This window comes from Luteibacter flocculans, assembly GCF_023612255.1.
Taxonomy (GTDB): domain Bacteria; phylum Pseudomonadota; class Gammaproteobacteria; order Xanthomonadales; family Rhodanobacteraceae; genus Luteibacter; species Luteibacter flocculans.
Genome location: NZ_CP063231.1, coordinates 2,229,065 through 2,343,040 on the forward strand (window position 1 = coordinate 2,229,065; position 113,976 = coordinate 2,343,040).

Consider the following 113,976-nt stretch of genomic DNA (forward strand, 5'->3'; position numbering starts at 1 on the left):
TCGGCCACCATGCTTCGAGCACCGGTTCGAGGGCACCGCTGTTCAGGTGTGCGCGCAGCCAGTCTTCGAACAGGTAGACGATGCCGGTACCGGCGACCGCGGCGTCCACCGCAAGATCCACCGCCCCGCCGATGCTCACCACCAGCGGTCCGGACGGATCGACGAGCAAGGTCTCGCCATCGCGTTCGAATTCCCACGGCGGCATGGCGCGTTCCGGGAAGCGGCCGCGCAGGCAAGCATGCGCCATGAGATCGCGCGGATGAGCCGGGCGTCCGTGACGATCCAGATAGGCCGGCGACGCAGCGGCCGCAAAACGCTGCACGCGCGGGCCTATCGGCACGGCAATCATGTCCTGCTCAAGCCGCTCGTCGTAGCGGATGCCCGCATCGCAACCGGCGGCAAGCACGTCGACGAAGTTTTCCTCCGCGAGAATCTCCAGCCGGATCTCCGGATACGCGGCCAGAAAGGGCGGCACGATGGCAGGCAGGACCAGCCGCGCGGCGGCCATGGGCACGTTGAGCTTCAACGTGCCGGCGGGGCGATCGCGAAACCCGTTCACCGCATCGATGGCCGACTCGACTTCGCTCAATGCAGGCGCCAGGCGCGAGAGCAGGCCCTCACCCGCCTCGGTCGGCGCGACGCTGCGAGTCGTGCGGTTAAGCAGCCGCACACCCACCTGCGTTTCGAGCCGACGCACGGCCTCGCTCAGCGCCGACGCGCTGCCACCCCGCGCCCGAGCCGCCTCGCGGAAGCCGCCGGCCCGGGCCACCGAGACGAAAGCCTCCAGGTCGTTCAGGTCGATCTTCATTGTTCGCTTTTCCGCACACCCCGTGCCGATCCTACCGGATTATCAGCCTTATCCGATCGGACTATTGTCCTCGCATCCCTCCCACGCGAGCGCTGACCATGAACCACAGCACGACCTATTCCCTCGGCGACCGCACCGTGAACCGGCTCGGTTACGGCGCGATGCAACTGGCCGGCCCCGGCGTGTTCGGCCCGCCCAAGGATCGCGAGGCGGCACTGGCCGTGCTGCGCGAAGCGGTCGCCCTGGGCGTCGACCATATCGACACCAGCGACTTCTATGGCCCCCACGTCACCAACCAGTTGATCCGCGAAGCGCTGTCGCCATACCCTGACAACCTCACGATCGTCACGAAGATCGGCGCGCGGCGTGACGAGAAAGGTGGCTGGCTCCCCGCCTTTTCGCCCGACGCGCTGACCTCCGCCGTACACGACAACCTGCGCAATCTCGGCCGCGACGTGCTCGACGTCGTCAACCTGCGCGTGATGTTCGACGTGCATGGACCCGCGGAAGGCTCGATCGAAGCGCTGCTCACGCCGCTCGCCGAGCTTCAGCGACAGGGTCTCGTTCGCCAGATCGGCCTCAGCAACGTCACCGCGGCGCAGGTGGCCGAGGGGCGCCGGATCTGCGAGATCGTCTGCGTGCAGAACCAGTACAACCTCGTGCACCGCGACGACGACGCGCTGATCGACGCGCTCGGCCGGGACGGCATCGCCTACGTACCGTTCTTTCCGCTGGGCGGTTTCACGCCGCTGCAGTCGTCCGCACTGTCGGACGTAGCAAAGCGTCTCGACGCCACGCCGATGCAGGTGGCGCTTGCCTGGCTGCTGCAGCGTGCGCCGAACATCCTGCTGATTCCCGGCACCTCGTCAGTGACGCATCTGCGCGAGAATCTTGCGGCTCGCGAACTGGTGCTGCCGGCGGATGCGTTGCGCGATCTGGAAGGCATCGGCCGCGCCGCGGCCTGACCTCGGGCTGACCTGCGCCCAATGGCGCAGGTCAGCCTTCCTTGCCCAGGCCGGTTTGCTGCAACAGGATCAGCAAGGCGCTGTCGATCCAGCGCCGGCCCAGGCTTTCGCGGTGCCCTTCCAAGCGCACGGTGGCCAGTTCCTCGGCCGCCAGCGGGCCGCTCAACCCGTCGCCTTCCACGCGTACGCGATACCAGACGCTTGCAGGACGCAGGTCCTTGGCCGGTGCCGTGGGATTCAACGGAATCGGGCCGCCGTGGTTCTTGGCAAGCATCAGGCTCGGCAGATGTTCCAGTGCGCCGTCGTCCACCGCTACCACGCGCCCACGGAGCGGTTGCCAGCGGCCGTGCGGATAGACGGTAGCGACCGCGCCAGGTACGAGCCGTGCACGGTCCGACTCCGAGACAAGCACTTCCGCACGCCAGCGCGTGCCGCCAACCACGGTGGCGATGCGCGAGCCAGGCGACACCCAGCTCCCTGGGCGCAAGGTCGGATCGAGATCGCGGATGACGCCATCCTCGCTCGCAGCGAGGCGCAGGCGATGCAATTCGGCGGTACTCGCGCGGCGCTGCACGTCGTACTGATCCGCCATGCGCTCGGCGACCACCTGCTTGGCGACGCCATCGCGATCGAGCGCCCCGGCACCCCGTGCCGTCGCTTCATAGGCCTCGCGCAACGCGTCGGCCTTCGCGCCGTCGTCTTCGGGGGCCGGCGCGGAAAGCTCGAAGAGCACCTGCCCGGCCGTCACCTTCGCGCCATCGACGATCGCCACGCGCTCCATGCGTGCCGCGAACGGGGTGAACACCGGTTGCTCGAACCCGGCTTCCACGACGCCATCGCCGGTAATGCTCGATGACCATGGCACCAGAAGCACCAGGGCGAGCGCGCCGAGCACGGCCAGCCAGCGATGCAGTCGCGGCCGACTGATCTCCGCGCGACGCATCCACCACACGCGTACTTCGTTGAGCATCGGCTTCCCCACGAACGTCACGATTTCCACCAGGAACAGAATGAGCCCGAGGGCCTTGAAGAAGGCGTGGTACACGACCACGGCGATACCGACGAACAGCACCAGGCGATACAGCCAGGTCGCAAAGGCGAACGCGGTGAGAAAAGCCGCGAAGCGCGGCGACACCGCATCCGGTCGCGGGTCTTCGATGCCCAGCAGAGCGCGGCGCACCCACCGCTTTGCCCAGCGACCGGCACGTTCGTGCAGGCCTGGGTAGTCGAGCGCGTCGGCAAGAATGAAATACCCATCGAAGCGCATGAACGGGCTGGCGTTCACCGCCACCGTCAGCACCCATGCCGTCGTGCCCAGGAAGAACAGCGCGTTCTTGAAATTGCCTTCCGGTGCGAACGACCACAGCAGCGTGCACCACGCGGCCAGCACCAGCTCGGCCATCACCCCCGCCGAGGCGATGGCGAGGCGACGACGCGAGCCTTCCAGCTTCCAGCTCTCGCCGGTATCGGTATACGCCATGGGCCACATCACCAGCAGCGCCACGCCCATGTGCCCTACCCGTACGCCGTAGCGCGTCGCCATGAACGCGTGGCCGAACTCGTGCCAGCACTTGGAAAACACCAGTGCGCCTGCGAACGCGATCACGCCTTCCCAGCTCATCGCGCCGTGCAGGTTTGCCTGCACCGCATCCCATTGGCGCGCCGCCAGCAGCAGACCCATCACGGCGGCGAGAAGCGTCGCGACGAGAAAGCGCATGCCGAACATCCACTGCACATACGGCAGTGCGCGGCGCAGGAAACGTTCCGGGCGCACGAGGGGGATGCGGATGAAGAGATAGTTCTGCAACAACCAGTGCAGCGCGGACGCATTCCGCTTCGGCTGCGCCATGCGGGTCAGTTGCTGTTGTTGCAGGAAGCGCGCGAAGTCGAGTACGTCGTCGGCTTCCGGGGCCAGCGTGGTACGCGCCGCGATCGCCTCGGCGATGCGCTGCGGATCGCCGAGACCCCAATGCTGAAGCATCTCGAATTCGAGCCAGCCGATGCGGAAGAACTGGTTGCGCACGGGGTCGGACAGATGCCAGGCCGGCGACCCGTCGCGATTGCGACCCGAAGGGTGGATCTTCAGGTCGTCGCGCAACCCCGGCCACGGCGGGGGCGCCGCGGCCAGCATGCCAGGGTCGGCGACGGCGGCCATCATCAGAGACCGCACCAGGCGCGAACGGTCGCCAGGGGTCGACGCAGCATCAGATACCCGAGAACGCTCCAACGTCCGGAAACACGCGCGGTGCCCTGCAGACCAATACGTGCGCCTGCCGGTGCGCCGTCGATCGTGCCGCGCAGCACGTAGCTCGCCACGCCGTTGGGCGCTTCCACCGGTTGGTAGCCGGCGTAGTCGAGCCGTGCGTCGAGCGGGCTCAGCGGCGCGACCTTGAGGAACACCGTCATCGGTGCACCCGGCGCGAGGTTGGTCGGTTCGCCCACCGGCGCCCAGGCACGCACGCCCAATACATGCGGATCGGCGAGAAGACCGATGCGCTCGCCCGTCTGCACGGGACGTCCGGCCCAGTCGTCCGGATCGGAATACACGAACACGCCGTCGGACGGTGCGCGGATGGCAAGCTTGTCCACTTCGCGCTGGAGCGAGGCGACGTCCACCTGACGTTCGCGCCACTTGCCTTCGGCCATGCCGAGATCCGCCTTGGCGCTCTGGTTCTCGATGGCCTGTTGTGCCGCCTGGTGCATTTCGACGCTCGCGGTCGCCAGTTCCGCCTGCGCCACAGCGAGGCGGTTACGCAAGGTCGTATCGTCGAGCTCTGCCAGCACCTGGCCGGCCTTGACGGGCGCATTGGGCAACACGGTCATGCGATGGATCACGCCCTCACGCGGCGAGGCGATGACCTGGCTGCGCGTGGAAATGATTTCCGCCGGTACCAGCGTGTATTCGCGCACCGGCACGAGCAGCAACACGGCCAGTGCCATCAGCCCGTAGCGCAGACGACGACCGCGCGTGATGGCATGCCACCAGCGCCGCCAACGCGAAGGTCGTGCCACCAGCGACCACCATGCATAGCCGTAGAGATTCGCGATCTGCAGCAGCGCGTATTCCGCGCCGTCCGCATGCAAGGTAGTGGGCCACGGCTCGTCGCGTGCGAGAAAAAGCAGCGCGTGCACGGCTTTGTCAGGCCCGAACAGCGGCAACACCCAGACCTGCGCCGGCAGCCATTCGGCCCATTCCGCGGCCAACGCATCGCCCAGCATGTCCGGCGAGAGCGGCAGCACACGGACCGCCGCGGGGAGATCGATGCAACGCGGCGCGATGCACTTGGCAACCGCCGACAACCACAGCGCATACGGCGTGTTCGGGTCCGCATCGGCCAACCCCGAATGCGCGGCAAGGCGCGGCGGGCGCCCCGGCGTCAGCGCGACCAGGGACGCCTGCCGGTAATCGACCAGCAGGCGCGTCTCGTTGACCGCAACGAAGCCGAGTTCCGCGGCGGTAGACGCCGCTTCGGCACGGACGGCGAGCGCGTAGAAGCGCGACGACGCGTGGGCGCCGGTGGATGCCTCTTCGGTCATGGGTTCAGCCCTGCCCGCTGGTCTTGGCTGGCGTCGCACGCCCGCTCATACCCGGCAGCACGTTGGCCGTATCGCCCTGAAACTCGGCTTCGATCTCGATCGTCTGACTGACCGCATCCACTCGACCGCTCAGACGGGTCACCGTGAGCTGATAGTGGCCGCCGGTCTCGTCGATGCTCGCGTCCAGATGCGCGCCGGGCTTGAGCCAGCCGATCCAGTTCGACGGCACGTTGAGCCGTGCCTTGGGGGTGCCCGTACCCACCAGGTCGACGACCGGTGCGCCCGCGGCCACGCCTTGGCCTTCCTTCACGTGGATGCGCGCCACGCGACCGTCGAACGGCGCAACGAAGCGGCACTGGGCCAACTGCGCGTCGAAGATGCGCAACTGGCTACGGGTGCGGTTGACGTCCGCCGCGGTCAGTTCGACTTCCAGCGCGGCCGCCGAGTCGAGCCCCTGCAGCTTTGCTTTGGCTTCGTAGCGAAGCTCCGCGGCCTTGTATTCCGCATCGGCAGCAGCACGCCGTGCGTCGAGGTCGCTGCAATCCAGCGCCACCATCGTCTTGCCCTTGGCGACGCTGTCGCCAAGCTGCACGTAGACGCGCGAAACGCGACCCGGCGTCGCCGCCGACAGCGGGCTTTCCTTGTCGGCCACCACCAGGAACCGCACCGGCGCCTGCGCGCCGGCCGCAGGGGACGACTGCCCCTGCGCCGATCCCATGCCGGCCAGACCCAACGCGAGCAAGCCACCGAACCACATCGTCTTCTTCATGATCTTTCGTTTCGTCGTCTTGCCGTTCATTGCGCGGCGGCGGAAGCCGTCTCGGGTGCTGTCGCCAGGCGGCGCACGTCACCCATGACCGAGAGCGCGGCCGCTTCGGCCAGTGCCGTGACGGAGCGCGTGGTGATCTCGTTGGGCATGAAGCTGCGGTAGCTCTGCGTCAGCAGGCGCTTACCGGCGCGATCCTGCACGGTCACGTCCCACTGCGCGCGAATGGCGGCCTTGCCCGGTGTGGCGCTGTAGCGCAGATCGACGGACAGGCTGTCTTCACCGCTACCAAGCGCGAGGCGGTTGCTGGTCATCACCTTGCCCACGGCGCTGCGCACGGCGTCGCCGTCGACGCGCGGCGGCAGGCCCGACACGCTCAACTGGATCGGGCGATCCACACTCACGGCATCGGCAAGCTGCGGGAACACCTGCTTCTCCCCATCGAGCAGGCTGGTCTGGATGGCACGGGAAAGCGCGGGCACATCAGTGCCGGCCACCTGCTCCGGCATCAGGTCGATGCCTACCGAGTTCAGCACGCGGCCATAGGCCGACTGCGCGGCGGCGTACGACGAAGCTTCCTGGAAGCGCGAGACCATGGAGCGTGCCTGCGTGCGCAGCGTTTCCAGTTCGCTGGTGAGCTGGTTGCTGGAACCGGCGCGGGCCACGCTGGCGAGACGCTGGTCCACCTGCGCGGATTCCTGGGCCAACTGGTGGTCGTAGACGGCCAGCTTGTAGCGCTCCACCGAGACGCGCACCTGGGTCAGGATCGCCATGCTGAGCGCCATGCGACGCGCGTCGTCCACTTCCATGCGCGCCTTGTTGGTGCGCTTGATCGCAGGGATGCCCGCGAGACGGAACAGGTTCATGGACATGCTCACGCCGCCCTGCGCCCAGTTCTCGTTGTACAAGTACTTGTTCGAGTCGTAGCCCACGCCACCGAACAGATTGAGGTTCGGGAACAGCGCCGCGATCTGCTTCTTCGTCTCGATGGCGTCGATGCGCGTCTTGTAGTCTTCCTCGCGCAGCTCCGGACGCTGTTCCAGCGCCATCTGTTCGAGCTGGTCGAGATTGCCCGGCACCTGCGACAGGTTCGTCTCGGTGGCGTCGGCGAGCGTGAAGTCGGTACCCGGCGGCAGGCTCATCAATGCGGCGAGTTCGCGCTTGGCGAATTCCATCTCCTGACGCTTCTCGTTCACCAGCGTCATGGCGTCGAGCAGCGCGCGCTGGTATTCGAGGCCTTCCACGGGCGGCAGCACGCCAGCGCGCTCGGCCTGGCGGGTCTTCTCCAGCGCGGCCTGGATGTTGTCGGCCAGCGCCTGGGTCTCGCCGAGCAGGCGCTGCGCGCCGAGGGCACGCCAGTAGGCGTCGCGTACATCCTGCACGATGTTCTGCAGCACCTTGCGGCGGCGCTCGTCGGTGGTGTTGACGTCGTCCGCCTGCTGCTTCGCACGGTAGTAGCTGAGGCCGAAGTCGAGCACGTCCCACGACAGCGTGGCGTCGGCGAGGTAATGCACGCGCTCCTCGGAGGTCGAGGGACGCAGGCTGACGATTCGGTCCTGAATGCCGATGCTGGTACCGCCCGAATCGTTGCTGCGCCAACGGTAACCGGCGTCGGTCATCAGCTTGGGCAGCATGTCCAGCTCGGAGACGTCGAGCAGGCCGCGCGACAGCGCGGTTTCCATCAGTTTGAGGCGATAGTCGAGGTTGTACTTGAGCGACCGTGCCATGACGTCGGACAGCGTCAGCGGTGCCGTCACCGCCTCCTGGCCCTTGTACATGGCCTGCTGGTCGTTCTTGACCCGCGTGGCGATTTCATCGTGGGTCAGCGGCTTGGGCTTGACGGCACCGCAGCCGGTAAGAAACACGGCGATGGCGAGCGAGGCGACCAGCGGTGCGCGACGCAGCGCGGGGGTCGTCGAAGTGGTCTTCATGGCGTGATGCTGGAGCATGGAGAGTCGGTCCTTGTGAGCGGTGCCGGCGATGGATCGCATCGCCGGCACGCGATTAATGGCGTGGCTGCGTAATAGCGGGCGCGGAAGTGAGCGGTACGGCGCCGGCCTTTGCCATCGCCGCGATCTGTGCAGTGAACGACGGCGCACCGGTCGGCGTGGATGCCGGAGGCGGCACCTGCGTCACGACGGCGACCTCAGCGGGCGCCGGATGCGACGCGTGTTTGGCGGGCTCCCCGCCCTGCGTCGGCGGCGTCGTTTCGTGGTCGCGTTCGTGGGCGTGGCCAGCCGGGACGTGCGCGTGTTCCGGCGCGGCCCGCCCGTAGGCTTCCCGCTCGCCGATGCGGCTCGGCGCGAACGGCGAGAAATCGTCCCACAGCGGGCTCGATGCCAGACCGAAGTCGTTGAGCGCGATGCGAGCACGCGCATGCGCCTCGACCAGAAGCTGACGCGAGAACGCCACGCCATCGCGCAGCACGAACTGCGTGTTGGAGGGATCCTGTGCGATGGCATCGGTCGCTGCCGTGGCATCGCCGCGTCCGCTCACCCACTGGTTCTGCCAGCGCAGCGTGTCGCTCTGCGACTCGCTGACTTCCGGAAGCACGAACAGTCCGGGCACATAGCCCTGGTGGATGTCCCGCGTGGTGTGCTCGTACGCGATCGGGAAGATCTGATCGCCCCAGCGAGCCTGCATCGGCGGCGTGGTGCCATGGATGGTGATGGTCAGGCGTGCCTCGCTGGCGTCGCCGTCGGCATCGGTGATCGTGTAGACGAACACCTCGGTCAGCGTGCGGCTGGCATCGAGCGAGCTGACCTTCGGGTTGCTCTTGTCGAGCTGGTAGCTATAGCTGCCGTCGGCGTTGAGCACCAGGGTGCCGTACTCGCCGCGGCTGCCGCCGCCAACGACGCCGTGCTGCCCCGTGTTCGACGAGACCACGGCGGTCAACGGGCCACCCACCGCGGGACCATCCGCGCCGATGCGATCCGCACCGTCGTGGTTGGCACCGCTGCCGGTGAACACATTGCCGCCCGTGCTCGTCTGTCCGGCGTCCTGGACGATGGTGGCGCTGTCGTCATGCGCGGTGGGCACGTCGTTGGCAATGGCAACGACCAGCTGCCCGGTGGACTCGACGCCGGTGACGTCGGTGACGCTGAGCGCAATCACGTCATGCGTGATCGGAGCGTTCTGCTGTACCGCGTGGTCGAGCGTATAGGTGTAGTCGAGGCGGCCTGCCGTCGGCACGCCGTTCACCATGGTGGTCGGCGTGAATCCGGTGAGCACGAGCGTGCCATCGGGCGTGCGGATCGTCATCGGCTGCTCGGGGCTCATCGACCCGAGCTGTTCCGCCGTGAGCGTGGTGCCGCCTACGGTGACGTTGGCGAGGCCGTCGAGCGCGCCCACATCGATATGGCCCTTCGTCGTGTCGCTGCCGCCACCGTCCACGAGACCCGGCTCCGCCACGTGATCGCCGCCGCCGACGCTGCCGCCGCCACCGGGAACGATCGTCGGCTGCCCGTCCGTGGTGCCTTGGATGGTGATGGTGAGCGTGGCGGTGGCACTGTCGCCATCGGCATCGGTGATGACGTAGGTGTAGGTCTCGGTCAGCGACTCACCGTCCTTCAACGCGTTGACGGTCGGGTTGTCGTTGTTGAGCGCGTAGCTGTAGCTGCCATCGGCGTTGAGCGTGAGTGCACCGTACTTGCCGTCCAGCGGCGAGCCGACGGTGCCGTTCGTATCGCCGAAACCGACGCTGGAGACCGGCGTGGGCGTGACATCGGCACCGACGCGGTCGTTGACCAGCACCGAGCCCGAGACCGTCGCGTCGTTTTCCTTGATGCTGTTGGCATCGTCGTGCGCGGTGGGCACGTCGTCCACGATGTCGACCGCGAGCGTACCGTTTGCACTGCCGCCGCCGGCATCGGTGATGGTGAGCGCGATCGGGTCCACACTGCCGGTGCTGCCCGGCTGGTCCACCGCGTGATCGAGCGTGTACGTATAGCTGAGCGTGCCCGCCGTCGGCACGCCGCCGACGCTGTTGCTGGGCTGGAAGCCCGTGAGCACGAGCGTGCCCTGTGGCGTCACGATGCTCACCGTCGATCCGCTGCTCAGTGCCGCGAGCTGCGCGGCCGTGACGGTGGTGCCGCCGACCGAGATGCTGGCAAGGCCATCGTCGGCGGTGAGGTCGATCGTGCCGGTGGTGACCTGCGAACCGTCGTGATCCACGAGACCCGACTCTGCCACGGTCGCATGACCGACAGCGGCGGCATTGCCATCCACCGGCAGGATGGATGGGCCGCCATCGGTGTGGCCGTGAATGGTGATGGTCAGCGTCGTGGTGCTGGTGTCGCCGTCCGCATCGGTGATCGTGTACGTATAGACATCTTTGATCGTCTGACCGTCGCGCAGCGCATTGACGGTCGGATTGTCGTTGTCCAGCACGTAACCGTAGCTGCCATCGGCGTTCAGCGTGAGCGTGCCGTACTGACCGGCAATGCGATCACCCACGTTGCCCGTGACCGGCCCCCCTGCCGTTCCGGCCGCGACGCCGGAGACAGGCGTTGCCGTACCGTCCGCACCTACGCGGTCGGCCACGAGTCCCGCCGTGCCGCCCGTGACCACGTTGCCACCGATCGCCGCACCGTCTTCGTTGACCTCGGCCTGGTCGGCGCGTGCGGTCGGCGTGTCGTTCACGATGTCCACGACCAGCGCGCCGTTGGCGGTCGAGCCGCCGGCATCGGTGACGGACAGTGCGATCGTGTCGGTGCTGTGATCCGCACCGGCCTGATCGACGGATGCCGTGAGGGTATACGTGTAGGTGAGCGTGCCACCCGTCGGCACGCCGCCGACGAACCCACTGGGCGTGAACCCGGTGAGCGACAGTGTTCCGTTCGGCGTCGTGATGACGACCGGCGACCCGCTGCTCAACGCGTTCAACTGCGCGGTCGTGAGCGTCGTGCCGCCCACGACGATGCTCACCAGCCCGTCGGGCGCAGAGATGTCGATGGAATCGGTCGATATGTGATCGTGACCGAGCGGACCGTCCGGCGTCAGGCCGGATTCCCACACGGTGGTATGACCGGTGGATTCGGTGGTATTGCCCGGACCGTTGCCGTCGTGCGGCGTGATCGCGGGCGCGCCATCGGTATGGCCGTGAATCGTGATGGTGAGCGTGGTCGTGCTGGTGTCGCCGTCGGCATCGGTGATCGTGTAGGTGTAGACGTCCGTGAGCGTCTCGCCATCCTTCAGCGCGTTCACCGTCTTGTTGCCGTTGTCGAGCAGGTAGCCGTAGCTGCCGTCGGCGTTCAGCGTCAAGGTGCCGTATTGACCCGTCACGCCCGCGCCCACATTGCCGCTGACCGGACCGCCGGCCGTGCCGGCGACGACGCCGGACACCGGCGTCGCGGTCACGTCGGCGCCGACATGGTCGGCCTGGCCGCCACCGGCGTCGCCGCTGACCACGTTGCCCGACAGCGCCGCGCCATCCTCGTTCACGTCGCCCGTATCGGCATGCGCCACCGGCACGTCGTCGGCGATGTTCACCGTGATGCTGCCGCTGTCGGTGAAGCCTTCGCTGTCGCGGGTGGCGATGGCGATGGTCTCGCTGCTGCCGGTCGCACCCGGCTGGTTGACCGGTCCGGTGAGGTTGTAGTGGTAAACCAGCGTGCCATGCGCATCGTCCGAGCCCGGCAGGTAGCCGGTAACCACGAGGGTGCCGTGGTCGGTGACGATCGTGCGCTGGGCGACCGGCACGTTCGCCAGATCGCGCAGCTGCGCGAGCGTCAGCGTGATCGCGTGACCGGGGCCGTCCGCCGGGTTGCCGATCGTCACACTGTCGAGGTTGTTGAACAGCGCGAGGCTCGCCGTGCCGTCCACGCCCTGGCTGCCGCTGGCATCGGTCAGGCCGGCTTCGTTCACCTGCGTGCGGCTGCTGATGGTGACGTCGAACACGCGTGTGGTGACGAGCGCATTCGAGGTGCCGCCGTCGCCATCGGCGTAACCGTAATGGTCGCCCACGGTGCTGGGGTCGGCACTGGCGTTGTCCGTGCCGTCGGTATCGAGCGTCGGACGATCCGGGCGACCGCCATGGTTGCCGTTGTCGTTGACGGCAACCTGCACCTGGAACGTGCCGTTCCAGAAGGCGTTGTTGTCGCCCGCTTCGGCGCCCGGAAGCTGCACGCCGATCGCATTGATGGTGGCTTCGACCTGGCCGACCGTACCGGTGATGGTGATCGTGGTACGACCCTGCCCGTCCGCACCGACGGTGTACGCGGCGCCGCCGAACGTACCGGACGTACCCGCGACGCCATTGACGTCGTGTACGCCGAAGCCGGTCGGCAAGGTCACCGTCGCGGTGATCGGCGCGGTGCCGGCATCCGGATCGGCGAGCGTGACGTGGCTCAGCGTGTACACGCCGGCCGCACCTTCGTCGGCGGCGTTCGGCGCGGTAACGCCGATCGCGGTGGGATTGTTCACCGAGGACGGGAACACCACGCGATAAGCCGAGGCGACGTCCTGCGTGAGACCGCCAGGCACGGCCGCGTACGGATCGATGGAGGCGGTCGGCACGACCTGCGTGCCACCACCCGCCTTCGCGTTCTGACCGCCGTTCGCCGCGCCCGAACCGTCGAGGTTGCCGTTGGCGTCGCGCAGGCGGTCGTCGGCGATCACTTCCACGCGATACGACTGGTCGGCGTTCGCCAGCGAGCCACCAATGGAAACCTGCAGGCCCGCGAGATACGCATTGACCTGCGCACGCGTACCGCGAACGACCAGCGCGGCATCGGTGCCGTCGTAGGTACCGTCGATGGCCGCACCGGCCGTACCGCTGTTGCTGGAACCGAGCACGATGTTGGCGTACGCGGCCTGCGACAAGGGCACGCCGTTGGCGTCGGTGACGCGGACCGTCACCTGCATGAAGTCCTGCTCGCCCGTGGTGATGCCGCCGCCATCCGTGTAGTCGACGTCGCCCACCACGAATCCGCCGACGGCCGTATTGCCGTTGAGATAAATGGTGCCCGCACCGGTGCTGACCGTCGGTGCGTCGTTGACCGCGACGATGTCGAGCGCGACCTGGATGTCGGGCGGATTGTTGGCGACGCTGCCGGCACCGGTGTCGTCACCGATTCGCGACCCCGCATCGTCGAAGTGAAGCGTGAGCGTGACGTCGCCCGCTGCCGCACCGTTGAGGTCGTGGTTGACGTTGGCGGCGCTCTGGTAGGTCAGCCCCTTGCTGGCGTCGTTGAGCAACGCCTGGATATCGCTGGCCCGACCGGTGAGGACCAGCGTGCCGGTGTTGTCGCCCGTGATGGTGACGGCGCGGCTGCCGGCAGCACTTGCGATGGCGCTCGTCTGCGCGCCGTTGCCCCCGATGCCCAGCACCCCGCTGGGCACGGTGAGCGTGACCGTCACCGGCGTGTCGAACGCCGCCGATTCAGGATCGGCAACCACGAAGCCACCGCCGATGTAAGTCGCCTGGTCTTCGTAGACCGTGCCGCTGCTGGGACCGGTCAGCGTGCCCGGTTCGTTGATGCTGGATGCCCGCACTACGACGGCCGCTGCAGCGAGGTTGCCGGTGTTGGCTGGCACGGTAGCGCTGTACCAGTCGTAGTTGGTGGTGTCGACGGGACGCGTGCTCGTTCCCGTGCCGGTGCCCGGCGTGGCCGACTGATTGACGCTGCCGCCGTTGGCGCCGCTGGTGAGATCCCCGTTGGCATCGCGCAGGCGATCGTCTGCGATGACCTGCACCTGATAGGTCGCGTCGCGGTCGCCTGCGAAGTTGACCGTGAGGCCGGCGAGCGCGGCGTTGATCTGCGCACGCGTACCGCGCAGCACGAGGAAATCGCCGTTGCCGTCCTTGTCGCCGTCCACGACCACACCACCGCCGGTGGCGACGCCGATCGAGACGCCATCGGCGGCGTAGTCGGCCGCGCTGAAGGCCGTGCCGTTCGGGTTGAGCAAACGCACCGTGACCTGCACGAAGTCGGCCTCGCCACCGCCGACACCCGCCGTCAGGTCGGGATCGGCCACGCTGAAGCCCGGTACCGGGTTGTGCTGTGCATCGGCGCCGCCGAGATTGATCGGGCCAGAGGGCGCGGTCACGACCGGTGCGTCGTTGGTCGGATCGGTGTAGATCCAGAACTCGTTGCCCGTCTGTTCCTTGTCGCCATCGGAGAGCGTGAAGCCGAAGCGGTCGTCAGGCGTGGACGGATACGACACGCCCGTCGATTCCGTGCCGTCGTTGAGGTAGTAGATCCGGCCTGCGGCGACATCGGCCTGCGTAAACGACGAGCCCTTGCCGAGGATGTGGAAAGTAGCGCCGCCGTCGGTCGAATACGCGATGTTGCCGTGCGCAGGCGCACTGGTGATCGTGTACTGCACCTGCTCAGCCGAGCTATCGGGATCGTAGGCCTGGAGCATGCCGGTGGTGATCTGCGCGTAACCACCCTCAGGCACCGTGAGCGGTTCGTTGACCGGAGTACCACCGATGTTGTTCGGCGAATCCGACGGTACGCCCGGATCGGCCTGGGTCGGATCCTTGGCGATCTGCGGCGCATCGTTGACGTTGGTGATCTGGATGGTCACCGTGCCGTCCGTCGCCGAACGCTGGCCCCAGCGATCCTGTGCCTCGACCGTGAAGCTGGCACTGCGGACCTCGGAGCCGTTGCTCACGAAACGCAGGCCCGTGGTACCTGCGCTACCGGTGACGATCGACGCGTCGAGCAGCGTGTTGACCGTCACGTCCTGCCAATGCGCGCCGCCATCGGTCGAGTACTGCAGCGTGCCGCCCGGCGGCAGGCTGGTGATGAGGAATTTGAGCGCGTTCGCGCCGGTGGCGTCGTTGTTGTAGGCGTAGTTGTTGCCGCCACCCGCAAGCGTCGGCGAGCCTTCGAGATACCCCTGGCTCGTGGCGTCGTCGGGATCGGTGATGCCGAGCTGGCCCTTGGTGATGTACGCAATCTCACCTTCGTTGATGACCGTGCTCGACGAGCCGGTGACGACCGGTGCATCGTTTTCCGGCGTCACGTAGATGTCGAACGACGGCGTCCAGCTATCGGCCACGGCCTGCCCGTTCTGCACCGTGAGCAACCCCGCGGAGACCGAGAAGTTGGCGGTGACGTGGAAGTTCTCGCTTGCGCCATCGTGCTGGAAGCGCACGTGCCCGGCATCGAGGTCGGCCTGCGTGAACGTACCGTACGTGGCGACATCGACCCAGGTCCCGTTGACCTGCTTCTGCAGCGCGCCCGCGCTGCCGGCCACGCCGTCGTTGGTGAAGCCGAGGAAGGTGTACACGACCTGGGACGGATCCACGCCCTGCGCCGTATAGCTCAAGCCGGGCATGGTCGCGAAATCGGTCGGCTGCCCGTTGGTGGTCGTGCCGTGGATGACGATGTTGCCGCCTTCCGGCAGCACGCCCAGCGCGTGACCGCTTGGATCGACGCCCGCGAACGTGGAACCGTTCTCGGCCGTCACCGGGTCGTGGATCGGGAAGCCGCCGGCATTACCGTTCGGCGTCGGGGCGAGGTTGATGGCGAAGGTGTAGTCGCGCAGCGTGTCCGTCCGTGCACCGCCGGTGTAGTCGCCACCGATGCGGGTAAACGTGGTGCCGTCCGGGTTCCAGCGCAGGGCCATGGTGTTGTCCACGACCTGGAAGTGGAACGTGTCCTGCTGGCCCGCCGTGGCGCCCGTGGTCTGCACGTACTGCACGCGACCCGCAGTGATGTCGGCCATGGTGAACGTGGCGCCGTCTTTCAGTTGCTCGCCGTTGAGCAGCAGATAGCCGTGCGTGAGGCCTGCCTGGCCGGTCACGAAGCTGATGTTCTGGTCCGGCGAATCGACGTCGGACGCGCCGATCATCCCCGGCGTGAGCACGACCGAATAGGCGCCGGCAGGGCCGTTGCCCGGTGCTGTAACGGTGGCCGTGCGCGTGCTGCCGGCATCCAGCGACGGGTCGTCGTCGACCGCGTGGATGTCGAGCGTGATCGTGCCGTCCGCGCTGCCCGGCGTGCCCGTACCGCCGCCGAGATCGTTCACGCGGACGCCGAAGCTGTCCTGCGCGATGCCATCGACGCCGTCGTTGCTGTAGGTCAGGAGATTGCGGTTGGCGTAATCGAAGGTCTGGCCGACGGTGACTGCCACGCCGTTGTAGAACAGCGTGCCGTGCGTCGGCAGCGAGGTGATGGTGACGGTGAGCGAGGTGTCCTGCGGATCGCCGCCCGTAGTAGCCACGATGTACTGGCCCACGCTGCCGGTATCCACGGCGTTGCGCGGCTGGCCTTCGTAGACCATGCCTTCGCCGCCGATGGTCGGCGCCTGGTTGACCGGCTGCACGTTCAGCGTCACGTGCACATCGGCGGACTTGTCGAGCGGCGTGGCGCCATCGTTCACCCGAGCGACGAAGCCATCGCTGGTGTCCTGATCGGCACCCGTAGCCGTATGCACGTAGCTCAGGCGTCCATCGATGACGTCCTGCTGCGTGAACACGGAACCGGCGCCGAGACGGTTGCCATCGAGCGTGAGGTAACCGTACTGCGGCAGCGCGGTGAGGCTGTAGACGATCTGCGTGGGCGTCTGCGTGCCGGCCGTGACCTCGGCATCCACGGCCGCGAGCGTATCGGTGCCGATCACGGTCACGCTGGCGTGGCCGCTGCCATCGACTTCGGCTACGGTCTTGACCGCATCGGGTACCGCGACGGGATCGTTCGACGGCGTGATTGTCACGTCCAGCGACCGCGTGGCCGACAGCGACTGCGCATCGGTGACCGTCACGTCGATGGTGGTGCGTACCGCGGTGTTGCCGAGTTCGACGTCGGCCGCCACGAACGTAAGCTGGTTGAGCCAGGCGCTTGCCTGGGCACGGGTACCGGTAAAGGTCAATCCACCAGCGATTGCGGTACCGCCACTGGCCGACACGAGACTGCCCTTGCTGGCGTCGCCGACCACGGCCTTGACCGTGATCGAATCTCCACCCACCGCGTCGTCGACGATGGACCAGCCGCTCAACGTGGTGCGATCCGCGCCCGCCGCGTTCAGCGAACTCGGTTCCGCGACGGTAATGCCCTTGCTGGTCGTATCGACCGTCGGCGCCGCGAGCAGCCCGTCGTAATTCAACGCCAGCGCGCGCGTTTCGATATGGCCGACGCTGCTTTCCAGCACCCAGTCGCCGCCAAGCGCAGCCGCGCCCGTGGCATCGGTGGACGAGGCGATGTCTGCCTGGGTCAGGCGACCAAGCTGCGTCACCAGCGCGGTGTCGTGACTCGACACATCGCACCCGTAGAGAAGAATGTCGCCGTTGGTGCCGAGCGAGGCGCCGATGTCGTGCAACTGGCTCGTGTACGCCGCAACGTTCGCTGCCGTCACCGTGTCGCTGCCGAGCGAGATCGAGTCGCTGGCACCATGGCTGAGGATGTGGATGGCGGCAACGTCGTGCTCGCCGCGGAGTGCGTCGGCGATCTGCGTCAGGCCTGACGATTTGTCATCCAACACCACGACCTGGCTGCCCTTCGGCAACTGCGACACCAGCGACTGCCAGTTGGCCACGCTCTGATCGACGATGTAGACCTCGGTCGGCGGCGGCACGCTGGGTGCAGGAGGCGGCGTCGGTGCAGGCGCGGGCGCGGCGTGCCCCGGCTGTTCGCTGGCCGGGCTGACGAACTTGCCCGCGTCCTGCGCCGCATGCGCAGGATCGACGTGATGCGCCGCTTCGACGAGCGCCGCGCCGTCGTACATCTGGCGCGGCTCCAGCGCATAGCGGTGGGCACGCGGACGGAAGGGGTTATGTGACTTGGTCCCTGGCATGGGGCGCCTTACTGATGGACGGGCATGACATGGGCCGACGGGCTCCGCCCGAAGGCCAGAGGCGCTCGGGGGAAGGATCGGCGGCGTGATGCTGTGAACCACGTCACAGCGGCGGCGCCGATGCTATGTCTCATCGGCGATACAGAGAAGACGGTTACATGGGAATTTGCGTCACGTGCGGCGTGACGATCTTCCGCTCGGGCAAAGCCGCGCGACGGTTATCTGGCGCACGCAAGAACGCGGCGCCGCACTACCGCGGCGCTTGGAAAGAACGGTGCTGTGGCGAAGACGTTTGCTGCAGCGGACGCCGGACGACGACGGTCCGTCGTCGATTCAGTCGATTCGATCACGCATGGGAGTCGCTTCTTCGTCCGCCGCGGCCGCGATGAGGCGGACGACGCAGGTCACCAGTTCTGCTGCAGTCGCCGGTTTGAGCAGCACCGCGTCGAAGGTGGCGCGCGCATCGGCAGGACGCAACGGTGACGTTGCCGTATAGAGAAGCACCGGTACATCCGGTGATTCAGCACGCAGCGCTTGCAGCAGTTGCCAGCCGTCGCCGCGCGGCAATTGCTGTTCGGTGATCACGAGGTCCGCTCGTTCATGCCGCAGGACATCCAGCGCTTTCGCGGCATCCGCCACGCCGATGCTCTGGAAGCCATAGCCATCGAGCAGATCGCAGACGACCGCACGGCGCGCCGCGTGCGGTTCCACGACCAGCACGACCCTGCCCTCGCCGTCGGGCTCGTCGATCTCTCCACCCGGTTCAAGCTCGGCCTCGAGATCGTCCTCGTCCGCCAGCGGAAGCGCCACGGCAAAGCTGAAGCGGCTTCCGCCGGACGGCAGGCGCTCGGCCTCGAGGCGCGTGCCCATGTGCTGGAGCAACTGGACCACGATGGCGAGGCCAAGCCCGCTCCCTTCGTGCTGGTTCGCATTGTCACCGCGGGCGAACGGCTGTTGCAGCGATTCCAGGGCGGCGGGATCGAAGCCGATGCCGTCGTCTTCCACCGTGAACACGAGACGCACGCGCCCTCCGCGCTCGGGTACCGCATCGGCATGAAACGCCACGGCGCCGTCGTGGGTGAACTTCGCCGCATTGCCGAGCAGGTTCAGAAGCACCTGACGCAGGCGACGGAAGTCAGCGCTGACCACCGGCGGCAAGTGCTCGTCGAAATGGCATGCGAAGCGGTTGCCGTGCCGTTCCACCAGAAGCACGGCCTGCTCCGCCACGTCGTGCAGGAACCCGTGCAGGTAACCGGGTACCGGCTCCAGACGCAGGCCGGTCAGTTCACCGCGGGAGAATTCCAGCAGGTCGTCGATCAGATCCACCTGTTGGCGCACGTGGCGCTCGATGATCTGCGGATAGTCGCGGCGGGTGTTGCCGGCGCGCCACTGGCGTACCGCATTCATGACCGCGCCCAGCGGTGCACGCAGGTCGTGGCCTACGTGGGCCAGGAGCATGCGTCTGGCCTGCAACGACTGGCGGAGTTCGGCGGTGCGTTCCTGCACGATGCCCTCCAGCCGCTGGGCGTGCGCGATCAGCCGGCGAGTGCGCCAGCGCCACGCCAGCGCGATGAGCGCGATGAGCAGGAGCACCTCGATCGCGTATGCCCACGGCGTCTGCCACCACGGCGGTGCCACGGTGAAGTCGAGCGTGACCGGTTCGGACGACGTGCGCCGGTTGACGTCGACGGCAGTCAACTCGAAGCGATACTGCCCCGGCGGCAACGACGCGTAGCGGACCTCGCGCTGCGCGGTATCGACCCAATCCTCGTCGAGGCCCGGAAGGCGATAACGAAAACGCACGGGATGACCGGCGCTGTTGCCGAGCACGCCGAAGCGCAGGACCAGCGGCGCGGTTTCCTTGAACGGCAGCGTGGGCGACGCCGCCGCGACTTCGCTTTCGCCGTAATGGGCCGAGAGCAGCAAGGGACGGATGTGACGAGGTGCGAGAAGTTGGTCGGGGTCGAGCACGTGGGTCAGGCCCACCGGCGCGCCGATCCACACCGTGCCGTCGTCGTCGGCAAGGAACGCGCCGTGATTGGTTTCGTCCCAAAGCAGACCGTCGCGCATCGACAGGCGCGTCCAGGTGTTCCCATCGGCCACGTCTACGCCGTTGCCGCCGCCCGCCCAAAGGCGACCGCGTCGGTCGGTACGCAGGAAATAGAAGCGCGTGTCGGCAAGCAGCGGATCGTTCACCGGTGCCACGGTCACCGCGTCGGCATCGGTGACGTGGCCGACGAACAGGCCGGGCTGCAATGAACTCAGCCACAGTCGCCCGTCGGGCGTGACGGCCACGTTTTCGTAGCCGCCCGACGATTCGGTCGGCATGACGCGCACCCGCGACCAGCCCTTGGCGTTATGCCGGTAAAGCCCGGAGCTGCAACCGACCCATAGTCGGCCGTCGGCATCCTCGGCCATGTCGGAACACATCGTGGAGGGGATCAATCCGGGCGCCGCGGGCGTGGCGCCCGCGCCGACCGGATCGATCTCGTAGAGACCGCCCAGGGTGTAGGCCCAGAAGTGCCCGGCGCGATCGAGATGCGCGCCGCGCAAGAGGTACGGCAGCGCGGCCACGTTGGTGGTGGTGCCTGCGGCGGTGTCGTAGCGGAGCACGCGGCCGTCGAAGAGGAAGTACCAGATCCCGCCCTTGCCGTCGGCGATCACGGCATGCGCCTGGTTCGGCGGAGGCACGGACAGCGGCCAGCGATGCGCGCGGGCTTCGGCCGGCACGATCACTTCGCCGCCGGATTCCCCGGCGAGCCACACGGTGTGTGCGTCGCCACGCGCGATGGACCAGATGAGGCTGCCGCTTAGGCCCTGGGCGGACGTCCAGTTTTCCACCGCGTCGGCACTGCTCCAATAGACGAGGCCGCGTCCGTAGGTACCCATCCAGACCATGCCGTCCTGGTCGGCCACCATCGACGAGATGCCCACGCCGGGCAAACCGTTGCCGGGGTCGAACAGCTCCCACTTCGCACCATCCCAGCGCGCCACACCCACGTCGGTGCGGGTGAGGATGCGGCCCGCGCGGTCCTCGACGATATCGATGCTGGACGCGGCAACCTCGGTATGGCCGCCGGGGATGTCATGTGTGGTGAAGGCGGATGCACCAGGGGCAAGGCGAATCACATGGCGTATGCCGCGCGCCCACAGGCTGCCGTCGCGCGAGGCCAACAGACCGACCCATTTGTCGGCCGGTACGCCGCGGTCGGTGCCGAAACGAGTAAGCACGCCATTGCTCAGGCGACACAACGCACCGGCGCAACCGAACCAGGTGGTGCCGCTGCGATGGAGCACTGCCGTGACGTCGCCGATGCCGTCCGCCGCCGTACCTTGCAGGAGCGGCGCGGATGTCCAGCGTCCTGCGTCGTCCTGGGCGAGTCGCCATGGCTGGTGACCGCTGACGACGAGCATGCCGCCGCGGTCGTCGGCAGCCAGCGACTGGCCGCGATCGGCGAACAAGGTCTTGCCGCCCGGTGCCACCCAGGTGAAGTTGCCATCGTCTCCGCGCCGCTGCAGACCGGCACGCAACGCTACCCAAAGGTGATCGCCCGCGTCCTCCGCCAGCCCGACCACTTCGGACGTCTGGAAACCGCGGTTATGCCCGATCGCATTGAAGCCGAGGCCATCGAAGCGGTAGAGACCCTTCTCGGTACCCACCCAGAGAAAGCCTTCGTGATCCTCGAACAGGCGCACCACCGACAGGCTGGTGAGGCCGTTGCCCTGGTCGTAGAAGGTGAGCGGCAATTGCACGGCGGAGGCGTACGCCTGCCCCACGGCCACGAGCACACCGAAACACAACGCCACGAGGTGGCGCCAAAGGGCACGGACGGGTCGTCGACGCTCAGCGACCACGATGGGCCGCTTCGGTCACAGCGCCTTCTTTCGCCGCCTTGCGGAACTGGCTGGGCGTCACGCCCAGGCGTTCGCGGAATGCAGTGGTGAAGTTGCAGGCGCTGCGGAACCCGATGTTCTCCGCGATTTCCTGCATGCCCAGCGTGGTCTCCGTAAGCAGCTCGCGGCTGCGGCGCAGGCGTTCCTCGCGAATCCACGCGAATACCGTCATGCCCAGCCGCTCGCGGAAGATCGCAGACAGCCGCTTGTCGTAAGTCCCCACGCCGGCGGCAATCTCTTCCAGCGTAAACGTGTCCGCGAGACGCTTGCCGATCAACCGCATGGCCGCCCGCAACACCACTTCGTCGCGGTTCGGTGTCGGGTCGGTCACGGGATCGGGAAGCGCTGCACGCCGTGACAGCCGCAGATGAATACGTATGCGGGCAAGCAGTTCGGCCGGCTCGCAGGTCTTGAGGATGTAATCCACCGCGCCGTGATTGAGGCCTTCGAGCCGTTCCTCGGGGCTGGACGCCGAGGTCAGGAACAGGACCGGCGTCTCCCTGGCGCGCGGCAGTTCCTGAAGGAGCCGGCACAGGGCGAAACCGTCCATGCCCGGCATGCGCACGTCCAGCAGAATGAGGTCCGGCACCAGCAACTGGGCTCGCTGGTAGCCCTGCTGCGCGGTGGTGGCGAGGGTGACCTGCCAGGGCTGCGTCCGTAGCGCCTGGATCAACCCACGGATGTCCTCCGGCGCATCGTCGACGACGAGAATGTGCGGACTCTGAGCAGACTGCATGTGTTCCCCCTGCGCACCCATTGCCGCCCTTCACGGGCGGTCAAGAGCGTTTTCGGCAGCAGTATAGGCCTTCGAATGAGATTTTTCCCCTCCAGCAAAGGAAATGACCGCTTGCGCAAAAACGGCAAGAATGTCCCTTCCTTAGACTAAGCTTTGGCACGTATGGGGTGCCGTTCACGGGGGGAAGCGACTTCCGGCAGCATGCCGGCGCGCAACGCAATGGACCGAATGAACAACCTTACCGACCTGTTCCTACTGGTTCAGGTCATTGAAGCCGGGGGCTTCTCCGCCGCCGCCAGCCGCTTGGGTACGACCCGCTCGTTGCTCAGCCGCCGGATCATTGCGCTGGAAGATCGTCTTGGCGCACGCCTGCTGCACCGAAACGCACGGCAGTTCGCCATCACGCCGACCGGCGAGCGCGTCTATCGACACGCCGCGGCCATGTGCGAAGCGGCCACCGCAGCGGAGCAAGCCGCCATGGCGGAGGGTGCCGCGCAAAGCCTGGTGCGGATCGAAGCGCAGGGACTGCTCTCGCCTCTGGTAGCGGAGCTGGTCCCCGGATTCGCCACCGCCCACGCGCGCATCCGCCTGTCCGTCAGCACCGGTGGCACCGGGGTGGAGGCACTGCTGCGCCAACAGACCGACGTGATCCTTAGCCTGCGCGAGACTCTGCCGGACAGCGGCGACATCGTGGCGCGTTCACTGGGCGACGTGCGTCTGGTGACGATCGCCAGCCCCGAATTGGTGCGCCGTCTTGGTGAACCGGAGCACCCGGCACGCCTCGACGAAGGCCACTGCCTCAGCTACGCCAGCGAGACGTCCGGCTATTGGATGTTCCGCGGTCTGGCACCGCGTCGACGCAATGCCCGCATGGCGTCGGCCGATCTGGGCGCCTTGCTTGCTGCGGCACGCGCGGGCGTGGGCTTTGCCCAGTTGCCGTTGTTCATGGTGGCCAACGACATCGCCGCCGGTCGCCTGCGCACCGTGCTGGACGCCTTCGAGCCGGCCCCACTGCCTTTGCATGCGCTGACGATGTCCACCCGCGTCGTCAGCGACGCCACGCTCAACTTCGTACGTTTCGTGCAGAAAAGCGTGCTCGAGATGTCCGAACGCTGGCAGCAACTGGTGCCTGGCCGGGCCTAAGCTCTCGGGCCCGGTCGATTCCCTGGTCAAGCGCTCGCATGACTGGTATGAACGCCATCGACGCGTTACGGGAATCGATCCATGAGCGACATCACGATCTATCACAACCCTGCCTGTGGTACCTCGCGCAACGTACTGGGCCTCATCCGCAACAGCGGTGAGGAGCCCACCGTGATCGAGTACCTGAAGACCCCGCCCGATCGCGCCACGCTGCAAGGGCTGATCGCCGCAATGGGCGTACCCGTACGCGACGTATTGCGCATCAAGGGAACGCCCTACGAGGAACTTGGCCTCGGCGACCCCAGGTGGAGCGACGACGCGCTGATCGACTTCATGCTTGCGCACCCGATCCTCATCAACCGCCCGATCGTGGTCACGCCGCTGGGCACGCGTCTGTGCCGGCCGTCGGAAGCCGTGCTCGAGATTCTGCCGAATGCACAGCAAGGCGCCTTCGCCAAGGAAGACGGCGAGCCCGTCGTGGATGCCGAGGGGCGCCGCGTCTGATGGACGATGGCGCGCCCGCCGCACAACGCGACAGCGCGTGGCGGGTGTTCCTGGCGTTCCTGCGTCTGGGCCTGACCTCGTTTGGCGGGCCGATCGCGCACCTGGGATATTTCCGCGCGGAATTCGTGGAGCGCCGACGCTGGCTGGACGATCGTGGCTACGCCGACCTCGTGGCGCTTTGTCAGTTCCTGCCCGGGCCAGCGAGCAGTCAGGTCGGCATGGCGATAGGCCTTGCGCGAGCGGGGTGGCCCGGACTGCTTGGGGCGTGGCTCGGTTTTACCTTGCCCTCCGCCATCGTCATGATCCTGTTCGCCTATGGCATCGCGTACGCACCGGACGTCGCCGAGTCGGGTTGGGTGCATGGTCTGAAAATCGTGGCCGTCGCCATCGTGGCTCAGGCGGTCTGGGGCATGGCACGTACGCTGTGTCCGGATCGGCCCCGCGCCGCACTGGCGATTCTCGCCGCCTTGACGACCTTGCTGCTGCCTTCGGCCGTGGGGCAGATCGGTGCGCTCGCCGTTGCCGCCTTGATCGGACGCTACGGCCTTTCGCTTCCTGAGGTCGCCAGCGGCCAAGCACATCGCTACCCGGTGTCGCGCGCGACGGGCGTCATAGCGCTTTCGCTGTTCGTCATACTGCTTGTCGTCCTGCCGTTGGGTGCCGTAATCAGCGGCTCGTCCGTGCTTGCTCTACTGGATGGCGTGTACCGCGCGGGTGCGTTGGTCTTCGGCGGTGGACACGTGGTGCTGCCCTTGCTGCAGGCGACTGTCGTACCCAGCGGCGCAGTAAGCAATGCCGAATTCCTGGCGGGCTATGGCGCGGCGCAGGCCGTGCCGGGACCGTTGTTCACCTTTGCCGCGTATCTCGGCGCTGTGGCGCATGGGCCGTTGGACGGCTGGGTCGGTGGTGTCGCGCTGCTTGTCACGCTCTTCCTGCCCGCCTTCCTCATCCTGGTGGGCGCCTTGCCGTTCTGGGATACGTTGCGCCAACGCCACGGCATACGCATGGCGATGGCAGGCATCAACGCAGGCGTGGTGGGTATCCTGATTTCTGCGCTCTACGATCCCGTCTGGACCAGCGCCATCCATGGGCCGCGCGACTTTGGGCTGGCGTTGCTCGCCTTTGGCCTGCTCACGATCGGGCGCGCACCGCCCGTGTTGATAGTCATGCTTACCGCTGTGCTGGGTTGGGTCTATTCCTGATCGCCAACTGGCTACTGGGCATCAATGCGTGGACTGAGTGGCAAGCCGTTCCATCATCCGCAACGCGTTAGGCACGGCCGCGCCGCGCGCGGTGTTGTCGAAGATGCACCAGACGTCCGTCTTCGCCTTGTATGCACGGTGCAGCCCCGTTGCAATGTCGTCGATGAAGGCATCGTCATACGCCGAGTAATAGATGTCGGGCGAACCATGCAAGCGGAGATACAGCAGCGACGGATCGCCCGTGCACGCGGCATGAGCGACGGGCGCCGGATCCGCCTGGACGCATGCCACGCCGACGTCGGCAAGTATCGCGTTACCGCGCGGTGTAAACCACGTGGCATGCCTCGGCTCGCAGGCCACACGCGCGGTTGCGTTTTTGCGGAGCAAGGCGAAGAACGTGGCGGCGACGTTGTGGTCCAGCGCGAGGCTCGGTGGCAGTTGCACGAGAAGGCAGCCCAGCTTCTCGCCCAGCGACGCGATCTCATCGCAGAACGCACGGACCAAGTCATCACAGTCTTGAAGCCGACGTTCGTGCGTGATCGTGCGAGGCATCTTCACACTGAAACGAAAGCCATCGGGCACGCTTTCCGCCCAGCGCCGATAGGTCTTCGGTTGATGTGGACGGTAGAACGATGAGTTGATTTCCACGCATGAAAACACGCGTGCGTACCGTTCCAGGTGACTGCCCTCCCCAGGGAAGTTGCCCGCCACCTCCGATGAGAGGGACCAGCCGGCGCAGCCCACGCGCATGGCGGTTTCGGGTGACGCGACGGGTCTTGGTTTCTGCACCGTGCTCGGCTCCATGAAGGTGGTTGCGCGCCCTCCTTATTTATCGGCAACGCCGTCAACACCGCGTCTGCCGCGTGCTAGCATCCGGCGCATGTCGGAAAAGGCAGACTTGGTCTGGTAAGCCCAAGTCCTTTCGGTAACGAAAGCTCTGGTCTTTGGCCTCGTGCAGAAGATCCCCACGACGAACATCGGACGCCTGGCGTCCCTTCGTTCGTCCGTGCGGATTCCTGTGAAGAGGAACGCTCCGGTCGAACACTGACCAAGGAGCCACCTCATGCACACCGCTCATGCTCATATCCACGACGTCGACGTCGCCATCGCCGGTGCCGGCCCGGTTGGGCTGTTTCTCGCCTGCGAACTTCGGCTGGCGGGCTGTTCCGTCATCGTGCTCGAACGCGAACCCGATCCGCATTCCCCGTTGAAGGATCTGCCATTGGGGCTGCGCGGCCTTACCGTGCCCTCTCTTGAAAGCCTCGAACGTCGTGGTCTACTCGACCCGCTGAAGGCGCATGTCGCCGAATACACCTCACCCCACACACCGCACTGGATGCAGGCAACGCCACGGCGGCCGGGCGGTCATTTCGCCGGCATCCCGTTCTTCCACGACCGCATCGATCCGACGGCGTGGCCGTACCGTCTGCCTCCGCTGCCGGATACTTTTGCGGCCGACATGGCGAGCATCGAGGCGATCTTCGCGCGCCGCTCAGGCGCGCTGGGCGTCGTTTTGCATCGCGGGTGTGGGGTCGAAGGTCTGGAATCCTTTGACGATGGCGTGGTCGTCCGTACGCGCGGCGAGTCGTTCCGCACGCGCTGGCTCGTGGGTTGCGACGGCGCACGCAGCGCCGTGCGCAAGGCGGCGGGCATCGCGTTCACGGGCACCGAACCCGAGTTCACCGGCTATTCGGCGCGGGTGACACTCGCCGATGCCGAGTCGCTCAAGCCAGGGCGGCATTACACCGTCACTGGCGTATACACGTATGCGGCGCCAGGCACGATCGCGATGGTCGACTTCGACGGCGGCGCCGCTCACCGCACGGGACCGCTCACACGCGAGCACATCGAGAGCGTGTTGCGCCGCATTGCTCGCACCGACGTGAGCGTCGCCACTCTCCACGTGGCGACCACCTGGACCGATCGAGCCTTTCAAGCGAGCCGTTACCGACAAGGTCGCGTGCTGCTTGCCGGCGATGCGGCACATATCCATTCGCCGCTCGGTGGTCAGGGCCTCAACCTCGGGCTGGGCGATGCGATGAATCTGGGCTGGAAGCTCGCTGCGACGCTGAAAGGCAACGCGCCGAGCGACCTTCTCGACAGCTACGAACACGAACGCCAGCCAGTAGCCGCTCGCGTTCTCGACGCCTCACGGGCGCAGGTGACGTTGATGCGGCCTGATGCGGGATCGCGTGCGCTCGGAGCGATCCTCCACGACCTCATGGAGACGCATGACGGCGCCACGTATTTCGCCGAGCGCGTATGGGGTGTGGGTCTGCGCTACGACCTGGGCGATGAACACCCGCTCGTGGGATGCAGCGCGCCGCCGATCGAAGCGCGCGATGGTACGCGGCTCGATGCCCTGCTCCGGCTCGGTGGTGGACTTCTGCTCGACTTCGACCGACGCACGACGCGTCGCGATCTTGCGCAGGGATGGTGCGACCGTGTCACCTATGTGGCCTGCGATGCGGAGCAACGCTGGGGCTTGAGTGCCATGCTCGTCCGACCCGACGGCATCGTGGCCTGGGCCCGTGATGACGATGCCGATGAAGGGCTTGAGTTCGCCCTGCGGCGCTGGTTCGGGAATCCTGGGCACGCCGCGTGACCGTCATCTCTACGCCCGGCGCATCGTCTGAAGCGCGCTTGGTGGGAGCCAGCCTGCTGGCGAAGCAGGCAACCTCATTGCGCAGGTACTCAATCAACCTGCCGCAAGGGTTTCAGAACACGGAAGGGTTCTCTCGCCACCAAGAGGATCCCAGCCGCTGTTGGGCTGCTGTCATCCCCATCGCCAGCAGGCTGGCCCCCACCGTAGCCACCGCGAGTGAACTGGCAGGTCAGGCACCGCTCGCGCGTTTTCCGGCGTTCGCGTTGCTCGCAAGTTTTCGCTTAGCCCCTTCGTATAGCTTGCGGTCGATAGTGGCGTTTCCTAACGTTCGGACGCTTACGCGGTTCGCATGCGTGGCGTCTGGACGTGCCATGACGAACCAAACGACTCTCGATCGCGACTGTCGAGCCGGACACCGCGTCATATACGGAGAATTGCCATGAACCGCTTGCCGCTTTTTGCTTTCGCGCTGATGCTTGGTGCTGCCCCGGCCATGCCTGCGATCGCTCGCGAATCCACTGTCGATTACGCCGTCGGTTCACAATACGACTCCACGCACGTCTATGTGGCACCGGAGGACTTCGACCGCTGCGTTCAGAGCCTCATTGCCACGTTCGGCGGTACGACCAGCAAGAAAGGTGCGTTCCAGGTCACCCCGACGCCGAGCAAGACCTGGTCGCAACTCGTGCTGACGCCGGCCGGTTCGCTCTCGGTGTTCGGCTTCACGACGCCGGTGCCCTACCCGTTCGGTGTCGAGCGCAATGGCTATCTCGTGACCGACATCGATGCGGCGGTCGACGCGGCGGTGAAGTCCGGCGCGGCACGACTCATCGCCACGTTCCCCGACCCGATCGGCCGGGATGCCGTGGTGCAGTGGCCCGGCGGCGTGAACATGCAGCTCTACTGGCACACCACCAAGCCCAGCTACCCGGCGCTTGCGACGATCCCCGAAAACCGCGTCTACCTCACGGCCGACAGCGCCGACACGTTCGTGAAGAGCTGGACGCGCTTCGCCCATGCCAAGGTGATCGCCGATGACAAGGCCGCGCCAGGCGTGGAGATCGGTCAGCCCGGCACGACCTACCGCCGCATTCGCCTCACGTCCGGCTACGGCCTCATGACCGTGAGAGTGTCCAACGGACAGTTGCCGTGGCCGTATGGCCGCGATGTCACTGGCTACGAAGTCGCCGACCTGGCGGCCACGCTCGCCAAGGCACAGGCGGCAGGCGTCGAAACGCTGGTACCGGCGCATGCGGAAGCCGATCGTCAGTCCGCCATCGTGCGCTTCCCTGGCGGATACATCGCCGAGATCCACGCGCCGCTTGCGCATTGATCGCGTGATGCCGAAAGAAGGCACCGCATGACGCCGTGCCTTCGTACGTCACACACGTAGCGGAAATCAACGCCCCTTGAACCAGAGCGTCGCATCTGCGCCCGCGGGAATCCGCATGGGCGTGCCGGGGTCGGTCACCGCGCGCCATACCGCCTCGGCCACGTCGCGCGCATGCGTGACCGGACCCGGCTCGCGCATGCCAGCCACGAAACCTTGTACCAGTTCGGCATACGCCTCGTGATCGAGGCCCTGCATATGGCCACGAGCGTTCTCGCCGAAACGGGTATCGGGCGCACGCCCGGGCAGCACCAGATGCGCACGCACGCCGAAAGGCTTCAGTTCTTCCGCCATCGATTCAGTGAATCCATGCACCGCCGCCTTGCTCGCGGTGTACGCCGCCAAGAGAGGAATCGCTCGCAAGGTGACGGCTGAAGTGACGTTCACCACCACGCCCGATCGGCGCTCCCTGAATTGCGGCAGCACCGCTTGCGTGACCGCCATGGTGCCGAAGGTATTCGTCTCGAACAGTTGGCGAATCGTCGCCATGGTCGTGATTTCGAACGGTGTCGCCGCACCGACGCCCGCATTGTTGACGACGGCATCCAGCGGTCCCGCTGCCTCGATGGCCTGTCGAATGCTTCGAGGGTCGGTAACGTCGAGCGCGATCACACGCAGGTTCGGGGACCGAGGCAGCACGTCGTCGCGCGGCGAGCGCATCGTCGCGACCACATTCCAGTCGCGCTCGGCGAAGAGCTTGGCGGTGTCGAGGCCGAAGCCCGAGGAACATCCAGTGATCAGAATGGTTTTCATGACGCGCCTTGGTTGCAGTGGATGGAAAGCACGATAGATCTCGGGGGCCGTACTTCCTATCATTCATCGTCGCTCATTCATTAGCAGGAGTCCGGACATGATCGATCCGCTGGCGGAGGTGGTCACGCTGCTCCAACTCAGTGCGGGGCACTCGAAGCGAGTGGTGGGCTCGGGGCCTTGGCAGGTCCGCCGTTCCGAGGCCGGCCAGCCGTTCTACTGCGTCATCATCGAAGGTGCCTGCCGTTTCGAGAGCGAAGCACACGAGCCCATCGAACTGCGCGCAGGTGATTTCCTGCTCGTTCCGGATGCCTACGATATGGCGATGTCCAGCCTCGTGACGGTACCGGCAGGTATCCCTGAGGCCGTGCCGGTGGCGATCGCCACGGGTGAATTCCGGGTCGGCGACCCGGACGGAGAGGCCGACCTGCGCATGCTGATCGGCCATTGCCGCTTCGGCTCACCGGACGCAGCGTTGCTCGTGTCGCTGCTTCCCAACGTGGTGCACGTGCGCGGCGAGCCCCGATTGGCGACGCTGGTGGAACTCGTCAGAGACGAGTTTCGGGAGCAGCGGCCTGCCCGCGACGTGGTGCTTGCACGCCTGCTCGAAGTGCTGTTCATCGAGGCCCTGCGCTCCGCTGCCGGCACGAAGGCATCGCCTGGCTTGGCGCGAGCTCTGGCAGACGAACGACTCGCCGTCACATTGCGGCTCATGCACGAACAACCGAACCGATCGTGGACGGTGGCGCAACTCGCCAAGGAAGCCGCCCTGTCGCGTTCGGCGTTCTTCGAACGCTTCCAGCGTGCCGTCGGTCTCGCACCCATGGCGTATCTGCTGAACTGGCGTATGGCGCTCGCCAAGAGCCTGCTTCGAAACGGCGATCAAGGCATCACGGACATCGCCGACCGCGTTGGCTACGGCTCAGCCAGCGCGTTCAGTGTGGCATTCACTCGTCACGTGGGCGTGCCGCCGGCACGGTATGCGCGTGGCGGGAACGACGTGGCGGCGGCAGCAGAAACCGCATGACGAAGCGCTAACGACAGGCGCCGTCGCTGACGTCGCTCACTTGGCAAGAACGATGTGCGTCGCGAGCTCGGTGTTCTCGTGTGACACGACCTTGAACCCCAGCCCCGGGACGTCGATGCCCTCGAACATGGCCTCGCCACGGCCGAGCAGTACCGGTGAGATGGCGAAGTGCATCTCGTCGATGAGCCCCGCCGTGAGGTATTGACGCACCGTGCTCACGCCGCCACCGATCTTCACGTCCTTGTCGCCTGCTGCGGCCTTGGCCCGTTCCAGGGCCTCCTCAATGCCGCCGGTGACGAAATGGAACGTAGTGCCTCCTTCCATGACGATCGATTCGCGAGGGTACTGCGTGAGGATGAAGGTCGGCGCGTGATACGGCGGATTGTCGCCCCACCAGCCTTTCCAACTCAGGTCGGCCCAATCGCCGCGCGAGTGGCTGAACATGTTGCGGCCAAGAATGAAGGCACCGAAACCTGAATTGCCGCGCGATGCGTAATGCTCATCGACGCCTGTGGAGCCGCCCTCCTTCCCCACCATCGAACAGAAGGTCTTCGTGGCAAAGAACCATCGGTGCAGTTCCCCGCCACGCTTGCCCAGCGGCGCCTCGAGGCTTTGCTCAGGCCCCGCCCCGAAACCGTCGATCGACAGGGAAAACGCACCCACTCTCACTCGTCCCATCGCCACACCTCCTCGTCATACGTTGTCTGCCGCGATCTTACACCGCAAGGAAGAGCGTGCCTTGACCATCAATGCAGCTTATCTGTACAGTTTAACTGTAGATATCAGGAGTCGTCATGGCCAAGCCACACAATCCAGCCGATGCGCCGCCAGTCTCAACCCTCGCAGCCGAACTGCGCATATCGGTTGGGAAGCTGCTTCGTCGCGTGCGCGAACAGGCCAGTCCCGGCGACTTCACATCCAGTCAGAAATCGGTATTGCTCCGCCTGGACCGTGACGGACCCGCCACCGTGTCCGCCCTGGCTCGCGCCGAAAGCGTTCGCCCGCAATCCATGCGTGTCACGGTCGCCGCGCTCGAGGCGATGAAAGCCATCAGCGGCAAACCCGATCCCAACGATGGTCGACAAACCCTCGTGGACCTGACGCCCGCCTTCCGGAAAACCCTCAAGGCCAGCCGCTCGGCCAAAGAAGACTGGCTGGTCCGCGCCCTGCAGGCACAACTCTCCCCGCAGGAACACGCCGAACTCGCGTCGGCTGTGAAGCTGCTGCAACGTCTTGCCGAGTTCTGAGCTCCCTCCCCCAAGGAAATCCTGATGGCTATCACTGCGCTCGATCCGCATACCGCGCTCATCGTTGTCGATCTGCAAAACGGCATCGTCGGCTATCCGCTCGCCCATCCCATCGACGGCATCATCGAACGCACGCAAGCGCTGCTGGGCGCGTTTCGTCGGCGCGGTTTGCCGGTGGTGCTGGTGAATGTGGCCGGTGTCGCCCCTGGGCGTACCGAGCGCCCTCGCCTGCTCGACACGATCCCCGAAGGATGGACCGATCTCATCCCGCAACTCGATCGGCAACCCGGCGACCTCCTTGTCACCAAACATACCTGGGGTGCGTTTGCGCGTACGGATCTCGAACAGCGTCTGCGTGCGCTGGGCGTGACTCAGGTCGTGGTGACCGGCGTGGCGACAGCCACCGGCGTCGAGTCGACCGCGCGCCAGGCCTACGAGCACGGGTTCAACGTCACCCTGGCCATCGATGCCATGACCGACGGGCGTGCCGAGGCACACGAGTACAGCATCGCGAACGTCTTCCCGAGGCTCGGTGAAACGGGCACCGCCCAGGACATCATCGACATGCTGGAAGCCCGGAACGGCTGACGTGTCCGCCACGACCGGCATGTTCCGCTCGCTAAAGAAGCCCAACTATCGACTATGGGCTGCGGGATCGCTGGTATCCAACGTGGGTACGTGGATGCAGCGCACGGCGCAGGACTGGCTCGTGCTGACGCAGCTTACGCCGCACAACGCGTCAGCCGTAGGCACGGTCATGGCACTTCAATTCGGGCCGCAGCTTCTGCTGTTGCCGTGGACGGGCTTCGCGGCTGACCACTACAACCAGCGCAAGCTGTTGATGGCGACGCAGGCGAGCATGGGCCTTCTTGCCTTGGCATTGGGACTCCTGACGCTCACAGGTATCGTCCAGCTCTGGCACGTCTATGTCTTCGCCTTCCTGTCGGGTTGCGCCTCGGCCTTCGATGCGCCCGTGCGCCAGACCTTCGTAACGGAACTGGTCGGCGATGCTGACCTGCCGAATGCGGTGGCGCTCAACTCCACGTCGTTCAATGCGGCGCGCATGATCGGGCCGGCCGTGGCTGGCCTGGTCATCGCGTCGGTAGGCACGGGCTGGGCATTCCTGATCAACGGCGCCAGTTTCGTGGCGGTGCTGGCGTCCCTTTTTCTGCTACGCGTCTCAAAACTGCATGCGCATGCACGCGCTCGCCGAGCTAAAGGCAGCATGACGGGCGGGCTGCGTTACGTGGCATCTCGGCCGGACCTCATGGCGATGCTTGCCATGCTATTCCTGATCGGCACGTTCGGCCTGAACTTCCCGATCTTCATTTCCACCATGGCGGTCGGCGTGTTCCACGCCGATGCGCGGGGCTATGGCCTGTTGTCATCGATCATGGCGATCGGCACCGTCTCGGGTGCCCTTCTCGCTGCCGGCCGCGACCGGCCAGAATTCATGTCCTTGCTCGTCGGTGCAGCCGTGTTCGGGCTCGGCTGCACGCTCGCTGCCATCGCGCCGAGTTACATCTTGTTTGCCGCTGCCCTGGTCGTGATTGGTGTAGCGGCGCTTACGTTCACCAATGCAACGACAAGCCTGATGCAGCTCTCCACGCAACCTGCCATGCGCGGACGTGTGATGGCATTGCGCTTGGGCGTCGCGCTCGGTGGCACGCCGATCGGCGCTCCGATCGTCGGATGGGTGGCCGATCACGCCGGACCGCGCTGGTCGCTAGGCGTCGGCGCGGTGTCCGGCTTTGCGGCCGCGATAGTAGCCGGCTATGCGATGCGACGTCGGGTTCATCAGCTTTCATTGACAGAACCCGACGCGCGTACGTTGCTGGATTCGCCGCAACCCTAACGTCGCAGTTCGCTCGGTAGGAGCCGCCACGGCGGCGAGAAAACCTGGCCTCATCGCAACCGGGCCTCGCCATGGCGGCACCTACAACGAAGGCTTGCCCTGATTGGGTATCGACTTCACCAGCCGTGGGGTGCCTTCGTACCAGGCGCGTCGTGTTGGGCCATCGATGCCGTCCGCTTTTCGATGGCGCGCACCACTGCGATCATGTCGTCGCTGCCGAAGCCAAGGCCTTCCGTTTCCGCGTAGAGCCTCACGCAGGCGTCCATTTGCGGCACCGCTATGCCCGCTCCCTGGGCCGCTTCAACGATGAGGCGATTGTTCTTCAGAACATCCGAGATACCTGCCTGCCGCGTGAAATCACGACGTACCAGCTTCGCTACCTTGACGCGAGACACATCGCTTGCCATCGGGCCCGCATCGAGGATCGCCGCGAAGCGATCGAGATCGAGGCCGTGGCGATCGGCGAAATGTGCTGCCTCGGCGAGCCCGGTGACCATCGTGATAAGGAAGACGTTGACTGCGAGTTTCATCCGCAGGGCATTGGGTGCCGGACCACATCGAAATACCTGACGACACAGGGGAGCGAGCAGCGGTTCGACCGCTGCAAGGTCGTCCGGCTCGCCAGCGAGCATCCCGACCAGTTCGCCAGCCTCCGCGGGTTTGCGCGAGCCCGAGACGGGCGCTTCGACATAACGCCCGCCTGCGTCGCCGATCGCATTCGCCAGGCCGAGCGAATATTCGGGGCGAAACGTGCCCATCGATACGACCATGCGGCCGGACACACGCTTTGCGAAATCGGGGAACCCGCGCCCCAACACATCATCGGTGGCGGCTTCGTCGGCAAGCATCAGGATCACGGTCTCGCACCGCGCGAAGACGTCGATCAGGTTGGGTACCGCGGTAGCCCCGAGCGCAACGAGTGAGTCACAACGTTCGGCAGAGCGGTTCCATACGATCAGGTCCGTCCCCGCCCGCGCAAGGTTGGAGGCCATCGGCAGTCCCATCGTGCCAAGTCCGACAAAGCCAACCGGTGTCGACGCCGTCATCGTGATGCTTCCCATTTTTTTGGAAGATTAATCCATTCGCATCACCGTCAAGCGCTGCGGTATCAAAAGGCCGAGTGGTGTGGCTGGCCTGTTCGACAGTCGGATAAAATCTCGCCAAGTGAATGAATAAAGACACCCCCGTGATTAAGATCAGACTTTCCCGGGCTGATGACGGTCATCGCGTCATCGACATTTGGCGTAGTGCCGTCGACGCGACGCATGATTTTCTCTCGTCGGAGGATCGCCTCGCCATCGACGACATGGTTTGCGGCTTTCTGCCTCAAGCGCCGCTCTGGCTAGCCGTAGATGGCAATGACAGCCCACTCGCTTTCATGCTCATCGACAACGGACACATGGAAGCACTCTTCGTCGATCCAGCGTTTCATGGCAAGGGTCTAGGCGCTGCGCTCGTGCGTCACGGCCTTGCGATGCACCCGAAACTGACCACCGACGTGAATGAACAGAATGGTCAGGCTATCGGCTTCTACGAAAGCATGGGCTTCCTGCGCGTTGGTCGTTCGCCGGTCGACGGACAAGGCCGGCCTTATCCTCTTATTCACCTCGAATACCGCGATCGCTCGTAACGAGCGGCGGGCAAACGCATTTCGGACATCGGCAGAAGTCGGGAATCCGCAACGGCTGCCATCCGATGACCAAGCCCCTCCAAATAACCCGCGTGGCAGGCGAACGAAAGAAAGGAAGCAACGCTGGCCTGCCGTATGAGCATGATTCTGTCCCAACATTCATCGGTCGGGCCGATGAGGAAGGAGCCGCCCTCGCCGAGAAACAGGACATCGCCGCCGCTTTCCCATAGGAAAGGCAGCGTGTGTTCGACGTACCGATCGAACGCCTGTGAACCGCTGATCGGTGCGGCGGGTGCCAAGTCGGGGTGACTCGAATAATCGGCGACGTCCCTGAACTTCAGTAGATTGAGCATGACCACCGGCCCGGAAAGGCCGCGCTGCACGAACAGCCGTCCGCTTTCCTGGGTGGGTTCGAGATAAGCCATGTGTCTGTTCCTTACAGCGTCGCGTTGGAGGGGCCACTACATGTGCTGCTCGTCGCCCGTGCCGCAGGCAAGACGCAGCGCATAGTCGCGAATGTCATCGGGCCAAGCGGCCATATGCTCTTCAAGTCGCGACTTGTCGTCGGCGAACAGTGCACGCGTCGCTTCTTCATAACCGGGCAAATCACCCGCGATCGCCTGCATGAACCGGTACGCGGCGTCCTGTGCCGCGCGCTTCTGCTGGTGAGGATTCGCTCCCTTGCGAGCATCGTCGACAAGACGCCTTAGCGTCGCCGACGCGCCGCCGGGCTGATCTGCCAGCCATTCCCATTGTTTTGGCAGTAAGGTCACCTCGCGTGCGACGACGCCGAGTTTCGGACGGCCCCGCGTTTTCTGAGTCTCGTCCGGTGTGCTTACATCGGATGCTTCAGGATCTTTAGGAGCGTATCGCCCCACGTAGTGCTTCGGCGGTTCAGAGAGCCGCTCCACGATCTCTACATCGGTCCCTCGCAGGTCGAGATCGACGAGCCGGCCCGTCACGTCGTCGAATACCAGGACGGCATCGGTTCCGCTGTATTGCCTGACGGCGAGAGCCACCTCGGTCAGTGGTCCCGTGAGCAACGCTCTTTGGTCGGCAAACGCGGTGAAAGACTTGGTAACGAAATCAGACATGTCGTACTCGGTCAGATGGACTGCACCAAATATTACCCGGGTTAAATGCAGATCGTCAATTTTATCCGGGTGAATATCTTGAGCCGCACGGGACCCTCTACGGAGTCGCGGCCCGACTTCCACAACCGCCAGACAAAAGCCCTCTAGCCGGCTTGCATGACCTGAGAGTACGAATATATGATTCATATACATTTCATATAGAGCTAAGCTGATGGGCATCGTCAACATCGAGGACGAACTGCACGACCAGGTGCGCAAGGCGAGCACCGTCTCGTGTCGATCGATCAACGCGCAGGCCGCGTTCTGGATACGCATCGGCATGCTGTGTGAAATGAATCCGACCTTGAGTTTCAACGAGATCATCGCCAGCGAACTACAGGCCGCTGGTGTCGTGGCGCAGCCGGTCAGGACAGCGGCACGGTGACCAAAACGCCGGAAGAAATCGCGACGCTGGCGGAATCGGGCCGGCTTTTGGCGGAGGTATTCGAGTACCTCGACCGACTACCGCTGATCGGCATGACGACCATGCAGATCAACGATCTGGTCGATGACTTCATCGTCCACGAACTCGCCGCACGCCCCGCGAGCAAGGGCCAGTACGGATACGCCTACGCAGTCAATGCGTCTCGCAACCAGGTGGTCTGCCACGGTGTTCCATCCACCGCAGACATCCTGCGGGAGGGTGACATAGTCAATTTCGATGTCACGCTGGAAAAGAACGGCTACATCGCCGATTCCAGTAAGACCTATCTGGTGGGCGACGTGCCGCCGCTCGCAAAGCGGCTCGTGCATACGACCTATGAAGCCATGTGGAAAGGTATCCAGACGGTTCGCCCGGGCGCGACACTCGGCGACGTGGGACACGCCATCGAGCGCCACGCGCGCCGCAACGGCTATTCGATCGTCAAGGAATACTGCGGCCACGGCATTGGCCGCGAAATGCACGAGGAACCCCAGGTACTGCACTGGGGCAAGCCGCGCACCGGACTCGTTCTGCGTGAGGGCATGGTATTCACCATCGAGCCCATGCTCAACCAAGGACGGCCCGGCGTTCGCACCGAAGAGGACGGCTGGACCGTCGTCACCCGCGACGGAAAACTCTCAGCCCAGTTCGAACACACCGTGGTGGTTACCGCGAGCGGCGTACGCGTTCTGACGTTACGGGCTGGGGAACAGAGGCCGCGTTAGGCAAGACACGGACGCTTTCAATGCCGGTCTTTAAATATCCGATGCCAAGCGTCGCCGCGGCGTTTATGGATACCGCGCTATGGGGCATTCATGGCGTGCAAGAAGCTTGACGAGAAACGCCTTCACCACAGCTCAGATCAAGTACCGAGCACGGGATTCGTCCATTGAGCAATAAAGTCGGCGATCCTCTCTTCGATACGGCTCTCCACAGTGCGCAAACGCAGAATGGGAATGCCACTTTTCGCCAGGATGCCGTTCTTCAATGCGTCCCGCGCCGCCTGATCGGGCTGATCGTGCGAACCGCCATCGACTTCGATCACTCCCAGTGGAGTCTTGCCCACCTTGAAGTACAGCACGAAATCGCAGCTGGCACGCGCCATGAATGCGCGCTCACGTTGCGAAAAGGTCGTGTTGTTTGGTGATGCAACTTGATCCAGCTTGATTTGGCTATGACACATTAGTGCCTGGCACAATGGATCGGACAGTGCCTCTCGCAGCAGTTGCGCCGTGATTTGCTCGGATCTGTACCGTGAGTCCTCGGGTCGCAAGCGAGCGTTCAAGCGCTCCAGAGCTTGATCATACTCGCGATACAGTAGGTCGAAGGCCGACACCACTGGCGCACGTACGATCTGCTCGTCCTGCGCGTAATACGCGACGTAGCGCATCAACGCCGCGATGTGACCATTGTTGCCGGTAAACACCTCGTCGCCCGTCACCAGCGTAAAGCGGTGCTTGGCCCGCGACACGGCCACGTTGATCATGCGCGGGTCATCGACGAATTCCAGGCGTTTTCGCTCCTGGTTGTAGCGCTTCTTGTCAAGCACCGTGGAGAAGACGATCTCGTCACACTCCCGACCTTGGAACTTGTGCACCGTGTCCTTGACGAAATCCACCGGCAGACGAGTATCGGAGAGTTTTACCTGTGCCCGGAACGGTGCAATGAAACCGCGCCCGTCGCCGTCGAGAGCGACCGGTTCGCCCTCGTCCTCAAGTAGCTTGAGCAGTGAATCGAGCTCCCGTAAGTTGGTGTTCTGGCGGGTGTGGTTCCCCTTGGCGGTTACCACCAGGCGTAGTGGCGCTTCCCCGTTGTCCTCGGTCATAGGCACCAGCGCGTTGTTGTAGAACTGCTGGTTGCAGAACTGAATAATCCTGGGATGACAGCGGTAATGTTCTTTCAGCAGGGTCCGGGGCAGCGCGTCCTTGAATACGCCGATGCATGAATCAAGCAAGCTATAGCGCTCGCAATCATAGGCGTCGTCGGGGGCAGGCAGGCCCAGCACTACGGGAATATGCGCCAACTGGCGATTGTCCCCGACGACGATCAGGTTCTTCGCGCAACCCAGCGCAAGGATGCCCGGCACGATATCTTGCAACGAGGCCTCATCGATGATCACGTAATCGAGGATGGCCCCTGGCGCAATGGAATTGACGATGGAATGCGTGCTGCTACCCAGGATGGGGAAACGCCGTAGGAAGGCATCGAAATGTTGCAGATGCCTGTAGGTCTGGACATCGAAGCTGTCCGATGACAATCCCCGACATTGCAGATACTGCTTCAGATGACGCATCGAAGCTGTCTTCAATGCCTGTAGCGCCGCCTCGAAATTTCCGCGTTTTAACGACTCTTGGCATGCTCGCAGCTCCGCCTCCTTGTCTTTCAACATCTTGTCGTAGAAGTGCATTTGCAGGGCATGAAAAACAGCCAGACGCGCATCACTTTGCGAAAACGGCTTGGTGCGGAAGATCCAAAAATTGAACAGCAGTTCGATGCGGTCCTTGAAGCGGATGCGCTCCTCGCCGAGATGGGCGAGATAGGCCATGAGCTCCGCGGTCTTACGCGGAGACAGTTCGTACTTGTCTAGCGAGGCGGCGTTCTGCGCGCCGCTGTCAACCTGCCACCGCTGGAGATAGCGCCGCTCGAAGGTCAGCTCGTCGATCTCGATCTGCAACAGCGCCGCCCGATTATGATCGTGCAAGTGCTGCTTCACGCGGGCCAACAGGGTTTGAATCTCATCCAAGGTCGGCGCGGGCACGGGCTCGCTCGACGGCCCAGGAGGCAGGTCAGCGAAGAAGTCTTTGCGATTGTCCTGGTTGCCAAGTTTGGCGATCAGGTGGTCCAGGCCGCATTTCTTCAGCTTCTCGTAGACGTTTTCCACCGCCGCATTGTTGTTGGACAACAGTGCCACCGTTTGCCCGCGCAGCAGAATATTGGCAAGGATGTTGAGGATGGTCTGAGTCTTGCCCGTTCCCGGTGGGCCCTCGATCACGCTGACTTGCGCGCTGAAAGCTCGCTCGACCGCTGCAAGCTGACTCTCGTTCAGACCGAATGGATAGATGAGTTCCTTGCCCGGCGTCCGTGTGGCGTTGCGCCCCGTGCAGTAGGCCTGCAAAGCGGTGTCGGCACTGGCAGGAAGTCTTTCCAGTTGACGGACCACGTTTGCAGCGATTTCGCGGTCCGTCTTCGACTCCGCTCGATCCACCCGGGCAGTCGCTACGTCCATGAAATAGCGGAACACCGGGGCATCCTTCATCGCAGTCGGCGCGACAAGGGCGATACCCTCCATATTGTAGACGTAAGGTTTCTCGGTATTCGGGAAGTGCACGACGGCATACCGCTCACCGTATATCGTCGCCTTGGCGATGGGCGTGACGACAGTGCTTCCGGGCTTGCCTAGCAACATCTCGCCCAGTTCGCGAGTGGGGTGCACATGGCATTCGCTGAGCGGGCGAGTGTAGGTTTTCTTGGAGGGGTAATAACAAGTCAGTTGCAGGGCGTCGTATTTGTCGCTCCAATAAATCGCCCAGTCGCTGATCTTCGCGGTCTTGTCCTCGCCCCCAATCTGAATCGAAAACATAAGTCCCTTATGTATACGCGCATGCGATGCGTCCGAGCACTCACGCCGAACCGAACGCTACCAAGTTCTCCGCCTGGGATTATCTTGCCACTATTGCACGAGCGACCGATAGCGGCTCCGTGTATTTGCCCGTCGGCCGACGCTTCCGCCATTGCTCGAAGACGGAACACTGTCGATCCTGGCCTGACCGCGATCAGCCCAACTTGCCAAATGCCGATCGGTGGCTCGATACGACCGCCCCGCCCAACAGATGTTGGCAACTCAATATCGCGCGCTTCGAAGCCACGGGTCATTACACAGTTGCGGGACGTACATTCATATCCTCAAAGGATCCCCTCCTGCGCAGCCTGATACACCGTCCTTACCGTCGGTTGGAAGCCAAGACTTCGCGCAAGCGATCCATCGACGTGCAGGTGCCAGGGGTTTTGCATGGCCTCCGCAGAGTGTTCCATGGGGCGGCCCACGATCGCCGCCAATTCATAGACAGTCGTCGGTGCTTCGTCGGAAAGGTTGACGATTCGGCCGTCGAAGGCTCCGTCGAGCGCCAATGTCATTGCCGTCGCAATATCACGGTGATGGATGGTGCTCATCCGATTGGCAGGATGGAAGCCGAAGGTGGCGAGGTGCTTTGGCAGCATCTCCAGGTGGCCGTCGCCGTCACCGTAAACGAACGGGAACCGCAGGATCGCCCCGTTCAAGCCACTCTCGCGAAGCAGTTTTTCGGCCGCCACCTTGCTAGCTGGGTAGGCCTGCTCAGGCGCGAGGTTGTCGGTCTCCCGACTAGGCCATTGTGCGTTCCGGTTATATACGTTCGATGTGCTCGCCATGACGAAGCGAGCGCCCGGCGCGTGAGCCTGCACGGCGGCAATCAGATGGCGAGTGCCTTCGAGGTTGCTTCGCCAGATCAGATCGGTATCGGGGCTACGAAAGACAGCGGCCAGATGTACGACGGCCGATACATCCCGAACCGCTTCGGAGAGCGTCGAAGGATCGAGGATGTCGCCCGTCACGGCCGTGGCTCCTGCGGGGCAGGTTTTCCCTTTGCGCAGCAGAACGCGACAAGTGAGCCCTGCTTCTACCAGACGCGGAACGAGCCGCTCGCCAACGAGGCCCGTGGCACCCGTTATCAGGATGGTCATCAGCTCATACCTCGCGAAAGCGTCTGCAGCCGCTCGGTCGCCAAGCGAAGGACGCGGATCGTCGTGGCCAGGTCGGCTTCGTCGATGCCGTCGAAAGCCGCTTGGTGAATAAACGAAAGGTCCGGCAACTTGCGCCATAGCGCCGTGCCTGAGCGCGTCAACGTAAGAAGACGCTGGCGTTGGTCATCGCCGTCCGAGGTCTGCTGCACCAACCCTTTGCGGACGAGCGTCGCAACGATCCCGCTCAACGTCGCACGTTCGAGTTCAAGCGCGCGCCCGAGATCGCGCTGTACGACCGGACCTGCGTTTGCGAGATGCCAGAGCACGTACCACTGCGTGGAACCCAAATCGTAGGGTCGCAGCGTGGCGTCCATGAGCGCTCGTCCCGCCAGATAGCATCGTTTCGTCCACGCTCCGATCGTTGGACTTTCGGCGTCTCGTTCGTTCTGCATGGTGCACGCGCCCTATTCGTTCGCTACCTTACCAATATCGCAAGGCAGCGAACGAAATGTCAACAACGAATGTCCCATGCGATTCGGTGGCCTGCGTCGCGCCATTGCCGAACAAGCGATTCGTCTGACGCAAGGCGCTTGTCGTGCGCGATCGTCAGGGCCGCAACTGGGCTTCGATGGCCGCTTTGTCGATCACGGAGAAGACCTCCGCGATCTTCCCTTCCGTCAACCTGTAAAAAGCGTGCTCATGGAAGACCACTCGCCTACCCTCCACGCCCAAACCGAGAAAGTCATGGCTAGGGGTGCAATCGAAGCGAAGCCGAGCGGCGATGTGCTCATCATTCGCCACGACGAGGTCGACGTTGAAATGAAGGTCGGGAATATCGCGGTAATTCTCTTCCAGCATGGCCCGGTAACCGTCCAGGCCTAACGGTCGCCCGTTGTGAACCACATTGGTAGCCACGAAGTTGCCCAGTTCGGTCCAGGTGCGCGCATTCAGACAGTCGATGTATCGTTCGTACATGCCGGCTGCCGCGCGCTCTTTCGATTGACCGTTCATTACCTATCCCACGGCTTTCTGCACTGGCTACGGCATCAGGGCTTGGACGATGTGCACTGGGTGTCCCATTGACTCATCAATTGCTCGGCGCCCTTGAGGTCCGCCAGCAAGTCGGCCGAACGCGATGTCACCACGTCGCGCTCGGCCTCTGTCATCGCAAGAGGACTGCCGGCGACCAGGGCGGGCGAGATGGCGCGTGTCTGGCTTTCCAGCAGGCGCTGACCCTGCTCGGCGATCACGTGCAGCTGCGTATAGATGCCCGCATAACACTGCACTTCCGCATATTCCATGTGTCCAAGCGCCCCGGTATCCCGAGCCGTCGCCCAGGCGCTATCGGATAAAGCCGACCATTCCAGGCGATATTGCAGGCGGCTGTCGCTTGGCACCTCGCGCGATTGGCGAAGCGCCTGCAGCACCTCCAGGTTCGTCTTCATGCGCGACTGATCGGCCTGCACGCTGGCGATGTTCTGTTTCACCAATCCCCGATTCTCGGTGATCTCACGCTCGATGTTTCGTCGGGCTTCGAGCACCAGGGACCGGTGGTGGTAAGCCTCGACCAAGGCTTCCAAACTCAGCGCAATGAGCAGGCCGATGGTGACAATGGCGAGATGGATAAGGAATTGTCGCCACGTGGTGACGGGGTGGTCGGGCGCATGCACGTGCATCGCGTCGTCCTTTAAAACAGCGGGGTCGGGAACCGGTGCCGGCGGCGAAGACGCGGGCGCGGACTCGGGAGCGGGCGGGTCAGGCAGGGTCATAACTGGCCGTAAAGGGCAACCTGCTCGATTCTAGTCCATACCCTGCGGGGGGCGGCAAGATGGTCGGGCGGGCTGAGGCGGCCACACCCTCCCCCCGCCGCTCTATCGACCGCTACGCTTCATAGGAAATGTTGTACGCCTTGCCGATCCGCTCGATACGTGCGAACCCAAGCTCACCGAGATGCATGCCAGCGATAAGAATCCTGTCCGAGCTGACGACGTCCAACAATCGTGAGCGTGTGTCGGCGGAAAGCATCGGATCTTGGTCGAAGGCTATGGATACGTAGGGGCGAGCAATCTGGATCTGGGGGAAATGAACGATATCTCCCCAAACGAGCAGACTGCGATCGTCGGACTCGATGCGATAACCGGAATGTCCCGCGGTATGCCCTGGCAGGGGCATCGCATTGACGCCAGGCAGGACTTCGTTGTCGGTAAACGAACGCATATTCTCCCGGTACGTATCGAATACCCTCCGGGCAAACAGAAAGTTTCCGCGAGCACGCTCACTCGCTCGACTGAGGTTGCCATCGTCGTTCCAAAAAGAAACCTCACGCTGATGGACGACTAACTCCGCATCGGGGAAAACCGCTTCTCCTGACGCGTCGGGTCGTCTGGTCGCGCCGTGGCCAGAAGGAAAAACCCTTTCCAAAACCTTCTGCCTCGTCCTTCCCGAGCCGATTGGATTGAGCAGCGAGCCGGTACAAGCGTTTGCTCAATGGCTGCTCGATGAAGCCAAGAACGGAGCGACGACTGACGCCTAGGCCGTATACGCTCGGCTGCCTTCATTCAAGGTAACACTCGCTCGAAGACTATCGGCGCGCGCGTCAGCCGGGCGCCGGGACAGGCTCAGTGACTCGCAGGTGGTGTCTGCGAAGTTTGTCGGAAAGTGCGGCGGAACCGGTAAACACGTGCCCGTGTAGTCCCGCCTCTCGCGCACCCGCCACGTTCGCTGCAAGATCATCGACAAAAAGCGATTCCGCCGGAGTGAAGCCCAACACATCGATGCACTTAAGGAAAACGTCGGGCGACGGCTTCGCGGCGTGAAAAAGACGCGGACGCGAACACGTTCTTGCCAAAGAGGCCCGCGATCGCTGGGCACAAGTAGCCGATGTTGTCGGACACGAGCTGACTGTTATTGGTCAGCACAGCAATCGCGTACGTCTTGGATACCTCCGCTGCCAGCGCCAGCACCTCAGGGTTGGGAGACATCGCTTCATAGCGCGCCCTTAACCATTCGTCGAGCGACACCGTGCAGCCCAGCAGCGTCTACGACTTCGTCCACTGACCGATTCGACAGCGACGCCAGGCATGAGACACGTCCCGCCCGGTCATAGCGAACCAGGACGTCGTCCATATCGAACAGAACAAGTGAGATGGGCATTCAACAAGACGCTCGGTAAATTATTCCCACTCGGTCGTCAACGAGTCGAGCACGTCGGCGTAATTAAAGAGATTGGCTTTGATCGACATGGGTCTCTAGAGTCGCGTTTACGGTCAGAAGAACACATCTTTTGCCCGCGCAGGTTTACGCGACATCGGTTCATCATCAATCAGCTTCGATCATACTGAACACGGGGGCCGAACTTCAGCCCCTCGCCTCGCACTGTGATTCAGCATACGAGCGTTGCTTTCCACCCATCACGCGATGCGATGTCGAACCCAAGTGGCAGCCTCTTCAACGGAAGACATGACCCGGCACGGGAAATCGCGCTCAATGGCCAAGTGCCGCTGCATCAGAAGCGCGTGCATAGGTCCGTCCGTCAAAAGGGCATCGCAGTAGCCTAACGCGGCGCCGGCATGATGAAAGTCGAATATGTCGTTGGCATTCAGTTTCTGCGTGCGGTTCCAGCGTAGCGCCGCATGCAACAGAGCACCAACTTGCAGCGTGCGCAGAGCCCGCCGACCCACTGGCTTCCGAACTGCTGTCCGTAGCACGCCTAGACACCGCCTCGTCATTCCCTCCCGCTCATCTGCTGAAAGTTGGATGCCAGGGCCAAGCGACTTCACGATCATGTCATGCAGCACCTCGGCGGCGATAGGAGCTGCGAGTTGTAGAACACCATTAATCTCGTCGCGATAGACCTGCGCGAAGCTCTTCATCGACGCAGCATGCGCCGCGTTGTCACGATTCAGCCGATCGGCAATGTCGACGAATGGCGAAGCGAGCGGCCAAGCGTCTCCGATGGTCCCAACCATCGCCGATAAAGAAACCTCCCACATGTGGTCGAAGAACGCCTTCTGAATGACGAGCCGCTCATCCTCTGGGAAGGCTGCGGCCACCGGATGCTGGACACCCAGAATGTACGCGACCTTGGTCCAGACTAAATGTTCCAATGGATGAACGCTGTGCCCAACATTCGCATGGAAGAAATGCGCCACCTCCGTCGCCACGCGCGTCGGTTCGGGGCTAAGCGTGACACCACAGCTCAGCTCGTCAATCAGTTCGGCCGTTGCACCCCGGGTTACTGGGTCCGACTGCTTCATTAGTTCAAGAAACAGTGCATCGCTGATGGGACACACCAACTGGCCGTTGGAGACACCAGCTACGAGAGCATTCAACAGATCCGCCGCGCCCGGTGGGCTCGACGCGAGCGTGCGTGCAGCGCGCAGGTGAATCCAGAAGCACTTGTCGAGATAGATGCGGTCCCGCGCAGCCACCCACTCGCCGAGTTCAATCACGCGGCGTCGCTCGTACTCATCGACTGTAATCGGTGGCGTAGAACGATGGAACGCAAATCGGTCGGTAGCGCGAGGAGACGTCACTGGGTTTCGTGTCCATTTATTGAGGCCCAACGGGCTTCGGGTCAGGCCGACTTTTGTTCAGGAATCTCCGCTACCTCAATCGTGCGGCCAGCGCATCTGCTTGCTCGGCAAACTTCTTCGCATCTGTCTTCCGCAACTGCGCCAGATTGTGCAGTTTCCAGCGGATGCCCGGTAATTGCTCTAGGTGCGCGATGCCAAGCAACGACCACTGCGGCGTACCGGCTGCCAGCGACAGCAAGAAGCGTCTTTCGTTTTCGTCCAAGCCCTGCTGGATTTCGCGCACCATGTTCTCTCGCGCGGCGAGTAGCACATCGAGCGGCACCGGCTCGTCCGTCATGCCTTGGAAGTTGTGCTCGTAGTCGTGGCGGATGTCTCGCAGGGACGTGAACAGCACTTCATGGATCGGCCGGTTGCTGCTCGACAGATAGACCACGAACGCGCGTCGGATACCGGGCGTGATGCCCTCATGCGCAAAGAGCTGCATCACGTCGAACAAGTCGCGCGGGTGCTGCCGATCGAACGCCGCGACCAGCTTGCCGCCATACACGTCCTCCAGCGACACCACTGGGATATCCAGATCGGCCAGCAAAGTGTCACGTGCCGTCGGCGTTAGTGAAGCGCGACGCACCGGCTGCACCGTGCCGCGCATGACGAAGTTGACTTCGACCTTGACCTGAATCGAGCCACGACGCACCAGCAGCTTCGTCTCCCCTGCCGCGGCCGCCGGCGCGTGCGTCTGGAAGCCTCGCTTCTTCAACCGCTCGGCAGCTTGCAGGACGGCCTCGTTGATGCGAGCCAGCGCCTCGTCGCCCGGCAATGTGTAATCGGGAAAGACCAAATCGAGATCGACCGACAAGCGCGGCATGTCGCGCACGAACAGGTTGATCGCAGTGCCACCCTTCAATGCGAACGTGTCGTCCACAAACACCAGTGGCGCCACCTGCGTCAGCAGGCGCGCGGTATCGAGATAGGTCTGATTCATGGCTTGAGCACCAGTAGGCCATTGGCCGATCGGGACACCCAAGGGCGATCACTGCCCGTCGGCAGCGTGGCCGGATCGAGCTTTGCCGCCCAAGGCAACGACGCCTCGCGGCCGAGTTGCAGGCACAGTCGCACGGTCTTGACGTTCGTGCAGTGCTGCAACAACTCGCGCAGCACATCGGCGCGCAGGCTGTACGCGCTTTCAACGATTTCGCGGGCTTCCTGCAAGGGCTGGCGCACCCCGACTTCGCTCAATAGCTCCAGCAAGGCGCGTTCCGGCGCCGACACCTGCGGCGCTCCGCTGCGCTTCTCGAATGGGCCGACATGCAGCAAGGCGGCCGGCTTCTCGTTGAACAGGCGCTTGCGGTGGTACTCGGCCGGGAAGCGTTCGGTGAACCACTCCGGCAGACGGGCCGCCGTCCAACCACACAAATGCAGCACGGGCTGCTGCGACACGTATTGGCGCACCCCGTACCAGTCCAGTGCCGACTTGCCGCCGACGTGCAGCCCCTCGAACCGACGCTGCAACAGCAGCAAGCTGGGATGGAGCGCCAGCATGTCGTTCGGGCGGCCGTACACCCCGCGGGCCAGGCGCGTAAGCCAGCCTGCCCGGACGTAATGGACGGCCAGATCCGCTGAGATGCCCATCGTCGCCAAGTCTTCCGAGGTCAGCGGCGTTCCCGGTGCCAGCCGGGTATAGAGAGCATTTAGTTTGCTTGGATTAGTCGTAGCCATACTACGACTTCTACAACTTTTCCAAGGGCGGGTCAATTTAACATGACGCCTTCAGTCGTAGTTTGAATACGACAATGACAACATATCCAAACGATCGCCCCTAGGAACAGCCGCCCGAAGGACGTCAATTCACTCCCATTCGATCGTCGCCGGCGGCTTCCCCGAAATATCATAAACCACACGAGAAATGCCGCGCAACTCATTGATAATACGGGTCGAGCACTTGTCGAGGAAATCGTACGGGAGGTGCGCCCAATGCGCCGTCATGAAGTCGATGGTTTCCACGGCGCGTAGCGCGATGACCCACTCGTAGGCACGACCGTCGCCGACGACGCCGACCGAGCGCACCGGCAGGAATACCGCGAACGCCTGGCTTACCCGGTCATACAGGCCGTGGTTACGCAGCTCTTCGATGAAGATGGCATCCGCGCGCTGTAGCAGATCGACGTATTCCGGCTTGACCTCGCCGAGCACGCGCACGCCGAGGCCCGGGCCCGGGAACGGATGACGGTAGACCATGTCGCGCGGCAGGCCGAGTTCGACGCCGATGCGGCGCACCTCGTCCTTGAACAGCTCGCGCAGCGGCTCGACCAGCTTGAGCTTCATGTGCTCCGGCAGGCCGCCGACGTTGTGGTGGCTCTTGATGACGTGCGCCTTGCCGGTCTTGCTGCCGGCGGACTCGATCACGTCCGGGTAGATCGTGCCCTGGGCCAGCCACTTCACGCCTTCCAGCTTGGCGGACTCCTCGTCGAACACTTCGACGAACAGGCGGCCGATGACCTTGCGCTTGGCTTCCGGGTCTTCCACGCCTGCGAGCGCATCGAAGAAGCGCTGCTTGGCGTCCACGCGGATCACGTGCACGCCCATGTGCTCGGCCATGGTGGCCATGACCTGATCGCCTTCCTGGTAGCGCAGCAGGCCGGTATCGACGAAGACGCAGGTGAGCTGGTCGCCGATGGCCTTTTCGAGCAAGGCGGCCACGACAGAAGAATCGACACCGCCGCTCAGGCCGAGCAGCACGCGGTCGGTGCCCACTTGGGCGCGCACGCGCTCGACGGCGTCTTCGATGATGTGCGCGGCGTCCCACAGCGTGGCGGAGCCGCAGAGGTCCACCACAAAGCGGCGCAGAAGCTCCATGCCGCGCTTGGTGTGGGTTACTTCCGGGTGGAACTGCAGACCGTAGAAGCGGCGCTGTTCGTCCGCCATCGCAGCGAGCGGCAGGCTGGACGTAGACGCGGTGACCTGGAAGCCCTGCGGGATCGCGGTGACGCGATCGCCGTGCGACATCCACACGCCGAGCGATTCACCATCCTGCACTACGGTGTCGAACAGCGCGCAGCTACCGAAGGTGATCGTCGCCGGACCGAATTCGCGGTGATGACCGGCTTCGACCTTGCCGCCAAGTTGTTCGGCCATCGTCTGCATGCCGTAGCAGATGCCGAGCACCGGCACGCCGAGTTCGAACACGACCTGGGGTGCACGCGGGGAGTCGTCTTCCGTCACCGACTCCGGGCCGCCGGAGAGGATGACGCCACGCGGCGCGAAGCCGCGGATCTCGTCCGGCGCGTGATCCCACGCCCACACTTCGCAATAGACGCCGATCTCGCGGATGCGGCGGGCGATCAGCTGCGTGTACTGCGAGCCAAAGTCGAGGATGAGGATCTTGTCGCTATGGATGTCGGTCATCGTGGCGGCCTGCAGTTTTGATAATCGGCGGGGCCTCGCGCATGCGCGACAGCCCTGAAAAGCAGAACGCCCACTTGCGGCGGGCGTCCTGAGTCACCTGGAACGAGCGCCCGGAGGCGTCAGTCCAGGCGGTAGTTCGGTGCTTCCTTCGTGATCTGGATATCGTGCGGATGCGCTTCGAGCACGCCCGCACCGGTGACCTTCACGAACTGCGCCTTGGCGTGGATCTCTTCGACCGTGGCCGCACCCATGTAACCCATCGAGGCACGCAGGCCGCCGATGAGTTGATGGATGATGTTGCGCAGCTGGCCGCGATACGGCACCCGGCCTTCGATACCCTCCGGCACGAGCTTGTCCGCGTCTGCTTCGTCCTGGAAGTAGCGGTCCTTCGAACCGAGCTGCATGGCGCCAATGGAGCCCATGCCGCGATAGCTCTTGTACGAACGGCCCTGGAACAGTTCGACCTCGCCCGGGGCTTCTTCGGTACCGGCAAACATGGAGCCGAGCATCACGGAGGACGCACCGGCGGCCAACGCCTTCGGGATGTCACCCGAGTAGCGAATGCCGCCGTCGGCGATGAGCGGGATTTCACCCTTCAGTGCGGTGGCGACGAGATCGATGGAGGTGATCTGCGGCACGCCGATGCCGGTGACGATGCGCGTGGTGCAGATTGAACCCGGACCCACGCCGACCTTCACGGCGTCCACGCCGGCATCGAGCAGCGCGCGCGCCGCTTCGCCGGTGACGATGTTGCCCGCGATGACCTGCACCTGCGGGAAGCGCTTCTTCACCCAGGCCGCGCGATCGATCACCGACTGCGAATGACCATGCGCCGTATCGACCACGATCACGTCGACGCCGGCCTCGACCAGCGCTTCGACACGCTGCTCGGTATCGCCAGCCACGCCGACGGCCGCCCCGACCACGAGACGCTCGTGCGAATCCTTGGCGGCGTTGGGGTTGTCGCGGGCTTTCTGGATGTCCTTGACCGTGATCAGGCCGCGCAGCTGGAAGCCGTCGTTGACCACGAGCACCTTTTCAATGCGGTTCTTGTGCAGCAGTTGCAGCACTTCGTCGTGAGTCGCGCCTTCCTTGACGGTGATCAGGCGGTCTTCCCGGGTCATGATGTTGCGGACCGGGTCGTCGTGCTTGCGCTCGAAGCGCAGATCGCGGCTGGTGACGATGCCGACGAGCTTCTCGCCGTCGACTACCGGCACGCCGGAGATGTTGTGCGCGCGGGTGAGCTGGAGCACTTCGCCGATGGACGTATCGGGGCGCACGGTAATCGGGTTGCGAATGACGCCGGCTTCGAACTTCTTGACCAGGCGCACTTCGGCGGCCTGCTGTTCGAACGTCATGTTCTTATGGATGATGCCGATGCCGCCGTTTTGCGCCATGGTGATCGCGAGGCGGGCCTCGGTCACGGTGTCCATGGCAGCGGAAACAATGGGGATATTCAGGCGGAGACCGCGCGTGAAGCGCGTCGAGGTGTCCACATCGCGCGGCATAACCGTGGAGTGGCCGGGAACCAGAAACACGTCGTCGTAAGTGAGTGCCTCGGCAAGGATGCGCATAGCATTAGTCCCGCGAGTAAATCGCGGCATTATAGCGTGCGTTGCAGCAAAACGACAGAGCGCCGAGCCTGTCCCTCCACTCGCGCGTACGTACGACCTGCCCGAACTGTGGGAGCCGCTATAGCGGCGAGAAGCCTACGAAGCGGTTTAGCCGCGCGGTCGGGCAGATTCCCTCGCCGCTATAGCGGCTCTACCTGATTAGCCTACGGTCGCGAGCGATTGTCTATGGCTTCGGCCGCTTCCAACGTGTTTTCCATCAAGGTCGCAACCGTCATCGGACCGACACCGCCGGGTACCGGCGTAATCCACGAGGCGCGTTCCGCTGCCGCCGCGAATTCCACGTCCCCCACCAGCCGGCCGTCCTCGAGGCGGTTGATGCCAACGTCCACCACCACCGCGCCCGGCTTGATCCACTCGCCCTTGACCAGGCCCGGCTTGCCGGCGGCTACGACGAGGATGTCGGCTTGCCCCACGAACCCAGCTAGATCCTGCGTGAACTTGTGGCAGCAAGTGACTGTACTACCGGCAATTAATAGCTCAAGCGCCAAGGGGCGGCCGACGTGGTTGGACACCCCCACGATCACGGCATGCCGGCCGCGGACCGGGTAATCGGTGTGGCCCAGCAGCGTCATCACGCCCTTCGGCGTGCACGGGCGCAGGCCGAACCGACGCAAAGCCAGGCGCCCGACGTTCACCGCCTGGAATCCGTCGACGTCCTTGCCCGGATCGATGCGATCGACCAGCGCGTCCTCGTCGATGTGTTCCGGCAAAGGCGATTGCACGAGGATGCCGTGCACCGCCGGGTCGGCGTTCAAACGATCGATCAGAGCGAACAACTCGTCCTGCGTCGTGGAGGCCGGCAGGTCGTAGCCGAAGGATTCGAAGCCCACCTGCTGGCAGGCGCGACGCTTGTTCTTGACGTAAACGGCGGAAGCCGGATCCTCGCCCACCAGCACCACGGCCAGACCCGGGGGGCGCTTTCCTTCGCCAACGCGCTTGGCGACGCGGCGCGCGATGTGCTCAAGCAGTTCCTGCGCGATGCGCTTGCCGTCGAGAATGCGTGCCGTCATGGGAATTTGCCCTGCGAAAAACGCGGCATTATCGCCGATATCCGGCGCCTGTGCTTCTAGAATGCACGCATGAGCACCGATATTCTGCCCTATCCCACCGGCTTGACTGATGGCGTCGTCGAGCTGCGCGTCCACCGCGACACGGACGCGGCGGCACTCACCGAGGCGGTGCGCGAATCGGTCGATACGGTGGGACGCTGGCAGGACTGGTGCGACCCCGCTTATGACATCGATGACGCGCGCCGCTGGATGGACCTCTGCCGCAAGGACTGGCTGCTGGGCGACGGCTACGAAATGCTGATCGTGGAAGCCGGCAGCGGTCGGTTACTCGGAGGCATGGGCGTGAACCAGCGCAACCGCGAGCAGCGGTTTGCCAACCTCGGTTACTGGGTGCGGGAGTCGGCGCAGCGCCGCGGTATCGCGACCCGCGCCGGGCGCCTGGCCATCGCGTTCGCCTTCGGCACGGTAAAGGTCGAGCGACTGGAAATCGTCGCGGCGCATGACAACCTGCCGAGCCGCCGCACGGCAGAACGACTTGGAGGTAGTTTCGAAGGAATACTTCGTAAGCGACTGGTAATCAAGGGAACGTCAGTCGATGCAGCCATGTATTCGGTGATCCGCGAGGATCTCTAGCTCGCAACTCAACCCGCCGACGAGCACATCCGCTCGATGTCGACGTAACCATCGAAGGTGGCGTCAGGGCCACACCCGGGACAGGCCGGGTCGCGCCGAAGCCTCAGCTCGCGGAACTGCATCGCCAGCGCGTCGTAGGTCAGCAGGCGACCGACCAGTGGCTGACCGACGCCAAGGATCAGCTTCATCGCCTCGGTCGCCTGGACGAGACCGATCAGCCCGGGCAGTACGCCGAGCACACCGGCTTCGCTGCAGTTCGGCGCATCCGCCGCAGCGGGCGGTTGCGGAAACAGGCAGCGGTAACACGGCGAATCGTCGCGACGCGGATCGAACACGCTCACCTGCCCCGTAAAGCGCTCGATGGCGGCGTACACCATCGGCAGCCTGAGTCGCCGCGTCGCGGCCGCCAGAAGGTAGCGCGTGGCGAAGTTGTCCGCGCCGTCGATCACCACGTCGTGCCCCGCGAGCAGCGCCTCAACGTTCTCGGCGCGGAGTCGTTCGACCACCGGCCGAACATGGATCCGCGGATTCAGTGCGGTCAGCGTCATGCGGGCCGATTCGGCCTTGGCCATACCCACCCGCGCATCGGCATGGATCACCTGCCGATGCAGGTTGGAGCGCTCGACCTGGTCGTCGTCGACGATGCTGACGTGGCCTACACCCGCCGCGGCGAGATACAGCAACGCGGGCGCACCGAGGCCACCGGCCCCGACCACCAGCACCTTGGCTGCCGCTAGCTTCGCCTGCCCCGCCGCGCCGATCTGGGGCAACAACATCTGGCGGGCATAACGTTCCGCGGCGTCTGCATCCAGCGCGCCGGTCGAGACCGGCAGGCCGGCCGCCTTCCACGCCGCCATGCCGCCGGCCACCGACGACACCGTGCGGTATCCCATGCGCTGCAGTGCTTCGGCGCCCAAGAGCGAGCGCTGGCCGCTGCCGCAGAGCACGAGGATGTCTCGCTCGCGGTCCGGCTCAGCCTCTTCGATACGAAGTTCGAGGAACCCGCGTGACAGCCCTAGCGCACCGAGCGGCGTGCCTGTGGCGCGCTCGGCCTCTTCGCGGACATCGACGAGCAAGGCGCCGCCCTGCTGTCGGACAAGCGCCTCAGTGGCAGAGATCTCGGGCACGCGCGAGCGCAGATCGGCAAGCCAGCGGTCGCGGTTGAGGTCGTCGGTCATGCGAGGCTCCCCGGCGAGGGCGACGCTTATTTTTCGCGGCGCTTCGCATTGCGGATCATGCGCTGACGGCGGCGCTGCTGGCCTTCCGTCAACACGTTCTTGCGTCCAGCAAACGGATTCTCACCATCGCGGAAGTCGATCCGCACCGGCGTTCCCTCAAGACGGAAGCGCTTGCGGAAGAAGCCTTCCAGATAACGGCGATACGCTGGTGCAATGTGCTTGGTACGGCTGCCATGGATGACGATCGTCGGCGGGTTGGAACCGCCTGGATGCGCGTAACGGAGCTTCGGCGCATGACCGCGAACCAGCGGTGGCTGGTATGCCTCGTAGGCTTTCTCCAGCGTACGAGTCAGCTCGCTGGAACTGAGTTCCTTCGTCGCGGCGGCATGGGCGCGGATCACCGCCTTCATCAGCTCGCGCAGACCGGAGCCGTGCAACGCGGAGATGAACACGGTCTTGGCCCATTCGGCGAACTGCAGGCGGCGCTCAAGCGCCTTCTGCGTCTGCTCGCGCTGGTAGCTGTCCATGCCGTCCCACTTGTTGACAGCGATCACCAGGGCGCGCCCTTCCTCGATGGCATGGCCGATCAAGGTCAGATCCTGGTCTGCCAGGTTCTCACGCGCGTCGATCATCACGATGGTGACTTGCGACGCAGCAATGGACTGCAACGTCTTGATGACACTAAATTTCTCGACCGCCTCTTCCACACGAGCACGGCGCCGCACACCGGCGGTGTCGATCAACGTGTAACGGCGGCCATCCCGCTCGAGCGAGACCCGGATGGGATCGCGGGTGGTGCCCGCGACGTCCGAGACGATAAGGCGATCCTCGCCGAGCAGGCGGTTGATCAAGGTGGACTTGCCCGCATTCGGGCGGCCGACAATGGCCACGCGGATGCCCTGGTCTTCAAGACCCGGATCGTCGTCGCGCTCGTCGGGAAGATACGGCAGCGACTTCGCCACCAGCGTATCGATACCGCGGTTGTGCGCTGCCGACATCGGCAGGGTTTCGGCAATGCCAAAGGACGCGAACTCGCCCAAGGCCAGCGTCTCGTCCACGCCGTCGGTCTTGTTGACCACGACGATGACGGGCTTGCCGCTGCGACGCAGCTCATTGAGGATCGCGGCATCGAGCGGAAGCACGCCGTCGCGCGCGTCCACGACGAAGACCAGCAGGTTCGCTTCGGCGATGGCCGCGCGAACCTGCAGAGCGGTAAGGCCTTCGATACCTTCGTCGCTACCCGACAGACCACCCGTGTCCACGACCACGAAGGGCCGCGGACCGAGGCGACAGACACCGTAGTGTCTGTCGCGGGTGACGCCGGGCATATCGGCGACGAGGGCGTCCCTGCTACGCGTCAGCGCATTGAAGATAGTCGACTTACCGACGTTGGGGCGGCCGACTAGGGCGACGACGGGCAACATGGGAGTGGCATTAATCCTGTGAATCAGTTCGTCGGGATGCGGTAGGCGCCGATATGGCCCTCGACATCCTCGACGTACACGGTATCGCCCACCACAACCGGCTGGGCACGAATGGCTTTCTTGGACAGGCGCTCGCGAGCCACGATCTTGCCGTCGCTATCCGACAGCCAGTGGATGTGACCATCGAGGTCGCCGACCACGATGTAATTGCCCTGCGCGGCCGGACCGGTGAGCCAACGGTGCTTGAGACCGTCCTGCTTCCAGATGTTGGCGCCGCCGGACTTGTCGAAGGCGAACACCTGGGACTGGTCGTCCACGCCATAGACGGCGTTGCCATGCACGTCGAGCGATGTGAAGGTCGAGAACGCATGGTTCCACAGCGGGCGACCGCTGGGACCGTCGATCGCGGTGAGCTGACCGTGATAGGCCGCGCCGTAGAGCGTGCTGCCGTCAAGGACGAGGGCACCGTCCGCGTCGGCCAGGCGATCGATCTCGGTACGGCCCTCGCCCGTGGCGAGCGTCTGCTCCCAGAGCTTCTCGCCGTTGTCGAGACGAATGGCGAGGAGCTTGCCAGCATCGCTGCCCATGAAGACCACACCGTTCGCCACCAGCAGGCGGCCATTGCCGCGCAGGCTGAGGAGCGGCACGATCGACTGGTCGTACACCCAGCGGCGCTCGCCGGACTTGGCGTCGATGCCGTACACGCGACCATCGTTGCAACGGACCACGACGATATCGCCGACGATCACCGGGGCGGTAATCACTTCGGAGGACACCTCGGCCGCCCAGCGGCGCTCGCCATCCTTCGCGTTGATGCCGTACACGTGACCATCGAGGGTACCGATGGCGACGAGATCGCCCGACACGCCCGGGCCACCCGAGAAGCGCGCGTCTTCGCGCTTGGCATCGCCCCAACCGAACCAGCCGTGCTGGCGGGTGCTCTTGGACCACAGCGTCTTGCCCGTGGCCGCATCGAAAGCGGCGATCTTGCCGTCGGTGCTGGCGGCGTAGACCACGCCGTCAACCACGGTCGGGCGCATGCGCACGCCCGACTCAGCAGCGCCGTCACCGATGCTGGACTTCCACAGGCGCTCGACCTTGATGGTCGGTTCGAACTTCTTGTCGAGCGGGGTCGGCGGTTCGACGTTTTCCTTCTTGAACGAATGGCAGCCGGCCAGTACGGCCAGCGACGAAGTCAACGCGATTGCCCAGAAACGTTTCATGCACCCTGCTTCCCGGCCACGGCCAGATCATCGAGTTTGGTTTGGACCACACCGCGTTGCGGTGCGCTGTCACCCATCGCGGCGATCGCCGCCTGATAGGCCTTGCGTGCGTCGTCCGGGCGTCCCAGCTTGACCAGCGCGTCACCGCGGAGTTCCTGCGAGAGCGCGACGAACGACTTGCCCTGGATCGCATCGAGCGCAGCAATGGCGTCCTGCGGTTTGCCCTGGGCGTACTTGAGTTGTGCAGCACGGATCTCGACCAGCGTCTTCAGGGTCTCGTCCTTGGTATGGGCCTTGGCCCAGTCCAGGTCACCCGATGCCTTGTCGAGCTGGCCCGCCAGCACATTGCGCTGGGCGCGCTCGCCTGCGGCGAACACGGACCACGCGGTGTCCGAGTAATCCTTCAGCAGCGTCTCGGTGCGCATGTCGATCTCGTTGGTGCGGCTTTGTGCCACCGCAGCCTGGAGCGCCGAGTATTCGGTTGCGGCAGCCTGCTCGTGGTTGGCGCGGTGCGCCTTCCACTGTTGCCAGCCGAAGATCAGCACCAGCCCAAGGCCGATGCCGACGGCGATGGAGACGCCGTTCTTGCGCAACCACTGCTGGACGCGCTCGCCCTGTTCGTAATCGTCGTATACGTCGAATGCCATGCAATCACCCGCTGCGCTCCGCGCAGCCATACCAGGGAGGGAAACGAGCCCGGACCGGCCATCGGCGATGGCGGCGCGGAATCAATAGGCAAGGATACCCGAAAAGCACGGGCCGGCGGCGCCGCGCGGCATCGCGCGACGCGACACGGAGATCAGAAGGCGACCGGCGCGGCCTTGCCGTCGCGGATGTCGACCCGGAAACGAGCCACGTTGGCCCGACGGAACGCATCGAGCTGGATCGGCTGGCCATCGACCGACACCTGGGCGCCGTTGGCATTGCCGATGCGCACATCGAGCGGGCTGTCGCTGCGATAGGACTTCTGCGTGCCGGCCGGCAGAATGCCGTACTCGAGACGCGAACCGTCGGCAGCGGTGACTTCCACCCAGCTCGCAGACGGCAGGTCCAGGGTGAGGCTGTGGCCGCCTTGCCCCGCACCGGCTTCCGGCGTTGCCGCGCTGGCCAGCGGCGTCTTGTTGGCCGTGGCGTGATCGAGCGGCGGGAACATGGCCATGGACGCGAGCAGCGGCTGCTGGTCCTCGACGCGCTGCTCGGCGTTGACCGCCGGCTTGTTCTCGGTGGTGGCGACGCTGGTCGCCGGCGCGGTCGACGACGACGCGGCCGGCGCGTCCTGCTGTGCGACCGGGCTTGCATCGAGCGGCGCGAGGCGGGCCATGTCGCGGTCGAGCGTGCCACGCACGCCCAGCCACACCATCGGCACGACGATGACCGCGGTCAGCACGACATACGTAGCGGCCGTGAGATAGCGCTCGAAGAGGTAGCGCGAGTGAGACACCCCACCCGTGACCACCAGCTCAGGCTGGCGAGGCGTCAAACGGGCCAGTTCGGCCTGGATGGCGTCTTCGTCCACACCGACGTGGTGGCCATACTTGGTGAGATAACCCGCAAGATAGACCTGGTAGTCGATACCGCCGTACTCGCCCGCCTCGAGCTGGCGCAGCAGGCGCGTCGGCAGGCGCAATGCCTGGCCGCAGGCTTCGATACTGTAGCCACGCGCTTCGCGGGCGGCGCGAAGACGCGCGCCGAAACCGGTCGAGGGGGCGGTGTGATCGATCAGCACACGGCCGTCGTCCTCGGTGGTGCCAACGAGCTGGGGATCCATGGCGTGCTCCCTGTCTGCATGCGATTCGAGCCCCGCGAACAGGTCCTGTTCGCGTCCGTCCCGACCGGAAGAATTCGAAGATACTGGGGTCATTGACGTGCGGTGGCTTCGAGTGCGCGCGCGGGTTCCGAATCCGGGAACTTTTCGCGCAGGCGTTTGGCGTAGTCCTGGGCAACCTCCCCGTTGCCCAGCCGGAGCTCGATGTCGTGACCGAGCTTCAACGAATCCGGGCTCGGCGCCCCGAGCGCTTCATAGCGCTGCAGGAAGGCACGGGCCCGAAATGCATCGTTCTTAAGGTACAACACGCGCGCCATCTGATACAGGGCGTCGGCGTTGTTCGGATTGCGATCGAGCGCCTTGCGGAAGTAGCCCTCTGCCGCGTCGTAGTCCTGCGATTGCATCTGGCAGGTACCCGCGTTGGTCAGGGCGAGATCAGGCGTTTCGTAGAAAGGATCGGCCAGGGCGCGATCGAAGAACGGCTTGGCCTCCGCCGGACGCTGCTGCTTGCACAGGAACACGGCGAGGTTGTTGTTCACTGAGCCCTTCTTGGGGTCGTACTCAGCCGCCTTGCGGTAATGAAGCTCGGCATTGACGGGGTCGTTGATGCGCTCGTAGAGCACGGCGATCACGGTGTGCGCCGGCACGTATTTCGGGTCGAACTGCAGGGCTTTCTGCAGCTTTTCCATGGCGCCCTTGAGGTCGCCGTTCTGCATGTAGCGCTGGCCGAGCTCGGTGTGGACCTCTGCCCCCTTGGCACGATCATCGGCGGCCGTCGAGGGCTTCAGCCCCGAACCGCTCCCTACGCAGCCAGCGCACGCAAAAGCGAGCGCTGCCAGCATCCCCCACCGCTCAAGCCGCATTCACCACTCCCTCTGCGAGTTTCTTGCGGAATTCCGCCTGACGGCGGGTACGGTCCACGACCTGGCCCTTCAACTGACCGCAGGCGGCGTCGATGTCGTCGCCACGCGTGCGACGGAGCATCGTCAGCACACCGGCGTTGAGCAACTGGGTCTGGAAGGCGCGGATCTCGTCCTGCCCCGAGCGCTCGAAACGCGCACCGGGGAACGGATTGAACGGAATGAGGTTGACCTTGTTGGCCCCGGGCAGCCTGCGCATGAACTTGATCAGCTGGCGAGCATGCTCGGGCTGGTCGTTCACGCCCTTCATCAGGGTGTATTCGAACGTGATCGACGTGCGCGGCGCGCGCTGGATGTAGCGCTCACAGGCGCCCATCAGCTCGGCCAGCGGATAGCGCTTGTTCAACGGCACCAGCTCCGTACGGAGCTCGTCATTGGCGGCGTGCAGGGACACGGCGAGCGAGACGTCGCTCTCGGCCGAGAGGCGATCGATCATCGGCACCAGGCCGGCGGTGGACAAGGTGACGCGCTTGCTCGCCAGGCCGAAGCCGAGGTCGTCGCGCATCAGGCTCATGGCCTTGACCACGTTGTCGAAGTTCAGCAGCGGCTCGCCCATGCCCATCATCACCACGTTGGTGATGCGGCGCTGCTGGTGCGGCACGTTGCCGAGATGTTTGGCCGCGACCCATACCTGACCGATGATCTCGGCCGTGGACAGGTTGCGGGAGAAGCCCTGGGTCGCCGTGGAGCAGAACTGGCAGTTCAGGGCGCAGCCCACCTGCGAGGACACGCACAGCGTGCCGCGGGTGGGCTCCGGGATGTACACCGTCTCGATGGCGTTGCCGCCATCCATGCCAAGCAGCCACTTGTGGGTGCCGTCGACCGCGCCTTTCTCGAACACGGTCTTCGGCGGCCCGACGTAGCAGCTGGCCGTGAGCTTCTCGCGCAACGCCTTGCCGACATCGGTCATCTTCTCGAAATCGCTTTCGAGACGGTGGTAGATCCACTTCATGACCTGCTCGGCACGGTACGTCTTCTCGCCCAACTGGGCGAAGAAATCGCGCAGTCCCTGGCGGTCGAAGTCGAGCAGGTTGACCTTTTCGGCTGGCGTATTCACGGCATGGCTCAGTGCGAGACGACTTCCGTCGTGCGGAAGAAGTAGGCGATCTCGACAGCGGCGGTTTCAGCGGCGTCGGAGCCGTGAACCGCATTGGCGTCGATCGATTCGGCGAAGTCGGCGCGGATGGTGCCCGGCGCGGCTTCCTTCGGGTTGGTGGCACCCATGAGCTCGCGGTTCTTGAGAATCGCGCCCTCGCCTTCCAGCACCTGGATCATCACCGGGCCGGAGATCATGAACTCGACGAGCGCGTTGAAGAACGGGCGCTCCTTGTGCACGGCGTAGAAACCCTCGGCTTCGGCGCGGCTCAGCTGGGCCATGCGCGCAGCGACGACCTTGAGGCCGGCGCCTTCGAAACGGGCGAGGATTTGACCGATGACGTTCTTCTTGACGGCATCCGGCTTGATGATCGAAAGGGTGCGCTCCAGCGCCATACGAGTGCTCCGGGAAATGAACGAGGAAAGAGGACCCCAGCCAGGCCCTTGGGTGCCCGGTGGTAGTTTGCGGCCAAAGCCGTCCGGAATGACTGACTTAGCACACGAAATCTTGACAGATTCTAGCTCATCCGCAAGCCGTTTGCAGGCATGTGCGGTCGCAGATTGACCCATCCGAGGTGGTGGGCGTAACCTCAAACGATCGTTTGATTCAAACCATCCGCCTGCGGAGTCCGCCGACATGACGAACGCACCCTATGCGTCCCGCGAACGAAGCACCAAAGAGCGGATCCTGGGTGCCGCCGAGGCGTTGTTCGCCACCCATGGCTTTGCTGGGGCCTCGCTCCGTCAAGTGACCGCGGCGGCCCGGGTCAACCTGGCCGCGGTGAACTACCACTTCGGATCCAAGGACAAGCTCATCGAGGAGGTGTTCCGACGCCGCCTGGACGAACTGAACAGCCGTCGCCTGGCAGCCCTGGGCAAGATTGTGGGCCAGCCGGGCACCCGCCTCGAGGACGTCCTGGACGCCTACATCCGCCCTGCCCTCGACCTGTCCCGCACGGACGGCGGCGGCGCGGCGTTTGTCCGGGTGCTGGCCCGGGCCTACGCCGAGCACAACGAGACCCTGCGCCGGTTCCTTTCCGACAATTACGGCCACGTGCTGCGCCAGTTCGCCACCGAATTCGGGCGCCTTCTGCCGGGGCTGGCGAAGGAAGAAATCTACTGGCGCCTGGACATCGTCACCGGCGCCCTTACTTACGCGATGGCCGACTTCGGCATCATCCAGCGCAAAAACGACGTCGCCGAGCGCGACCACCGCGAAGCCGCGGCCGAGCACCTCATCGGCTTTGCCGCCGCCGGCCTGCGCAACCCTTCCGTTTCGAACGCCACGGCCACTCGTTGACCGTGACGATCCTTGAGCCATCGGAGATCACCATGACCGCAACACCGTTACGCATTCGCAAGGCCGCGGTACTCGGCGCCGGTGTCATGGGCGCGCAGATTGCCGCTCACCTGACGAACGCCAACGTGGAAACCGTGCTGTTCGACCTTCCCGCCAAGGAAGGTCCGAAGAGCGGCATCGCCATCAAGGCGATCGCCAACCTCGCCAAGCTCTCGCCGGCACCGCTGGCCGAGAAGAGCCTCGGCGCCGCGATCATCCCGGCCAACTACGAGGAAGACCTTGCTCAGCTCGCCGACGTGGACCTCATCATCGAGGCCATCGCCGAGCGGATGGACTGGAAGCTGGATCTCTATACGAAGATCGCGCCTCACGTGTCGCAGACGGCCGTGCTCGCCAGTAACACCTCCGGCCTGTCGATCAACGGTCTCGCCGAGGCGCTGCCGGAAGAACTCCGCCATCGCTTCACCGGCGTGCATTTCTTCAATCCGCCGCGCTACATGCACCTGGTCGAGCTGATCCCGACCCGCCTCACCGACGCCGCCGTGCTTGAGGGCCTGGAAGCCTTCCTCACCACCACGCTCGGCAAGGGCGTGGTGTACGCCAAGGACACCCCGAACTTCATCGGTAACCGCATCGGCGTGTTCTCGATGCTCTCCACCATGCACCACACCGAAGCGTTCGGCCTCGGCTTCGACACCGTGGACGCGCTCACCGGTCCCGCCATCGGCCGCCCGAAGAGCGCCACCTTCCGCACGGCAGACGTTGTGGGCCTGGACACCCTGGCGCACGTGGTCAAGACCATGAGCGACACCCTGCCCGACGATCCCTGGCATCGCTACTTCCAGCCGCCCGCCTGGCTGAAGGGCCTGATCGACAAGGGCGCGCTTGGCCAGAAGACCGGCGCGGGTGTGTACCGCAAGGCCGGCAAGGACATCGTGGTGCTCGACCTGCAGAAGCAGGACTACCGCCCGTCCGAGCAGAAGGCGTCCGACGAGGTATCGGCCATTCTCGCCATCAAGGATCCGGCTGAGAAGTTCGCAAAGCTGCGCGCATCGGCCGATCCGCAGGCGCAGTTCCTGTGGGCCGTGTTCCGCGACCTGTTCCATTACACCGCTTATCACTTGGCCGACATCGCCGATACGGCGCGTGACGTCGACTTCGCCATTCGCTGGGGTTACGGCTGGAAGCTCGGTCCGTTCGAGATCTGGCAGTCGGCCGGCTGGCAGCAGATCGCCGGCTGGGTCGCCGAGGACATTGCCGCCGGCAAGGCCATGAGCAATGCCCCGCTGCCGGCGTGGGTGACCGACGGTCGCACGGGCGTACACGGTAAGGCCGGTTCGTTCTCGGCCGCCGCGAACGCCGACAAGCCGCGCTCCAGCCATCCGGTCTACCAGCGTCAGGCATTCCCCGATCCGATCCTGGGCGAGCGCTTCGACCAGGGCACCACGGTCTGGGAAAACGAAGGCGTGCGCCTGTGGCATGCCGGCGACGACATCGGCGTGATCTCGTTCAAGACCAAGATGCACACGGTCAACGATCAGGTGCTTGACGGCATCCAGCACGCCATCGGTCTTGCCGAGCAGCAGTTCCGCGGCGTGGTGCTCTGGCAGCCGTCGGAGCCGTTCTCGGCCGGCGCCGACCTCAAGGGTGCGCTGGGTCTTCTGCAGGCCGGCAAGCTTGCCCAGTTCGAAGCGATGGTGGCGAACTTCCAGGCCACCAGCATGCGCATCAAGTACTCACTGGTGCCGGTGGTCGCGGCGGTGCGCGGTCTCGCGCTCGGTGGCGGTTGCGAGTTCCAGATGCACTCCGCCCGCACGGTGGCGGCGCTCGAAAGCTACATCGGCCTCGTGGAAGCGGGCGTCGGTCTGCTTCCCGCAGGCGGCGGCCTGAAGGAGCTGGCCGTACGCGCTGCGCAGGCCAACCCGGAAGACCCGTTCGAATACCTCAAGAAAGTGTTCGAGACGGTGGCGATGGCAAAGGTCTCCGCCAGCGCCCTCGAGGCGAAGTCGCTCGGCCTGCTGCGCAAGGACGACGTGATCGTCTTCAACGGTTACGAGTTGCTGCATGTCGCCAAGTCCCAGGCACGCGCCCTGGCGGAATCGGGCTACCGTCCGCCGCTGCCCGCTCGCGCCATTCCCGTTGGCGGTGACGTCTCCACGGCCACGTTCAAGTCATCGCTCGCCAATCTGGCCGAGGGCTATTTCGCCTCCGCCCATGACATCGACATTGCCGGCCGCATTGCCGACACCCTGTCGGGCGGTCGGATCGAACGGGGTTCGCTGGTGGACGAGAACTGGTTGTTGGCGCTTGAGCGCCGCCACTTCGTGGAACTGGCCCAGACCGAAAAGACCCAGGCGCGTATTGCCCACACGATGACGACGGGGAAGCCGCTGCGTAACTGATGCGCCACGCGCTCTGACGCAACCGACTTTCCCCCTTAAAGGAACCACCCCATGAGCAAGCAAGTGCAAGACGCCTATATCGTCGCCGCCACCCGCACCCCCGTGGGCAAGGCGCCGCGTGGCGTATTCCGCAACACCCGCCCCGACGACATGCTCGCGCACGTCATCCGTGCCGTGCTGGAGCAGGCACCAGGGATCGACCCGGCACTGATCGCCGACGCGATCATCGGCTGTGCGATGCCGGAGGCCGAGCAAGGCATGAACGTGGCGCGCATCGGCGTGCTGCTAGCGGGCCTGCCCGAGCAGGTACCCGGCGTCACCATCAACCGCTTCTGCTCGTCGGGCGTGCAGGCCATCGCGATGGCCGCCGACCGCATCCGCCTGGGCGAGGCCGACCTCATGCTGGCCGGTGGCACCGAGTCGATGAGCATGGTGCCGATGATGGGCCACAAGGTGGCAATGAACCCCGCCATCTTCGAAAACGACGAGAACCGCGCCATTGCCTTCGGCATGGGCATCACCGCCGAGAAGGTCGCCGAGCGCTGGAAGGTCAGCCGCGAGGATCAGGACCGCTTCGCTCTGCAGTCGCATCAGCGCGCCATCGCTGCCATTGCGGCCGGCGAGTTCAAGGACGAGATCACGCCGTTCCAGCTCGACGACCGCTACCCGGATCTGAAGAACCATAGCGTCCGCGAGGATCGCCGGATCATCGATACCGACGAAGGCCCGCGCCAGGACACGTCGCTGGAAGTGCTGGGCAAGCTGCGCCCGGTGTTCCGTAACGGCCAGTTCGGTGGATCGGTCACGGCCGGTAACTCGTCGCAGATGTCCGACGGCGCCGGCGCCCTGCTGATCGCCAGCGAGAAGGCCATCAAGGATTACGGCCTGACGCCGCTGGCTCGCTTCGTGGGCTTCTCGGTGGCCGGCGTCGCGCCGGACATCATGGGCATCGGTCCCAAGGAAGCCATTCCGAAGGCGCTCAAGCAGACCGGCATCAGCCAGGATCAACTGGACTGGATCGAGCTCAACGAGGCGTTCGCCGCGCAGGCGTTGGCAGTGATCCGCGACCTCGGTCTCGACCCGGCCAAGGTGAACCCGCTCGGCGGCGCCATTGCCCTAGGCCACCCGCTGGGTGCTACCGGCGCGGTCCGCGCGGCTACGCTGATCCACGGCCTGCGTCGCCGCAAGCAGAAGTACGGCATGGTCACCATGTGCATCGGCACCGGCATGGGCGCCGCGGGCGTGTTCGAAGCCCTGTAATACCCCGGTACATGCTGGCTCTCCCGGTATTGGCCGTGGGAGTCAGCCAGCACCCCATCGCCAGCAGGCTGGCTCCCACCGCAAAACCTCACCGGCTTGGTGGGAGCCGATCTTCCGGCGAGGTGTGGTGGGAGCCAGCCTGCTGGCGATGGGGGTATCGGCAACGCAACAACCGGCTGGAGCCGCCTCGGCGGAGGAAGCCAACAAAGAGGTGTAGCGGCTTCACGGCCCCCTCGCCGCCAAGCCTGGCTACCACCGGCTCCTACGGCCGCTGGTGTTTGGGGTAACCTCGGCCGATGCACGGCATTCACTTGATCGATACCGGCTTCGGCCGCCCTTCTTTCGACGCCGCCTACCTCGTGGTGGAGCGCGGCCGCGGTGCCTTCATCGACAGCGGCACGACGCACTCGCTACCCCGCTTTCTCGACGCACTCGACACCGCGGGCATCGAACCGACCGACGTCGATTGGCTGATCCTCACCCACGTGCACCTGGATCACGCCGGTGGCGCCGGTAGCCTGATGCAACACCTTCCGAACGCGAAGCTGGCCGTGCATCCTCGCGGTGCGCGGCACATGATCGACCCGTCCGCGCTCATCGCCGGTGCGGCAGGCGTCTACGGTGAGGACATCGTTCGCCGCGATTACGGCGACATCGTTCCCGTGCCCACGGATCGTGTCGTGGAAGCCCACGATGGCTTCGCCATCGACCTCGCAGGACGCGCCCTGCTCTGCCTCGACACGCCCGGCCACGCCCGCCACCACATCGCCATCCACGACGAACGCGCCAATGCGTTCTTCACCGGCGACATCTTCGGCCTGTCCTATCGGGAGCTGGATTCACCCGGCGGCGCCTTCATCATTCCGACGACGTCGCCGGTGCAGTTCGAGCCCGAGGCGGCGCATGCATCCATTGAGCGCATGCTGGGTTACGAGCCGGAGGCGATGTACCTCACCCACTACGGAAGAGTGACCGAGGTGGCGCGGCTTGCCGCCGACCTGCACGAGCAGATCGACGCCATGGTGGCCATCGCCCAACGTCACGCCGCCGCTCCGGATCGCGAAGAGCGCATCGTGCAGGAATTCACGGACCTCTACGTTTCGCGCGCACAGAACCAAGGCGTGACGCTGCCAGCCGCCGACATTGCGAAGCTCCTCGCCATCGACATCCGCCTGAACGCGCAAGGCGTTGTCGTGTGGCTGGACCGCGGTACGCGCTGACCAGCCCAGCGTCAGGCCAGTCGCGTGCCGTTCGGTACCGGTCGCTCGGTCGTCGTGATGACCACGCCGTCGTCGGTATGAAAGCCGGTCAAGAGGAACTGCGATCGGAAGGGACCGATCTGCTTCTCGGGAAAATTGATCACGCCGACGATCTGCTTGCCGACCAACTCGTCCGCCTGATAGATCGCGGCGACCTGCGCACTCGTCTTCTTTTCACCGTGCGGACCGAAGTCGACCCAGATCTTGTAAGCCGGCCGACGCGCTTCCGGAAACGCCTCGGCGCGCACGATCGTCCCGGCGACCAGCATCACCTTCTCGAAATCGGCCCACGTAATCTCTTCGCTCATCTCATCCTTCCAGTCGCGACTTCATCCAGTCGCGCCATTCGTTGTGCCAGTAGGTGCCCTGCGCCGCCAGATAGCCGAACGGGCGGTGCACCGGTTCCAGACCGAAGCCCGAGTAATCCGCCAACGCAGGCTCATTCGAGGCGATGGCATCCGCCAGCACTTCACCGGCCGCACAGGTGGGCGCAAGGCCGTGACCGCCAAACGCCTGGGCATACCAGAGCCCGTTGCCATGGGTGCCGACCTGGGGCATCTCATGCCGAGCGTAGCTCATGAGCCCCGACCACGCCTGCTCGATCCGCACGTCCTTTAGCGACGGAAACACCGTCGCGAGGTCGCGCTTCAACAACCGCTGCACCGCACGCGGCGAACGATCGCGCACCGAGATCCGCCCACCCCACAGCAAGCGCGTATCGGACAACGGTCGATAGTAGTCGAAGGCGAAGCGGGTGTCGTAGATGGCGGCACGTGTGCGTACGCACTCACGTAGACGCTCGCCAAGCGGCTCGGTCACCATCACGTACGTAGCGATGGGCAGCACCGCATGGTCGATGCGCCTGTCCAATCCGGCAAGATAGCCACCGCAGGCCAGCACCACGTTCGGGGTCTCCACGACCGCGCCACCGACGTGCACGGCCCACCCCGCGCCACGGCGTTCCAGCCGCCGCACCCGCGATCCTTCGTGGATGGCAATTCCCACGCGTTCGGCAGCGGACGCCAGGCCGCGTGCATACGCCAGCGGGTCGATTTGCAATGCATTCCGCTCGTAGAGTCCGTCGTGATAGCGCGCACTGCGGACGAACTCGTGCATCGCATCCTCGGGAAGCCACTGCCAGTCGGCGTCGTAGTGTTCCGCCAGGAGGCGTTGCCGCTCACGCAATACGCCAGCGTCGCGGAACCAGTTCGCCCATACGACGCCCGCGTCCACCGCGTCGCAATCGATCGATAAGGCCTGAATGCGATCGCGGATGAGGTTCACCGCATCCACCGTGCGCGTATACAGACGCTTGGCGCGCTCGGCGCCCGCCTTTTCGAGCAATGCCTTCTCGCCGAGCGAATACCCCGCGAAGACGAAGCCGCCGTTACGCCCCGATGCACCAAAGCCGATCGATTTCGACTCCAGCAGCACGACATCGCGCACGCCGCGCGCTGCCAATCCCAGCACCGTATTGAGGCCAGCGAAGCCACCGCCGACCACCACTACCGCCGCCTCGCGTCGCCCTTGCAAGGGCGGCCGCGGCGCGGGCGCGGGCACTCGGTCGTGGTACCAGGACGGCATGGGCGGCGGTTCCTCGGGGAGACGTGCGTTGTACGCCAGAGCGACGCACGGCGAAAGTGGCACGAGGACGCGGATCGCTCGGGGCTGCTGGCGAGTATCATCGCGCCATGTCCGTTACGTAGGCCTTCCGATGAGTCTGCTGCCTCCCATCGACCTCAAGCGCTGGATCGACGATCACCGCGCCCTGCTCAAGCCGCCAGTCGGCAACAAATGCATCGTGGATGGCGATTTCATCATCATGATCGTCGGGGGCCCGAACGCGCGCACGGATTACCACTACGACGAAGGCCCCGAGTTCTTCTACCAGCTCGAAGGCGAGATGGTCCTCAAGGTCCAGGATGACGGACAGGCCCGCGATATTCCCATTCGCGCGGGCGAGGTGTTCTATTTGCCCCCGGGCGTGCCGCATTCACCGCAGCGGATGCCGGATTCGATCGGTCTCGTGGTCGAGCGGCGCCGCCTTGCGGGCGAGAAAGACGGACTGATGTGGTTCTGTCAGGCGTGCAATCACAAGTTGTACGAGACCTATTTTCCGCTCGGTAGCATCGAAAGCGATTTCCCGCCGGTCTTCGAGCGGTTTTACCGATCGCGCGAGGCGCGGACGTGTACGGTCTGTGGCACCGTGCATCCGGCACCTGCGGCTTACGCCGACTGATCGCGCCGCGCGAGCCGCCCCATAGCGGCCCACGTGGGTAACGACAACTAACGGGTGCTCGCCAGCCACTTCGTCGCCATGCGGCGCAGCGACTCGTCGGCTTCGCGGTCCGCGGCAATGTCCGCGATCGAGCGCCACGCCAGTTCCAGCGACTCCTCGTTGGCGACAACATCCTCGCTGCCACGTGCGACGACGACATAGCGGACGTCGTAGTGCCAATGCTCCGGCTCGTCACGGCGCGCCGGTATGCGATGGCGATCGAGATCGAAGATCTCCGGCAGCACGGCGAGATCGCGCAACCCCGTCTCCTCTTCCGCCTCGCGCAAGGCGACGGCGGCGAGATCGGGGTCGCCGTCGGCATGCCCGCCCGGTTGCAGCCAGCGCTCGAGTTTCCGATGCAGCATGAGCAAGGTGCGCTGCCCGTCCGCACTTACCAGCCAGGCCGATCCGGTGACATGCCCCGCCACGGTCTCGCGATGGAAGGGCCGCGGCTCATCGCGCAGGAGGCGCACGAACTCGCGGGTGGTGAGGTCTTCCGGCCAACGCGCCGCATAGCGGTCGAGCGCATCCAGCAAACGATCAGGTTTGTCCATCAGGGAATGCCTGCACATAAATCGCCAATTCTCGCATGGCATTTTCGGACTAGTCCGATGTCGGGCACGGGCACGGCTTGCCTAGGATGGTTGCCGGAGCACACGACGCGCTCCGTTCGCCGCCCTCCCGCCGTCACGCAAGGAATTGCGCATGCCGAAGACGCTTCCATCGGTCGCCCTCGCCCTCGCCAGCCTCGCCCCGCTTGCCGCCTCTGCGGCGCCGCGGGAAGCCAACTTCACCGGCCCGCTGGTCACGCCAGCGGTCAACAGCATGCCCGAGGGCATGGTCAACATCGAGCCGTATCTCATCCACACCAACACCCGCGGCCGTTACGACAACGTGGGCCACCGCCGGGAAGAGCATTCGATGGTGCGGCAGTGGCAACTGGCCGTACCGATGAGTTACGCACTGAGCGACACCCATGTCGTGCAGCTCACCCTCACGTCGTCGCGCACGTCCGGCGGCGGACTGCACAGCGACGGCATGCGAACCGGCGACACGACCGTACGGCTGCAGCAGCGACTGCGTGGGCCAGACGCCGACGGCGGCGGCTTGATCCTCGCCGTGGCAGCAGCCCAGCGTCTGCCGACCGGCCGCTACCACCAGTTGGATCGCAACCCGCTCAACGGCACGGGAAGCGGCGCCATGCGAACGACCTTCTCCTTTGGCGCCCAGCAGTTGCACTGGCTTGACGACGCACACGCCCTCCGTTGGCGGGCGCAGCTCGCATGGAGCCCGACGCCCGGACATATCCGGCTGCGCGACAGCAGCGTGTACGGCACGGATGCCGGGTTCCGCGGCCGCGCACGACTCGATCAGGCATGGAATGCCTCGGTGGCGGCCGAATACACGCTCAACCCGCGCTGGGTGCTGGTAGGCGAAGCGATCTGGAACCGTGCTGGCGCGGTCGACCTCGTCGGCACGTCCGCCGACGGCTCGCACATGGCACGTCGTCTCAAGCCCAACCAGGATTTCAGCCTTGCACCGGCTGTGGAATACCACTTCACGCCGAACACCGGCCTCATCGCAGGCGTGCAGTTCACCGTGGCTGGCCGCAACACCTCCGACTACGTGGCGCCCCAGGTGGCGCTCAACATGGTCTTCTGAAGCATCGCGTCGCCATATGCACAACCGCCGCAAGTCATGCTCGACACGTTTACCGGATGCTCGCAATGCCTTGGCAGGCCTCGCATTGCAGCTTGTACGGCCGAGGCCCGCTGGGCTATGGTGCCGTGCCAGCGCTTCCGGGCAGCGGCGTGTCCACCGTGGCTCACGCGGCGGTCCCAATAATAAAAGGCAACATTCCGGCAGTAGGGGAGACACATGTTGAAACACTTGTTCGCGACGCATCCCATCGAGGCCGCGCCGCACGTCGACGCTGGCGAACACATCAATACCGGCGCGCACGGAAACGAGCTGAAGCGGGTTCTCACCGCAAAGCACCTCATCCTTCTCGGTGTCGGCGCGGTCATCGGCGCGGGCATCTTCGTCATCACCGGCCAGGCTGCCGCGCTACACGCCGGCCCCGCGCTGGTCATCAGCTTCCTCATCGCCGGTTTCGCCTGCGCCCTCGCCGGCCTGTGCTACGCCGAGTTCGCAGCGATGCTGCCGGTCTCGGGCAGCGCCTACTCCTATTCCTATGCGACGCTCGGCGAATACGTCGCCTGGTTCGTCGGCTGGAACCTGGTGCTCGAGTACCTCTTCGCCGCCGCCACGGTGGCCGCGGGTTGGTCGGGGTACTTCAACGAATTGCTCGGCCTGATCGGCCAGATGATCGGCAGCAACATCGCCCTGCCCGCCTCGCTCGCCTCGGCACCCTTCCAGTTCGTCGAGGGGCACATCCAGGCAACCGGCACGATCATCAACCTGCCCGCGGTCGTCATCATCGCCGCGCTGTCCGGCCTCTGCTACGTGGGCATCACGCAGTCGGCCTTCGTCAACTCGATCATCGTGGCGATCAAGGTCACCGTGATCCTGCTATTCCTCGCCTTCGCAATCCAGGTGATCAACCCGTCCAACTGGCACCCGTTCATTCCCGAGTCCGAGGGTGAGGGCATGTTCGGCTGGAGCGGCATCTTCCGCGCAGCGACCATCGTGTTCTTCTCCTACGTGGGCTTCGACGCGGTGTCCACCGCGGCTGGCGAGGCCAAGAATCCGCAGCGCGACATGCCGATCGGCATCCTCGGCTCGCTGGCCATCTGCACGGTGCTCTACATTGCCGTGGCGCTCGTGCTCACCGGCATCGCTCCGTTCCGCATGCTCAACACGCCGGAACCGGTGGCAACCGCCCTCGGCCTGTATCCGCATCTGTCCTGGCTGAAGGCGATCGTCGTGCTCGGTGCCATCACCGGTCTGTCGTCGGTCATCCTCGTGATGCTCATGGGCCTGCCGCGCATCTTCTTCTCGATGGCGAAGGACGGCCTGCTGCCGCAGACCATGGCGAAGGTGCATCCGAACTTCCGCACGCCTTACGTCGGTACCGTCATCGTGGGTGTGGCCGCTGCCGCCATGGCCGGCCTGTTCCCGGTCAGCGTGCTCGGCGAATTGGTCTCGATGGGCACTCTGCTCGCCTTCGCCACCGTGTGCATCGGCGTGCTGATCCTGCGCTACACCCGTCCGGACCTGAAGCGCAGCTTCCGCGTGCCGTTCGTGTGGCCGATCTGCGTCACCGGCGCACTGGCCTGCGTTTACCTCTTCTGGCAGGCATTCGAGGAGCATTGGCGCCTGATGATCGGCTGGATCATCATCGGCCAGTTGATCTACTTCGGCTACGGCTACGCGCACAGCAAGCTGCGCAAGTCGCTCGGCTGATCTAACCTGCGGAAACGAGGGCCGGCGGTCGTCCGCCGGCCCTTGCGTTTGCAGCCCTTCCTTTTCGTACACGACTTCCAGGCTGTCCATGCTCCAGCAGTTACTCGCGAAGAAAGCGCCCCAAGCCGAGCCGGATGACGCGCACGGCCCCGCCCTGCGCCGCACGCTCGGTCCCTGGGGTCTCACCGCGCTGGGCATCGGCGCTGTCATCGGTGGCGGCATCTTCGTCATTACCGGCGTCGCCGCAGCAGAACACGCGGGGCCGGCGATCATCGTATCGTTCATCCTCGCGGCGATCTGCAGCACCTTCACAGCGCTGTGCTATGCCGAATTCGCTTCGATGATTCCCGTATCGGGCAGCGCCTATTCCTATGCCTATGCCACGCTCGGCGAAGGCGCCGCATGGTTCATCGGCTGGAATCTCATTCTCGAATACGGCGTCTCGGCCTCCGCGGTGGCGGTGAGTTGGACCGGCTACTTCGTCAGCCTGCTCGATCACATCGGCATCCACATCCCGCCAGCGCTGACCAATGCGCCCGTGGATTGGGTGGACGGGCATCTGGTGTTCACCGGCGCGCTGTTCAACCTGCCGGCCGTCGGCATCACCCTGGCGCTGACCTGGCTTTGCTACGTGGGCATCAAGGAATCCGCCGGCATCAACATGGCGATGGTGCTGCTCAAGACCGCACTGATCATCGTGGTGATCGTGGTGGGTGCGAGCCACATCGACACGGCGAACTGGCATCCCTTCATCCCCGAGAATCAGGGCGGCGACAAGTACGGCTGGTCGGGCATCCTACGTGGCGCGTCGATGGTCTTCTTCGCCTACATCGGCTTCGAGGCGACCTCCACGGCGGCACAGGAGTCGAAGAACCCGCAGCGCGACATGCCGATCGGCACGTTGGCCTCGCTCGCCATCTGCACGGTGCTGTACATCGCGATGGCCGCCGTGCTGACCGGTCTCGTTCCCTTCGCCGAACTCGGCACCTCGGAGCCGGTGGTCACAGCGATTCGTCAGCATCCGGAACTGGGCTGGCTGCGCGGCATCGTCGAAGTCGGCGCGCTTATCGGCCTCTCGTCCGTCGTGCTGGTGATGATCATCGCTCAGCCGCGCATCTTCATGATCATGGGCCGCGACGGCCTCATGCCGAAGGTGTTCACCACCATTCACCCGAAATACCGCACGCCGCACATCAACACGGTCATCACCGGCATCGGCATCGCCTTGCTCGCTGCGGTGTTCCCGCTCAACGTGCTGGGTGACCTCACCTCGATGGGCACGCTGGTCGCTTTCTGCGCCGTCTGCGGTGGCGTGATGATCCTGCGCAAGACCGCGCCGGATCTCCCGCGCACGTTCCGCGTGCCCTGGGCGCCGGTCACCTGCGTGCTCGGCATTCTGAGCTGCATCGGCCTGCTCTGGTCGATGGGCGTGCGCAACTGGGTGCTGATGGGCGTGTGGACCCTGCTCGGACTCGTGATGTACATGGTCTACGGCTACCGTCACAGCCGACTCAAGCGGAGCAGCGGCGCCTGACGGGCGCCCGGTTTACAAAATTCGAACAAATCTCCGATTTAAGCCGTAATATCTTGTTTTAAAAGGAAAATCGAAGAAAGTTTCGCTGTCATTTAGCTGCCATTGGCCGGTCGCCATCGGAGGGGAGTATGATCCCGAGTCCGAGGGTAAATCACTTGGCAGTGGGCCCCGGATTGCCGCCCGGCGCGTCAGGCGGGTCAGCTCCTCGGCCTGGCGCGCTTGGGCTGCATTTTCTTAAGTGACAAACGAAGGCCAGCCTTGCGGCTGGCCTTTTCGTGTCGATTCTGTACGCCCAGGCAGCGTTTAGATCATGACCGCGTGCGACACGCACCAGCCCTTGGCAGCCACCGAATGCCCTGGGAACAACTGGCACGGGCCACGGGCGGCACCCGCCTTGCCCTGGTAGAAATTGCAGTTGAAACAAGCGTCCTTGGGATCTTTCTTCCCGGCCGCCTTGCTGGCGTCCTCGGTGTACTTCAGCGCGCTGGCCGTCGGGTCGGTCGGGGACAACGGCGGCAAATCCTGAGCCCGAGCGTTCCGTGGGAGGGTGCCGAGGAGCGTGGCGGCGGCCACCCCGCCAGCCGCGACCTTGAGGAAACGGCGACGTCCTTCATTATTCTTATCGTGTTGCGACATGGGATAGACCTCCGTCGATGGTAAGCCGGGCCAGCGCCCGGTGCTGAGGGAATCGTACCGTCTCAGGGGCAGAGGAAGCGTCCGTCGCACCGATTCATCCATGGCAATCCCCATCCGTCCTGTCGTCGCCACTCCCTCCCCGCAGGGCCAAAGACCCCACGTGCTATAGTTGCAGCCTGTTTGGACGTCCAAATCCTCATGTCGAAGCCTCTCCCCACCGCCGTCTCCGCCCTCCTCGCGGATCGAGCGGACGCCATTGCCGAAGCTGCCCGCGAGCTGGCCGCCTTCGGCTGGACGCCCGCCACGAGCAGTAACTTTTCGATGCGTATCGACGATCAGCTCGCCGCCATCACCATTTCCGGACGCGACAAGGGGCGTTTGGGTCGCGACGACATCATGGTGATCGACATGAACGGCAAGGCGGTGGGATCGGAATACCGCCCATCGGCGGAAACCGGGCTGCATACGCAGGTCTATCGACGCTTTCCGGATGCCAACGTCGTGTTGCACACCCACTCGCGCACGCAGAGCGTAGCGTCTCGGCTGTTCGCGGCGGAAGGTCGCGTGCGCCTCGAAGGCTGGGAATTGCAAAAGGCCATCGCTGGCCACACAACCCATGACAGCACGCTGGATATCCCTGTCTTCCCCAACACCCAGCACATGCCCGAGCTTGAGGCTCGTGTGGATGCCTGGATCGACGCCGGCAAGCCGTTGTACGCCTATCTCATCAACGGCCACGGCATCTACACCTGGGGCCATGACATGGCCGAAGCGCGCCGCCACCTCGAAGCCCTGGAATTCCTCCTCGGCTGCGAACTCGACCTACGGAGGCTTTCCCCATGAGTCGCCTGCGCATCTACGAAGACACCCGTCACGACACGCCCCTGGCCGTGTATGAAGACCACGCTGCTATCGCCGCGGCGTTGAACGCGGTTGGCGTGCGTTTCGAGCAATGGGAGGCCAACCAGCCGATCGCGCCCGGAGCAAGCCAGGACGAGGTCATTGCCGCGTACCGCCAGGACATCGACCGCCTTATGCGCGAGAACGGCTATCAAGCCGTTGACGTCATCAGCCTCAAGCCGGATCACCCGGACCGCGCCGCATTCCGCCAGAAGTTCCTGAACGAGCATACGCACAGCGAGGACGAAGTCCGTTTCTTCGTGGCTGGCGCTGGCCAGTTCACCTTGCATCTCGATGGCAAGGTCTACGAGGTGCTGTGCGAAAAAGGCGACCTGATCGGCGTGCCGGACGGCACGCCGCATTGGTTCGATATGAGCGAATCGCCCTACTTCGTGGCGATTCGCCTGTTTACCAACGTGGAAGGCTGGGTGGCGAAGTTTACCGGCGAGGATATTGCTGAGCGCTTCCCGCGCATGACCCCGCACACGTCGGCTTCGACTGATTTATAGACTTACGTCGGTGTTCGGCATGGAGAACGTGCCGTCTACTTCGATGCGCTTCGCGCCATCGGATCGAAATGCCGTGAAAGCGAATTTGCCCTCGACCCAAGTGCGGTCAGGGCTGAACCTGAGCTCTACGTAACCGCCGTTTGGAAAATATGGGTAGACCGCATGACCATCGAATTCGCCGTAAAACAGCATCAGGTCCGTTTTGTATAAGTCGAAATAATAAGCACCATCAACGGCCTGCTCCTCCGTATCCTTGAAACGCAGTTCGAAACCCATGGTGTCCACGACGGCACCACTGATCAACGATCCGGCGTCGAAGTAGTGAGTTTTTGGAGCCCAGCCGCCAGTGATCAGCTGCTCCCTGGCGTGTGCCGTGTCGGACACGTATTGCACCCCATTGATAGTCGCCTCGAAGGTTCCGTTCGTATCGGCGCGTGCATTCCTAGACAGCACGGTCGACGGGTCCGACAACATGTCACTTGGCTCGGAATGAACCGGACTGGCCGCAAGACCGAGCGCCAACATCGGGGTAAGTAGTGCGGATCGCCGCAGCATGCGGTGAGAAAAGAACATCGTCGTCTCCTGTTGCGTGGGGGGGGAGACTCATTCTGTTTTTCCCCGTGGGTTTAACCCATACGACGATTCTGAAAAATCGGCGTGCTTTCGGAGGAGCGCCGCAGCGACGGGAAGAGATCCGACGTTGTCGAAAATTATCTGCCTGCTGCACCCTTCTCGTGTATTGGATCGAACGGGACAGCAATGCCTGCACCAACGGCAGCCACATCGACACAACGCCCGGTTCGATATGAGCTAGTCGCCACATTGCATGGCGACTAGCTTGTTGATTAAAGGGGAAGCCGCGATGCAAAGTTCACCGGCGAGGATATCGCTGAGCGCTTCCCGCGCATGCCCCCGCACACCTCGGCTTCGACTGATTTATAGACTTACGTCGGTGTTCGGCATGGAGAACGTGCCGTCTACTTCCATGCGCTTCGCGCCATCGGATCGATATGCCGTGAAAGCGAATTTGCCCTCGACCCAAGTGCGGTCAGGGCTGAACCTGAGCTCTACATAACCGCCGGTTGTAATATATGGGTAGACCGCATGACCATCGAATTCGCCGTAATACAGCATCAGGTCCGTTTTGTATAAGTCGAAATAATAAGCACCATCAACGGCCTGCTCCTCCGTATCATTGAAACGCAGTTCGAAACCCATGGTGTCCACGACGGCACCACTGATCAACGATCCGGCGTCGAAGTAGTGACTTTTTGGGTACGGTGCGCCGACGAGCAGTGTCTCCTTGGCGTGTGCCGTGTGTGACACGTATTGCACCCCATTGATAGTCGCCTCGAAGGTTCCGTTCGTATCGGCGCGTGCATTCCTAGACAGCACGGTCGACGGGTCCGACAACATGTCACTTGGCTCGGAATGAACCGGACTGGCCGCAAGACCGAGCGCCAACATCGGGGTAAGTAGTGCGGATCGCCGCAGCATGCCGTGAGAAAAGAACATCGTCGTCTCCTGTTGCGTGGGGGGAGACTCATTCTGTTTTTACCCGTGGGTTTAACCCATACGACGATTCTGAAAAATCGGCGTGTTTTTTTGGATGAGCGTCGTAACGACGGGAGGAGAGCCGACGTTGCCGAAAATTAGCCGCCTGCGGTCGGCGCCCTTCTCGTGTATTGGATCGACGAGACAGCAATGCCCGCACCAACGGCAGCCACATCGACACAACGCCCGGTTCGACATGAGCTAGTCACCACATTGCGTGGCGACTAGCTTGTTTATTAAAGGGAAGCCGCGATGCAAAGTTCACCGGCGAGGATATTGCTGAGTGCTTTCCGCGCATGACACCTCACACCTCAGCTTCGGCTGATTTATAGACTCATTCTCCGTTTCGCATGGAGAATGTGCCTTCGACGGCGATGTCATTGGCACCGTCGTTTCGAGTAGCATTGAAAGCGAATTTACCCTCGACCCAAGTGCGGTCAGGACTGAACTTGAGCTCTAAATACCCCCCGGTCGGGGAATACATTGCCACTTCACGCTTTCCATAGTGCACCAAGAGGTCTGTTTTGTTATTTTTGTGATTGTCGAAAAAGTAAATGCGATCGACAGCGTGCTCTGAATTATCCGTGAAACGCAGCTCGAAGCTCATGGGGGTCATGTCGGAGCCACCGACGTTGTACCCAACGAAGTAGTGATGATTCGGCTCACCGGGCCAACCCGGCACCGCCCCAGCGCCTGCCTGATCGGACACGTATTGCACTCCGTTGATCGTCACATTGAAGGTTGTGTTCATTGCCGTCTCCTCGTCCGTGTGGGGAGACTCAGTTTGTTCCTGCGCAAGGGCCTAATCCATACGACTTTCAATAAAACATAGACGCATTTTCGGATGACCACTAGTCGCCACATTGCGTGGCGACTAGTTTGTTTATCGAAGGGGAAGCCGCGATGCGAAGTTCAGCGGCGAGGATATCGCCGAGCGCTTTCCGTGCATCACCCCGCACACGTCGGCTTCGACTGATTTATAGACCTAAGTCTCTGTTTGACATGGAGAACGTGCCCTCGACAGCGATGTCCTTGGCGCCGTCGCTTCGAGAAGCGTTGAAAGCGAACTTTCCTTCGACCCAAGTGCGGTCAGCACTGAACTTGAGGTCTAGGTAACCCCCGGTTGGGGAATACATTACCCAGCCGCCAAAACCGTCACGTTCTCCGTAGTCCAGCACCATGTCTTTTTTGTGCATGTCGAAAAAGTAAATGCCATCGACAATCGGCTTTGACGTATCCATGAAACTCAGTTCGAAGCTCATGGAGGTCGTGTCGGGGCCACCTGCGTTCGTTCCAACGAAATAGTGAACATTCGGCTCACCGGGCTGCCAACCGAGCAGCGCCACAGCGCCTGCTACGTCGGTCACGTGTCGCACTCCATTGATAGTCACATCGAAGGTTGCGTTCGTATCGGCGCGCGCAGTCCGAGACGGCACGGTCGACGGGTCCGATAATATGTCACTTGGCGCGGAATGAACCGGGCTGGCCGCAAGACCGAGCGCCAACATCGGGGTAAGCAGTGCGCATTGCCGCAGCATGCGGTGAGAAAAAAACAACGTCGTCTCCTGTTGCATGGGGGAGACTTATTCTGTTTTTCGGCTAGGGCTTAACCTATACGACGATTCTGAAAAATCGGCGTGTTTTCGGACGAGCGCCGTAGAGACGGGAAGAGAGCCGACGTTGTCGAAAATTATCTGCCTGCTGCACCCTTCTCGTGTATTGAATCGAGCGAGACAGCAATGCCCGCGCCAACGGCAGCACATCGACACAACGCCTCGACATGAGCTAGTCGCCACATTGCGTGGCGACTAGCTTATTTATTCAAGGGGAAGCCGCGATGCAAAGTTCACCGGCGAGAATATTGCTGAATGCTTTCCGCGCATGACACCTCACACCTCAGCTTCGGCTGATTTATAGACTCATTCTCCGTTTCGCATGGAGAATGTGCCCTCGACGGCGATGTCATTGGCACCGTCATTTCGAGTAGCATTGAAAGCGAATTTACCCTCGACCCAAGTGCGGTCAGGACTGAACTTGAGCTCTAAATACCCCCCGGTCGGGGAATACATTGCCACTTCACGCTTTCCATAGTGCACCAAGAGGTCTGTTTTGTTATTTTTGTGATTGTCGAAAAAGTAAATGCGATCGACAGCGTGCTCTGAATTATCCGTGAAACGCAGCTCGAAGCTCATGGGGGTCATGTCGGGGCCACCGACGTTATGCCCAACGAAGTAGTGATGATTCGGCTCACCGGGCCAACCCGGCACCGCCCCAGCGCCTGCCTGATCGGACACGTATTGCACTCCGTTGATCGTCACATTGAAGGTTGTGTTCGTATCGGTGCGCGCATCCCAAGACAAAACGGTCAACGGGTCCAGTGACGTCTCACTTGGCGTGGAATGAACCGGGCTGGCCGCAAGACCGAGCGCCAACATCGGGGTAAGTAGTGCGGATCGCCGCAGCATGGGTTGAAAAAAGAACATTATGTCTCCTGTTGCGTTGGGGGAGGCTCATTCTGTTTTTCCGCATGGGTTTAACCCATACGACTATTCTGAAAAATCGGCGCGTTTGGATGGGAAGGGAGCCGACGTTGTCGAAAATTAGCCGCCCGCAGTCGGCGCCATTCTCATGTATTCGATCAACGAGACAGTAAGGTCTGCACAAGCGGCAGCCGCATAGACATAACGCATGGTTCGATACGAGCTAGTCGCCACATCGCGGCGTATACCCAGTCGGACACGTAGCGCACTCCGTGATCGTCTCCTCGAAGGTTCCGTTCGTATCGGCGCGCGTATCCCGAGACACTACGAACGACGGATCCCACGACATTTCGCTTGGCGCGGAATGAACCGGGCTGGCCGCAAGACCGAGCGCCAACATCGGGGTAAGTAGTGCGGATCGCCCCAGCATGCGTTGAGAAAAGAACATCGTCGTCTCCTGTTGCGCAGTGGAGACGCATTCTGTTTTCTTCGTAGGGCTTGCCCTATAGAATTATTCTGAAAAATCGGAATATTTTCAGGCGACCGCCGTGGCGATGCGAAGGAAGCGGCGAGGATATTGCGACCGCTTCCTTTCCATGCTGCGCACACATCGGCTTTCGACTGCTCTATAGACCTAGATCGGTATTTGGCATAGCGAACGTGCCGTCAACATCGATGAGCTTGCCGCCGTCGATTCGAACTGCTGTGAAGGTGAATTTGCCCTCGACCCAAGTGCGGTCGGGGCTGAACGTCAGATCCAGGTAACCTGAAGTCGGGTGGTACGACCAGATGCGTCCACTCTCAATGTCGAATTCCCCGTAGTTCAACATCAGAGGTAGGTTGAGGGCGCCGAAATAATATCGACCGTCAACGACCTGCTCTGCCGGATCCATGAAACGCCGGACGAAGCGCATGGGGCTCGTGTGAGGACCGCCTATCGGCTCTCCGGCGTTGAAGTAGTGGTATTTCGGAACCGCGCCGTCACCGAAGTGTTCCGTGGCGGATGCCCTTTCAGACACGTAAGTCACACCATTGATCGTGGCCGTAAACGTAGCGTCCGCTTGAGTGCGTCCCATCCCGGATTGCACGGTGGGGTGGCCCAATGACACCTCGCCTGGAATCGCAAGAACCGGGCTGGCCGCAAGACCGAGTGCGACCATCGGGGTAAGCAGTGCGGATCGCCGCAGCATGCGTTGAGAAAAGAACATCGTCGTCTCCTCTTGCGTGGGGGGAGACTCATTCTGTTTTTCGGCTAGGGCTTGACCTATACGACGATTCTGAAAAATCGGAGCGTTTTCGGACGGCCGCCGTAGCGATGGGCTATTCGGTCGTTTATTCTGCCAACCTCCTGATCGAGGCTTCCCCATGTCTGACATCCGCGCCATCCTCACTGACATCGAGGGCACTACCAGCTCCATCGATTTCGTCAAGGACGTGCTGTTTCCGTATGCCCGGACGCACCTTCCGGCCTACGTCGAGACCCACGCCGACACGCCCGAGGTCCAGCACTGGCTGCACGAAGCGGCAAAGGAAGCCGGCTTCGTCGAGGCCAGCCGCACGGAAATCATCGACCTGCTCGTGCGCTGGATCGACGAGGATCGCAAGTCCACGGCGCTCAAGGCCCTGCAGGGCATGATCTGGCGCGAAGGCTACGAGTCCGGCGCCTACGTGTCGCACATGTACCCTGAGGTCGCAGCGCGGCTCCGTGCATGGCACGAACAGGGGCTTGCGTTGTACGTGTATTCGTCCGGCTCGGTACCGGCGCAGAAGCTACTGTTCGGCTACAGCGAGAACGGCGACCTCACGCCGTTGTTCTCGGGATATTTCGACACGCAGACGGGCCACAAGCGCGAGGTCGATTCCTACCGCCGCATCGCCGAAGCGATTGGCCTCCCGCCCGCGCAGGTGCTGTTCCTTTCGGACATCCGCGAAGAGCTCGACGCCGCTCGCACGGCGGGCATGCGCACCACGCAGCTCGTCCGTCCGCCGCAACCGCTGAGCGAGAACGGCCATCCTGCCGTCGCCGATTTCGATGCCATCGCACCTTGATTCCCGCCGCAAGACGGCGATCTACGTCCTGGCGTCGTTTTCCCTGGGCGCCCTGCTGACCGCAAGTCTGTTGTGGCACGGGCCGCGCCCCGCGCCGAGCCAGGCGGTCGCCCTCGAGCCTGCTGCTGCACGATCGGCGCCGGCCCAGGGGGAGCCCGCCAAGCGACCCGTGCCCCTGTCGCTATGGGGCGATATGCCCGATGGCGATACGGAAGGCGATACCGATGCGGCGGCGGCCTGGCCGGACGATGCGCCCACGCCGGAGCAGGTGTTTACCGATCAGCCCGAGGCCATGCGCAAGGCTTTGTCGCGGCTGGCTCCGCGCACGCCGGGCAAACCGAATCTCTACGCCATCGCCGTGGGCGCCGATGGGAGCGAAGACGTTTTCCGCAACGAGGCGGAATACGTCGATGCCGTGGTAGGAAAACGCTTTGGCAGCCCGGGTCATACGGTGATCCTGGAGAACAACCCGACCACACTCACCACCCGCCCGCTGGCTAGCTGGACGAATCTCGAAGCGGCACTCGGCGGTCTCGCCAAGGTGATGGACCCACGCGAAGACGTGCTCCTGCTGTACATCGCCACCCATGGTTCCAGCGACCACACCCTACTCATCGACATGGATCCGATCCCACTCGATCAGATCGACCCGGATGGTCTCGCGGATATCCTTTCGAAGCAGCCGTTTCGCTGGAAGGTCGTAGTGGTCAATGCGTGTTACTCGGGCGGCTTCGTACCGAAATTGCGCGGCGCCGGCACCCTGGTGCTCACCGCCGCACGCAGCGACCGGACCTCGTTCGGCTGCGGCGCGGATTCCGACATCACCTATTTTGGTCGGGCTTGGCTTGCCCATGGGTTAAGTGCTACACCCGACTTCATCGAGGCTTTCGGCAAGGCGAAGGCGGAGATCGCAGGCTGGGAGAAGAGGGACGCCCTGGAGCCGTCCGAGCCACAGATCGATGTGGGCGTTGGCATTGACAGCAAGCTCGAGGCTTGGCGGAAAGCGGCGCGCATCGGGCCGCCCGTGCCGTTTCAACCGGCGCACTGACGCGGCTCCTCGCCGCTATAGCGGCTCCCACACGTCAGACCGAGACGTCGAGCGAGAAGCGGTCGGCGTCCATCCAGGCAGGAAAACGCTCGCGGTGTGCCTTCAGCGGCGCCGGATCGAGCACGACGGTGACCACCTGCTCTTGCGTGCCGAGTTCCACCAGCGGCTCGCCCACGGGATCGATCACGGCACTGTCGCCGGCATAGGGCAAGTCGTTGCCATCCACACCGACGCGATTCACGCCGATGACATAGGCCAGATTTTCGATGGCTCGCGCACGCAGCAGCGTGCGCCAGGGCTGCCGACGCGGTGCCGGCCAGTTCGCCACGAACAAGGCCAGGTCGTAATCCATGCCGCCTGCGGCTTCCTCGCGGCGCCCATTGCGTAGCCACACCGGAAAACGCAGGTCGTAGCAGACCTGCGGCAGGATGCGCCATCCTTTCAATTCCACGATCAGACGCTCGTTGCCGCCACCGTAACGCGTGTGTTCGCCCGCCATGCGGAACAGATGGCGCTTGTCGTAATACGCGATCGAGCCGTCGGGCGAGGCCCAGACGAGGCGGTTGTAGACGCTGTCGCCATCACGGATGACCAGGCTGCCGGTCAGCGTGGCATTCACCTCGCCGGCCAGCGCCCGCATCCACGCAACGCTCGGGCCGTCCATCGCCTCCGCATTGTTGAGCGTGTCGTTGGTGAACCCGGAGAGGAACGTCTCCGGAAGCACGATTAGGTCGCTTGGCGCGGCGCCGCGGACGAGACGACCGTAGTACTCGCGATTGCCCGCCGCGTCGTGCCACCGGGTGGCGCCCTGGACGAGAGAAACGGTCAGAGTTTGCACAGCAGCTCCGCGGCGGCTTCCATGGTGGCGTCGTTTTTGGCGAAGCAGAGCCGGACCAGGCGCGTGTCAGGTGCGGCTTCGTAGAACGGGCTGAGCGGAATCGCGGCCACGCCGCCCTCGCGCACCAGCCACTCGCTGAAGTTGATGTCGTCGACGTCACGGATGGCGGCATAGTCCACGAGCTGGAAGTACCCCCCCGGGACATCGAGCAGCTTCAGGCGCGACGGTGCAAGCAATTCGCGGAAACGGTCACGCTTCGCCTGGTAGAACGCCGGCAGCGTCAGATAGTGCTCAGGAGTGGATTCGAGAAACGCCGCAAACGCCCACTGCGCCGGGTTGAACGTGCAGAACGTAAGGTATTGGTGCACCTTGCGGAACTCGGCGGTGAGCGCCTTGGGCGCCACGGCATAGCCAACCTTCCATCCCGTGCAGTGGTAGGTCTTGCCGAACGACGACACGACGATGCTTCGCGCCGCGAGTTCCTCGTGTCGCAGCACGCTCTGGTGTTCCTGACCATCGAACACGATGTGCTCGTACACCTCGTCGGAAAGCACCACGATGGACGTCTCGCGCACAATGGTAGCCAGTTCGTCCAGATCGGCCCGCGAGAGCACGGCGCCGGACGGATTGTGCGGCGAGTTGATCAGGATCATCCGGGTCTTCGGCGTGATCGCGTCGCGCACGCGCTGCCAGTCGATGGCGAACGTGGGCAAGGTCAGCGGCAGATGCACCGCCGTGGCGCCCTGCAGTTCGATGGCCGGCTCGTAGCTGTCGTAGCAGGGGTCGAAGACGATCACCTCGTCGCCAGCCCGCACCACGGCGGCAATGGCGGAGAAAAGCGCCTCGGTAGCACCCGACGTGACCGTGACTTCGGTATCTGGACTGACGCGATGACCGTAGAGACGCTCCGTCTTGGCCGCGATCTGCTCACGCAGCTTGGGAATACCGACGCCCGGCGCGTACTGGTTCTTTCCCTCGGCCATGGCGCGCGTGATCGCATCGCGCAGCGGCTCGGGCGGTTCGAAATCGGGAAAACCCTGGCCCAGGTTCACTGCCTTGTGTTCCAGCGCCAGTTGGCTCATGACGCTGAAGATCGTGGTGCCGACCTTGGGAAGCTTGGTATCGAGCTGCATCGAACGCCCTTATTCGTTTGGACGGCCAAACGCCGTCGACCGGGTCGATCCTATCATGCGCGCGAGGTGGATCGCCCCCGCCTGCTCCGGGTTCGCCCCAACCTTCTGACAATCCTTGACGAACTCCGCCTGCGCCTTCGGCAACCGCTCGGCTAGAAAGTCCACGAAGCTGCGGACCGCGGGCAGCAGACCACGGCGGCTGGGGTAAACGAAATGCAGCGTGCCCTGCGCCGTGGTGTACTCCGGTAGCACCCACTCCAGTTCCCCCTGGGCGATGAGCGGTGCGCAGAAGTCTTCCGGCACGAGCGCCACGCCGCAACATTGCACCGCCGCTGAAATGAGCACCGAGAAGTCGCCGCTGACGAGACGCGGCTTGACCTCCACCGCGGACTTCTTGCCGCTGGCATCCACCAGTTCCCAGACCTGAGCGCCCTCGTGCTCATACATGGACAGAGCGGGCAGCAGGGCCAGCTCGTCGAGGGATCGGGGACGACCGTTGCTCTCGAGGAACTTGGGGCTTGCCACCAGCAGGCTGCGCGCATAACCGATGCTACGCAGGACGAGCGTGGCGTCGGTATCCAGTTTCTCGCGAACACGGATCGCCACGTCATAGCCCTCACCGATGACGTCGACGCGCCGATTGGTGGCGGTAAGGCGCACCTGTACCTTCGGGTGTTCCAGCATGAACGCCGGAAGCATCGGCCCGAGCACGTTCTGCGCAAGGGAAATCGGGCAGCTCACACGGACCACGCCGCGCGGCTCGGTGCGCAGTTCGTCCACGGCATCCTGCGCCGCGCGCGCCTCTTCCAGCACCGCACGACAGTGTTGATAGAAGCGCTCGCCAATCTCGGTCACCACGAAACGGCGCGTTGTGCGTTGGAGCAGGCGCACGCCGAGGCGGTCTTCCAACTGGGCAATGCGCTTGCTCAGGCGGGATTTGGGGATACCGAGCGCCCTGCCCGCTGCCGAAAACCCGCCGTGTTCAACGACGGAGGCGAAGAAGTACAGATCGTTGAGGTCCTGCAGCGCGCCGTCCATCCCAAGCTCCGGTCGTTTCGTTTGCGAAACAATGAGTCTACTCCATGCCGACTAATCGCGGGATTGTCGCTGGCGTATCGTTTCCTCATGCCGCTACGCGGCCTATTAAGAGGAATTCCACCATGAAACTCCTGCATGTCGACGCCAGCGCCCTCGGTGCCCACTCCGTTTCCCGCGGCCTCACCGCCGCGATCGTGGACGAGTTCGTTCGTCATCATCCCGGAGTGGAGGTGACCTATCGCGACCTCCACGCGGCCCCGCTCGCCCACTGGTCGCCCACGGCCGACGAGAAGGCTACCGCGGAATCGGCGCAGGTCTTGCAGGAATTCCTCGACGCCGACGTCGTGGTGCTTGGCTCGCCGATGTACAACTTCAGCATCGCCAGTTCGCTGAAGGCGTGGATCGATCGCATCACCGTGGCAGGCACGACCTTCCGCTATACCGCGAATGGCCCCGAAGGCCTGGCCGGCGGCAAGCGCGTCATCGTGGCTTCGTCGCGCGGAGGTATCTATACCGAAGGCGCAGCCAGCGCGATGGACTTCCAGGAGCCTTACCTGCGCGCCCTGTTCGGCTTCCTTGGCGTGACCGATATCGAGTTTGTACGCGCCGAAGGGCTGGCCATGGGTGACGAGCGCAAGGCTCAAGCCGTCGATGGCGCCACCGCAAAAATCGGCAGCCTGCTTCGCAAGGCCGCCTGATCGAAACGAAAGGGCCGCGCGTCGCGCGGCCCTAGGGATGCTCTGAACACGTTAAGGGGAATTCTGCTTCCCGGGCTTTTCCGTCGGCATGTTCTGATCTTCCTGCGGATGCCCCTCGCCGGGCACCTTCGGTTTGCCGTGGGAGGGCTTGGGATTGTCTTCCCGGTATCCGGGGCTTTGTTGTTTGCCGTCGTTGGTCATGCGTTCACTCCGGTCGTTCAGGGTCGCTGCTGGCAAGCGGCATGGCCGCACTCGCAGGCGCTGCCTACGTTCTGGCTCTCTGCCGCCATGCGGCAACTCTCGCTGCAGTAGTCGCTCGATACCGGTACCCGGCAATGGCAACCTGCATGGTCGCAGGGCTTGTCGTCTTTCATGCGTCGGTTCCTCCACATGGCATGCGGAAAGCGTGCGCGGCGTGGCGTCTATTTTTCGTTACCGGCAGGCATATCGGCCGACACATTGAGCACAGGCGCCTCTGCCCAGCCGTGCGCCTCGATCATCAGCCCGCTGAGCGTGCGCACGTCCTGGAGGTTGTGTTCCGCCACACGGACCAGATCGGTCGACGAACCTCCGCGCAGGTAGGTGAGCCACGCGCGCGGCGCCTCCGATCCCGGCAGGTCGTCCTCACGCACGATGCGCAACAGCTTCCGCTCCGCCGTCTGCATGCGGCAGTTCTCCCACACGTGCCGATAACGTCGACGCATGGGATGCAACAGGTCGACGTGGGTCAGCCCCTGCAAGGGATTGGAAAGCCGCGCCAGCCGATAGCGCGTGGCAAGCAGCGGCGCGTCATACGATTTCCCGTTGTAGCTCACGAGCACCGTGGCTACGTGTATCCACTCGGCGAATGCGCGCAACATGGCCGTTTCAGCTGCCATGGTCGTGATGTAGAGCTGACGGACACGCAGCGCGCCATCGTGCCAGTCCGCTGCGCCGATCATGAAGGCGCGGGTACCCGTGCCGCCGGCGAGACCCGTGGTTTCCGTATCGAAATGCAGCAGATCTTCCCGCCGGGCGCGGGTAAGACGCGCGAACGAGAGATCGAGTTCGGCGGGCGGCTCGGCCCAGGCGAAACGTTGCTCGAGATAACGCAGCCCGGGGGCAATCTCTTCGCCGGGCACGTCACGCGACAGCGGTCGTGACGACACCGCACGCGGCTGCCCCAGGCGTTCGCGAACGCCCGCCATGCGACGCAACGCCGCCAGGTCGACACCACGATGCGCGGGGACCGATGCGGTCGTTGCAGCGAGCTTGGGCGGCGCGGGCGTCTTGCCCGTGCCGGCTCCTGCCTGTTTGCGCAACGCGGCGAGCCGCGAGGCAAGCTCGCTCATGCGCCCGCCCCGAGCAGCCGCAGCACACGCGTGGCAAGGTTGCGCGGCGTTTCCTCGCGACCTTCGTCCGCCGCGAGCACCGGCCCGACACACCCCGGACAACCCGCCTTGCAGGCACAGCCTTCTACGGTCGCCAGCGCATGCGCCAACAGCTCGGACGCGCGGCGGAACAGCGGTTCACTGAGGCCCACGCCACCGGGGAAGTTGTCGTAGAGATAGACGGTGGGCAGGAAACGCTCCAGCGCATCGGGCAGCGCGGCCGTGCCATCGTCGGCGCGCAGTTGCCCGCGTCCGGCGGCATCCACCTGCGCCGACCAGCCGCCGTCGCCCGAGCCTACCGCCTTCTGCAGATCGCGCGGCTCGGCCATCACGGCCACGATCGCCGCCGTATGCAACGCGTACGCCGCGCCGAGAAAGCCGTCCAGCGCGTGCTGGCGCGAGCAGAAGGCCTCATCGAGCACCGTCTGCGGTAGCTGCCACCAGACGGCCGTGGAATGCAGTTCCTGGTCGGGCAGGTTGACTGGACCATAACCGATGTTTTCGTGCGTGTAGTAGCGAATCTTCTTGTAACCCGACACGCGCCGGACCACATGCACCTCGCCATGCCTTGCACTGCCCTCGCCGGATCGCGTGCCGTCGAAGCATTCCAGCTCCTTGAGCTTGGTGTAGTCGATGGCGTCGGTGTAGTAATCGACGCGAGTACGTGTGCAATACGCCTTGCGCCCGTCCCAGTCGAGCTTTTCCACTTGGTACGGCACCGACTGGATCATGTGGATGGCACCTTCGTACAAGGTGAGCGCCGCCGCCGAGTAGTCCACCTCCGCGATGATCGTCTGCCGGCCTTCGGTACGATCTACCACCACGAAATTACCGTCCGCCACCGAACGCAGGCTCACCGCAATGGCCGGGTAACTGTCGGCGATCCACTCCCAGCGCTCGCCTTCGCGATGCAACACTTCCGACTCGGCCAGCACCTGCAGGTACGGACCCGCATCGTCGGGGCCGAAAGCATCGCCATCGAGGAACGGCAATTCGAAAGCGGCACAGCGGATGTGATCGAGCAGAATCAGCGGCTGGTCGGGCTGTATCCGTGCATGCTCGGGGCTGGCCTCGGTAAGAAAGGCGGGATGACGCATGAGGTACTGGTCCAGCGGCGCACTGGTCGCCACCAGCACCCCAAGCGAAGGCTGCTGCCGACGCCCGGCACGACCGAAGCGCTGCCAGGTGGCCGCAATGGAACCCGGATAACCATTCAGCACCACCGCATCCAGGCTGCCGATGTCGACTCCGAGTTCGAGGGCGGACGTGGAAACGATGCCATCGACGTTGCCGGCGCGCATCTCGCGCTCGACCTCGCGGCGCTCCGTGGGCAGGTAACCACCGCGGTAGGCGCGGATGCGCGGGGGTTTGCGCGTGTCGTGATCGAACACGTCTTTCAGGTACTTCGTCAGCACCTCGACCATCAGCCGCGACTGCGCGAAGACCAGGGTCTTCATCTTCGCCTTGATCGCTACGCGCGCGATGAGGCTCGTCTGCGACCTCGCCGATGCACGCAGACCGAGGTCAGGGTTGATCACCGGCGGGTTCCACAGCAGCACGTGGCGATCGCCAGTGGGCGCGCCGCTGCGGCTGACGGTCACGACTTCGTCCTCGATGAGCGCCTGGGCATGTTCGGTGGCGTTGCCGATCGTCGCCGAGCAGAGCACGAACTGCGGGCGCACACCGTAGAACGCACAGATGCGCTTCAGGCGGCGCAACACGTTGGCAAGGTGCGAACCGAATACGCCGCGATACGTGTGGATCTCGTCGATCACCACGTAGCGAAGGTTCTCGAAGAACTGCGCCCACTTGGTGTGATGCGGGAGGATCGCCTGATGCAGCATGTCCGGGTTGCTGACCACCACGTCGCCATGCAGCCGGATCGCCTGACGAGCGTCTCCCGGGGTGTCGCCATCGAAGGTGAAAGCCTTGACGCCCAGGTCGCCCGCACGATTGATTTCGAGCAACTCGGCGACCTGATCTTGCGCCAGTGCCTTGGTCGGAAACAGGTACAAGGCCTTGGCACCTGCCTCCAGCACCGAGGAGATCACCGGCATCGTGTAGCAGAGTGTCTTGCCCGATGCCGTCGGCGTCGCCACGAGCACGTGCTTTCCGTCGCGGGCTGCGGCCCAGGCTTCCTGCTGATGGCTGTACAGGCGTTCGATGCCCCGGGCGGCAAGCGCGCGCCCCAGACCCGCCGGCATGTCCTCGGGCAGTGCCGCAAAATCTCCCTCTCGGCCGAAGACGGTAAAGGCGGAGCACACGCGGTCGCCGTACTTGTCGGTGAGGCGATGCGCCAACGTGCGGCCGTCGTGCGCCGTGGCGAGCACGCCATCAGCCTCGTCGGCGCGAAGAGCTTTGAGGTAGGCGGCCATGGAAAATACCGGGCAACAGAGGGGCGCCCGTTATCGCGACACGCCGTCTCATATCCTGCGACGACGCGTTAGAAAGCCGCGGCGACGGCTAGGCGTCCTCGTCGTCGGTGCCGGCCGGGGCCAGATGCCACGCGCCCGCTTCGTCCTCGACCTTGATCTCCACGGCATGGCCCGCCTGGTGGCGAATGGCCGCCGTCAGCGCCAGCGCGTGGCGCATCGCCTCGTCGCGGGTGGCGAACTGCCCAACGAGATCGGCGTTGCGCCGCAGGCTCCATTGCCCGCGAGACGACGCATTGAACGGTACATAGAGGATCGTGCGCTGCAAGGATGCCGCTCCGTGGGAAAGGCCCCCTTGGCCTTTGTGGGCACGAAGCTAGGTAGACGTCCGTCGCGAGCGCGTTATGGCGAAGTCGCCATAGCGGTCACGTCACGGGGTGCACACGCGCCTCGACTCGGCCAGCCAATGCGCATGCCGGGAGCCTTTTTCCATGGCCGCGTCCACGGCGGACCGCTCGTCTTCGAACTCGTCGAGCAGCGTGATCATGACGAAGTCGCGTGGCCCGGCCTGCGCGGCGGGTTCGACGATGTACGCCGCTTTCCAGCCGCCGACGGGCGTCTTGAGCGTACGCACCTCCACGGAATACTGGCCAACGATACGTCGATGCACGATACGACTCCCCAGGTTGTCGCCGTGGCGGCGGCTCGATTCTCGCGCCGCCGTCAGCGAAATGACAAGCGGTGTCAGGCCTTCGGTGCCGCCTCGGCGGTCAGGCCTTCGCCGCTGGCGGGGATCGTAAAGGTGCGCGATTCGCCCTGCCCGACCGTCGCGTCCACGTCCACGCGGTCGCCACTGCACGAACCATGCGGCTGCATGCCCAGCTTGCGCGCGCCAGCCGGCACATGCAGCGCGAGCTGCTCACCGATCTCCATGTCGGCCACGACCTTGTCGTCGACGTAGATGGCGCTGGAACAGCCGCCGCCCCAAAGGCCCTGAGCGCGTACCACGGTCAGCATGGCGTCGCCGCCGTTGGGATCCTGCAGGCCGAAAACGGTGCTGGACGGCACGTCATGCAGGCCCACGTGACGTTCGTTGCGGTTAGCGGCGCAGCCGGCGAGCAGGACCAGACCGGCAAGGGCGATGTAACGCATGGGGAAGCTCCTCGGGGAAGAACGAAAGGATTTGCCGAATATTGTCGATGAAGAGTGAAAAATCGAGTCACACAGTCGTCTGGAACCCTGCCACGAAGGCCGCGACGACGCTAGACTCTGCGCCATGACCGTGAAACCCGCCCATGCGCCTACTGCTCTCGTCTTCGACCGTGCCCACATGGTGGCGGAGACCGTGGCCATGGTCCTTACGGATGCCGGCTACCAGGCTCGGGCCACGGTAACGTACCGCGATGCCAAGCGGGCGTTCCACGAATTGCCGGAACTGTCTCTCATGGTGATCCACGCGGACACGCCGGGCGAGCGACGCGGCACCGCCCTGCTGCAGGCGGCACTCAGGGAACGTCCGTCGACGGCCATCGTCGTGGTGTCCAGCCGCCTGCCTCAGGATCTGGAGCCCTTCCCGCTATCCGCGGTGTTTCTGGAGAAGCCGTTCGATCGCGCCCAGCTGCTGGACGCCGTGGAACGGGCCCGGGAATCGCGTCCCCGGGCATAGCGTTTCCGCGAGACGTCAGCCTCGCGACCGGGCATCAAAGGCAGGAAATGGCCTCGTCGCGGAAGCGGCTGTCGTAGTCGCCCTTGCCCTTCTGGATTTCGTACATCACCACCTGGGCACCGGCGCCGTTCGCGGTCACATCCAGGCGCTCGTGCTTGCCATCGTCGTTCGCGGTGACGCGGCCCTTGTCGTCCTTCGCATCGCCCTTGGCGTCTTTCGCCAGCGCCTGCCACTTCGGCTCCACGCATTGCACATAGGCCGTCACGCTCTTGCCCGTCTTGCTGCTGAGCTTGGGCAGGGTGTCGGTCATGCCGCTGGTGGCGCAGCCGGCGAGGAGGGTGCAGGCGGCGATCGCAAGAACGTGTTTCATGCTGGATTCCAGGGTGAAGGTCCGGGAATTCTAGCGCGACGGCGCACGCGTGCGATCACGTACCGCTTTGTCCACCCGCGCGGGCTTCGGCCTTTGCCAGTTGCCCCCCCGTGCACTTCAGATACTGCGACGAACCCAGCCAGCGCTTGTCGGGGTAATAGGAAAAGACCATCTGCCCACCTTTGAGGGCGTCGATCAACTTGTGCGCCACGGCCGTGCGCACCGCCGGGCACCCCCAGCTTCGGCCGATACGCCCAGCGACACGCGCCATGGCCTCGCTGACGTACGCGGCTCCGTGGATGACGATGGCACGAGCCATCGCCTGGTCGTTGACGCCCGGCTCCAATCCGGTCATGCGCAGGGAGTAGCCGTTCTTGCCCGTGTAGGTGTCCGACGTGCGAAAGAGGCCAAGACTGGACGCCAGGCTGTCCGGCGCATTGGAGAAGCGGGTGGCCGTGGCGTCACCGCTGTTCTTGCCGTGGGCCACCAGCTCCTGGAACAGCAGCTTGCGGTTCACCGTGTCGAACACCCAGAGGCGGGGTTCCGAAGACGGCTTCGAATAATCGATCACCGCCAGTCGTTCGGCAGGCGCGCCGCCCTGTACCTGTGCGCACTCCGCGGCGCGTACCGCCAGCCCAATGACCTTGGGATCGGCAGACGGCGCCAGCCGCGCCAATGCGTCGCCGAGGGTATCGGCGGCATGAGCGGCGGAGGGAAAAAGAGCGAGGGCGCCAACAACAGAAACGCAGGCGAGAAGCGGACGAAGCGATCGAATCATGCAATCAGCCGGACAACGGACGACGGAGCATCCTAACGTGCTGATCATTTATTGACCACATTATCGTCACACCCTCGCCCTTTGGATTCGTGAAAAGATGCGTCCATTGGCTACCCAGACAAGGAATCGATAGATCATGCCTATGGAAAACCGCCTGCGGGCTCTTGTTGCCGCCGTCGGCTGGGCAGTTGCCCAAGCAACCCTGGCCCAGACGGCCATCCCTGACAGCGATGCCTCGGCCGCCTCGCCGCCGCCCATTGTGGCGAGCGAACCGGCCGTCCCTGCCAGCGCCGCCGTGCCCCCATCCACCGACGATCCGGTAGCCCAGGCCATCTACGGTCGGCTGCAACAGATGGCTCCGCTGGATGGCGGGCCGATCGCCCGCCAGGACGCCGCCCTCGGAAAGGCCATTGCCGACTTCTACGCCCAGCGCCGTTACCTGTCGGCGTGGTCGGACGAGACGAATGTGCGGCAACTGCTCGCCGGACTGGCATCGGTAGAAAACGATGGGCTGTTGCCCGAGGACTACCACCTCTCCGAACTGCGGGCAGCAGCAGATGGACTGCAGCGCCCCGACACCACGCCGGCGCAGCGCGCCGAGTTCGACGTAGCCGCCACGGCGTCCTACATCACCGCCCTGGTGCAGCTCGTGCGAGGCAAGGTCGACCCGGTGCGGCTCGACCCCACCTGGAATTTCGACCCCACGGCGATCGACCCACAACAAGGCATGGCCATGCTGCAGACGTCGATCGAGGAGCGCAGCGTCGATCAGGCGTTCGCCATGGCGCGACCGCAGAACCCGCTTTACGCCAAGCTGCGCGACGCGCTGGCGCAACTGCGCGCCACCGCCGCAGCGGGCGGCTGGCCTTCCGTTCCCGACGGTCCTACCTTGAAGGCGGGGATGAAGGACGCCCGGGTAGAGGCGCTTCGTGCGCGCCTCGTCGCAGGCGGCTATCTCGATCCGACGCTGGCGCATGGCGAGCTGTACGACAGCCCGCTGGCCGACGCGGTGAAACGCTTCCAGGTCGATCAGTATCTGGATGCCGACGGCAACGTCGGCGCCGGCACACTCGCGGCGCTCAACGTGCCTGTGCAGGCCCGCATCGGGCAGGTACGCGTCAACCTCGAACGGGCGCGTTGGCTGCTGCGTTCCCTGCAGGGCACCTTTGTCGTCGTCGACGTCGCGGGCTACAAGATCAGCTACTACCGCGATGGAAAACGCGTGTGGCAATCCCGTGTGCAGGTCGGCAAGCCTTATCGCAGCACACCGATCTTTCGCTCGCAGATCACCTACGTCACCTTCAATCCCACCTGGACGGTACCGCCGACCATCCTCAAGAACGACGTGCTGCCCAAGATCCGCAAGAATCGCGGCTATCTCGCCGACAACCGTATTCGCGTGCTGGACAGCAGCGGCAACACCTTATCGCCGGCAAGCGTCGACTGGTCCAATCCTCGTGGCATCACGCTGCGGCAGGACGCCGGCCCGGGTAACTCGCTGGGTCAGGTGGTCATTCGCTTCCCCAATCCGTTCTCGGTCTACCTGCACGACACGCCCCATAGGGATCTGTTCGAAAAAGCCAAGCGCGACACGAGTTCCGGCTGCATCCGCGTCGAACATCCCCTCGAACTCGTGGAGCTGCTGTTCAACGACGCACAGAAGTGGAATCGTCAGGCGATCGACCAGCGGATCGATGCCAAGACGACACAGAACGTGACGCTGCCCACGGCGGTACCTGTGCTCATCGCTTACTGGACGGTGGACATCGGCGACGACGGCAAGCTCGCGTACAAGCCCGACGTCTACGATCGCGACGGCGCCTTGCTGGCGGCCCTCGACAAACCTCAGCCCCTGCGCGTGCCCTGACAAGGCGAACCGCCGACCGCAACGGTCGGCGGTGACCGGCTTCGGCGCGAAGGTCGTCCGGGCATAACTCCCGTACCTTTCCAGGAGTCGCCCGATGATTCACACCTCACTTCGCCCATCTCATTCACCCGTCGGCACCGGACACCGCCGTCCGCCTTCCCTGCCGATGAGCCCGCGCTTCGGCAAGTTCATTCGGCCACCCGTGGCACAGGCAAGAGGCCAGCGAAAGCTGACCCCGGCCGAGCAGACCGAGCGAAAAACCATCACCGACGCCATGAAGCGGCTGTGCGAGCGGTTGTACGATGCCCTGATGCCTGCGCGTGACGGCAAGCGGCTCAAGCGCGCGGACGAGATCGCAAAGGCGCTGGACAACGTCCTCGTCCACAACATCGAGAGCAAAAGGCCGGGGCCGGTGACGCCCCATGCACCGTTCAAGCCGTTCAGGGCGCGCGCCTGACGCTGCGATCGGATCGCCTCCCCTCATTTCGCACATGCCGCCCCGATGTCGCGACGTTCGAGCCATCGTTTGTCGCGACACGTCTCCCCTTCGCTCGTGCTTCACGGACGGCGAACCACGCTGAGCGCGAGCGGTCCGCGGGCTGCGCGGCGAGCGGATAGGTCTGGAGGCGCCCATGGCAAACAAAGACAAGAATCAAAGCTTCTTCACCCGCATGGCGATGGCGGTCGCCAAGGCGGCCGGCAAACCGGCCACGTTTGCCGTTGCCGTCGGCATCGTGATCGTCTGGGCCGCGAGCGGGCCCGCATTCGGATTCGGCGACACCTGGCAACTGGTGATCAACACGGGCACCACGATCGTCACCTTCCTCATGGTGTTTCTGATCCAGAACACGCAGAACCGCGACACCGAGGCCATGCAAATCAAGCTCGATGAGCTGATCAACGCGCTCCAGGGCGCCAACGATGCCCTGCTGGACCTGGAAGAGCTGGACGAAAAGACCCTCGACGCCATCCGCGCGCACTACACGCGTCGCGCCGCGGCAGCTCGCAAGAAACTGGGGTGCGAAGACTCGCCCGAACGCGAGGCGGAGGGGGACTGAGCGCTCGCACCGAGACGCTTTGCCGCGCCGTTCGCGCATCCCGCGGACGTATACTTCGCCAATGAACACCCCCCTCGAAGCGACCGAAACGACCCTCCACGATCAGGTACGGGACGAGGGTTTCGCCTTCGTGCATGGTGCCGAGATGCGCCGCCTGGTGGAACGGCTCACCCCGCTGTCCGATTGGGATGCTTTCGCCGCCAGTTGGAATGCGCTGGAACCCGATACCTATCTCGCCGCCACGGGCCGGTCCCGGCGTCGACGCTACGCCACGTTTGCCGCCACCGCCTTTGGTCCCGTCGAGCAGCGGCCGCATCAGGCGCACTTCCAGACACTCGCATACAACACGCTCCAGGGCGACATCGAACGCTGGTTTGAGCCCGTGCTGCCCGAGATCGCGCAAAGCCCGACCCTACGTGCCGTACTCGACTTCTGCCGCGACTTCTTTGGCGCTCTTTCGCCGGACGTCCACCAGTGGCACATCGAGGTGCATCAGTTCCGCATCGAGGCCACGGCCGGTGCGCCCGGCGAGCCCACCCCCGAAGGCAGCCACCGCGATGGTGTCGACTACGTGCTGGTACTGCTCGTGGACCGGGAGAACATCGCCAGCGGCACCACCACGATCCACGACCCGGACGGCCGCGCCCTCGGCGAGTTCACCCTGTCCCAGCCGCTCGATGCCGCCCTCATTCACGACCCGAGGGTCTTCCACGGCGTTACCCCGGTGACGCCGTTGGACGCGGGCAAGGCGTCGCATCGCGATGTTCTCGTAGTCACTTTCCGCGGCACGGACAGCGCAGACCACTGATGGCCCGCCTGCGGCCATCGCCGTGCGAAACGAGGGCATCTGTCCCTGTTTCTCACGGCGAAGACGGGCATGGCGTGGCACAATGGCCGTTCCACTGGTCCAAGTATCGCGATGAACTCGTCCGGCAAATACGACTTCAAACAGTTCCAGGAGGAGCTTGCTGCCCTGGACCGCAAGGCCGCCAAGGACGAGCCCGCCGTGCCCCAGGCTGCTCCCACGCCAGCGCCAGTACCGGCGCCCCCACCCGCACCGCCGAAGCGCCGCGGTCGCCCGCCCAAGGTCGATCCATTGGCCGCGGCCCGTGCCGAGTTCGAGGCGCTGCGGCTGCGCCATGGGCTGACCGTGGCCGATGTGGTGGCCTGGTTCCCCAAGGAGGAAGGCATCGCCTATCTCCAGGCCCTGATTGCGGCAAGCGAACCCAAGCCGCGTCGCCGACGCAAGACAGCCGAACCAGGGGACGACGGCTCCGCCAGCTGATACCTGCCGGGCCGGATGGCACCTGGCACCGGTCTGCTATCTAATGCGCATGGCCAAGCCCACCGCTACCTCCATCGGTGCCGTACTCGCCGCGTTTGCCCTCAAGGAATGCCGCAAGGCGGATCGGTCGCTGGCCGATGCGACGCAACGGCACCGGGGCGTCCATGAGGCGCGCAAATCCCTTCGCCGGCTGAAGAGTCTCCTGCGTCTCGGCGAGGCGCCTTTCAAAGCAGAATTGCCTGCGATCGAAGCGGTGTTGACCCGGCTTGCCGAGAGCCTGTCACCGCTGCGCGACGCCTACGTCGCTACGACCATGGCGCGAAAACTCGCTGGCGCAGCGCCGTCACCGTCGTGGGCTCGCGCCATCGATCTGCTGGAACGTCGCTGCGAGGGTCGCCTTGCAGACGTGCTGAACGACGATCCCCGATTCCTCGCTCGCCGCCGGCAGCTTCGGGAGCTCGCCACCAAGGTCGAAGCACTACCGTGGAACCGGGTCGACGAGCGCGTGGTGGAACAGGCATTGGCTCGTTCGGAGCGACGCGTCGCCAAGGCGCAGAAACGGGCATCGGCCAAGCCCTCCCCGGAGAACACCCATCGCTGGCGCCGCCGTGTGCGCCGATTGCGCATGCAACTGGAACTGCGGCACAAGGCATCCAAGGCGCTCGGGACGCAGGGAGGGCGCGACGCCCACCTGCATAAAGCCACGCACCGCGCCCTATCGAAGCTTTCCGATACGCTCGGGGCGACCCAGGACCTGCGCGAACTTCGCAAGACCTTGCGAGCCCTGGGCGAAGCGGACACCGTCGCGCCCCTGATCGAAGAAATCGACAAGGAACGACGGAAGCCGCGCGACACCGTTTGAGAGACGGCGCGATGAACGTCCAGGCGTCATCGCCCGGTCGAGGAACGGCCTTGAGAGGTGGCGCATCCCTGCACGGCGCGAAGGCGCGTAATCGGCAAGCCGGATCGTATCGCCGTTGCTCCGTCGTACGGCCAAATGACCGTCGTTGTCATTGAGGACAGCCAGCGGACAATTCCCGCAAGCTCTCGGCTGATGCATCGCGTCAAACGCCAGGGATGCCCAGCAGCGCAAAACACATCCCATGTCCTGACATACCCGCCGCAGCGCATCACGGCTCGTTAAACACGCTTCACGGCGGCCGTCACACTTCGCGACAAGGCAGATAGACAACGTTGTCATTTCAGTACTAAACCGGGTCCGCTTTCGCAGTAGGTGGTACCGCACGGACGCGACCAGGGGAACGGAGGGCACGGCACGACCGCGGCTTTCGCGAGCCCCTTCCTTTCACTTCGATCCGGAGGCGCTCCATGTTCATGAAGTCACTCGCCATGCCGTCCCGCGTGTGGGCCGGCAGCTGTACCGGCACGCTAGGCGTGGCCATCGCACTCGCCCTTTCCTCCGCCGTGCCACTTCGCGCTGCGCACGCGACCACCGCCTGCGCGGCCGCCTGGAGTGCGGGCACCGTCTACACCGGCGGCAACGTCGCCAGCGAGAATGGCGTGAACTATCTCGCCAACTGGTGGACGCAGGGCGACGATCCCGCGACCCATAACGGCGGAAGCGGCTCCGGCCAGCCCTGGACCTCGCAAGGCGCGTGCAGCGGCGGCAGTACCCCGCCGGACAACCCGCCACCCGACAACCCGCCGCCGAACAATCCGCCACCGGCCGCTGGCGATCTGCTCTTCAGTCCGTACAAGGACATCACCATCAATCTCGACTGGAATACGAACATCATGTCGACGATGGTGACCGGCACGCGCTTGCCCGTCGTGGGCAGTGGCAGCCTCGTCTCCACGCAGGTACCCAACCTTGGTGCGATCACCTTGGCATTCGCGTCCGGCGAATGCGGCAGCGAGAACTGGGGTGGTGTGCCCGCGTCCGCTTTTGCGAGCGCCAACATCCAGCGCCTCAACAGCGCCGGGATCAACTACGTCGTGTCCACGGGCGGCCAGGCCGGCGTATTCACCTGCGGCAGCGCCACCGGCATGGCCAAGTTTCTTTCCACCTATATGACGCCGCACATGGTCGGCGTGGACTTCGACATCGAGAGCGGGCAGACGCCGGCACAGCTCAACGCGCTGGTCAGCAACGCGGTCTATGCCGAGAGTCTGTATCCGAACCTGCGCTTCTCCTTCACGCTCGCCACGCTCGCGGCGTCAGACGGAAGCTACGGCGGCGTCAACGCCACCGGCGATGCCGTCGTTCGCGCGGTCAAGGCATCGGGGCTGAAGAACTACACCATCAATCTCATGACCATGGACTACGGTGCGGCGGGTCCCGGCATCTGCGTGGTGAAGAACGGTAGCTGCGACATGGGCCAGTCGGCGATCCAGGCCGTAACGAACCTGCAGCACACCTACGGCATTCCGCTCAGCAAGATCGAAATCACGCCGATGATCGGCCTCAATGACGTCGCGAGCGAAACCTTCACCGTCAGCGACGTGGACACCGTGGTCAATTACGCCGCGACCAACAAGCTGGCGGGCTTGCACTTCTGGTCGCTCGACCGTGACACGCCCTGCTCCGGCGGGTTTGCGTCGCCCACGTGCAACTCCGTGCCGAGCACGAGCGTGCTGCAATACACCAAGCGTTTCCTGAGCGACCTGGGGCGGTGATGCCCCGGCGTATCGCGGGGGCCATCGCCTCCGCGATACGCGTTGGTCCGGCTTCGCTGCCGGAGTGCGGTAACGCGTGCGGTTCGTGCGAAACTAAGGCCCTTCCGCACACCTTCGATGCCGATGATTCCTCCCTTCCCGCGCTGGGTCTGGAGCTGGGCTGCCGCCCTGCCCTTCGCCGCAGGCGCCACGAATGCCATCGCACTGCTTGCCTTGCACCACGGCGGAGTCACCCACCTCACCGGCATATCTACCGAAGGTGCCATCGGCATCGGCACCGGCAACGTCGCCTTGCTGCTGCATGCCGCGGCGATCATCTGCTTCTTCACGCTCGGCTGCATGGCAAGTGCGTGGACGATCCGCTCGGCGCGCTGGGCGCGCGGGCGTGCCTGCGTTGCGATGCTGACGATGGAAGGCGTACTGCTTGTCGTGGCGGCCCACGTGCTCGACGGATGGCCCACGGTCGGCACGTGCCTCTGCGCGCTGGCGATCGGACTGCAGAATGGTGCCAGTTCACTGGTCACCGGCGCGGTATTGCGCACCTCGCACGTGACCGGCATGTTCACCGATCTGGGTATAGCCCTCGGTCAGCGCCTGCGTGGCGCCACCTATGACGGCCGACGGGCTCGCCTCTGCGTCGTCGTCATCGGCACGTTCATTGCCGGAGGCATCGCCGGTGCCGCGCTCGCCGATGCCTGGACGAGTCGCGCGCTGTGGCTTCCTGCCGCGGTGGTCTTCGCCATGGCTTTCACGACAGGCCGGCGTCTGGACCCGCTTGCGCCAGCGTCGATCTAGGCGGGTATGCCGCTCAGGTCGAAGTCCGTACGCCGCGCAATCGCCGCATCGGCCACCGGTATGGCAAACCGCGGCTCCGCGTCTTTCATGAAGGCAAACTCCAAACGCGGCGCGTTGAAGAACGCCACGCGCAGCAGGTAGCTTCCGGCCAGCCACCCGAGCATCCGCGTATCGAGCCGGCCACCGACTTCGATGCCGTTGGCCACCGGCAACAGGAATGGCACCTCGATGACCCGTACCGCCCGCGGCGGCAAAGGCGGCTCGCCACGGACTCGATAGATCCGTATGTCATGGGGGCCATCGTCTTCCAATGTACGGAACGACACGGCTCCCGGTCGCCAGGCGAACCCCTGCCCGAGCTGCCGTTCGTTCCAGACCACGTACGGCGAAGGAATCGCCGCCCAACATACGGTCACCTCGCGTCCCGTGAGGCGGACGTCCTTGAGTATCTTTTCCACCGGCCCTTCATCTCCATGGGAACCCGGGGCGATCATACGCGGGCCAATGTGGCGCTCCGACCGCACTTTCGGCGTAAACCGGATGAAACGGACGATCCCCCGCCGCCGGGCCGGACAGGTCACGAAGGAACGGACTCCGGATTGCCGGTCCGACCGTGAAGGTCGCCGCCGTCGCGAGGCAAGAGGCCGGACGGGACGAAGCGACGATCCCCGTCAGGGCGCGAAGATGAGGAATACGAAATAGGCAAAGACCAGCAGGTGCACCGCGCCCTGCAGCAGATGCGTGCGCGGGCTGGTGAACGTCATGATGGACAGCACCAGGGTCAGCAGGAAGAGCACCAGGTCGGAACCGCCGATGCCCAGCGTCACCGGATGATCGGTCACCCAACTGATGATGAGGACGGCGGGAATCGTCAGGCCGATCGTGGAGAGTACCGAACCGAGCAGCACGTTAACGGCACGCTGCAACTCGTTGCGGTTGGCCGCCCGGATGGCCCCCATGCCCTCCGGCATCGCCATCAGCACGGCCATCGCCAGTCCGCCCAGCAGCGCTGGCGCGCCCAACGTTTCCACCACGTAATCGACCGGCACCGCGAGCTTGTCGACGAGGAACACCACGGGAATCAGGTACGCCACGAGAAAACACGCTGCCACGCGGGGTCCATGGCCTGCGGTGCGCTCCGGCAAATCATCGTGTGATGCCGTCTTCCCCGAAATGAAGTAGCCGCGCAGCCCGCGAGTCTGCAGCACCAGAAAGACGGCGTAGAGAAGCAACGCTGAAACGGCAAGAAACCACTGGTGCGACACGCGCAGGGTCGCGTCGACGGCATCTTGATCGAAAGTGGGGAGCACCATGCCGAGTACGCCCAACGGAATGATGAGACCGAGGTACGCGTTCGCGCCTTGCAGGTTGTAGCTCTGCTCGCGATGCCTGAGGCCACCCAGCAGGAGCGCCACGCCAACCATGCCGTTCAACACGATCATGGCCACCGAGAACAAGGTGTCGCGTGCCAGCGTCGGGTTGTTCGCCCCGTGCAGCATCACGGCGGCGATGCTCATGATCTCGATGGACGTCACGGCGAGCGTGAGGACCAGCGTGCCGCGTGGCTCGCCCAGGTGATGCGCCAGATGCTCGGCATGACGCACCACCGAGACCGCGGACCCCAGAATCACGAGGAACAGCCATGCGAAAACGATCGCGAGCCAGAGTATGGACGGCGCCGCGGGCAGCAGGCTCTCAGGCGCCAGCATGAAGATCACGCAGGTGCCAAGACTGACGACCAGAAAGCGCTCCTCGCGCAACATCTGGCGCCAACGCCGGGAAGGTCGCTTGCGTGGCGTGTCGATCGAAACGGGTGGTGTCTCCACGTCTGTCTCCACGATCCCGGTGTGGACCGGTCGATCCTAGCATTGAGCACACGGCCGGCGGGGTACGAACCGCCCCATCGCAGCAAGACGCTGCAAGTCAGGTGGGTTACCTGCCCTGCGACAATCGTCCACGCGCCAAAACGACGCGGGCGCATGCGCGGTTGACGGCACACCCTAGACTGCGAAACCAGACGGAGATTCCCATGAACGTATCCGAGACAGCCCTCCTGCTGGCGCGTTGGCAATTTGCCTTCACCGTGTCCTTTCACATCATCTTTCCCGCCATCAGCATCGGCCTGGCGAGCTACCTCGCCGTCCTCGAAGGCCTGTGGCTGAAGACGGGAAAGATCGTCTACAAGGAACTGTTCTTCTTCTGGTCCAAGGTCTTCGCGGTCGGCTTCGCCATGGGCGTGGTTTCCGGCGTGGTCATGAGCTACCAGTTCGGCACGAACTGGTCGGGTTTCTCCACGGTGGCGGGCGCCGTGACAGGCCCGTTGCTGACCTTCGAGGTACTCACGGCGTTCTTTCTGGAAGCCGGCTTCCTCGGCATCATGCTGTTCGGTTGGACCAAGGTGGGACCGAGAGCGCATTTCTTTGCCACGTTGATGGTCGCGACCGGCACGCTTATCTCGACGTTCTGGATCTTGTCGTCGAACAGTTGGATGCACACGCCGCAGGGCTATGCGCTCGTCGACGGGCGTATCGTTCCCGAAGACTGGATGAAGATCATCTTCAATCCGTCATTTCCCTATCGCCTCGTGCACATGGCCCTGGCGGCCTTCATCGTCACAGCGACCCTGGTCGGCGCCTGCGCTGCCTGGCATCTGCTGCGGGGGCGCAAGGATGCGGGCATTCGCAAATCGTTCTCCATGGCCTTGTGGATGCTGCTGGTCGTGGTGCCGGTCCAGATCGCCGTAGGCGACGCGCACGGCATCAACACGCGTGAATACCAGCCGGCAAAGATCGCCGCGATCGAAGGCCTGTGGGAAACGGAACAAGGCGGCACGTCGCTGAACCTCGTCGGATGGCCCGACATGGCGGCGGAAACCACACGTTATGCGGTGAAAGTGCCGCATCTCGGCAGCCTGATCCTGACCCATAGCTGGAACGGCGAGGTGCGCGGACTGAAGTCCTTCGCACCCGAGGACCGCCCGAATTCCACCATCGTGTTCTGGAGCTTCCGCATCATGGTGGGCATGGGCCTGCTCATGCTGCTGCTCGCGCTTTCCGCATTGGCGCTGCGTCGCCACGATCGGCTCTATAGCGCGCGCTGGTTGCAACGTTTCGCGCTGGTCATGGGGCCGTCCGGGCTCATCGCGCTCCTTGCCGGCTGGATCACCACCGAGGCGGGGCGCCAGCCGTGGGTCGTCTATGGCGTGCTGCGCACGCGCGATGCCGTGTCCGCGCTCACGGAGCAACAGGTCGGTACCTCGCTCATGATCTTCGTGATGGTGTACTTCCTCGTCTTCGGCACCGGCATTTACTACATGCTGAAGCTCATGGCGAAGGGCCCCGACCTGCCTCGCGACGAAGCCGATGCCGAGGCGCCAGATACGGGGCGCGGCAAGGAACGGTTCGACCATCGTCCGCTTTCGCGGCCCACCGATCCCATCGACGAGTGATCCGCCATGCATATCGACCTGCCAATCATCTGGGCGGCCATCATCGGCTTCGGCGTCTTCCTCTACGTGATGCTGGACGGCTTCGACCTCGGCATCGGCCTGATCTTTCCCTTCTTCGATCGCGAGGGCGAACGTCAGGTCATGCTCAACACGGTGGCACCCGTGTGGGATGGCAACGAGACCTGGATGGTGCTCGGCGGCGCCTCGCTGTACGCCGTGTTTCCCGTGGCCTATGCAACGCTGCTGCCCGCGACATATCTGCCCATCATCGCCATGCTGTGCGGCCTGATCTTCCGCGGGGTGGCGTTCGAAGTGCGCGCGAAGGCACGACGCACACAGCACCTGTGGGATCTCGCGTTCATCGCGGGCTCCGGCGTCGCCACCTTTGCCCAGGGCGTCATCCTGGGTACCTTGCTGCAAGGCATTCCCATTCGTGACGGCAAGTTCGCCGGCGGCGCGTTCGACTGGTTCACGCCGTTCAACCTGTTCACCGGGCTTGGCCTGCTCGTGACCTATGCCACGCTCGGCTGCGGCTGGCTGCTGATGAAGACCGAGGGCGAGTTGCGGCGGCGCATGGGCGTGCTGATGCGTCCGCTCACCTGGGTGCTGGGCGCCACCGTGGGCATCGTCAGCGTGTGGACGATCGTCGGCCAGTCGGCTGTCGCGGCGCGCTGGTTCTCGCTGCCAAACCTTTTCTACTTTCTTCCCGTACCGGTGCTGGTGATCGCATGCCTGGTGGGCATCCTCGTGTGCCTGCGCCGCGGCTCGGATCGCGCGCCCTTCCTGCTGACGCTTGCGATCCTGTTCCTCGGTTACAGCGGCCTCATCATCAGCATCTTCCCGAACATCGTGCCGCCGTCGCTGGACATCTGGAGCGCGTCGGCGCCGCGCTCCAGCCAGTTGTTCACGCTGGTGGGGGCCGCCATCGTCATCCCCGTCATCCTGGTCTACACCGCCATGGCCTACTGGGTGTTCCGTGGGAAGGTGCGGCACGACGATCCGGGGTACCACTGATGGCCGCGCGCGCACGCTGGCGTCAGGCAGGCTGGTTCGTGCTTCTCTACCTGGGAGGCGTCGTTGCCGTGGGTCTCGTCGCCGCCTTTTTCCGCCTGCTGATACCGCGCTGACACGACCCATCGCCCGGCTGAATCACGAACCGGTGCGAACGCTCTAAAGACGTGCCTTGCCACCGTAACCGACAAGTTCGAGAAAGCCGCGGCCGCCGTCCACGCTGACTGCGCCTTCCCAATAAATGGGGCCACCGGTCGGCCGCGAGTCCAGCTCCTGGTCGTCAAACAACGGGCGCAGCGTCATGTGTCGCACACCGGCCGGCGTCTTGATCGAGACCTCGGTTTCCACGGGATACATCGCGCCCGTGCGTGGCGAGCGCCAACGTCGCCGTGCCTCGAACGTCACGTCTCCGGCCCCAAGGATCAGCAGCGACCCGTCGCCGCCACGCACGCTGCCGCCGGTCCAGACCACGCCGCCCTGCGCATCGCGCACGCGGAACACCGTTATCGCGCTGCCATCGTCCATATTGAGCCCCGCCCAGTCCCAGCCGACCGCCCGCGTATTGAGCAGGCTCGATGACCATTCGCGATCCAGCCATGCCTCGCCGCGCACCGTTTCTGCGTGGCCGTTGCGTGTCAGTCGGCCTGTGACGGCGAGGTGCGGAATGCTGAAATACGCACTCGCCTCTTCCGGCCCCTTGCGGCTGTAGCCCCGATCCCCCTGCAACAACGGCGCCTGCGTCGGCGACATGTGCAGGTCGAGCGTGAACGCGTCCGAGCCTGCATGCGCGGCGAACGCGCCATCCTTGTCGCGCACGAGACGCCAGTCGTCGATGGTGACGTCGGTATCGCCGATCGCCGCCTCGGCCAGGCCGAATCCTTCGCGCGCCATCCGCTGCCCGTGTTGGAGGTGACCGACCGCAGGGTCGCCCAGCGCGACGTGCGCCACGATCAACTGCCGCGGCGCGAAGCGACTTGGATTGCCGTCGTCAAACGGAAGGCGCGAGCGAAAGAAGGTGACCTGGAAGCCGACCGGTCCCGTGGTGGTCTGCAACCAGCCGGTCACGTACCACCATTCCGTCTTGTAATCCGGATGGGCGCCATGATCGCGAGGCAGCACGACCGGATCGTGCGGTGAAACGGCCGGGTACGTCACGCGGTCGTCGGCGAAGCCGGCGGCCGCCATCGTAAGCAACCAGGGCAACGCGAGTGCAGCCAGCTTGCGCATCACCAATCCTCCCTCACCGCCTGCACCGCATTGGCGGAGAACGCGCTACGCCCGACAATCAGCGCCGTGCCCGACGTGGCGACGACGAGCCCGGCCACCGCCGAACAAAGCAGTGTCCAGGGCAGCATCGTGTCCATCGTCCAGTGAAACGACTGGGGATTCACCACGTGGATCAGCACCTGGCTCATGGCCGCACCAAGCGCCACACCGGCAATGCCACCCACGAGTCCGAGCAATGCACCCTCCGTGACCAGCATGAGGGCGAGTTCGCGGCGTGTGGCCCCGACGTGCCGGAGCATGCCGAACTCGCGAATGCGCGACAGTACCTGCGCCCCAATGGTCGCCGCCACGCCGGCAAGACCCACCGCTATGGCAATGGCTTCGAGCAGATAGGTAATAAGGAAGCTGCGATCGAACGTCTTGAGCGCCTGACGACGAATGTCCTGCGGCCGGCTCACCGTAGCGCTCGCATACGCCGGTCCCGCCGCAGCTCGCAGCCGCGAGATCACGTCGGTGGCTTGCGCCCCAGGCGCGAGCACGACGGCCACGCCGGTGCGCGCGCCATCCCCTGTAAGCCGCGTATACGCGGCATCGTCGATGACGATGGCACCGTGCTGGCGCGCGTAATCGCGCCATATGCCCGCCACTGTCACCAGCGGCGCACCCGGCAACGGCAAGGTCAATCGTTGGCCTGGCCGCCAGCCGTAGATGCGCGACGCTGGCTCCGAGACCCATACGGGAATCTGCCCTTCGGGTACCGCAGCCTGTCTATCCATCAGCGCCAGATGCTTCTCCGTCCCGGCCATCACCCGCGCGCGCAGCACCACGGGCGGGTGTTGCTTGTCGAACTGCAACGGCGTTTCCTTCAGTACGTCGAACGATGCCACGCCCGGTACGCGGCGCATGCGGGCCTGCGCGTCGGCGTCGAATCCACCCGTCGGACCGTTCTCCGCCGACACGTAGATGTCGGCTCGCAGCACATCGTCCAGCCAATGGTCGACCGATCCGCGAAAACTCGTGACCATGATGGCCATCGCCACGGTCAACGCCGTGGACGCCACGATGCCCGACAATGCCACGGAGGCCTGCGATGGCGCTCCCCAGAGCCGCTCGGTCGCCAGGCGAAACGGCAGATTACGGAACGGCGCAAGACGCAGTGGCGCCACGAGCGCGCGGGCGAGCGATGGCATGAGCATCACGCCGCCGGCCAGGAGAAGCGCCATCGCCACATAGCCGAACACCGCGATGCCACCCACCGCCGGCAGGAAGGACACGAGCAGCGCGGCGCCCAACAGGGCCAGGGCGGGCCATGAACGTTGGCGTCGCCGCGGATCGCCCATGTCTCCCGCCTGCTTGATCGCGACACCCGGTGCGAGTCGCGCGGCGGCCGACGCGGGAACGATGCTACCCAGCACTGCCGCGGCGACCCCCAATGCAGCGAAGCTCGCCGCAGCCCACGGCGCGAAGACCAGCGTCGGCGCATCGCCCATGAAATAGCCGCCTCCCAGATCGCCGCCCAACAGCTTCAACGCCAGCGCGGCGAGCGCGATGCCCAGTCCGATGCCCGCCGCCGCGCCGAGGGAGCCCAGCACGAGCGCCTCGGTGAGCACCTGGGCCAGTACCTTGCGGCGTTCCATGCCCAACACGCGAAGCAGCGCGAACTGCGCATGACGACGCGCGACGGAGAGCGACTGGGCGGAATAAACGAGGAACCCGCCCGTCAACAACGCAATGAGGGCGAGCATGTCCAGGTTCACGCGATAGGCGGCCGACAGGCCCTCGTTACGACTCCGATCGCTTGCCGCATCGGCCACCATCGCATCGGCCGGCAGCAACGCTTCGATCGATCGGCGCGCCTCGGCGGCGTTCGTGCCGGGCAATAGATGGATGTCCAATCGATGCAGACGCCCGAGCGATCCGAATCGCCATTGTGCGGCGGCAATGTCGACGAGCACGGAGGCACGTCCGTCCGTCGAGGGGATCTCACCTGCGATACGTACAGACCACGTGTGTCCATTCGCGTCGAGCCGCAGGCGATCGCCCACCCTGCGTCCGGTTGCCGACAGCACTGCGGAGGAAACGCGGACGGCACGCCCTACGAGAAAATCGCCAAACGCGTCGGCGCCGGCGCCGTTATCCGCGTCCTGGACGGGTGCAGCGCCCAGCCAGCGAAAGATGTCCACGCCGTCGATCGAGACCGGTGTCTTGCCTTCGGCGACGCCGGCCAGCGCGACCACCGGCGACACGCGCATACCGGGCAAGCGCGCAATGCGTGGGTAGAGGTTTTCGTCGAATCCGAATGCATTCGCCGAGCGCACGGTGAGGTCCGCGCTGCCGTTGGCTGCGTGCATCGCCTTGTCGAACTCACCGAGTGCAGAGGCGTTCACGAGATGCACCGCAAAACCGAGTGCAACGCCGAGTGCGATTGCCAATACCGCCGTGAAGAACCGCCCGGGATACGCGCGCCACTCGCTTGCGATGAGCCAGCGGCGCACCACGGGAAGTACCTGCCACTCAGCCACGTTGAACCAGCCCGGTCGGCGTAAGCACGAGTTCGCGATCGGCCGCTGCGGCGGCGACGCGCGAGTGGGTCACAAGCACGACGGCGGCACCCGTGTCGCGCACGCGCTCGACAAACAAGGCCAGCGTACGAGCCGCCGTGTCCGGATCGAGGTTGCCCGTGGGCTCGTCGGCCAGGATCAGCCCCGGCCCATGCACGAGCGCACGTGCCACGGCCACCCGTTGCAGCTCGCCACCGGACAGTTCGCGAGGATAGGCATCGCCGCGTCCTCCCAGGCCGACCGAGGCCAGCATCGTCTCCGCTGCATGCAACGCCTCCTGCGGATCCCGCCCTTGCAGAGCGAGTGGAAGCGCGACGTTATGGGCGAGGTCCAAGTGCGGTAGGACGTGGAACGCCTGGAAGACAAAACCAATATGGTCGCGCCGCAATCGCGTGCGACCGTCGTCATCGAGGCTGGCGATGTTTGTGCCGTCTATCGACACCATGCCGGCATCTGGCGAATCGAGCCCCGCGATGAGATTCAACAGCGTGGACTTGCCAGCGCCGGACTCACCCGTCACCGCAACGAACTCGCCTGCCGCGAGCGCAAGATCGATCCCCTCGAAGAGCGTCCTTCCGCCAGGCACTGCCTTGACCAGGCCAGCGACGTTCAACATCAGGGTGACTCCATGGTAAACGGAGCGCGCAGTCTAACTCGCAGTCTGGTGGGCGCCATGCTGGCGAGGTGAAGCTCCGCTATGCAAATTACGCCCAGCTATGCGCAAGCACGTGTTCTGCACCGCATTGCGTCAACGCCCCCGCCCTCCTGTGGGAGCCGCCATGGCGGCAAGGAATTTGCCGGTGGCAGCCAGCCTGCTGGCGATGGGAGCTTACCTCGCTGCTACACCGCTTCGTTGGCCTTTCGCCAGCAGGCTGGCTCCCACCTTGCTGTGTTGGCTCGTCGCCGTCATGGCGGCTCGCACAGGCAGAGGCACAGGCTTGCCGTCGCGTTCACGCAATTAAACGCGGCCGGAATGAGCGACTTCACCTTGGTGAAGACACCGTCAATTGAACGGGATCCCGCGCCAGCTCGTGGCACCATCGCGCCTTTCGATGCGAGACGGCTGCCATGGCGGACCACATTCCCATCCACGATACCGGCCCCATGCCTATGATTTACGAAGGGCTCGATAAGGAGGCAGGCAGCATTTTCTTTGCGGCGGTATCCACCACGCGGATGCCGATGATCGTGACGGACCCCAAGCAGGCCGACAATCCGATCGTCTTTGCGAACCCCGCATTTCTGCGCATGACCGGCTACACATACGACGAGTTGCTTGGGCGGAACTGTCGTCTTCTGCAAGGTCCGGCAACCGACCAGGCAACCATTGCCGCGGTGCGCGATGCGGTGGCCGCCGAGCGCGAGATCGCCACGGAAATTCTGAACTACAGGAAGGACGGTTCCACGTTCTGGAACGCGCTGTTCGTGTCGCCTGTGTATGACAGGAACGGCAACGTCATCTATTTCTTCGCCTCGCAGTTGGACATCAGCCGTCGCCGCGACGCGGAAGAAGCCCTGCGTCAGGCGCAGAAGATGGAGGCTCTTGGGCAACTGACCGGCGGTGTGGCGCACGACTTCAACAATCTCCTGCAGATCATGATGGGCTACGTCGAGGTCATCGAAGCCGGTCTCAGCCGGCCACAGATCGACACCGCGCGGCTGCTGGGTCTCGCGGGCCGCACCCGCGGCGCCATCCAACGCGCTTCCAAGCTCACGTCGCAGCTCCTGGCCTTCTCACGCAAGCAAAGCTTGCAGGGCCGCGTGCTCAATCCGAACGACGTCATTCGCAATCTCCACGAGATGCTCGTACGCGCACTGGGGGCGGACGTTCGCCTCGATCTGCGCCTGGCGGCAGAGGTGCGCAACGCGCGTCTCGATCCGACCCAGATCGAAGTGGCGCTGCTCAACATCGCTTTGAACGCGCGCGATGCCATGGTGGGTTCGCCGGAAAAGACGCTCATCGTGCGCACGCGCAACGCGGCAACCGACGAAATTGCCAGCCAGGGCGATCTGGCGGGCCGCGGCGGCGACTTCATTGCCATCGACGTCGTCGACACCGGCAGCGGCATGCCGCCGGAAGTCCTCGCCCACGTGCTGAACCCCTTTTTCACCACCAAGGAGGAAGGCAAGGGCACCGGGCTGGGCTTGTCGATGGTCTACGGCTTCGTCCGCCAATCGGGCGGCACCGTCGCTATCCAGTCGGCGCTGCAACAAGGCACCACGGTGACGCTCTACTTCCCGGTCACCGAGGCTCCTGCCGACCAGGACGCCGGACAGAGCCAACGCGCCGGCCACACAACGGGGCGACGCGGGCATGAGCGGGTCCTGGTGGTGGACGATCGAGCGGATCTCGCGGACATCGCCAAGACCATGCTGGAAAGTCATGGCTACGACGTGGTGGCGCTCAGCGATGCCCAGGAAGCCCTGGCGGTGCTCGAACGGGACGGCAACTTCGCCCTGCTCTTCAGCGATGTGGTGATGCCAGGGAACCTGAATGGTGTCGCGTTGGCCCGCCTGGCGCAGGCCCTCCGGCCCGATCTCAAGGTCTTGCTGACCACCGGTTACGCGGAGTCGTCCATCGAACGGACCGACGCGCGCGGCACGGCCTACGACGTCATCGACAAGCCGTATGCCATGGTGGACCTGCTGCGCAAGGTTCGGATCGTGCTCGAAGGCCCGAACGGCATCAGTTGAGTCCTCGGCCGCGCAGGTGCATCCGATTCGCCCTGGCGAACGTATACACCTGCAAGACCGGCAAAGGACTCCCCATGAAGCAGACTGCGACGCCCTCTCCTGCTACCGGCCGCTCCAGCCGGTATGGTCTGGGGAGGCTGCGCCTGTGGTTCGACGGGGGCGCCGACGTTGCCGTGGGCGACGAGCGACGGATCGACTGGCTGCGCGCGGTACCGTTCATCGCCATGCATGTGGCCTGCCTGGCGGTGATCTGGGTGGGAGTGTCCACCGTCGCGGTCGTCGTGGCGTGCCTGCTCTACGCCGTACGCATGTTCGCGATCACCGGCTTTTACCATCGCTACTTCTCGCACCGCGCATTCCGCACGTCGCGTGCGGTGCAGTTCGTGTTTGCCGTGATCGGTGCCGCTTGCGTCCAGCGCGGCCCGTTATGGTGGGCAGCCCACCATCGGCACCACCATATTCACGCCGACACGCCGCTCGACCCGCATTCGCCCTCCGTGCGGGGCTTCCTTTGGAGCCACGTCGGCTGGTTCCTGACGCCGGCGGCCTTTCGGACGGATCTGGACCGCGTGCCCGACCTGCGAACGTTTCCGGAACTGCGCTGGCTCGATCGCTACGACGTCGTCGTACCCCTGATCCTGGCCGTTGTCCTGTATGCGCTGGGCGCAGGCCTGCATCGCTACGTGCCTTCGTGGCACACCGACGGTCCGCAGATGCTCGTCTGGGGCTTCTTCATTTCCACCATCGTGCTGTTCCACGCCACCGTCACCATCAACTCGCTGGCCCACCGCTTCGGTCGGCGGCGCTTCCCGACCCGCGACGACAGCCGCAACAATCTGTGGCTTGCGCTCATCACCTTCGGCGAAGGCTGGCATAACAACCACCATTTCTATCCCGGCTCGGCACGGCAAGGTTTTCGCTGGTGGGAGATCGACCTGACCTGGTACGGCCTGAAGGCCATGGAAGCGTTGGGTCTGGTCTGGGAACTCAAGCGCGTACCCGCGTGGATACACGCCAAGGCGAGGTACTGATCATGCGTGTCGCCGTCATCGGCTCCGGTATCGCGGGTCTGGCTACTGCCTGGATGCTCCGCAACGAACACGAGGTCACGCTGTTCGAGGCGAACGACTATCTCGGCGGCCATACCCATACGCACGACATCGCGCTCGATGGGCAGTCCTATCGGGTGGACACGGGCTTCATCGTGCACAATCGCGCCCACTATCCGCTGCTGCACGGGCTGTTCGACGAACTGGGCGTCGCCTCGCGGCCCACGACGATGAGCTTTTCGGTGCGCCACGCCGGCACGGGCCTCGAGTACAACGCCGCCACGCTCGATACGCTGTTCTGTCAACGTCGCAATCTGGTCTCGCCGCGCTTTCTTGGCATGGTGCGCGATCTTCTGCGGTTCTACCGCGAGGCGCCCGCGCTTCTCGACCTCACCTCGCCTGGCCCCAGCCTCGGCGATTATCTTGCCGAGCACCGTTACGGCGAAGCCTTCCGCGATGAGCACCTGGTGCCGATGGCGTCGGCGTTGTGGTCGTCACCGGCCCACGCCATCCTCCACTTTCCCGCGCGGTACCTCGTCCAGTTCATGGCCAATCACCAGATGTTGCAGGTGGAGAAGCGCCCGCAATGGCTGGTGGTGGACGGTGG

General features: G+C 64.4%; 104 protein-coding genes (2 of these 104 only partly in view). 41 read left to right on the forward strand and 63 right to left on the reverse strand.

The window, feature by feature from the left end; genetic code table 11:
- On the reverse strand, positions 1–787 hold the 5' portion of the coding sequence (locus IM816_RS09390) for a LysR family transcriptional regulator (protein WP_250340731.1). 110 nt of this gene lie to the left of the window's left edge; the window shows 787 of its 897 coding nt (coding positions 1–787); it begins with the start codon at positions 785–787; its stop codon lies off the left edge, out of view.
- Between the two features lie 119 nt (positions 788–906).
- Here IM816_RS09390 and IM816_RS09395 point away from each other — a divergent pair, with 119 nt between their 5' ends.
- Positions 907–1,773 carry an aldo/keto reductase family oxidoreductase gene (locus IM816_RS09395; protein ID WP_250337854.1) on the forward strand — a complete coding sequence of 289 codons (867 nt, stop codon included), beginning with the start codon at positions 907–909 and terminating at the stop codon, positions 1,771–1,773.
- 31 nt (positions 1,774–1,804) lie between these two features.
- Here the strand turns inward: IM816_RS09395 and IM816_RS09400 are convergent, their stop codons facing one another.
- The 7 genes from IM816_RS09400 to IM816_RS09430 form a co-directional block, all read right to left on the reverse strand.
- Positions 1,805–3,931, reverse strand: a complete 2,127-nt coding sequence (locus tag IM816_RS09400; protein WP_250337855.1) for a site-2 protease family protein — start codon at positions 3,929–3,931, stop codon at positions 1,805–1,807.
- Positions 3,931–5,310: an efflux RND transporter periplasmic adaptor subunit gene (locus IM816_RS09405; RefSeq protein WP_250337856.1), complete on the reverse strand. Its 1,380-nt coding sequence runs from the start codon at positions 5,308–5,310 to the stop codon at positions 3,931–3,933. Before IM816_RS09405 ends, IM816_RS09400 begins: the two co-directional genes overlap by 1 nt.
- A 4-nt stretch (positions 5,311–5,314) precedes the next feature.
- Positions 5,315–6,079 carry an efflux RND transporter periplasmic adaptor subunit gene (locus IM816_RS09410; RefSeq protein WP_250337857.1) on the reverse strand — a complete coding sequence of 255 codons (765 nt, stop codon included), beginning with the start codon at positions 6,077–6,079 and terminating at the stop codon, positions 5,315–5,317.
- Positions 6,080–6,105: 26 nt separating this feature from the next.
- Positions 6,106–8,007 (reverse strand): TolC family protein, encoded by a 1,902-nt coding sequence (locus IM816_RS09415; protein ID WP_250337858.1) that lies wholly within the window; start codon positions 8,005–8,007, stop codon positions 6,106–6,108.
- Positions 8,008–8,080: 73 nt separating this feature from the next.
- On the reverse strand, positions 8,081–17,821 hold the full coding sequence (locus IM816_RS09420; protein ID WP_250337859.1) for a cadherin-like domain-containing protein: 9,741 nt from the start codon (positions 17,819–17,821) through the stop codon (positions 8,081–8,083).
- Between the two features lie 333 nt (positions 17,822–18,154).
- Positions 18,155–21,628: a hybrid sensor histidine kinase/response regulator gene (locus tag IM816_RS09425; RefSeq protein ID WP_250337860.1), complete on the reverse strand. Its 3,474-nt coding sequence runs from the start codon at positions 21,626–21,628 to the stop codon at positions 18,155–18,157.
- A gap of 37 nt (positions 21,629–21,665) precedes the next feature.
- Positions 21,666–22,451 carry a response regulator transcription factor gene (locus tag IM816_RS09430; RefSeq protein ID WP_250337861.1) on the reverse strand — a complete coding sequence of 262 codons (786 nt, stop codon included), beginning with the start codon at positions 22,449–22,451 and terminating at the stop codon, positions 21,666–21,668.
- A gap of 228 nt (positions 22,452–22,679) precedes the next feature.
- Here IM816_RS09430 and IM816_RS09435 point away from each other — a divergent pair, with 228 nt between their 5' ends.
- The 3 genes from IM816_RS09435 to chrA all read left to right on the forward strand — a co-directional run bounded on the left by IM816_RS09435 (position 22,680) and on the right by chrA (position 25,300).
- On the forward strand, positions 22,680–23,594 hold the full coding sequence (locus tag IM816_RS09435) for a LysR substrate-binding domain-containing protein (RefSeq protein ID WP_250337862.1): 915 nt from the start codon (positions 22,680–22,682) through the stop codon (positions 23,592–23,594).
- An 81-nt stretch (positions 23,595–23,675) separates the two neighbouring features.
- Positions 23,676–24,098 carry an arsenate reductase (glutaredoxin) gene (gene arsC, locus IM816_RS09440; protein WP_250337863.1) on the forward strand — a complete coding sequence of 141 codons (423 nt, stop codon included), beginning with the start codon at positions 23,676–23,678 and terminating at the stop codon, positions 24,096–24,098.
- Entirely contained in the window at positions 24,098–25,300 is a 1,203-nt protein-coding gene (chrA, locus tag IM816_RS09445; protein WP_250337864.1) for a chromate efflux transporter, read from the forward strand. Before arsC ends, chrA begins: the two co-directional genes overlap by 1 nt.
- A 21-nt stretch (positions 25,301–25,321) precedes the next feature.
- Here chrA and IM816_RS09450 read toward each other — a convergent pair whose 3' ends face one another.
- The gene (locus IM816_RS09450) at positions 25,322–26,089 is read right to left on the reverse strand and encodes a DUF72 domain-containing protein (RefSeq protein ID WP_345779943.1); all 768 of its coding nucleotides are present in this window, start codon (positions 26,087–26,089) and stop codon (positions 25,322–25,324) included.
- Positions 26,090–26,363: 274 nt separating this feature from the next.
- Here IM816_RS09450 and IM816_RS09455 point away from each other — a divergent pair, with 274 nt between their 5' ends.
- Complete coding sequence (locus IM816_RS09455) at positions 26,364–27,905, forward strand: FAD-dependent monooxygenase (RefSeq protein WP_250337865.1); 1,542 nt, start codon at positions 26,364–26,366, stop codon at positions 27,903–27,905.
- A gap of 439 nt (positions 27,906–28,344) precedes the next feature.
- A complete protein-coding gene (locus tag IM816_RS09460; protein ID WP_250337866.1) occupies positions 28,345–29,238 on the forward strand; it encodes a glyoxalase in 894 nt (297 codons plus the stop codon).
- A gap of 66 nt (positions 29,239–29,304) precedes the next feature.
- On the opposite strand, the gene IM816_RS09465 is transcribed toward IM816_RS09460, so the two are convergent.
- Complete coding sequence (locus tag IM816_RS09465; protein WP_250337867.1) at positions 29,305–30,048, reverse strand: SDR family oxidoreductase; 744 nt, start codon at positions 30,046–30,048, stop codon at positions 29,305–29,307.
- 97 nt (positions 30,049–30,145) lie between these two features.
- On the opposite strand from IM816_RS09465, the gene IM816_RS09470 reads away from it, so the two are divergent.
- The gene (locus IM816_RS09470) at positions 30,146–31,072 is read left to right on the forward strand and encodes an AraC family transcriptional regulator (protein ID WP_250337868.1); all 927 of its coding nucleotides are present in this window, start codon (positions 30,146–30,148) and stop codon (positions 31,070–31,072) included.
- A gap of 36 nt (positions 31,073–31,108) precedes the next feature.
- Here the strand turns inward: IM816_RS09470 and IM816_RS09475 are convergent, their stop codons facing one another.
- Positions 31,109–31,750, reverse strand: coding sequence for a dihydrofolate reductase family protein (locus IM816_RS09475; RefSeq protein ID WP_250337869.1), 642 nt, complete (start codon positions 31,748–31,750; stop codon positions 31,109–31,111).
- 116 nt (positions 31,751–31,866) lie between these two features.
- Here IM816_RS09475 and IM816_RS09480 point away from each other — a divergent pair, with 116 nt between their 5' ends.
- Genes IM816_RS09480 through IM816_RS09490 form a run of 3 tightly spaced genes read left to right on the forward strand, consistent with a single transcriptional unit; the run spans position 31,867 to position 34,174 of the window.
- Positions 31,867–32,319, forward strand: coding sequence for a MarR family winged helix-turn-helix transcriptional regulator (locus tag IM816_RS09480; RefSeq protein WP_250337870.1), 453 nt, complete (start codon positions 31,867–31,869; stop codon positions 32,317–32,319).
- Positions 32,320–32,343: 24 nt separating this feature from the next.
- The gene (locus tag IM816_RS09485; RefSeq protein WP_250337871.1) at positions 32,344–32,907 is read left to right on the forward strand and encodes an isochorismatase family protein; all 564 of its coding nucleotides are present in this window, start codon (positions 32,344–32,346) and stop codon (positions 32,905–32,907) included.
- Between the two features lies 1 nt (position 32,908).
- Positions 32,909–34,174, forward strand: coding sequence for an MFS transporter (locus IM816_RS09490; protein ID WP_250337872.1), 1,266 nt, complete (start codon positions 32,909–32,911; stop codon positions 34,172–34,174).
- 116 nt (positions 34,175–34,290) lie between these two features.
- Here the strand turns inward: IM816_RS09490 and IM816_RS09495 are convergent, their stop codons facing one another.
- Entirely contained in the window at positions 34,291–35,235 is a 945-nt protein-coding gene (locus IM816_RS09495) for an NAD(P)-dependent oxidoreductase (protein ID WP_345779944.1), read from the reverse strand.
- A 125-nt stretch (positions 35,236–35,360) separates the two neighbouring features.
- On the opposite strand from IM816_RS09495, the gene IM816_RS09500 reads away from it, so the two are divergent.
- On the forward strand, positions 35,361–35,804 hold the full coding sequence (locus IM816_RS09500) for an acetyltransferase (protein WP_345779969.1): 444 nt from the start codon (positions 35,361–35,363) through the stop codon (positions 35,802–35,804).
- On the opposite strand, the gene IM816_RS09505 is transcribed toward IM816_RS09500, so the two are convergent.
- Together IM816_RS09505 and IM816_RS09510 are read right to left on the reverse strand one after the other, a co-directional pair.
- The gene (locus IM816_RS09505; protein WP_250337875.1) at positions 35,777–36,229 is read right to left on the reverse strand and encodes a DUF1330 domain-containing protein; all 453 of its coding nucleotides are present in this window, start codon (positions 36,227–36,229) and stop codon (positions 35,777–35,779) included. The two genes, IM816_RS09500 and IM816_RS09505, sit on opposite strands and share 28 nt — an antisense overlap.
- Before the next feature lie 36 nt (positions 36,230–36,265).
- Complete coding sequence (locus tag IM816_RS09510; protein ID WP_250337876.1) at positions 36,266–36,898, reverse strand: DUF2239 family protein; 633 nt, start codon at positions 36,896–36,898, stop codon at positions 36,266–36,268.
- Between the two features lie 211 nt (positions 36,899–37,109).
- Here IM816_RS09510 and IM816_RS09515 point away from each other — a divergent pair, with 211 nt between their 5' ends.
- Positions 37,110–37,322, forward strand: coding sequence for a ParD-like family protein (locus tag IM816_RS09515; protein WP_250337877.1), 213 nt, complete (start codon positions 37,110–37,112; stop codon positions 37,320–37,322).
- Positions 37,319–38,086: a type I methionyl aminopeptidase gene (gene map / locus IM816_RS09520; protein ID WP_250337878.1), complete on the forward strand. Its 768-nt coding sequence runs from the start codon at positions 37,319–37,321 to the stop codon at positions 38,084–38,086. The genes IM816_RS09515 and map overlap by 4 nt, the downstream gene beginning before the upstream one ends.
- 137 nt (positions 38,087–38,223) lie before the next feature.
- Here map and IM816_RS09525 read toward each other — a convergent pair whose 3' ends face one another.
- The 14 genes from IM816_RS09525 to folD form a co-directional block, all read right to left on the reverse strand.
- A complete protein-coding gene (locus IM816_RS09525; RefSeq protein WP_250337879.1) occupies positions 38,224–40,941 on the reverse strand; it encodes an AAA domain-containing protein in 2,718 nt (905 codons plus the stop codon).
- 323 nt (positions 40,942–41,264) lie between these two features.
- Positions 41,265–42,080: an NAD-dependent epimerase/dehydratase family protein gene (locus IM816_RS09530; protein WP_250337880.1), complete on the reverse strand. Its 816-nt coding sequence runs from the start codon at positions 42,078–42,080 to the stop codon at positions 41,265–41,267.
- Positions 42,080–42,454 carry a MarR family winged helix-turn-helix transcriptional regulator gene (locus tag IM816_RS09535; RefSeq protein WP_250337881.1) on the reverse strand — a complete coding sequence of 125 codons (375 nt, stop codon included), beginning with the start codon at positions 42,452–42,454 and terminating at the stop codon, positions 42,080–42,082. The genes IM816_RS09530 and IM816_RS09535 overlap by 1 nt, the downstream gene beginning before the upstream one ends.
- A gap of 232 nt (positions 42,455–42,686) precedes the next feature.
- Positions 42,687–43,091, reverse strand: a complete 405-nt coding sequence (locus IM816_RS09540; RefSeq protein ID WP_250337882.1) for an ester cyclase — start codon at positions 43,089–43,091, stop codon at positions 42,687–42,689.
- Positions 43,092–43,126: 35 nt separating this feature from the next.
- Positions 43,127–43,756 (reverse strand): hypothetical protein, encoded by a 630-nt coding sequence (locus IM816_RS09545; RefSeq protein ID WP_250337883.1) that lies wholly within the window; start codon positions 43,754–43,756, stop codon positions 43,127–43,129.
- Positions 43,757–43,961: 205 nt separating this feature from the next.
- On the reverse strand, positions 43,962–44,501 hold the full coding sequence (locus IM816_RS09550) for an MBL fold metallo-hydrolase (protein WP_250337884.1): 540 nt from the start codon (positions 44,499–44,501) through the stop codon (positions 43,962–43,964).
- A gap of 175 nt (positions 44,502–44,676) precedes the next feature.
- Positions 44,677–44,850: an HAD family hydrolase gene (locus IM816_RS18875; protein ID WP_425602572.1), complete on the reverse strand. Its 174-nt coding sequence runs from the start codon at positions 44,848–44,850 to the stop codon at positions 44,677–44,679.
- A 10-nt stretch (positions 44,851–44,860) separates the two neighbouring features.
- The gene (locus IM816_RS09555) at positions 44,861–45,100 is read right to left on the reverse strand and encodes an HAD family hydrolase (RefSeq protein ID WP_250337885.1); all 240 of its coding nucleotides are present in this window, start codon (positions 45,098–45,100) and stop codon (positions 44,861–44,863) included.
- A 390-nt stretch (positions 45,101–45,490) separates the two neighbouring features.
- Positions 45,491–46,531, reverse strand: a complete 1,041-nt coding sequence (locus tag IM816_RS09560; protein ID WP_250337886.1) for a hypothetical protein — start codon at positions 46,529–46,531, stop codon at positions 45,491–45,493.
- A 154-nt stretch (positions 46,532–46,685) separates the two neighbouring features.
- Entirely contained in the window at positions 46,686–47,597 is a 912-nt protein-coding gene (locus IM816_RS09565; protein ID WP_250337887.1) for a nucleotidyl transferase AbiEii/AbiGii toxin family protein, read from the reverse strand.
- Positions 47,594–48,331, reverse strand: a complete 738-nt coding sequence (locus IM816_RS09570; protein WP_250337888.1) for a type IV toxin-antitoxin system AbiEi family antitoxin — start codon at positions 48,329–48,331, stop codon at positions 47,594–47,596. The genes IM816_RS09565 and IM816_RS09570 overlap by 4 nt, the downstream gene beginning before the upstream one ends.
- Before the next feature lie 129 nt (positions 48,332–48,460).
- Positions 48,461–50,017 (reverse strand): glutamine-hydrolyzing GMP synthase, encoded by a 1,557-nt coding sequence (gene guaA / locus IM816_RS09575; protein ID WP_250337889.1) that lies wholly within the window; start codon positions 50,015–50,017, stop codon positions 48,461–48,463.
- Positions 50,018–50,136: 119 nt separating this feature from the next.
- Positions 50,137–51,591: an IMP dehydrogenase gene (gene guaB, locus IM816_RS09580; RefSeq protein WP_072321041.1), complete on the reverse strand. Its 1,455-nt coding sequence runs from the start codon at positions 51,589–51,591 to the stop codon at positions 50,137–50,139.
- A gap of 203 nt (positions 51,592–51,794) precedes the next feature.
- Positions 51,795–52,661 carry a bifunctional methylenetetrahydrofolate dehydrogenase/methenyltetrahydrofolate cyclohydrolase FolD gene (folD, locus tag IM816_RS09585; RefSeq protein WP_250337890.1) on the reverse strand — a complete coding sequence of 289 codons (867 nt, stop codon included), beginning with the start codon at positions 52,659–52,661 and terminating at the stop codon, positions 51,795–51,797.
- 69 nt (positions 52,662–52,730) lie between these two features.
- On the opposite strand from folD, the gene IM816_RS09590 reads away from it, so the two are divergent.
- Positions 52,731–53,294: a GNAT family N-acetyltransferase gene (locus tag IM816_RS09590; protein ID WP_250337891.1), complete on the forward strand. Its 564-nt coding sequence runs from the start codon at positions 52,731–52,733 to the stop codon at positions 53,292–53,294.
- Positions 53,295–53,302: 8 nt separating this feature from the next.
- Here the strand turns inward: IM816_RS09590 and moeB are convergent, their stop codons facing one another.
- The 8 genes from moeB to ndk form a co-directional block, all read right to left on the reverse strand.
- The gene (moeB, locus tag IM816_RS09595; RefSeq protein ID WP_250337892.1) at positions 53,303–54,472 is read right to left on the reverse strand and encodes a molybdopterin-synthase adenylyltransferase MoeB; all 1,170 of its coding nucleotides are present in this window, start codon (positions 54,470–54,472) and stop codon (positions 53,303–53,305) included.
- 26 nt (positions 54,473–54,498) lie between these two features.
- On the reverse strand, positions 54,499–55,896 hold the full coding sequence (der, locus tag IM816_RS09600) for a ribosome biogenesis GTPase Der (protein WP_250337893.1): 1,398 nt from the start codon (positions 55,894–55,896) through the stop codon (positions 54,499–54,501).
- A 23-nt stretch (positions 55,897–55,919) separates the two neighbouring features.
- Positions 55,920–57,119 (reverse strand): outer membrane protein assembly factor BamB, encoded by a 1,200-nt coding sequence (bamB, locus tag IM816_RS09605; RefSeq protein WP_250337894.1) that lies wholly within the window; start codon positions 57,117–57,119, stop codon positions 55,920–55,922.
- Positions 57,116–57,766: a YfgM family protein gene (locus tag IM816_RS09610; RefSeq protein ID WP_250337895.1), complete on the reverse strand. Its 651-nt coding sequence runs from the start codon at positions 57,764–57,766 to the stop codon at positions 57,116–57,118. Before IM816_RS09610 ends, bamB begins: the two co-directional genes overlap by 4 nt.
- 152 nt (positions 57,767–57,918) lie before the next feature.
- Positions 57,919–58,887 carry a helix-turn-helix domain-containing protein gene (locus IM816_RS09615; RefSeq protein ID WP_250337896.1) on the reverse strand — a complete coding sequence of 323 codons (969 nt, stop codon included), beginning with the start codon at positions 58,885–58,887 and terminating at the stop codon, positions 57,919–57,921.
- An 89-nt stretch (positions 58,888–58,976) separates the two neighbouring features.
- The gene (gene pilW / locus IM816_RS09620) at positions 58,977–59,747 is read right to left on the reverse strand and encodes a type IV pilus biogenesis/stability protein PilW (protein ID WP_072321048.1); all 771 of its coding nucleotides are present in this window, start codon (positions 59,745–59,747) and stop codon (positions 58,977–58,979) included.
- The gene (gene rlmN, locus IM816_RS09625) at positions 59,737–60,873 is read right to left on the reverse strand and encodes a dual-specificity RNA methyltransferase RlmN (protein ID WP_250340733.1); all 1,137 of its coding nucleotides are present in this window, start codon (positions 60,871–60,873) and stop codon (positions 59,737–59,739) included. Before rlmN ends, pilW begins: the two co-directional genes overlap by 11 nt.
- Positions 60,870–61,295: a nucleoside-diphosphate kinase gene (gene ndk, locus IM816_RS09630; protein ID WP_072321050.1), complete on the reverse strand. Its 426-nt coding sequence runs from the start codon at positions 61,293–61,295 to the stop codon at positions 60,870–60,872. Before ndk ends, rlmN begins: the two co-directional genes overlap by 4 nt.
- A 241-nt stretch (positions 61,296–61,536) precedes the next feature.
- On the opposite strand from ndk, the gene IM816_RS09635 reads away from it, so the two are divergent.
- The 4 genes from IM816_RS09635 to IM816_RS09650 all read left to right on the forward strand — a co-directional run bounded on the left by IM816_RS09635 (position 61,537) and on the right by IM816_RS09650 (position 67,081).
- Positions 61,537–62,199: a TetR/AcrR family transcriptional regulator gene (locus tag IM816_RS09635; RefSeq protein WP_250337897.1), complete on the forward strand. Its 663-nt coding sequence runs from the start codon at positions 61,537–61,539 to the stop codon at positions 62,197–62,199.
- 32 nt (positions 62,200–62,231) lie between these two features.
- Entirely contained in the window at positions 62,232–64,601 is a 2,370-nt protein-coding gene (locus IM816_RS09640; protein WP_250337898.1) for a 3-hydroxyacyl-CoA dehydrogenase/enoyl-CoA hydratase family protein, read from the forward strand.
- A gap of 51 nt (positions 64,602–64,652) precedes the next feature.
- Positions 64,653–65,861, forward strand: a complete 1,209-nt coding sequence (locus IM816_RS09645; RefSeq protein WP_250337899.1) for an acetyl-CoA C-acyltransferase — start codon at positions 64,653–64,655, stop codon at positions 65,859–65,861.
- Between the two features lie 296 nt (positions 65,862–66,157).
- Entirely contained in the window at positions 66,158–67,081 is a 924-nt protein-coding gene (locus tag IM816_RS09650) for an MBL fold metallo-hydrolase (protein WP_250337900.1), read from the forward strand.
- Between the two features lie 11 nt (positions 67,082–67,092).
- Here IM816_RS09650 and IM816_RS09655 read toward each other — a convergent pair whose 3' ends face one another.
- Complete coding sequence (locus IM816_RS09655; RefSeq protein ID WP_250337901.1) at positions 67,093–67,428, reverse strand: tRNA-binding protein; 336 nt, start codon at positions 67,426–67,428, stop codon at positions 67,093–67,095.
- A gap of 1 nt (position 67,429) precedes the next feature.
- The gene (locus tag IM816_RS09660) at positions 67,430–68,704 is read right to left on the reverse strand and encodes an NAD(P)/FAD-dependent oxidoreductase (RefSeq protein ID WP_250337902.1); all 1,275 of its coding nucleotides are present in this window, start codon (positions 68,702–68,704) and stop codon (positions 67,430–67,432) included.
- A 130-nt stretch (positions 68,705–68,834) separates the two neighbouring features.
- On the opposite strand from IM816_RS09660, the gene IM816_RS09665 reads away from it, so the two are divergent.
- A complete protein-coding gene (locus tag IM816_RS09665) occupies positions 68,835–69,359 on the forward strand; it encodes a 3-hydroxyanthranilate 3,4-dioxygenase (protein WP_250337903.1) in 525 nt (174 codons plus the stop codon).
- A 47-nt stretch (positions 69,360–69,406) separates the two neighbouring features.
- Here the strand turns inward: IM816_RS09665 and IM816_RS09670 are convergent, their stop codons facing one another.
- Positions 69,407–69,952: an NUDIX hydrolase gene (locus tag IM816_RS09670; protein ID WP_250337904.1), complete on the reverse strand. Its 546-nt coding sequence runs from the start codon at positions 69,950–69,952 to the stop codon at positions 69,407–69,409.
- A gap of 151 nt (positions 69,953–70,103) precedes the next feature.
- On the opposite strand from IM816_RS09670, the gene IM816_RS09675 reads away from it, so the two are divergent.
- From IM816_RS09675 to IM816_RS09685, 3 genes are all read left to right on the forward strand, one after another.
- A complete protein-coding gene (locus IM816_RS09675; RefSeq protein WP_250337905.1) occupies positions 70,104–71,060 on the forward strand; it encodes a transporter in 957 nt (318 codons plus the stop codon).
- Between the two features lie 216 nt (positions 71,061–71,276).
- The gene (locus tag IM816_RS09680; RefSeq protein WP_250337906.1) at positions 71,277–72,764 is read left to right on the forward strand and encodes an amino acid permease; all 1,488 of its coding nucleotides are present in this window, start codon (positions 71,277–71,279) and stop codon (positions 72,762–72,764) included.
- 88 nt (positions 72,765–72,852) lie between these two features.
- Positions 72,853–74,298 (forward strand): amino acid permease, encoded by a 1,446-nt coding sequence (locus IM816_RS09685; protein WP_072321061.1) that lies wholly within the window; start codon positions 72,853–72,855, stop codon positions 74,296–74,298.
- A 303-nt stretch (positions 74,299–74,601) separates the two neighbouring features.
- Here IM816_RS09685 and IM816_RS09690 read toward each other — a convergent pair whose 3' ends face one another.
- On the reverse strand, positions 74,602–74,934 hold the full coding sequence (locus tag IM816_RS09690) for a high-potential iron-sulfur protein (RefSeq protein ID WP_250337907.1): 333 nt from the start codon (positions 74,932–74,934) through the stop codon (positions 74,602–74,604).
- Positions 74,935–75,132: 198 nt separating this feature from the next.
- Here IM816_RS09690 and IM816_RS09695 point away from each other — a divergent pair, with 198 nt between their 5' ends.
- Both IM816_RS09695 and IM816_RS09700 read left to right on the forward strand, forming a co-directional pair.
- Positions 75,133–75,777, forward strand: a complete 645-nt coding sequence (locus IM816_RS09695) for a methylthioribulose 1-phosphate dehydratase (RefSeq protein ID WP_250337908.1) — start codon at positions 75,133–75,135, stop codon at positions 75,775–75,777.
- Complete coding sequence (locus tag IM816_RS09700; RefSeq protein ID WP_250337909.1) at positions 75,774–76,343, forward strand: 1,2-dihydroxy-3-keto-5-methylthiopentene dioxygenase; 570 nt, start codon at positions 75,774–75,776, stop codon at positions 76,341–76,343. Before IM816_RS09695 ends, IM816_RS09700 begins: the two co-directional genes overlap by 4 nt.
- Here the strand turns inward: IM816_RS09700 and IM816_RS09705 are convergent.
- From IM816_RS09705 to IM816_RS09730, 6 genes are all read right to left on the reverse strand, one after another.
- Positions 76,338–76,916 (reverse strand): hypothetical protein, encoded by a 579-nt coding sequence (locus tag IM816_RS09705; RefSeq protein WP_250337910.1) that lies wholly within the window; start codon positions 76,914–76,916, stop codon positions 76,338–76,340. The two genes, IM816_RS09700 and IM816_RS09705, sit on opposite strands and share 6 nt — an antisense overlap.
- A gap of 363 nt (positions 76,917–77,279) precedes the next feature.
- The gene (locus IM816_RS09710; RefSeq protein WP_250337911.1) at positions 77,280–77,858 is read right to left on the reverse strand and encodes a hypothetical protein; all 579 of its coding nucleotides are present in this window, start codon (positions 77,856–77,858) and stop codon (positions 77,280–77,282) included.
- A gap of 373 nt (positions 77,859–78,231) precedes the next feature.
- A complete protein-coding gene (locus tag IM816_RS09715; protein ID WP_250337912.1) occupies positions 78,232–78,648 on the reverse strand; it encodes a hypothetical protein in 417 nt (138 codons plus the stop codon).
- Positions 78,649–78,874: 226 nt separating this feature from the next.
- Positions 78,875–79,471 (reverse strand): hypothetical protein, encoded by a 597-nt coding sequence (locus IM816_RS09720; RefSeq protein WP_250337913.1) that lies wholly within the window; start codon positions 79,469–79,471, stop codon positions 78,875–78,877.
- Positions 79,472–79,816: 345 nt separating this feature from the next.
- Positions 79,817–80,380 carry a hypothetical protein gene (locus IM816_RS09725; RefSeq protein ID WP_250337914.1) on the reverse strand — a complete coding sequence of 188 codons (564 nt, stop codon included), beginning with the start codon at positions 80,378–80,380 and terminating at the stop codon, positions 79,817–79,819.
- A gap of 623 nt (positions 80,381–81,003) precedes the next feature.
- On the reverse strand, positions 81,004–81,585 hold the full coding sequence (locus IM816_RS09730) for a hypothetical protein (protein WP_250337915.1): 582 nt from the start codon (positions 81,583–81,585) through the stop codon (positions 81,004–81,006).
- A gap of 157 nt (positions 81,586–81,742) precedes the next feature.
- On the opposite strand from IM816_RS09730, the gene mtnC reads away from it, so the two are divergent.
- Positions 81,743–82,426 (forward strand): acireductone synthase, encoded by a 684-nt coding sequence (mtnC, locus tag IM816_RS09735; protein WP_250337916.1) that lies wholly within the window; start codon positions 81,743–81,745, stop codon positions 82,424–82,426.
- Positions 82,410–83,474 carry a C13 family peptidase gene (locus tag IM816_RS09740; RefSeq protein WP_250337917.1) on the forward strand — a complete coding sequence of 355 codons (1,065 nt, stop codon included), beginning with the start codon at positions 82,410–82,412 and terminating at the stop codon, positions 83,472–83,474. The genes mtnC and IM816_RS09740 overlap by 17 nt, the downstream gene beginning before the upstream one ends.
- Before the next feature lie 34 nt (positions 83,475–83,508).
- On the opposite strand, the gene IM816_RS09745 is transcribed toward IM816_RS09740, so the two are convergent.
- From IM816_RS09745 to IM816_RS09755, 3 genes are read right to left on the reverse strand one after another with little or no spacing between them, the layout of a single operon-like run.
- Complete coding sequence (locus IM816_RS09745; RefSeq protein WP_250337918.1) at positions 83,509–84,312, reverse strand: amidohydrolase; 804 nt, start codon at positions 84,310–84,312, stop codon at positions 83,509–83,511.
- Positions 84,300–85,445: a pyridoxal phosphate-dependent aminotransferase gene (locus tag IM816_RS09750; RefSeq protein ID WP_250337919.1), complete on the reverse strand. Its 1,146-nt coding sequence runs from the start codon at positions 85,443–85,445 to the stop codon at positions 84,300–84,302. Before IM816_RS09750 ends, IM816_RS09745 begins: the two co-directional genes overlap by 13 nt.
- 9 nt (positions 85,446–85,454) lie before the next feature.
- Positions 85,455–86,483, reverse strand: coding sequence for a LysR substrate-binding domain-containing protein (locus IM816_RS09755; protein WP_083527277.1), 1,029 nt, complete (start codon positions 86,481–86,483; stop codon positions 85,455–85,457).
- A gap of 122 nt (positions 86,484–86,605) precedes the next feature.
- Between IM816_RS09755 and IM816_RS09760 the strand changes: the two genes are divergently transcribed.
- Positions 86,606–87,181: an FMN-dependent NADH-azoreductase gene (locus tag IM816_RS09760; RefSeq protein ID WP_250337920.1), complete on the forward strand. Its 576-nt coding sequence runs from the start codon at positions 86,606–86,608 to the stop codon at positions 87,179–87,181.
- Positions 87,182–87,232: 51 nt separating this feature from the next.
- Here IM816_RS09760 and IM816_RS09765 read toward each other — a convergent pair whose 3' ends face one another.
- The 7 genes from IM816_RS09765 to IM816_RS09795 all read right to left on the reverse strand — a co-directional run bounded on the left by IM816_RS09765 (position 87,233) and on the right by IM816_RS09795 (position 92,075).
- A complete protein-coding gene (locus tag IM816_RS09765; RefSeq protein ID WP_177257362.1) occupies positions 87,233–87,382 on the reverse strand; it encodes a hypothetical protein in 150 nt (49 codons plus the stop codon).
- A 17-nt stretch (positions 87,383–87,399) separates the two neighbouring features.
- Positions 87,400–87,555 carry a hypothetical protein gene (locus IM816_RS09770; protein WP_250337921.1) on the reverse strand — a complete coding sequence of 52 codons (156 nt, stop codon included), beginning with the start codon at positions 87,553–87,555 and terminating at the stop codon, positions 87,400–87,402.
- Positions 87,556–87,603: 48 nt separating this feature from the next.
- Complete coding sequence (locus tag IM816_RS09775; protein ID WP_250337922.1) at positions 87,604–88,512, reverse strand: ribonuclease H-like domain-containing protein; 909 nt, start codon at positions 88,510–88,512, stop codon at positions 87,604–87,606.
- Positions 88,509–90,926, reverse strand: a complete 2,418-nt coding sequence (locus tag IM816_RS09780) for a DEAD/DEAH box helicase (RefSeq protein ID WP_250337923.1) — start codon at positions 90,924–90,926, stop codon at positions 88,509–88,511. Before IM816_RS09780 ends, IM816_RS09775 begins: the two co-directional genes overlap by 4 nt.
- A gap of 88 nt (positions 90,927–91,014) precedes the next feature.
- Entirely contained in the window at positions 91,015–91,251 is a 237-nt protein-coding gene (locus tag IM816_RS09785) for a hypothetical protein (protein WP_072321078.1), read from the reverse strand.
- A 102-nt stretch (positions 91,252–91,353) separates the two neighbouring features.
- Entirely contained in the window at positions 91,354–91,593 is a 240-nt protein-coding gene (locus IM816_RS09790) for a hypothetical protein (RefSeq protein WP_250337924.1), read from the reverse strand.
- A gap of 74 nt (positions 91,594–91,667) precedes the next feature.
- Complete coding sequence (locus IM816_RS09795) at positions 91,668–92,075, reverse strand: hypothetical protein (RefSeq protein ID WP_250337925.1); 408 nt, start codon at positions 92,073–92,075, stop codon at positions 91,668–91,670.
- A gap of 124 nt (positions 92,076–92,199) precedes the next feature.
- Here IM816_RS09795 and IM816_RS09800 point away from each other — a divergent pair, with 124 nt between their 5' ends.
- Positions 92,200–92,589, forward strand: coding sequence for a DNA-binding transcriptional response regulator (locus IM816_RS09800; protein ID WP_072321081.1), 390 nt, complete (start codon positions 92,200–92,202; stop codon positions 92,587–92,589).
- A gap of 34 nt (positions 92,590–92,623) precedes the next feature.
- On the opposite strand, the gene IM816_RS09805 is transcribed toward IM816_RS09800, so the two are convergent.
- Positions 92,624–92,959 carry a hypothetical protein gene (locus IM816_RS09805; protein ID WP_072321082.1) on the reverse strand — a complete coding sequence of 112 codons (336 nt, stop codon included), beginning with the start codon at positions 92,957–92,959 and terminating at the stop codon, positions 92,624–92,626.
- Between the two features lie 55 nt (positions 92,960–93,014).
- Positions 93,015–93,737: a murein L,D-transpeptidase catalytic domain family protein gene (locus tag IM816_RS09810; RefSeq protein WP_250337926.1), complete on the reverse strand. Its 723-nt coding sequence runs from the start codon at positions 93,735–93,737 to the stop codon at positions 93,015–93,017.
- Positions 93,738–93,873: 136 nt separating this feature from the next.
- Between IM816_RS09810 and IM816_RS09815 the strand changes: the two genes are divergently transcribed.
- The 8 genes from IM816_RS09815 to IM816_RS09850 all read left to right on the forward strand — a co-directional run bounded on the left by IM816_RS09815 (position 93,874) and on the right by IM816_RS09850 (position 101,379).
- Positions 93,874–95,604, forward strand: a complete 1,731-nt coding sequence (locus IM816_RS09815; protein ID WP_250337927.1) for a L,D-transpeptidase family protein — start codon at positions 93,874–93,876, stop codon at positions 95,602–95,604.
- Between the two features lie 94 nt (positions 95,605–95,698).
- Complete coding sequence (locus IM816_RS09820) at positions 95,699–96,061, forward strand: hypothetical protein (RefSeq protein WP_250337928.1); 363 nt, start codon at positions 95,699–95,701, stop codon at positions 96,059–96,061.
- Between the two features lie 175 nt (positions 96,062–96,236).
- The gene (locus tag IM816_RS09825; RefSeq protein ID WP_345779945.1) at positions 96,237–96,662 is read left to right on the forward strand and encodes a low affinity iron permease family protein; all 426 of its coding nucleotides are present in this window, start codon (positions 96,237–96,239) and stop codon (positions 96,660–96,662) included.
- 61 nt (positions 96,663–96,723) lie between these two features.
- Positions 96,724–97,470: a 2OG-Fe dioxygenase family protein gene (locus tag IM816_RS09830; protein ID WP_250337929.1), complete on the forward strand. Its 747-nt coding sequence runs from the start codon at positions 96,724–96,726 to the stop codon at positions 97,468–97,470.
- A gap of 111 nt (positions 97,471–97,581) precedes the next feature.
- The gene (locus tag IM816_RS09835; protein WP_250337930.1) at positions 97,582–97,947 is read left to right on the forward strand and encodes a 2-hydroxyacyl-CoA dehydratase; all 366 of its coding nucleotides are present in this window, start codon (positions 97,582–97,584) and stop codon (positions 97,945–97,947) included.
- 49 nt (positions 97,948–97,996) lie between these two features.
- A complete protein-coding gene (locus IM816_RS09840) occupies positions 97,997–98,809 on the forward strand; it encodes a CHAD domain-containing protein (RefSeq protein WP_250337931.1) in 813 nt (270 codons plus the stop codon).
- Positions 98,810–99,276: 467 nt separating this feature from the next.
- Entirely contained in the window at positions 99,277–100,584 is a 1,308-nt protein-coding gene (locus IM816_RS09845; RefSeq protein WP_250337932.1) for a carbohydrate-binding protein, read from the forward strand.
- Between the two features lie 123 nt (positions 100,585–100,707).
- Positions 100,708–101,379: a YoaK family protein gene (locus IM816_RS09850; RefSeq protein WP_250337933.1), complete on the forward strand. Its 672-nt coding sequence runs from the start codon at positions 100,708–100,710 to the stop codon at positions 101,377–101,379.
- Here the strand turns inward: IM816_RS09850 and comJ are convergent.
- Entirely contained in the window at positions 101,376–101,837 is a 462-nt protein-coding gene (comJ, locus tag IM816_RS09855; RefSeq protein WP_250337934.1) for a competence protein ComJ, read from the reverse strand. The genes IM816_RS09850 and comJ overlap by 4 nt on opposite strands.
- A gap of 213 nt (positions 101,838–102,050) precedes the next feature.
- Entirely contained in the window at positions 102,051–103,205 is a 1,155-nt protein-coding gene (locus IM816_RS09860) for a calcium:cation antiporter (RefSeq protein WP_250337935.1), read from the reverse strand.
- Positions 103,206–103,408: 203 nt separating this feature from the next.
- Between IM816_RS09860 and IM816_RS09865 the strand changes: the two genes are divergently transcribed.
- Both IM816_RS09865 and cydB read left to right on the forward strand, forming a co-directional pair.
- Positions 103,409–104,827, forward strand: a complete 1,419-nt coding sequence (locus IM816_RS09865) for a cytochrome ubiquinol oxidase subunit I (protein ID WP_250337936.1) — start codon at positions 103,409–103,411, stop codon at positions 104,825–104,827.
- 6 nt (positions 104,828–104,833) lie between these two features.
- Complete coding sequence (cydB, locus tag IM816_RS09870; protein WP_250337937.1) at positions 104,834–105,841, forward strand: cytochrome d ubiquinol oxidase subunit II; 1,008 nt, start codon at positions 104,834–104,836, stop codon at positions 105,839–105,841.
- A gap of 156 nt (positions 105,842–105,997) precedes the next feature.
- On the opposite strand, the gene IM816_RS09875 is transcribed toward cydB, so the two are convergent.
- Genes IM816_RS09875 through IM816_RS09885 form a run of 3 tightly spaced genes read right to left on the reverse strand, consistent with a single transcriptional unit; the run spans position 105,998 to position 110,242 of the window.
- Positions 105,998–107,065, reverse strand: coding sequence for a lipocalin-like domain-containing protein (locus tag IM816_RS09875; RefSeq protein WP_250337938.1), 1,068 nt, complete (start codon positions 107,063–107,065; stop codon positions 105,998–106,000).
- A complete protein-coding gene (locus IM816_RS09880; protein WP_250337939.1) occupies positions 107,065–109,587 on the reverse strand; it encodes an FtsX-like permease family protein in 2,523 nt (840 codons plus the stop codon). The genes IM816_RS09875 and IM816_RS09880 overlap by 1 nt, the downstream gene beginning before the upstream one ends.
- Entirely contained in the window at positions 109,580–110,242 is a 663-nt protein-coding gene (locus IM816_RS09885) for an ABC transporter ATP-binding protein (RefSeq protein ID WP_250337940.1), read from the reverse strand. Before IM816_RS09885 ends, IM816_RS09880 begins: the two co-directional genes overlap by 8 nt.
- A gap of 488 nt (positions 110,243–110,730) precedes the next feature.
- Between IM816_RS09885 and IM816_RS09890 the strand changes: the two genes are divergently transcribed.
- From IM816_RS09890 to IM816_RS09900, 3 genes are all read left to right on the forward strand, one after another.
- A complete protein-coding gene (locus tag IM816_RS09890) occupies positions 110,731–112,320 on the forward strand; it encodes a histidine kinase famiy protein (protein ID WP_256470152.1) in 1,590 nt (529 codons plus the stop codon).
- A 137-nt stretch (positions 112,321–112,457) separates the two neighbouring features.
- A complete protein-coding gene (locus IM816_RS09895) occupies positions 112,458–113,351 on the forward strand; it encodes an acyl-CoA desaturase (protein WP_250340735.1) in 894 nt (297 codons plus the stop codon).
- Between the two features lie 2 nt (positions 113,352–113,353).
- Positions 113,354–113,976, forward strand: the 5' portion of a protein-coding gene (locus IM816_RS09900; RefSeq protein ID WP_250337941.1) for an NAD(P)/FAD-dependent oxidoreductase. 661 nt of this gene lie beyond the right edge of the window; 623 of the gene's 1,284 nt are visible here — the first part of the coding sequence; its start codon is at positions 113,354–113,356; its stop codon lies off the right edge, out of view.

What these genes read in the sequence shown, in the direction of transcription:
- IM816_RS09395 (WP_250337854.1), top strand. Translation starts at nt 907, where the DNA reads ATGAACCACAGCACGACCTATTCCCTCGGCGACCGCACCGTGAACCGG.
- IM816_RS09400 (WP_250337855.1), bottom strand. Translation starts at nt 3,931, where the DNA reads ATGATGGCCGCCGTCGCCGACCCTGGCATGCTGGCCGCGGCGCCCCCG.
- IM816_RS09405 (WP_250337856.1), bottom strand. Translation starts at nt 5,310, where the DNA reads ATGACCGAAGAGGCATCCACCGGCGCCCACGCGTCGTCGCGCTTCTAC.
- IM816_RS09410 (WP_250337857.1), bottom strand. Translation starts at nt 6,079, where the DNA reads ATGAAGAAGACGATGTGGTTCGGTGGCTTGCTCGCGTTGGGTCTGGCC.
- IM816_RS09415 (WP_250337858.1), bottom strand. Translation starts at nt 8,007, where the DNA reads ATGAAGACCACTTCGACGACCCCCGCGCTGCGTCGCGCACCGCTGGTC.
- IM816_RS09420 (WP_250337859.1), bottom strand. Translation starts at nt 17,821, where the DNA reads ATGCCAGGGACCAAGTCACATAACCCCTTCCGTCCGCGTGCCCACCGC.
- IM816_RS09430 (WP_250337861.1), bottom strand. Translation starts at nt 22,451, where the DNA reads ATGCAGTCTGCTCAGAGTCCGCACATTCTCGTCGTCGACGATGCGCCG.
- IM816_RS09435 (WP_250337862.1), top strand. Translation starts at nt 22,680, where the DNA reads ATGAACAACCTTACCGACCTGTTCCTACTGGTTCAGGTCATTGAAGCC.
- arsC (WP_250337863.1), top strand. Translation starts at nt 23,676, where the DNA reads ATGAGCGACATCACGATCTATCACAACCCTGCCTGTGGTACCTCGCGC.
- chrA (WP_250337864.1), top strand. Translation starts at nt 24,098, where the DNA reads ATGGACGATGGCGCGCCCGCCGCACAACGCGACAGCGCGTGGCGGGTG.
- IM816_RS09455 (WP_250337865.1), top strand. Translation starts at nt 26,364, where the DNA reads ATGCACACCGCTCATGCTCATATCCACGACGTCGACGTCGCCATCGCC.
- IM816_RS09460 (WP_250337866.1), top strand. Translation starts at nt 28,345, where the DNA reads ATGAACCGCTTGCCGCTTTTTGCTTTCGCGCTGATGCTTGGTGCTGCC.
- IM816_RS09465 (WP_250337867.1), bottom strand. Translation starts at nt 30,048, where the DNA reads ATGAAAACCATTCTGATCACTGGATGTTCCTCGGGCTTCGGCCTCGAC.
- IM816_RS09470 (WP_250337868.1), top strand. Translation starts at nt 30,146, where the DNA reads ATGATCGATCCGCTGGCGGAGGTGGTCACGCTGCTCCAACTCAGTGCG.
- IM816_RS09475 (WP_250337869.1), bottom strand. Translation starts at nt 31,750, where the DNA reads ATGGGACGAGTGAGAGTGGGTGCGTTTTCCCTGTCGATCGACGGTTTC.
- IM816_RS09480 (WP_250337870.1), top strand. Translation starts at nt 31,867, where the DNA reads ATGGCCAAGCCACACAATCCAGCCGATGCGCCGCCAGTCTCAACCCTC.
- IM816_RS09485 (WP_250337871.1), top strand. Translation starts at nt 32,344, where the DNA reads ATGGCTATCACTGCGCTCGATCCGCATACCGCGCTCATCGTTGTCGAT.
- IM816_RS09495 (WP_345779944.1), bottom strand. Translation starts at nt 35,235, where the DNA reads ATGGGAAGCATCACGATGACGGCGTCGACACCGGTTGGCTTTGTCGGA.
- IM816_RS09505 (WP_250337875.1), bottom strand. Translation starts at nt 36,229, where the DNA reads ATGGCTTATCTCGAACCCACCCAGGAAAGCGGACGGCTGTTCGTGCAG.
- IM816_RS09510 (WP_250337876.1), bottom strand. Translation starts at nt 36,898, where the DNA reads ATGTCTGATTTCGTTACCAAGTCTTTCACCGCGTTTGCCGACCAAAGA.
- IM816_RS09515 (WP_250337877.1), top strand. Translation starts at nt 37,110, where the DNA reads ATGGGCATCGTCAACATCGAGGACGAACTGCACGACCAGGTGCGCAAG.
- IM816_RS09525 (WP_250337879.1), bottom strand. Translation starts at nt 40,941, where the DNA reads ATGTTTTCGATTCAGATTGGGGGCGAGGACAAGACCGCGAAGATCAGC.
- IM816_RS09530 (WP_250337880.1), bottom strand. Translation starts at nt 42,080, where the DNA reads ATGACCATCCTGATAACGGGTGCCACGGGCCTCGTTGGCGAGCGGCTC.
- IM816_RS09535 (WP_250337881.1), bottom strand. Translation starts at nt 42,454, where the DNA reads ATGGACGCCACGCTGCGACCCTACGATTTGGGTTCCACGCAGTGGTAC.
- IM816_RS09540 (WP_250337882.1), bottom strand. Translation starts at nt 43,091, where the DNA reads ATGAACGGTCAATCGAAAGAGCGCGCGGCAGCCGGCATGTACGAACGA.
- IM816_RS09545 (WP_250337883.1), bottom strand. Translation starts at nt 43,756, where the DNA reads ATGCACGTGCATGCGCCCGACCACCCCGTCACCACGTGGCGACAATTC.
- IM816_RS09565 (WP_250337887.1), bottom strand. Translation starts at nt 47,597, where the DNA reads ATGAATCAGACCTATCTCGATACCGCGCGCCTGCTGACGCAGGTGGCG.
- IM816_RS09570 (WP_250337888.1), bottom strand. Translation starts at nt 48,331, where the DNA reads ATGGCTACGACTAATCCAAGCAAACTAAATGCTCTCTATACCCGGCTG.
- guaA (WP_250337889.1), bottom strand. Translation starts at nt 50,017, where the DNA reads ATGACCGACATCCATAGCGACAAGATCCTCATCCTCGACTTTGGCTCG.
- guaB (WP_072321041.1), bottom strand. Translation starts at nt 51,591, where the DNA reads ATGCGCATCCTTGCCGAGGCACTCACTTACGACGACGTGTTTCTGGTT.
- folD (WP_250337890.1), bottom strand. Translation starts at nt 52,661, where the DNA reads ATGACGGCACGCATTCTCGACGGCAAGCGCATCGCGCAGGAACTGCTT.
- IM816_RS09590 (WP_250337891.1), top strand. Translation starts at nt 52,731, where the DNA reads ATGAGCACCGATATTCTGCCCTATCCCACCGGCTTGACTGATGGCGTC.
- moeB (WP_250337892.1), bottom strand. Translation starts at nt 54,472, where the DNA reads ATGACCGACGACCTCAACCGCGACCGCTGGCTTGCCGATCTGCGCTCG.
- der (WP_250337893.1), bottom strand. Translation starts at nt 55,896, where the DNA reads ATGTTGCCCGTCGTCGCCCTAGTCGGCCGCCCCAACGTCGGTAAGTCG.
- bamB (WP_250337894.1), bottom strand. Translation starts at nt 57,119, where the DNA reads ATGAAACGTTTCTGGGCAATCGCGTTGACTTCGTCGCTGGCCGTACTG.
- IM816_RS09610 (WP_250337895.1), bottom strand. Translation starts at nt 57,766, where the DNA reads ATGGCATTCGACGTATACGACGATTACGAACAGGGCGAGCGCGTCCAG.
- IM816_RS09615 (WP_250337896.1), bottom strand. Translation starts at nt 58,887, where the DNA reads ATGGATCCCCAGCTCGTTGGCACCACCGAGGACGACGGCCGTGTGCTG.
- pilW (WP_072321048.1), bottom strand. Translation starts at nt 59,747, where the DNA reads ATGCGGCTTGAGCGGTGGGGGATGCTGGCAGCGCTCGCTTTTGCGTGC.
- ndk (WP_072321050.1), bottom strand. Translation starts at nt 61,295, where the DNA reads ATGGCGCTGGAGCGCACCCTTTCGATCATCAAGCCGGATGCCGTCAAG.
- IM816_RS09635 (WP_250337897.1), top strand. Translation starts at nt 61,537, where the DNA reads ATGACGAACGCACCCTATGCGTCCCGCGAACGAAGCACCAAAGAGCGG.
- IM816_RS09640 (WP_250337898.1), top strand. Translation starts at nt 62,232, where the DNA reads ATGACCGCAACACCGTTACGCATTCGCAAGGCCGCGGTACTCGGCGCC.
- IM816_RS09645 (WP_250337899.1), top strand. Translation starts at nt 64,653, where the DNA reads ATGAGCAAGCAAGTGCAAGACGCCTATATCGTCGCCGCCACCCGCACC.
- IM816_RS09650 (WP_250337900.1), top strand. Translation starts at nt 66,158, where the DNA reads ATGCACGGCATTCACTTGATCGATACCGGCTTCGGCCGCCCTTCTTTC.
- IM816_RS09655 (WP_250337901.1), bottom strand. Translation starts at nt 67,428, where the DNA reads ATGAGCGAAGAGATTACGTGGGCCGATTTCGAGAAGGTGATGCTGGTC.
- IM816_RS09660 (WP_250337902.1), bottom strand. Translation starts at nt 68,704, where the DNA reads ATGCCGTCCTGGTACCACGACCGAGTGCCCGCGCCCGCGCCGCGGCCG.
- IM816_RS09665 (WP_250337903.1), top strand. Translation starts at nt 68,835, where the DNA reads ATGAGTCTGCTGCCTCCCATCGACCTCAAGCGCTGGATCGACGATCAC.
- IM816_RS09670 (WP_250337904.1), bottom strand. Translation starts at nt 69,952, where the DNA reads ATGGACAAACCTGATCGTTTGCTGGATGCGCTCGACCGCTATGCGGCG.
- IM816_RS09675 (WP_250337905.1), top strand. Translation starts at nt 70,104, where the DNA reads ATGCCGAAGACGCTTCCATCGGTCGCCCTCGCCCTCGCCAGCCTCGCC.
- IM816_RS09680 (WP_250337906.1), top strand. Translation starts at nt 71,277, where the DNA reads ATGTTGAAACACTTGTTCGCGACGCATCCCATCGAGGCCGCGCCGCAC.
- IM816_RS09685 (WP_072321061.1), top strand. Translation starts at nt 72,853, where the DNA reads ATGCTCCAGCAGTTACTCGCGAAGAAAGCGCCCCAAGCCGAGCCGGAT.
- IM816_RS09690 (WP_250337907.1), bottom strand. Translation starts at nt 74,934, where the DNA reads ATGTCGCAACACGATAAGAATAATGAAGGACGTCGCCGTTTCCTCAAG.
- IM816_RS09695 (WP_250337908.1), top strand. Translation starts at nt 75,133, where the DNA reads ATGTCGAAGCCTCTCCCCACCGCCGTCTCCGCCCTCCTCGCGGATCGA.
- IM816_RS09700 (WP_250337909.1), top strand. Translation starts at nt 75,774, where the DNA reads ATGAGTCGCCTGCGCATCTACGAAGACACCCGTCACGACACGCCCCTG.
- IM816_RS09705 (WP_250337910.1), bottom strand. Translation starts at nt 76,916, where the DNA reads ATGTTCTTTTCTCACCGCATGCTGCGGCGATCCGCACTACTTACCCCG.
- IM816_RS09710 (WP_250337911.1), bottom strand. Translation starts at nt 77,858, where the DNA reads ATGTTCTTTTCTCACGGCATGCTGCGGCGATCCGCACTACTTACCCCG.
- IM816_RS09715 (WP_250337912.1), bottom strand. Translation starts at nt 78,648, where the DNA reads ATGAACACAACCTTCAATGTGACGATCAACGGAGTGCAATACGTGTCC.
- IM816_RS09720 (WP_250337913.1), bottom strand. Translation starts at nt 79,471, where the DNA reads ATGCAACAGGAGACGACGTTGTTTTTTTCTCACCGCATGCTGCGGCAA.
- IM816_RS09725 (WP_250337914.1), bottom strand. Translation starts at nt 80,380, where the DNA reads ATGTTCTTTTTTCAACCCATGCTGCGGCGATCCGCACTACTTACCCCG.
- IM816_RS09730 (WP_250337915.1), bottom strand. Translation starts at nt 81,585, where the DNA reads ATGTTCTTTTCTCAACGCATGCTGCGGCGATCCGCACTGCTTACCCCG.
- mtnC (WP_250337916.1), top strand. Translation starts at nt 81,743, where the DNA reads ATGTCTGACATCCGCGCCATCCTCACTGACATCGAGGGCACTACCAGC.
- IM816_RS09740 (WP_250337917.1), top strand. Translation starts at nt 82,410, where the DNA reads ATGCCATCGCACCTTGATTCCCGCCGCAAGACGGCGATCTACGTCCTG.
- IM816_RS09750 (WP_250337919.1), bottom strand. Translation starts at nt 85,445, where the DNA reads ATGCAGCTCGATACCAAGCTTCCCAAGGTCGGCACCACGATCTTCAGC.
- IM816_RS09755 (WP_083527277.1), bottom strand. Translation starts at nt 86,483, where the DNA reads ATGGACGGCGCGCTGCAGGACCTCAACGATCTGTACTTCTTCGCCTCC.
- IM816_RS09760 (WP_250337920.1), top strand. Translation starts at nt 86,606, where the DNA reads ATGAAACTCCTGCATGTCGACGCCAGCGCCCTCGGTGCCCACTCCGTT.
- IM816_RS09765 (WP_177257362.1), bottom strand. Translation starts at nt 87,382, where the DNA reads ATGACCAACGACGGCAAACAACAAAGCCCCGGATACCGGGAAGACAAT.
- IM816_RS09770 (WP_250337921.1), bottom strand. Translation starts at nt 87,555, where the DNA reads ATGAAAGACGACAAGCCCTGCGACCATGCAGGTTGCCATTGCCGGGTA.
- IM816_RS09775 (WP_250337922.1), bottom strand. Translation starts at nt 88,512, where the DNA reads ATGAGCGAGCTTGCCTCGCGGCTCGCCGCGTTGCGCAAACAGGCAGGA.
- IM816_RS09780 (WP_250337923.1), bottom strand. Translation starts at nt 90,926, where the DNA reads ATGGCCGCCTACCTCAAAGCTCTTCGCGCCGACGAGGCTGATGGCGTG.
- IM816_RS09795 (WP_250337925.1), bottom strand. Translation starts at nt 92,075, where the DNA reads ATGCGTTACATCGCCCTTGCCGGTCTGGTCCTGCTCGCCGGCTGCGCC.
- IM816_RS09800 (WP_072321081.1), top strand. Translation starts at nt 92,200, where the DNA reads ATGACCGTGAAACCCGCCCATGCGCCTACTGCTCTCGTCTTCGACCGT.
- IM816_RS09805 (WP_072321082.1), bottom strand. Translation starts at nt 92,959, where the DNA reads ATGAAACACGTTCTTGCGATCGCCGCCTGCACCCTCCTCGCCGGCTGC.
- IM816_RS09810 (WP_250337926.1), bottom strand. Translation starts at nt 93,737, where the DNA reads ATGATTCGATCGCTTCGTCCGCTTCTCGCCTGCGTTTCTGTTGTTGGC.
- IM816_RS09815 (WP_250337927.1), top strand. Translation starts at nt 93,874, where the DNA reads ATGCCTATGGAAAACCGCCTGCGGGCTCTTGTTGCCGCCGTCGGCTGG.
- IM816_RS09820 (WP_250337928.1), top strand. Translation starts at nt 95,699, where the DNA reads ATGATTCACACCTCACTTCGCCCATCTCATTCACCCGTCGGCACCGGA.
- IM816_RS09825 (WP_345779945.1), top strand. Translation starts at nt 96,237, where the DNA reads ATGGCAAACAAAGACAAGAATCAAAGCTTCTTCACCCGCATGGCGATG.
- IM816_RS09830 (WP_250337929.1), top strand. Translation starts at nt 96,724, where the DNA reads ATGAACACCCCCCTCGAAGCGACCGAAACGACCCTCCACGATCAGGTA.
- IM816_RS09835 (WP_250337930.1), top strand. Translation starts at nt 97,582, where the DNA reads ATGAACTCGTCCGGCAAATACGACTTCAAACAGTTCCAGGAGGAGCTT.
- IM816_RS09840 (WP_250337931.1), top strand. Translation starts at nt 97,997, where the DNA reads ATGGCCAAGCCCACCGCTACCTCCATCGGTGCCGTACTCGCCGCGTTT.
- IM816_RS09845 (WP_250337932.1), top strand. Translation starts at nt 99,277, where the DNA reads ATGTTCATGAAGTCACTCGCCATGCCGTCCCGCGTGTGGGCCGGCAGC.
- IM816_RS09850 (WP_250337933.1), top strand. Translation starts at nt 100,708, where the DNA reads ATGATTCCTCCCTTCCCGCGCTGGGTCTGGAGCTGGGCTGCCGCCCTG.
- IM816_RS09865 (WP_250337936.1), top strand. Translation starts at nt 103,409, where the DNA reads ATGAACGTATCCGAGACAGCCCTCCTGCTGGCGCGTTGGCAATTTGCC.
- cydB (WP_250337937.1), top strand. Translation starts at nt 104,834, where the DNA reads ATGCATATCGACCTGCCAATCATCTGGGCGGCCATCATCGGCTTCGGC.
- IM816_RS09875 (WP_250337938.1), bottom strand. Translation starts at nt 107,065, where the DNA reads ATGCGCAAGCTGGCTGCACTCGCGTTGCCCTGGTTGCTTACGATGGCG.
- IM816_RS09885 (WP_250337940.1), bottom strand. Translation starts at nt 110,242, where the DNA reads ATGTTGAACGTCGCTGGCCTGGTCAAGGCAGTGCCTGGCGGAAGGACG.
- IM816_RS09890 (WP_256470152.1), top strand. Translation starts at nt 110,731, where the DNA reads ATGCCTATGATTTACGAAGGGCTCGATAAGGAGGCAGGCAGCATTTTC.